Here is a 90,777-nt window from a genome sequence, read left to right on the forward strand (position 1 = left end):
ACGCAGATCCATCGTGGAGCACCCGTTTGGCAATCTCAAACAATGGCTATTTGGGAACGGGCGGTTCTTGCTACGACAACTTGAAGGGACGAAAGCTGAAATGGCCCTGGCCGTGACCGCGTACAACCTCAAGCGGGCGATCAGTGTCCTGGGAGCCAAGAAAATGATGCAACTGATGGGCTGAAGAGCCTTTTTCATCACAATCGGCATAGGGGACGGTCTTCGTAGACCGTACCCCTGCCACACCACCCGGCATGCGGGTCCGCACCGGGCGGTTCGAGAGATTGAGGTCAGGAGAGGCGTGGTAGTCCCAAGCTGTCGAACCACGCAATATCAAGCACTCGGTTCATTACCATGCGGCTGTTGCGCCACCAGCTGCGCGAGTTCCCCGCAACTCTGCGTGCGCTTTCCTCGCGTACACCCAGTGCGCGCAGCTCTCTGTAGATCGTCGTTCCACGCTTCCAGTGTTTGAGTTGGATAGCTCGCAGTCGATGTCGTATCCATTCGTCCAGCTCTCGCCAGACTCTCGGGACTTGCGACAATCCAAAGTAAGCTTTCCAACCCAGCAGGTAAGGACGCAATCCCTTCACGACTTGCTGCATGCTATGACCGCCTGAGCTTCGGGTACATTCGCGTATCCGCTGGTTGAATCGCTGCTGCGCTTTGAATGAGACGGCTCGCTTGGCTTCACCTTGGTAGGGCCAAAAGGCATACCCCAGGAACTTGCGACCAAACGCGCTCGTCACTGCACTCTTGCTCGTGTTGACGCTCAGGTGCAGCTTTTCATACAACCGCCGGATTTACGCTGCCTGACCCTTGACCACAAGAGCTTCGCGAATTCTTGCTCGCTCGCCCTGATCGGCATCGCCTTGTATCCGGTTCTTGTCCATCGGCTCGCGGCTTCGCTCCACGCTTCCTCCCCACACTCGGTCGCCCTCATGCAGTTGCGCTTCACTTCGTTCGCTGTGGTCAGCTTACGGCGGGACTTACACCCACAAGATTGCGCCCATGCTGGGCGCACAAAACAAACGCCCCGAACAAGTCGGGGCGTTTGGTCTTAGGCCTGTCAGTGTGTTTTCACACAGTCTGTTAAATGGGGCTTTTTTTCGCCAGGGGAAAATATCGAGAACGAAAATGGCTCAGTATTAAGCCTGGGGCAGTGCTCGCGCTCCTCCGTTCTTCCAGCATTGGCGTTGGTTAGACGTCCTCTCGGGAACATTCGCATTCGACATAGTGATGCGGCCAGTGAATTCCTCGCTGTCCTTGGTGACACACACTGGCATGCATTCCAGACCGCGCTTGATTCTGAACTCTTCGAAACACCAATCCACTCTGGTACGCAGCATCGACAACTCGATTGGAGCTTTAGGATGCCCCAAGCACGACCTTGTACAGAGAAGAAGCCAAGAATCCCATGTGCGCCATCCTCTTGGTCACCTAGCGCGACATCAGTCATTTTCTAATGCGTCGTCGGCAGGACGCCTGAGGACGGAGAAACGCAAAGTTCCGAAACGGTCAACTGTGGATGAACGTCCAGAGATCGGCATTCAGTTTATCGACAGCGGCTTTAAAGTCCTTGGCGACACAAAGTAGAAGTAGCCGGATTGGGAAGCAGACATTCAAAGTCTGGCCTAAGCCGACGCTACGCGGCTTCGTCGTCCGGCGTCCATGTTGATCGATACGCTAAGCCCCAGGCTTTAGAGGCGCCTAAATGTCAGCGAAACATCTTCCCTCGTTTCCGCCCCCAAATACTCCAGTCGGCAGCGTGGCGTCTCGAGCTGATGCGCAGAAGCAGGACGCGTCGTGAGGATGCACGAGCAGTTAATTCAGTCGTTGCAGTGCTAGTGAAACCGGCGGTCCGAGCGGCATAAATTTAATGAAAACTACCTAATCTGCCGCCCGAACATTCCGATGGAGTTCCTGCGATTTAGCAACATAACTCAGTTTTTTTGATCTGGCGCAAAGTATTTACCGTCCCTGGGCGTACCTTTTTTATTTCCAATAACGTTTCGTAGACACGTCGGAAATTGGCGCTCACCCTTTACGTTTGTCAGTGTGTTTTTGATAAGTTTTTGTCTTTTTCATGCTTTCAAGGGAGTCCCATGAAAACCTCATATTTCGTAGCAGCGACAATCCTCGCCGCCGGCTTGTCTGCCATCGCATCTCAGGCCAACTCGCAGACACTCGAAAAAGTTGTCGACAGTAACAAAATCACAGTGTCTTACCGCGAGGCATCGGTACCTTTCAGCTACTTGATTAGCCCCACCAAAGCCGTGGGTTTCTCAGTCGATTTAACCGATGCCATCGTTGATGATGTGCGCAGGAAGCTCAAGAAGCCGAACTTAGAAGTGGCTTACATTCCTGTGTCTTCGCAAACCCGCATTCCGTTGCTGGTCAACGGCACATACGATCTGGAGTGCGGTTCCACCACTAACAACACTGCGCGTGGCAAGGACGTGGCTTTTGCAATTAGCCATTTCTACACCGGCACGCGCCTATTGACCAAGAAGACCTCCGGCATAAAGAACTACGCCGACCTCGCAAAGAAAACTGTTGCCAGCACCGTCGGCAGCACCAACGAGAAGGTCCTCCGTCAATACAGTGCCGACAACAATCTAGACGTACAGGTCGTCTTGGGCAAAGACTATGACGACTCCTTGGCGCTGGTTGAGAATGATCGTGCCGTGGCGTTTGCCATGGACGATATCCTGCTGTTTGGTCTCATGGCGAACTCCAAAAATCCCGACTCGCTCGAAGTCGTGGGTGATGCGCTGCAAGTCGAACCCTACGGCTGCATGCTTCGCAAAGATGATCCTGAATTCAAGGAATTGGTCGATGGCACCATAACCCGTCTCATGAAGTCGGGCGAATTCGCAAGGTTATACACCAAGTGGTTTCAATCACCGATTCCTCCAAAAGGAATGAATCTGAACATGCCTATGAGCGAACAGCTCAAAGCCAATCTCGAGGCGCGCAGTGACAAACCAGCGCTGTAAAGCTTGACGAATACCTAAGCAAACGACACAGAAGTCCGACTTTACTCGGTCATTGCGAGCAGCTGCCGGTTCCGAATCGCATCAGAATCGGCTGATAGCTGTCCTTCAAGAGCTACATTCGTCGTCCTTCACAGATCGCTTAGGCCAATACGAGCATTATTTCCGCATCTTTAATCCCTTTACTGATCTGGCTCGTTGCTCGTCAAGACTGTTGTAGTAGGTATTTTACGTTGTGCTGAGGCTGTTATGACGTAGATCCGCTTGGAGATCTTTCATATCGCGAAGCGGCGCATCGAACGTCGCGGCTGTATGGCGTAGCCAATGGAGCAAGGCAGAGCGGAGTTGGTCAATCTCATCCTCACTCCAACCTTCACTTTGCATACGTTGCAAGGCGCGATCAAACACCAACTGAAGAAGTGACCATACATGTCTGTCTGATAGACCTCCGCGGCCTTTCAGTGTGCTAATCAGTGGTGTTTGTTCCTGTGGTGAGGGCAGGGGAGAGAGCATTAGAAAGTGGCGATATCTCACGAGATAGCGCTCGACGTACTCGTCTCTCACACTGATTTTGGCCGCTTTATTACCTTTCCCGATGACGTGGAACCACCAATTGCCCGTTGTATCCCTCCGCAGATCTCCCATAATTGGCCGCCAGTTATCCCGGCCGATCAGGTCAGACACACGGAGGTACATAGCAAAGAGCGTCGCCACTACAAACAGCGTGCGCTCATGGGCTGGATCATCGTCAGCCATCAGTTCCGCAGTATCAATCACGAAACTCCATTGCAACTCGGTCAAGGAGCGAGACGCCACGTCCAGCGTGTTTCGCTGCTTATAGATCGACTTCTGTTTGATGGCACGGAACGGATTTGCTTCGGTAAGACCTTCATCCATCGCGTGTTGAAAGAAGCTGCCGCAGACAGCGAAGACCTGAGCCACAGACCCTTTAACCCGGGAGCGCGGCCACAGCATGACTCTAAGTTGCCAGGGATTTACTCCAGCGCAGAGTCATCGCCAAGCTTGCGTTTAGAGCTGTCATTGGCGATGAGAATGTCGTCAGATCTTCTGCGAACAACTCAGGGCGCGCTCAATGGGTGAGCATCGAGCGGAGCAGAAACCGCTTAATGCGGTTCACTGCTCATGCCCTTGAGAGGTCGGATAGGGCAGTGAATCCTGTTAAGGCGTCGAACGACTGAGCAATGAATCAACAGAGTCCTTCAGGATTACTAGCCCCACAGAAAGTTGCTGGCTTAATTTCCAGGCGCATACCAGGGTGCAATCACATCGGTTTGTACCGTGATGGACTTGAGGTGTGAGTACTGATTAAGGGTGTCGTGGCAATGCTCGCGCCCGATGCCACTCTCCTTGACCCCGCCAAATGGTGCCCCACTGTTGAGATTGAAATAGTGGTTGATCCATACGTTACCCGCTTCCAGTGCGTCGGCAGTTTTCATCGCATTACCGAGGTTAGATGTGTAAATGCCGGAAGCCAGGCCGTACCGTACGTCGTTGGCCTGTTCAAGCATGGCGTCATAGTCGTTCCAGCGAATCACGCTGAGCACAGGTCCAAAAATTTCCTCCTGAGCAATGCGCATGTTGTTGGTGGCTTCGAATACGGTGGGCTGGATGAAATATCCGTGCTCGTGCCCCGGGATCACTGCCCGCTGGCCTCCGACCAGCAGTTTGGCTTTTTCCGCCTTACCAATTTCGATGTAGTTGAGCACGCGCTCGCCTTGCTTCTGATTAATCAAGCCACTCAAATGAGTGGCTGCGGACATTGGGTCGCCAACCTTCAGCCGGGACACTGCATTGGCCAGTTTGTCAGTGAAGTTCGCATAGATATCGTCGTGTATGAACAAGCGTGTACCGGCCAGGCAAGATTGACCATTGCAATACAGCGCTGCGAATAGAACGTTATCGACCACAGCATCAATGTCGTTGATGTCCGGGAAAACAATGTTCGGGCTTTTCCCGCCCAGCTCCAATGAAACGGGGACCAGGCGTTCTGCACCTGCACACCCGATGATTTTGCCTACCTCGGGGCTGCCGGTGAACGCCAACTTGGCAATGCCGGGATGCGCAGTCAGGGCGGACCCTACTTCGGCACCGAAACCTGTAATGACGTTAATCACGCCTGCAGGAAAAATACTGCCTGCCAGTTCCGCGAATTCCAGGGTCGACAAGGAGGCGTTCTCGTCTGCCTTGAGAACCACTGTATTGCCTGCCGCGACAGCTGGCGCCACCTTCAGCGCTACCATGATAGCGGGTACGTTCCACGGGATGATCTGTCCCACGACTCCGATGGGTTCGCGCTTGGCAACCAGGTAGCCGCTTGGTATCGGCCGACCAAAACCTTCGTGGGTCAGAATGGCCCCTGCGAAATAGCGGTACTGCGCTACTGCAATATGGTAGTCAGTGATCACTTCCCCGATACGGCGACCCACGTCGGCGGCATCAATTGCAGCCAATCGCGGAGCGGCTTTCTCCAATTCGTCTGCCAAACGGTTGAGCAAGGCCGATCGCTCTTCGAAAGTGGTCTTTTTCCATTCTTTCTGCGCACGTTGTGCCGCGCGAACGGCTAAATCCACCTCGGCTGCGGTGCAGCGGGCCACGGTTGCCAGATGTTCGCCCGTTGAAGCATTGATTGCGGGAAAGGTTTGCGAAGTACTGACAAACTGACCGTCGATGTAGGCGGGGTAGTCGTTTTTTAGTGACAAGTTCATTGTTGTTGTCCAGTGGCCACAGGGTTGGTCGAACCAAATGTTCGAGGGTTGACATCTTCGATGCCTGCGCTGACATGGCGATATCAATGAGTGGCCATAACTATCGACTGACGGTCAAAATTCCCATCGAGCATTGCTTGATACGCTGGAGCGGGGTATTCAGAAGGCTGGAAAACTGAAAGTGCATCACAGAATGCACGGGAGAATCCGTGATGAGCGTGGCTACAGTGTTTGATAATCCGATCCAGGAGCTTGAGGAGGGAGCGCGCGGGCTGATGGGCGCCGGCGATATGCCCTCACAGTCTCTGTTGTTTGCGACCACCGATCTTGGCCAGGCAAACGAACAGGTCAGCCGCATCTATACCTCCTATCGCTACGAGTCAAAGGGCCCGTGCCGACTCCCGGCGAGTATGTATAACCTCCCGGGCAAAGCGGTCGGGCTGTCGAAATTTGCCTACGGCACTGACATAACCATCGAACCAGAGCCGTTTGAGGACTTTGCACTGGTGCTGACAACCCTGAAGGGGCAGTCGATTATCAGCACCAGCTCCATGCACAGCGCTGGCGGGAGAGGGAGTACCGTGCTGGTTGCCCCAGGCGAGAGTTCCAAGTACTTCTATGACGCTGACAACATTCAGTTAGTGGCTCGAATCGAGGCCTCACGGATCGTTGAGCTTGCCGCTTCGATGTTCAACTTCAGGGCGTGGGATTTTCCGCTGATGTCGCGAGCGATCGATGATCCTCGACAACGCGCGCTATGGCACGCCTCACTCAATCAGTTGCGTCAGTTACTGGACCCTTCCGCCAGCTCGCAAGTTCGAGATCTAATGCTTCCCAGAGCTGAGGAGCTGCTGATTCTTTCACTGCTTTGTGCCCAGTCGGATCTGCAGCATTGCGATGCTGCGATCACTCCCTATGTCAGTCCAGCCTATCTCAAACGTGCTATTGCTTACATCGAAGAGCATGCCGATCAGCCATTGACGCTGCTGAATGTGACGCAGGCCGCGCATTGCGGTATTCGCTCACTGCACAGGGCATTCCATGAATGGCGCGGTATCAGCCCAATGCGTTATCTCAAAGAGGTTCGCCTGCGCAACGTGCGCCAGGCGCTGCTTAATCCGAGTGAAGGCGATAGCGTGACCGAGTTGGCTATTCGCTGGGGTTTTCTGCATTTGGGCCAGTTCTCAGTCGACTATCGTCGTGCATTCGGTGAAAAGCCCTCCGACACTTTTCGCCGCGCCCGCTGAGTAAGACGAGCTCAGGCAATCACGTCTGCGCTCCAAGGTATCGGAAGGTGCTTCGGCAAAGGCTTTGCGATAGTCCGACGAGAACCGGCCCATGTGAGTGAAACCGCAACCCATTGCTATGGTTGAAATGTTCTGTTTGATCGGACCCTCCAGCAGTGCCTGGCGCACCGCCTGAAGGCGATAGTGTTTGAGGTACTGTGTTGTCGACATACCGAAATGGCGTCGGAAGGCGTCATAGAGGGTCGAGTGTGACACTCCGGAGGCCCGTTCCATGTCGACCAATTGCACATCGTCCTTGGCATGTTCGCGAATAAACTCGCAGGCCCGACGCAAGTATTGCGGATAACGGGCTTCGCTGGGCGTAGCCAGTTCGCAAGAGTAATTACTGGGCTGACACAGTATCAGGCCCTTGATCAACGCCCGCTCAATGTCCCGCGAGACCGGGTCCTCATTGAGCAAGCGCGGACTGTGCTCCATCTCTTGTATGAGAAACCTGACCATTCGCCACCAACTTGCCGCAGCGCCTTCGTTGACCTGCATTGTCGCGTCGAAAACCAGTGGTTGCAGGACCGGGCGCATCAGTAACTCTTCAAGCACTTTATGCAAGACGTCACGACCAATCGCTACCTGCAACTTGCTGCAATTGCCGGCAATAGTCAGTTCCTGGCGCATGTTGGGCGAAATGATCACTGCGTGATTGATGTTCGACAGCGCCGTTCCTGCAGGCAAGCGCAACTCTTGCTCACCCGTCAGGGGCAAGCTGATGCTGAAGCAGTTGAGTTGCGCTTCTTCAATGCCAATTCGCACATCCGTGCCGTACTGGATTTCGCCAATCACTGTCGACATCGACCTGAGTACGGTAGCCGAGTGTCGAAACTGCAAACGTTGCGGTGAGCTGACCTGTAATTGGTGCGGACCGCATATTGTTTCCATCCAGGATTGGGCACTGCGCAAGTCGTGGTGTACGGCTCTTAATGTTTTGGCTTGCTCGGGATAATCCGGGCCACCTGCATTGTTGTGTACGGCCATCTATCACCTCTGGGGATCTGATTGAGACCTAAATTAGGCCGTCGAACCGCCAGGGACTATCCGAATTTTGCCACCACTATCAAGGTCCGGACTAAATACTCTCGCGCCAACGATTTCGGATATGGCTGGGGTCAAATCAGGATAGAGGTCGTCGTAACGAAGGTATCCAATGGAGGCAGAGCACACTATAAAAAGAGTTGATCTGATGAGTGACTATCGAACCAATGAGCAGTGGCAGGACTACGTCCGTGGCTGCATTGATTTCCGCCCGCAAGACGGGATTTATCGCGTAGCTCGTGACATGTTCACAGAGCCTCAGTTGTTCGACCTGGAGATGGAACTGATCTTCGAAAAGGCCTGGATCTACGCTTGTCATGAGAGCGAAATTCCTGCGCCAAACGACTTTCTGACCGTCAAAGTGGGTCGTCAGCCATTGATCATCACCCGCGACTCTGGCGGACAACTCAATGGGCTGATAAACGCCTGCCAGCATCGTGGAGCCACGCTGACTCGGGTGGGCAAGGGTAACCAGTCCACCTTCACCTGTCCCTTCCATGCCTGGTGCTACAAAAGTGATGGGCGACTGGTAAAAGTCAAAGCGCAGGGTGAATACCCGGAGAACTTCGACAAAGCTACCCGGGGCTTGAAGAAAGCTCGGATCGCCAGTTACAAGGGCTTTGTCTTCGTGAGCCTGGATGTGCAAGGCACCGACTCGATTGAAGACTACCTCGGCGATGCTCGAATCTTCTTCGACATGATGGTCGCTCAGTCGCCGACGGGTGAGCTTGAAATACTGCCGGGTAAATCTACCTACAGTTACGAAGGCAACTGGAAGCTTCAACATGAGAACGGTCTGGACGGTTACCACGTCAGCACTGTGCACTACAACTATGTTTCCACCGTACAGCATCGCCAACAGGTAAATGCTTCCAACGGTGCGGCATCCGCCACCTTGGATTACAGCAAGCTTGGCGCCGGTGATGCCGAGACCGACGACGGATGGTTCTCCTTCAAAAACGGCCATAGCCTGCTATTCAGTGACATGCCGAACCCTTCGGTGCGCCCCGGCTACGCGAGTGTCATGCCACGGCTTGTGGAGACCCACGGGCAGGAAAAAGCCGAGTGGATGATGCATCGTCTACGCAACCTGAACATCTACCCCAGCTTGTTCTTCATGGACCAGATCAGTTCACAACTGCGGATCGTGCGGCCAGTCGCCTGGAACAAGACCGAAATTGTCAGCCAGTGCATCGGTGTCAAAGGGGAGTCCGATGCCGATCGTGAAAACCGCATCCGCCAGTTCGAAGACTTTTTCAACGTCTCGGGCATGGGCACGCCCGACGATCTTGTGGAGTTTCGTGAAGCCCAGCGCGGGTTCCAGGCTCGATTGGAGCATTGGAATGAAATTACCCGGGGCAGTCATAAATGGGTTCAGGGCCCGACTGCCAATAGTGAAGTACTGGGTATTTCACCGGTGATGACGGGGACCGAGTTCACTCATGAAGGCTTGTACGTGAACCAGCATGGCGCTTGGCAGCGCTTGCTGCTGGATGGCCTGCAACGCAAAGATTTGAAGTTGAAGGAGCTGTGAAATGAGCCAGGCCTATCAGTATTCCGTGGAACAGTTCCTTTATCGCAAAGCCGAGTTGTGCGATCGCCAGGATTGGGACGCATACCTTGAACTGTTCGATCCCTTGAGCGAATTCCACCTGCCGCAATGGGAATCGGAACACACCTACACGACCGATCCCAAACGCAGTATGTCACTGATCTATTACGCCAATCGTGGTGGTCTTGAAGACCGTGTATTCCGACTGCGCACAGGTAAATCCGCCGCATCGACACCGATGCCACGCACCTTGCACCAAATCAACAATGTACGCATTGAGGAGCGTGATGACGGGCAGTTGGTGGTTCGGGCAGCCTGGGCCACGCTGTATACCCGGCAAGCGGTGTCGAACCAGTTTTTTGGTCACGTCACCTATCACCTCAAAGCGAACGGTGACAGCTGGACGATCACCCGCAAACACATCGTCCTGCTTAATGACACGATCGATTCGGTGCTGGACTTTTACCATCTGTAAGCTGCGGAGCTGCTGTTATGAATCATAAAATCGCCTTCAGCTTTGCCGATGGTAAAACCCTGTTCTTCGAGGCCGGTGCGAACGAGCTACTTCTCGATGCTGCGCTGCGTAATGGGGTGAACATTCCACTCGATTGCCGTGAAGGGGTGTGCGGTACTTGTCAGGGGCGTTGTGAGTCAGGTCAATACACTCTGGACTACGTTGATGAGGAAGCCTTGAGCGAACGCGACTTGGCGCAACGCAAGATTCTCGCGTGCCAGACTCGTTTGCACTCCGATGCGACTTTTGCCTTCGATTTTGACTCAAGCTTGTGCAGCGCTGTCGGGACGCAAATCGTGCAGGGCGTGGTGACCAGTGTTGAACTGGTATCGCGCAGTACTGCGATCCTGCACCTGGACGCGAGCGCGACTGCACAGCAACTGAATTTTTTGCCGGGTCAATACGCCCGTATTCAGGTGCCTGGATCGTCGCACTGGCGCTCCTATTCTTTTGCCAATCGGCCTAACTCACGCAATCACTTGCAGTTCCTGATTCGCCTGTTGCCGGACGGTGCAATGAGCAACTTTCTCCGGGAACAGTGCCAACCCGGCATGACGTTGGATTTGGAAGCTCCGTTGGGAAGCTTCTATCTACGCCAAGTAGAAAAACCCTTGGTACTCGTGGCAGGTGGCACAGGGCTTTCGGCGTTTTTGGGCATGCTCGACGAGTTGGCGGATGAAGGCGGTAGGGGCCACGCCATTCAATTATTCTACGGCCTTACTCAAGACGCCGATGTGTGTGAGTTACCGCGTCTGGACAGCTACCAGTCCCGCATTCCAGGCTTTACCTACCAAGTCATTGTTTCGCAACCATCGGAGCAGTGGAAAGGCAAGGTTGGCTACATACCCGATTACTTCTACCCTGAACAACTGGCAGGTCAAGAGTTCGATATTTATATGTGTGGGCCGCCAGCCATGGTGGAGGCTGTTAAAAACTGGATGGAAATAAAGGGTCTGGACAATTTCAATATGTACTATGAAAAATTCATTCAAAGCAACTCGCCTCACTGATACTTGATTGTAACCTTCGCAAGCAACGAGCAACCGTAAAATGTTTTAACGCCGGCACACCGGCAAGCACCGGAGTTCCACAGGGTGGAATGCCTTACCTTGACAAAAATAATTAAATGGGCTGATGAAGTGAATAATAAAATAAGCAATAGCCTTGCAGCACCTTCTGCCACCACTTGAGTTTCGGTTTGTTTTGCTATCGAGTATCCCTGCCACAGGGTTATCCGGTAGACGAGCCTTATTTAACGGAGGTCGAAGGAGATCCCATGAAAAAAATGACGATGCTGTTTTCACTGTGCTTCGCTACGAGTGCACAAGTCACCCATGCTTATGACCTGCCCTCGGTCAATCTGGGGTTGACCAGTTTTCTGGATGGCGGCCTTCCCGCCGGCCCAGGTTGGTACTTTCAAGAGTACGCCATCCATTACAATGCTCATCGATTGAAAGATAATCAAGGCACTAACTTGCCGTTGCCCAAGCGCGATGTGCAGTTCCAGGTCCTGGCGAGTCAACTGAGTTATATGTCCGATGTGCGTTGGGGTAACGCGGCGTTGGGCTGGAATATGGTATTGCCAATAGTCACGAAAATGGATGTCGATGACGGCCTGGATAATACTGCGCTTAAAGCCCAGAGCGGTATGGGTGACCTGGTTTTTGGGCCTTTCTTCCAGTTTGATCCAATCATGGGTGAGAACGGCCCTACCTTTGTTCATAGGATCGAGCTGGACGTCAATGCACCTACGGGGGAGTACGACTCGCAGCACGATATCAACCCTGGTTCTAATGCGTGGTCCTTCAATCCTTATTGGGCAGGTACCTATTTCTTCACTCCGAAGTGGACCGCGTCGACTCGCTTGTACTACCTATATAATTTTAAAAACGATGACCCTGGTTATGCTTACGGTGATGTATCGGATGTGCAGGCAGGCCAGGCAGTTCACGCTAACTTTGCTACGGAATATGCGTTAACCGACAAGTTGCGAGTGGGCATCAACGGTTATTGGTTGAATCAAATAACAGATACAAAAATAGGAGGCCATGAAGTGTCGGGGCGCCGGGAAAAAGTTTGGGCAGTCGGGCCAGGCGCTTTATATAGCTTCTCCAAAGATGACCACGTATTTGCAAATGCCTACTTTGAACAGGATGTGAGGAATCGACCAGAAGGCTCCAGATTGGTGTTTCGATACACCCATCATTTTGATTGATGCTCTCTATTGTATTCTGAAGTTGCCAATGACTGGAGATAATAATGAACGCTACTAATACTCTACAAATCAAAGCGGCAGTGGTTCGATCCAAAGGTGCACCCTTTGTAATTGAGGCTGCAACACTACGGCTTCCTGTCGGGGACGAGGTACTCGTTAAAATCGTTGCCACCGGTATGTGTCACACCGACATGATTATTCGAGACCAGTATTACCCGGTACCGCTTCCTGCCGTGTTGGGTCATGAGGGTTCCGGCATCGTCGAAGCGGTTGGACCGTTGGTTCGAGATTTACAAGTTGGCGACCATGTCGTATTGACCTATGGCAGTTGCGGCCATTGCCAGCCCTGTGCAGGGGGGCTGTCCTCGTACTGCAAGGACTTTTATAACCTCAATTTCAGCGGGGCGGATGCACAGGGTCAGTGCGCAATTGATGATCATCACGGTGAGCCACTGCATGATCACTTCTTTTCGCAATCCTCATTCGCCACCTACTCGCTGAGTCGCGAAAACAACGCAATCAAAGTCCCCAAAGAGGCGCCGCTCACATTACTGGGTCCGTTGGGTTGTGGCATTCAGACCGGCGCAGGTGCTGTGATCAACTCGCTAAAGGTTCGACCAGGCAGCAGCTTTGCGGCGTTTGGTTCCGGAGCTGTCGGGCTAAGCGCTGTACTCGCGGCCAAGGTTGCGGGCGCAACGGTGATCATTGCGGTGGACGTAGTGCCTTCGCGGTTGAAACTGGCATTGGAGTTGGGCGCTACCCATGTGGTCAACAGCAAAGATGAAGACCCGGTGGAGGCCATTCGCGGGATCACCGGAGGCGGAGTCGACTTCGCCTTGGAATCCACCGGTATTCCGGCAGTGTTACGCCAATCGGTGGATGCGCTCGGTGGGTTGGGTAGCGTGGGAGTCGTTGGGGCATCGCACCTGGGGACGCTGGCGTCATTCGATGTCAACGACCTGTTGATCAGTGGCAAGAGTATTCGCGGAATTTGTGAAGGCGACAGCGTGCCACAAAAGTTCATTCCCGATCTGGTCAATCTGTTTATGCAGGGGCGCTTTGCCTTTGACAAAATGGTGAAGTTTTACCCGTTCGAGGAAATCAATCAGGCTGCTGCTGACAGTGAGCGTGGAGATACGCTTAAGCCGATTCTGCTGATCGGTTCCTGAGCTGCCCTCGGTCATAGATATCTGCCGCTTTTGACGCGGCAGATACGATCAGAGTATTTGAGAATCGGAAAACCCAATTGAGGCGCCTATGGGGGAGGGCGTCTCGGATAATCGATGTAAAGACTATCCCATCTCCTCACATTGCCAAGCGTTTGGCACGTCTTCCAATGGCGCCGCTTCGGTGGCTATCGTCAGTCTGACGCTGCCGATAGCCACCATTACCCCACCTATTGCACGCAGCAGGCCGGCGCGAGAAACGTTGCCCAGGCCGAATCCCATCAGCTTGAGGGCGGAGTTGCGCACCAGCGAGCCTGGCAGGTTGATGTCGTTGCCGGTCAGCGAGCCGATCTGCGCGAAGCGAATCTGTGCCCCCAGAACCGGAATCGCCTTTTGTCCGTCGGGATCTCAATTCATTGGAGCTCTCCAACGTCAGCCAGCGAGTAAGCGAGGCACTGGAACTGTCCATTGGCCTGCAGAAGGAAGCGCTGCTTGACCTCGACGAACGCTTGGCAGGCTATCAACAGGCTGCTTGGCACGTTTCGGTAGTGGCGGTGTCGTTGTTCAGCCTGATGGCGTTGCTGGCGCTCTATGGCGTGCTCTAAGTACAGGTTTCGATTCGCCGCAACACTGTGAGTTTACCCACATCGCTCGCTCGATAAGCGAAGGCGATCTTTGCTCTCGTGTGAAAGTAATCGGTAAAGATGAGCTGGCGCACATCGGCCATGCCCTCAATGTTGCCCAGGATCAACTACGGGATTCGCTCCAGACTATCAGCGAGCAGATCCGCGGTGTCACTGATACGGTGGTGGTACTGGATGATCAGGCCGGCGCCTCGGTGCAAGCCGCGGACCATCAACGTCAGCAGGTGGCCCTGATTGCCGCTGCTGCACTTGAGCTCGCAAACACCGCACAAGGTGTGGCACTGACCTGTGAGACTGCGGTCAGCTTCTCCAGCGAGGCTCGCAATCTGGCAAATGAAGGCCATCAACAGAGCAGTCAGACCACCTTGGACATGCAGCAAATGACAGGCCGTTTGGATGAAGCCACTGCTGCTCTGGCCTGCCTGCGAGAGCGTACCCAGCGTATTGAAGTGATGGTGGCAGTGATTAAAGGAATCGCCGATAAGACCAATTTGCTGGCGCTAAACGCGAGCATCGAGCGTGCCCGGGAAGTCAATGGGGTGGCAGTGACGCTCAAGCAGGGGTGTGATGCACTGAAGGGAAATACAGAATGTCTCCCAGTCGATCATCAGATCGTGGCGCGGTGAGCAAGGCAAATATTTACGTGCGTTTGTACCGCTGACGTTTGCACTCGGTGAGTGCTATTCAATTTGACTGGCTTGGTTGAGAGGAAAAAGGAGCAGGTGTACCTGCTCCTTTTCCGGCGTTAAGTGTTTGCGCGAATGCAAGTGCGCAGCGCTTCAACGAGCGCTTCCAACTCATCGGCAGTGGCATCGAACGGAGGGGCAAATACCGCTTGGTCGCCCGACCAGCGCAGGTAATAGCCAGCTTCATAAAGTGCCTCGGTGATTCGATGTCCACGAATACCAGGTTGGCCAGGCAATGGAGCAAACTCGACGCTGCCTGCAAAGCCGACGTTTCGAATATCTACTACGTTTGGCTCGCCTTTGAGAGAGTGAATCAGTTCTTGGAACAGGTTCTCTTTTTCGCGCACCTTTTCCGCCATACCTTCGTTGTGGAACACATCGATGGCGGCCAGGCCTGCAGCAACAGCGACCGGATGGGCCGAGTAGGTGTAACCGTGGAATATGCTATTGGTGTACTCGGGCTGAGCCATGAAGGTCTTATAGATCTCGCTCGTCATGATCACACCGCCCAGGGGCTGCGTACCATTGGTCACGGTCTTGGCAAACGTGATCATGTCAGGAACAACATCAAAGCGCTGGGCTGCGAAATGGGTACCCATGCGCCCAAAGCCGCAGATTACCTCGTCGAAGATCAGCAGAATTCCATGCTTGGTGCAGATCTCGCGCAAACGCTTCAGGTATCCCTGCGGCGGAACAAGCACACCGGTGGAGCCAGCCATCGGTTCGACAATGACCGCAGCGATATTCGAAGCGTCATGCAGTGCAACCAAACGCTCAAGATCATCCGCAAGGTGAGCGCCCCAGGCAGGCTGACCTTGCGAAAATGCCATCTGCTCCAGGTTATGGGTATGGGGCAGATGGTCGACGCCTGGCAGGGTCAACGTAGAGAACATCTTACGGTTGCCGACCATGCCGCCTACGGAGATGCCACCAAAACCAACGCCGTGATAGCCACGTTCGCGGCCAATCATACGGGTGCGACCGGCCTCACCTTTAAGGCGGTGGTAACCCAATGCGATCTTCAGGGCTGAGTCGACCGCATCAGAGCCGCCCGTTGTGTAGAACACGTGGTTAAGGGGCTCAGGCGCCATGTCAGCGATTTTTTCGGTCAGTGCAAACGCATCTGGGTGGCTCATATAGAAGGCTGAAACGTAATCCAGCTTCGCCACCTGCTTTTGGACGGCTTCGACAATTTTCGGATGCGAGTGCCCCATTCCCGAACACCATAGCCCGGAGAAACCGTCAAAGACTTTGGCGCCTTCTCGTGTGTGCAGGTAGCTGCCTTGAGCATGGGTAATCATGCGAGGCTTCTGTTTGAAAAGCGCGTTTGGCGTGAAGCCGATGAAGTAGGAGTCGAGCTGTTTGTTGTTATCCATTTGGAAGTCCTTCTGATGTTTCAGGTACAAAGACGACCTCACGCTAAGTCAGATCAGTTAAGGGTCATAGGGCCACTTTTTCAGCGTGGCTAAGTCCACCAAACCCTTTGCCTGAGAGGATTGCGCTAGTTGGGGGGGCGAGACAGCGGACTGGCGAAGTGGTCTTAACCACTGCAAAAAAGTGGCACTACTGTCCGTGGCCTGTGGCTCTTATCGTCGTCTCCGGTGCAACGGTTTGGGGAACGGGCTTCGGCCCGCATCTGCCAAGTCGTCTGCGTGTAGTGATCTGTGCTTGGAGAACAACAATGAAAATGAAGCGCCACATCGCCGAGCGTGTGCTCGGAGTCACACTTGCCGTGCTGATAGGCTCGACATCCCTTAATGCCAACGCCGACCTGGAGCAGGTTAAGGCGCGAGGCTATATGACTGTGGCAACTGAGGACGATTACGCCCCTTACAACTTTGTTGTGGACGGGAAACCCGAGGGCTTCCATAACGAACTACTGGCCGACCTCAAGGCGTTTGGCAAGCAGAAGGGATTTGATGTACGCCAGGAAATTCTGCCTTGGACCGGGTTGCTGGCATCGGTTTCATCCGGGCAGTACGACGTAGCCTTCACGGGGGCGATCGTAACGGACGAAAGGTTGCGCGTATTCGACTTCGCACCACCATTCGCAACCGCTCAACATTTTTTCGTCAAGCTCAAGTCGAACGATGGCATCACCCAGAACATCACAAGTCTCTGCGGCAAAGCAGTAGGTGTCCAGGGTGGTAGCTCGTTCGAAGCTCGTCTGCCTGAACTGGTAAAAATGCTGAAGACCTCAGGTTGCGAGATCGGAGAGGTCATCAAGTATCAGACTTACCCAGAAGCTTATGCGGATCTCGCCAATGGCCGGGTCGAGTATGTGATCAATTCGCTGATTGCTGTGAACGACGTCATTCGGGCGCGCGACCAGGTGTTTGAGAAGGGATTTGCGGTCACAGGCGGAGGCTTCAATGCCTGGCCGGTTCCCAAGAACAACCCACAGGTATTGGCTTTCTACTCCGAGTTCATGGACTCGGTACGCAAGAGCGGTCGCCTGGCAGCGCTCCAGACCAAGTGGTTTGGTGAGGCGTTCAGCGACTTGCCCACACAACCGATCACCAGTGTTGCCCAATTCCATCAGTTGGCCGGCCTCGAGTAAGGCATGCATATGAGCTTACTTGATGTGTTAGGTCGAGGAGGTTTGGCATGAACTCCCAAGCTTGGTGGCTACTGCTGGATGGCGCTTGCACGACCTTGTGGATTTCCGCGGTGGCGATTGCACTGGGCGTGTTTTGTGGCTTGCTCATCGCGTTGGCGCGGATGGCGCGCCTGCCTGTGATTGGTCCGCTCCTGGCAGGGTATGTCAGCTTCGCCAGGGCCACGCCATTGGTGACCCTTACGCTGTTCCTGTTCCTCTCTGCGCCTACCTTCGGGATTGAGATGAACAGGTATGTAGCGGCGATTTTGGCGCTCACCTTGAACACTGCAGCGTTCAACGCGGAAATCTGGCGGTCGGCATTTCTGGGCTTTTCACGGGAGCAGCGCGAGGCAGCGCTCTCCTGTGGCATGACCCCGTGGATCATGTTCTCGAGAATTCAACTCCCTCAAGTCATGATCAGCAGCCTCCCGGGACTGGTGAACGAAATGTCGTTCCTGATCAAAGCCAGTCCTGCAATTGCCGTGATCGGAATCGTGGATTTGACTAGGGTGACCAATCGCATCACCTCGGTCACCTACGAACCTCTTCCTCCGATCCTGGCTGCAGCATTGTTGTACATGGTGATCATCGGCTGTTTGCTCAAGCTGCAATCAGTTGCTGAACGCAAAGCCAACCGCTTGGCAATGTGAGGTGCAGTCATGAGCGAATGGGAAATTCTTTGGCAATCCCGAGACATTTTCGTCAAGGGGCTGCTCAACACGGTAGCGCTGTTTGTGCTGTCTTTTCTTGGGGCGTTTGTAATCGGATGCTTGGCAAATTACTGGCTGGAGCGAGGGTGGTTTGCGCGTCTGCTGGCCAAGACCTATATGAACCTGATGCGTACGGTGCCATTTCTGGTGCTGGTGTACCTCCTCTACTACGGTTTGCCGCAATTGGGCTTGCGATTAGATGCATGGATCGCTGGGGTGGTTGGTTTGGCCGTTTACCATGGCGCGTATTTCGCTGAAATCCTGCGTGGAAGCAGGTTGACGCTGCCGCTTGGCCAGGTAGAGGCCGCACGAGCCCACGGGTTTCGTCCCTGGGGAATGTATGTGCACCTGATTTTGCCGCAGCTGCTGCTTCGTTCGAGGCCCTTAATAGGCAATCAGATGGTTTATGCGCTCAAGGACACCGCGTTTCTATCCATCATTACTGTCCAGGAACTGACAGCAGCAGCCAACACGGTGCAAGCAGGGTATTTCATCCCGACCAAGGCGTTCATCGTCACCATCGTTTTTTACATCGTACTGAGCATGCTCATGGATCTGGGCTTGAAGTGGGTAGGGAAGCGTGGGATCCAACGAGGTTTCGAACATGCATGATCAGGCAGCAGTGAGTATCAGTGGACTGTCGAAGTCCTTCGCTGGAATCGAGGTTCTCAAGAATGTGAATCTGAGTGTTCGCAAAGGTGAAGTCGTGAGTGTCCTGGGATCATCCGGCTCCGGTAAGTCGACGATGTTGCGGTGCATCAACTGGCTAGAGGTGCCCGATAGCGGGGTCATCGAAATTGGTGGGCAGCGCATCGGCGTCGACGAATCTGGCAAGCCAATGGGGATACGTGACCTCGCCGCCATTCGAGCACAGACTGCCATGGTGTTTCAGAGCTTCAACCTCTGGCCGCACCTCACAGTCATTCAGAACGTCATGGAAGCGCCTATACGGGTGAAGAAAGTGCCGCGAGCTGAAGCACTGGCACAAGCTGAGGCCTTGCTGGCCAAGGTAGGCATGGCGGATAAAGCGCAGGTTTATCCGTTTACCCTGTCGGGAGGGCAAAAGCAGCGCGTCGCGATTGCGAGAGCGTTGGCCATGAGTCCTGAGGTGATTTTGTTCGATGAGCCAACCTCCGCCCTGGATCCAGAGCGTGTCGGAGAGGTTCTCCAGGTGATGAAGAATCTGTCTTCCGAGGGTTACACCATGATGGTGGTCACGCATGAAATGGAGTTTGCTCGTGCTGTGTCCGATCAGGTGGTCTTCCTGGAAAAGGGAGAGATCATCGAGCAGGCACCACCTCAGAAGTTTTTCAGCAATCCTGAAACTGAGCGCGTCAGGAAATTCCTGGAGCTGGTAGGTTGATGTTTACCTGCTCGACGCCGCTGGTCTCATGGGCGTCGAGCAGGGTTTTATCCTTGGGCTTGACTGGCATTGCGCAAGGTTGGAGGAATAAATGACAGCATCTTTGATCGGTGAACGAATTCAGGATCTTTTGGATCGGCGTTCTGCCGTGTCGCTCCAGCAGCAGCTCTATCGCCACCTCAGAACGATGATTGAGGAGGGCACTCTGCGGCCTTCTTCGCGCCTGCCGTCGACTCGAAGCTTGGCGACCCAATTAGGGGTCTCACGGATCACCATCGTTGCGGCGTTCGACATGCTGACCGCCGATGGCTATCTCGTTGGGAGTATCGGCAGTGGCACATTCGTTGTCGAGCGGCCTCCTATTCGTTCACACATTGTTGCTGCGCGATCAGTGGCTCCAGACGCGATCTCTTTGCGCGGGCAGTTGATCCTCTCGGGCGCTGCAGGCTTGCAGGAGCGAGAGGGCGCGTTTCTGCCTGGCGTACCTGATGTCTCGGCCTTCCCTTACGCGGTATGGCAAAAGCTACAAAACCGATACCTGGGCCAGCACCTTTCCCAGTTAAGTGGATATGCGAACGGTGGCGGCTATCTGCCCTTGCGCAGAGCGTTGGCTGATTACTTGCGTGTGGCAAGGGGAGTGCGATGCAGCCCTGACCAAGTGCTGATCACCATGGGGACGCAGCAATCACTCGACCTTATCTTGCGCCTTTTGACCGATTCGAATGATCAGGTCTGCATCGAGAATCCTTCACATTGGGCAGGGGCTTTGATGTTGAAGTCCCTCGGCGTTCGATCCATCGCAGTACCTGTCGACCGGGAAGGCATTGATATGCGCGATGAACATTTCGCGATGAACCCAAAGCTTGTGTTTATCACGCCTTCGCATCAGTTTCCGCTCGGCAGCATCCTTTCTAGCAGTCGCAGGGAGCGACTGCTTCTTGAGGCCGCCCAGCGTAATTTCTGGATTGTAGAGGACGATTACGATAGTGAGTTGCGGTATGACCAGGCGCCATCGCCTTCACTTCAAGGTAAGGATAGTGCGGGACGTGTCATCTACTTGGGCACATTCAGCAAGGTGATGTACCCCGGGCTACGCATGAGCTATTTGGTCGTGCCACCCTCGTTGGTCCACTCCATGGTACGAGGCCTGCTGAGCCTTTATCGGCCTGGACACCTTCCATTGCAAGCTGCGCTCGCAGACTTCATCAACGACGGACATCTGACTCGGCATCTGGTTAACGTGCGACCGCTGTACGCGGCGCGCCAAGCAGAGCTACGCAAATGCCTGGCAGAAACCTTCGGTGAAGCCATCAGCTTGAGTAGCGGTTTCGCGGGATTGCATTTGACGTTGCGATTCCGACAGGCAGTAGACCTGGATGCGCTTCAGGCTGAAGCAGCTAAACGTGACGTACTTTTAAGGCGCTTGAGTGCATTCAATCATGCTACAGGGCCGTTTGAGGACGGGTTCGTGCTCGGATACGGCGCGCTGAATCAGGACGATATCGGCACCGCTGTGAGAGGGCTGTATCAGGCTTACCTCAGCGTTCACAAATCCCCCGGCCATTCGGGTCTCGGCTCGCGATCGATAATGTTCTGCATATCTTTTTCCATAGCAATCTGGACGATCCAGAGCAGTGGCGTCGGGCATTGACACGCCTGCTTGGGCCCATCCATTTCAGCGCGGATTTCGAATGCCGTAACCCGGAGTCTGTAGACATCGCACTCCTTTGGACTACGCCGCCCCAGGGCTTGGCCAGTTTTACAGGGTTGAAAGCAGTCCTCTCATTGGGTGCCGGAGTGAACCAGTTGGATCTCTCTTCCCTGACGTCAGGTGTTCCAGTTGCACGCCTGGTTGACCACTCCCTCACAACCACCATGGTCGAATACGCCCGTGCTGCAGTTTTCCGGTACCACCGCGCGCTGGATCAGTACGAGCGGGACAGTCGCGCTCATCGCTGGAGCTTTCAGCCACCAGTGCTAGCTGCTAACCGCACCATCGGAGTCCTGGGCCTTGGGGAGCTCGGACAGGCAGTTGCTCAAGCATTGTGTGCAGACGGATTCAACGTCCTGGGTTGGAGCCGATCTGAAAAGGCAATTCACGGTGTCGAATGCTTTAGTGGCGAAAGCGGCCTGGCTGACATGACTGCTAAGATAGACATTCTAATAAATGTGCTTCCACTAACTGAGGCTACTCGCGGAATACTCGACAGGCGATTATTCGAAAGATTTTCTCGTCCTGTTCAGTTAATCAATATTGGCCGAGGGGCTCACCTCGCTGAGCTTGATTTACTGATTGCGCTGGAAACAGGAAAAATCAGTGCCGCAACGCTGGACGTTACGGCTGTCGAACCGATGCCTGATAACAGCCCGCTGTGGGGTCACCCCGGCATTTTAATTACCCCGCACGTCGCCGGCCTTTCCTCGCCAGAAAGTGCGGCGGCACATATTGCCAAAAATATTCGACTTGCGATGATGAACGCGCCCCTGATTAATCAGATCGATTTGGTAAAAGGCTACTGATCGCTAACTTTTAGTTCGCGGCGAGGGCGAAATATATATTGCCCTCTACTTTAAGTGGATATATAGACAGACGAAAAGTGGTGCTACCGAGGCCGATCAGTCAATTATAAATTGCTGTTTTAGTTAAGATGAATTGTGAGGAAATCATGGCCCTGGTTCTTGCTAATAAGTCCCTTTTCAAAGACCGTGCACTGATAGGCGGGGAATGGGTTTCCGCTGTCAGCGGTGTGGATTACGATATTCTTAATCCCGCCACAGGGGAACGCATTGCGTCTGTTCCCGATATGGGCAAAGTTGAAGCCGAGCTGGCAATCAAGAACGCCAAGGATGCCGGAAAAGAGTGGAAAAGGAAGACTGCCAAGCAGCGAGCCAACATCATTAGGCGCTGGTATGACCTGATTGTCGAGAACAAGGAAGACCTGGCGTACCTGATTACTTTGGAGCAGGGAAAACCCTTGGCGGAGTCCCGGGCTGAAGTCGATTATGGTGCTGCCTACGTTGAATGGTTTGCAGAGGAGGCCAAGCGCATCAATGGCGATGTCATTCCTGGCCCTGCCGAAGACCGTCGCGTCGTTGTTGTGAAGCAGCCTATTGGTGTAGTCGCCGCTATCACACCCTGGAATTTCCCTGTTGCCATGATTACGCGAAAAGTGGCTCCAGCACTCGCAGCCGGCTGCACGATCGTGGTGAAGCCAGCAGAAGACACACCACTGGTTGCTCTGGCGGTGGCTGAACTCGCTCTGCAGGCCGGAATCACACCAGGTGTTTTCAACGTTATTACCGCAGCTCGTGGTCATGAAGTGGGCGAAGTGCTCACTACTCATCGAGATGTGCGCAAAGTTTCGTTCACTGGATCGACCCAAGTAGGCCGAATTTTGCTTCGGCAGTCTGCAGATACCATCAAGAAGGTATCGCTTGAGCTAGGCGGGAATGCTCCGTTCATCGTCTTCGACGATGCTGACATCGACGCAGCTGTCAGCGGGGCAATTGCTTGTAAGTTCCGCAACGGGGGCCAGGCATGCATCAGTGCCAACAGGATTTTCGTGCAGACGGGCATCTATGACACATTCGCAGAAAAACTCTGCGCTGAAGTAGAGAAACTGAAGGTCGGCTCAGGATGCACCCCGGGCGTCTTGATCGGCCCAATGATCAACGAGAAAGCCGTCGGCAAAGTCCAGGAGCACGTTTCGGATGCACGCAAGAAGGGCGCTCGTATTCTTCTTGGCGGGGAACGTCACCCACTGGGCGGCAATTTCTATGCGCCCACAGTCATTGCTGATGTCACGGCTTCCATGGTGATCAATGAAGAGGAAACCTTCGGCCCCGTCGCTCCGCTGATTCGCTTTGAAAGCGAGGCAGAAGTACTGGAGCGTGCCAACGACACAGAGTACGGGCTGGCCTCCTACTTCTTCACCCGTGATCATTCCAAGGCTTGGCGCGTTGCTGAAGCCCTGGAGACTGGGATGGTAGGCATCAACACTGGGCTGATTTCGAATGAAATGGCGCCGTTTGGAGGTATCAAGCAGTCCGGCCTTGGGCGGGAAGGCTCGTTGTACGGAATTGAGGATTATCTCGAGATCAAATACATGTGTGTCGGCGGTATTTGATCCCATGCGCCAACAGGGGAGATGTACGAGCGAAATGAGCTACCACCTCTCCTAAGGCAAAGGCTTCAGTCGGCAAGAATTTCTTGGCGTAGACATCGGGCTCGCTCATCACGCCAACATATCATTGAGCAAGCAGTTCACACTCCTTGCGAGACAGATTGAGGGAATGGTGACCTTAGAACAGGTCGAAGATATATCTACCGAGGAGGGATATTCGAGCCGAGTGCCTTGGCTGCTAATGGAATCCGGCCGGAAGGCATTTTCCAGTGATGATAAAAAAGCTTCCGGAACGCTCCGGAAGCCAGCTGTCGAATACGCAACGTGGGTGACCAAACCACTTCAACGGCGTATGCCCATCTGCAGCACGCGATTCATGTTTACGAGTTCAAACTGATAAGTTCGAAGAACGGGACGGTGGCTCTGCTCTGAGTAACAGTCTGGTCGCAAGGCCTCTCAGCCATGAGCTAGACTTTGAAACCAGCCATCAACTGCTGTTGCTGATTAGCCAGCTCGTTCAAAGATTTACTCACTCGCGCCGATTCTTCTGATTGAAGAGTCAGTTGTTCAGTGACATCACGAATGTTGGCCACGTTTCGGTTCACCTCTTCCGATACCGAGCTCTGTTCTTCCGCAGCACTTGCGATTTGCAGGTTCATATCACTGATCACTTCGACCCCTCGATTGATTTTCTGCAGCGCGAGCACAGCCTGTTTTACCTGGGCGACGCTTCCTGAGGCCTGGTTGTGGCTCGTTTGCATGGACTGAACCACATTACGAGTACCGCTCTGTAGTTGCTCGATGACACTGTGGATTTCACCGACTGAATCCTGAGTGCGTCTTGCCAAATTCCTCACTTCGTCAGCAACGACCGCAAACCCACGACCGGACTCTCCAGCCCTGGCTGCCTCAATTGCAGCATTCAATGCGAGCACGCTGGCCATCATTTGCTTTCTGTTTTCCTATTTCGACCGGATCAATATCAGCTTCGCCAAAGCCCAGATGCAACAGGAACTTGGCTTGTCCGATGCGGCATATGGTCTGGCGGCAAGCATGTTCTTCATCGGTTATGCCCTGTTCGAAGTGCCCAGCAGTCTGGGCCTCAAACGCTACGGTGCGCCAGCCTGGATCTGCCGGATCATGATTTCATGGGGATTGGCCACGGCGGCATTGGTGTTCGCCTACACCCAATACACGCTCTATTTTCTGCGCTTTTTGATCGGCGTCATGGAAGCCGGATTTGGCCCTGCCATCCTGTTCTACCTCGCATGCTGGTTCCCGAAAAAACACCTGGCGAAAATGAACGGCCTCTGGTTCCTGGCGGTACCGCTGGCGGGTGCCCTGGGCGGCCCGGCAGCCGGGATTCTGTTGGGCAAGATGAACGGTGTGCTCGGCCTTGCTGGCTGGCACTGGTTGTTCCTGATGTCTGGTTTACCGTGTGTTCTGCTGGGCGTGCTGGTGCTATGGAAACTGGACCGTGACATCGAGTCGGCCAAGTGGCTGAGTCGGAGCGAGAAAGACCTGCTGGCGGCGAACCTGGAGTATGACAAAAAGAGCCAGAAGCCAATGCTCGGTTCAATATGGCGGGTGTTGCTGACGCGGGAAGTGGCGATCATGGCGTTGATTTATTTCGTGATCAAGACCGCTTCCTACGGCATTAATTTCTGGATGCCGGACCTGATCAAGTCGTCTGGAGTGCAAAACGTATTTTGGGTCGGCATGCTGTCATCGCTGCCCTACATAGTCGCGTGCATCGGCATGATATGGCTGACCCGGCTCTCGGACCGCACCGGTGAGCGCAAGAAATACCTGGTGATGTGCCTGATGCTGGCAGCGGTGGGTTACTTGCTGGCGTGCCTGTTTGCCGATTCGTCCTGGGCGATGATGGCGGCACTTGTTCTGGCAACGGCGGGCACGTTCGTAGCCATTCCGATTTACTGGACGATTCCGCAATCAACTTTTTCGGGGCTGGCGATCGCCAGTGGTACGGCGGCCATCAACTCTATCGGCCAGCTTAGCGGCATAGTCGCGCCTGTGATGGTGGGCAAGATCAATGACATCAGCGGGACCAGCTACATGGGCATGTTGTCTATCGCACCGATGATCCTGCTCGCGTGCATCGTGGTCATGTGTTTCGTCAAGAATCCAAAATCCTGACGGGATTACCCCTCGCTTTTCGCTCCTGACAACAACAATAAGACAGGCAGACACATGACTTTTATGACCACTCGGCGGGCATCGTTGATGCTCGCGACGCTTTGCTGTGCTTCGCATTCGGCGGTTTACGCACGTTTTATCGACGATGGAAAAGGCAGCCTGGAGCTGCGTAACTTCTATTTTGATCGGGATTTTCACGGTAACTCCGCAACCCAGTCCAGACGGGACGAGTGGGCCCCGGGTTTCATGTTGAAGTTGCAGTCCGGTTTTACCCCAGGCCCCTTGGGTTTTGGTTTGGATGCCGTGGGCATGTTGGGCATCAAACTCGATTCGTCTCCAGACCGCTCTGGTACGGGGTTATTGCCCCGTGGAGCGGATAAGCGGGCGGTTGATGAGTATTCAAAGGCCGTTGCCACGTTAAAGGCCAAGCTGTCTGAAACGGAGGCGCGAGTGGGTGGTCTCAGTCCCAAGTTGCCATTGCTTGCCTCGAACAACAGCCGGCTATTTCCACAGTGGTTCAACGGCGCTCAAGTTGTGAGCAAGGATTTGGACAAGGTTACCTTCACATTCCTGGAGGTGGACTCCACCAAACTACGAGACTCTACTGATTTTGAAGACCTGACGGCGATGGCACAGCAGGGGGCGTACTCGACGTCCGTCACCAGCGATCGTCTGTATTACGCGGGGGTCGATTATCAGCCGCTGAAAAATCTGACGTTAAGCTTGCATACCAGTCAGTTGGAGGACCTGTTTCAGCGCAATTTCGCCGGATTCAAATACCGGATTGCGGCGGGCCCAGGTGAGGCATTCACCGAGTGGCGTTATTTCTCCGCCAAGGAGCAAGGTCGAGACTTGCTTGGCAAGGTCGATAACCGAACCTTGAGCACAAACTTCGGTTATTCGATCAATGTGGGGGGGACCGACACCTATCTGTTCAGTGAGCAGCAAGTCAGTACGTTCGCTTTAGAAAATGAACGCGCGTGGATGATGCGCTACGACTACGAATTTGCTGCACTTGGAGTTCCCGGGCTGACCTTCAACGTGCGGTATGTAAAGGGTGACCAGGTCGATCCTCAACACATCAGCAGCGTCAAGGGCCGTGCCCTGAATGCTGCGGGAGGCGAGGGTGAGGAGTGGGAGCGCACGACCGATATCAGTTATGTCGTCCAGTCAGGCACTTTCAAGAATGTTTCGCTGCGCTGGCGCAACGCAACGATGCGCTCGAACTTTGCTGACGCAGCGGACGAAAACCGGGTCATCGTGGGCTACACCTTCGCGTTCTAGCCACGATTCAACCGCTGTGACCGGCATACATCAAAAACTGGTGCAATGCTTGAACGGGCTCCGAGACCAAGACTTCGTCCTTCCAAATCAGGCCCAACTCCATGTCTGGAATCGCGTCGCTCAGCGGGCGGGTTTCCAGGCGACGTCCTTCCAGCGACCACGCCCGGTAGACCATGTCGGATAGCACCGTGACGCCAAAACCGTTGGCCACCAGGCCTCGCAGGGCCTCCATCGACCCGGTTCGGAACGCTATTTCAGGGGTGATCCCTGCCTGTTTCCAATAGCGAGTGGTCGAGGTTTCGCCTTCATCGACGGTCAGCATCAGGTATGGATACGCCGCCATATTCTTGAGGCTGATGGACTTGTGCGCCATCAACGGATGATCGGCGGCCAGCCACACCTGGCGTCGCGAGCGCATCAGCACGGCTTTTTCTAGCGGCAACTGGCGGTCGGCGTTGGAGCTGATGATCAGCCCCAGATCCAGGGTGCCCGCCGCTACACCCTGTTCGATGGACAACCGGTCGAGGTCGTGGAGGTCGAAGACGATGTCCGGGTAATTGCGCCGAAATCGGGCGAGCAGGGACGGCAGGTAATAGCCCAGCACCGTGTAGCAGGCGCCCACTCTCACCACCCCGGACAACGAGGTCGAGCCACCGAGTGGTTCCGTCACGGCATCGTCGACCGCGTTGAGAATCACCCGGGTACGCTCAAGAAAACGATGACCTTCGAGGGTCAGCCTGACGCCATAGGGCAGCCGCTCGAACAGGCTCCCCCCCAGGTTCGCTTCGAGCTGGCTGATGGCCGTGGTGATGGCTGACTGCGACACGTGAGTGTTTGTAGCCGCCTGGGAGAACTGGCTGGTTTCGGCCGCTGCCGCAAAGTAGCGCAGTTGCCTGAGGGTGAAGTCACGAGGATTAGGCATTTGTTTTTTTTATACCTGATGTCTTTTTTTATAAATATACGATAGCGGAGCGGCTGAATAATCTACCTCAAAGTCGATCGCTTGCACCTTCGCGACTCGAATATAAAAATAAAACCTGAGGTCCCGCCGATGAGTTCGCCCGCTGTTTCCCTCGATGACAAGTACACCAAAGAATCCGGCCAGGTGTTGATGACCGGCGTTCAGGCCCTGGTTCGCCTGCCGCTGATGCAGCGCCAGCGCGACATTGCCGCAGGCCTGAATACAGCGGGCTTTATCTCCGGCTATCGTGGTTCACCCCTGGGCACCTACGACCAGACGCTGTGGAAGGCCCGCGACCACCTCAAGCAACATCACATCACCTTCCAGCCAGGCCTGAACGAGGACCTCGCGGCGACCTCCCTGTGGGGCACCCAGCAGGTCAATATGTTCGAGGGCGCGCAGTACGACGGCGTGTTCGGCATCTGGTATGGAAAAGGCCCGGGTGTCGATCGTTGTGGTGATGTGTTGCGTCACGCCAATGCCGCCGGCACCTCCGAGTTTGGTGGGGTGCTGGCGATTGCCGGCGACGATCACGGTGCCAAGTCATCCTCGTTGCCGCATCAGACCGAGCACATCTTCAAGGCCGTGATGATGCCGGTGCTTGCACCGTCAGGGGTTCAGGAATACCTCGATTTCGGCATCCATGGTTTCGCTCTTTCGCGGTTCAGCGGTTGCTGGGTGGCCTTGAAAGCGGTGGCCGATACCGTGGAAAGCGGCGCGGTGGTGGATGTCAGCCATGATCGGGTTAAAACAGTGCTGCCGGATTTCCCGATTCCGGCTGGCGGGTTGAATATTCGCTGGCCCGACCCACCGCTGGCGCAGGAAAAGCGGCTGTTCGAGCACAAGCTTTACGCCGCCGTCGCGTATGCGCGCAAAAACGGCATCGATCGGCTGGTGATGAATTCGCCCAAAGCGAAAATCGGCATCATTACCTCTGGCAAGTCTTACCTGGACGTTTGCCAGGCGCTGAAACTGTTGGGCATCGATGAGCACCGTGCAGAGCAGCTTGGACTGCGGGTGCACAAAGTGGGCATGGTCTGGCCGCTGGACGCCGAAGGCGTGCGCCAGTTTGCCGAAGGTCTCGACGAGATCGTGGTCGTTGAGGAAAAGCGCCACCTGATCGAATATCAGCTCAAGGAAGAGTTGTACAACTGGCGTGCCGACGTGCGGCCGCGCATTGTTGGCAAGTTTGCCGACAAGGGCGAGTGGACGCTGCCCCACACCGATTGGCTGTTCCCGGCCATCGGCGAACTCACGCCGTCGATGATCGCGCGCGGGATCGCCAAGCGGATCCTCGGGCATGTCGCCAGCGGTGAACTGCAGGTGTGCCTGGCGGTACTGGAAGCCCAGGAGGCAGCACGGGCGCATTACTCGACGCTGATGGAGCGCGTGCCGCACTACTGCTCCGGCTGCCCGCACAACACCTCGACCAAAGTCCCGGAGAACAGTCGGGCCCTTGCCGGCATTGGCTGTCACTACATGGCCAAGTGGATCTATCCGCAGACCAGCACCTTCAGTCAAATGGGCGGCGAGGGCGTCGCCTGGATCGGTCAGGCGCCCTTTACCAAAACCCGGCATGTGTTCGTCAACCTGGGAGATGGCACTTACTTTCACTCAGGAATCCTGGCGATCCGCGCGGCCGTCGCGGCGAAGGCCTGCATCACCTACAAGATTCTCTACAACGACGCGGTGGCGATGACCGGAGGGCAGCCGGTGGACGGTACGCTGAGCGTGCCGCAGATTAGCCGGCAACTGGCAGCGGAGGGAGTTGGCCGGGTCGTGGTGGTCACTGACGAGCCGCACAAATATCGCCAGGTAACGGATCTGGCACCTGGCGTCCCGGTGCTGCACCGCGACCGAATGGATGAGATCCAGAAAGAGCTGCGCGAGTTCTCCGGCGTGTCGGCGATCATCTACGACCAGACCTGTGCAGCGGAAAAACGCCGTCGGCGCAAGCGTGGAAAGTTTGCCGATCCTGCGCGCCGCGTGGTGATCAACGAGGCCGTTTGCGAAGGCTGTGGCGATTGCAGCAGCCAGTCCAACTGCATGTCGGTGACCAATGTGCTGACCGAGTTCGGCAACAAGCGCCAGATCGACCAGTCGTCCTGCAACAAGGACTTCACCTGCCTGGATGGCTTCTGCCCGAGCTTCGTCACCGTTGAGGGCGGCAAACTGAAAAAGGCCGCCGCCCTCAAGGAGGGTGCCCAGGACCTTTGGCTGCTGCCGGAGCCCGAGGTGCAGTCGACGGCGCAGCCTTACGACATCCTGGTCACCGGCGTCGGTGGCACCGGGGTGGTGACCATTGGTGCGCTGTTGGGCATGGCGGCGTTTTTCGAAGGCAAGGGCGTGCTCAACCTCGACATGGCGGGCATGGCGCAAAAGGGCGGGGCGGTCTGGTCGCACATTCGCATCGCCGGTGAGCAGGCCGCGCTGGATGCGCCGCGGATCGCCGAAGGCGAGGCCAAACTGCTGCTGGGTTGCGACCTGATGGTCAGTGCCAACAGCGAAACCCTGGTCAAGCTGCGCCAGGGGGTGACCCACGCACTGGTCAACGTCGAGCAAAGCATCACCAGCGCGTTTGTCCGCACCTATGCCGGGCAGGCGGAAACCGGTGATCTGTTGCGCCATCCAGAGCCGGAGTTCTGTGCCGATCAGATGCAAGCGCAGATCGAGGACGCCGTCGGCGCCAGCCACGCCCTGTTCATCGACGCCAGTAAAATCGCCACGGCGCTGATGGGCGATTCGATCGCGACCAATATGTTCATGCTCGGTTTTGCCTGCCAGATGGGCTGGTTGCCGGTCAGCCAGCACGCGCTGCTGCAGGCGGTGGGGCTTAACGGCACGGCTGTGGCGTCGAACAAGGCCGCCTTTATGTGGGGGCGGCGCGCGGCGGTCGACCTGCCTAGGGTGAAGGACCTGATCACGCGCAAGGCATCGGAGCGCAGCAGCGGGCAGTTGTCGGAGTCACTGGCGGAGATCGTGCAACGGCGCGTCGAATTCCTCACTCAGTATCAGGATGCCCAGTATGCGCAGCGCTATCTGCAGCGCGTCGAGGCATTTAAGCAACTGGAGACGCGCCTGTTCGGCGCTGCCGGACAACTGAGCGAAATCGTTGCGCGCAACTACTTCAAGGTGATGGCGATCAAGGACGAATACGAAGTGGCCCGGCTGTACACGCGTCCCGAGTTCCTGGACAAGGTGAACGCGCAATTCGAGGGCGATTTCCGCCTGCAGTTTCACCTGGCGCCACCGCTGTTCAGTGGCGGAAAAAAATCGGGTTTTGGGTCGTGGATGCTCAAGGCGTTCAAGCTGCTGTCCAGCGTTCGGCGGATCCGCAACTCCTGGCTCGACCCCTTTGCGCGGACTCACGAGCGCAAGGTAGAGCTGGCCTGGCTGCAGGAATATGAGCAGGTGCTGGAGCTGCTGCAGTCGGGACTGTCGACGGACAGGTTCAATCTCGCCGTGGAACTGGCCCAGCTACCCGATGCGGTGCGCGGTTATGGTCCGGTCAAGGATCGCTATCTGCACAACGCCCGGCAGCGCTTGCAGCAGTTGTCGGTACGCTGGAATGCGCCCACGCACACCGACGCAAGCCAGAAGACGCCGGCACGCATCCCACTGAAGGCGCTTTGATCGCTGGCTGCGCTCAGTCCCGTTGGGGCACCTGGGCGCAGAGAAACTCGAGAAAGCTTTTGCACACGGTCGACTGATAAGGCGCAGGGCGGGTGACGATATGAAAGCGTCGTGTCGCCCAGCTGTCGGTCAGCGGCACCACGGCAAGGCGCGGACCCTCGGTGTAGCTGATCGCCTGCCGAGGAATCACCGCGATGCCCAGGTCGGCTTCGACCATGCGACACACGGCATCGAAACTCTTAACGTGCACCTCATAGCGAATGGTCTTTTTCGCGCTGCGTGCCGCTTGATCGAGCATCCGGTACAGCGGGCTGTCCTTATGCAGCGCGATGTGGCTGAACGCCAGGGTCTGGGCAAAGGTGGCGGCGGTTTGTTCCGCCAGCGGATGCCCCTGGGGCAGCACAATCACCAACTCATCCGAGTGGTAGTCATGGACCTCCAGGCCGCGCTCCACGGCTCGCGCCAGATCGGTGCCGATCGCCAGGTCGCTCTGATTGCTCAGTACCGAATCCACCGCCTCTTCACTGGTTTGCTCCTGCAGTTCGATCGCCACGTTGGGAAAGGCATCGCGGTAGGCACGCAGGTCCTGGGGCAGAAACTGAATGATGCTCGAGCGATTGGCGCCGACCCGGATATGCCCGCGTTGACCATCGGCAAACCCCGACATCTCGGCACTCATCAGCATCATTGCATCGACCACACGCCTGGCGTGCTCCAGCAGGCAAAGGCCGGCGGGAGTGGCCTCGATGCCTTTTTTGTGGCGGTAGAACAGCGGCGTGCCAAGGGCTTCCTCCAGCTCGGCAATACGCTTGCTGACCGCGGACGGCACCATGTTTTCCCGTTCCGCCGCGCGCGCAATGCTGCCCAGTTCGCTGGCGGAAATGAAGAGCTTGAGGGAGGTGGGGTCGAATCGCCAGATTGAATGCATTGAGAACCGATATTTGGTGATGGCTGTGCTGAGCAATGATCACTTTCGCTTGAAAGTGCGAGGTTTAGTATCCCTCTCGGAGAGGAGATAGAAAATGACTAAAACAAAAATCCACTTCGACGGACGCATTTTGTTCCTGGCCTGCAGCCATGAAGCCGTCGCGGCTCAGTTGCAGGGGCGGGACTTGACGTTAGCCGAGGCCCTGCCGCTGCGCGACAATATTTCCACGGACGAAATCACCCCCGTGGTGATCATGATGACCTACGACCATCGGTTGGGCGAGTTCCCCTACGTGGGCTTCAAGACCGAAAACGTGCTGCCGATCGGCAACTTTGCGGTGCAGAACGGAGGCTTCCAGGTCACGGTGGCCGGCAAGCGCTATGGCAAAGGCTCGTCGCGCGAGTCCAGCCCGCTGGCAGAAAAATCGGCCGGTATTCGCCTGATCATCGCTGAGAGTTTTGAGCGGATTTACCGTCAGAACTGCGACAACATCGGGATCTATACCTCGACGGACTTGGGCTTGATCGAGCGCATTCGCGCCGGTGAGTCGATTGATATCGAAGAGTTCCTCGTCGGTCGCGACGCCGTGACCCAGGCCGTAATCCGCGCGGGCGGCCTGCTGCCGTACAGCAAAGCCGAGCTGCCGCCGCGAGACGAAAAAGTCTTCAACCCGATCCCCACGAATCGTCCGCTGACCCTAGTGGAAAAGATCATCGAACGCCGGCGCATCGACCCCCATGGGCAGGTAGCCCGTGGCGATGGCCTGTTCATTTCCGCGGACTGGCGCTTCAGCCACGACTACTTCACCGGCATGTGCGCGCACTTCATGCACGAGGCGTTCGGTGAGCCGGTGAATTTGGTCCGCCCCAATGAAATCATCGCCTTCCAGGATCACTTGATCCTCGCCAATCAAAGCTTTCCCCATGTGCGCGACAATCTGCTGGCAGCCGTCGGCGGGCTGGCCTCGGCCCATGATCAATTTGTCCGCCGTTACCCGGTTGTCGCCCATGGTGCGCTCAAAGGCAGTAGTGGCTCTGAAGGCATCTGCCATGCGCTGATGACCGAGCAGCATGCGCTGCCGGGCCAGGTCGTGGTCGGCACCGATTCCCACTCACCGCACTCCGGCGCCCTTGGATGCCTGGCCTTTGGTGCGGGTGCGACTGACATCGCCAACAGCTGGGCCACCGGCTATATCCGTTGCCGCATGCCAGAGGTGATTCGAGTGGAACTCAGTGGTCGTTTGCTCCCGGGAGTGACCGCGAAAGACGTTGTGCTCGAGTTGCTGCGTACCGAGTACATTCGCCAGGGCAATGCCATTGGCGCTGTATTCGAATATTGCGGTGAGGCGGTCCAGGCGCTGTCAATTGATGAGCGGGCCACGCTGACCAACATGGTGGCGGAGCTCGGCGGCTTCACCGGCATTGTCCAGCCGGACCAGAAGACGGTGGATTTCATTCTTCAGCGACGGGGCGTGAAAGTCGAACTGGAAGACTGGTTATTCAGCGACGAAGGCGCCGAGTATAAGCACCAGTTTGCAATCGACTGTTCTGCGCTGCCCCCCCTGGTGGCAGCCCCTGGTGATCCTGGCAATGGTCTGCCGCTGGCAGAACTGGATGAGCACGTATCGGTAGATATTGCGTACGGCGGCTCTTGCACCGCAGGCAAGCGCGAAGACTTCGACTACTACCACGAAGTGCTCGCATGGGGCGTTGAGCACGGCCTGCAAATCGCCGCGCACACCCGCCTGTATCTGCAGTTCGGCACCTTGGCCGTACGTGACTACTGCATCGAAAAAGGCTACCTGAGCACCTTCGAGCGCATGGGGGTGGAGCTGATCATGCCGGGCTGCGGCGCCTGCGCAAACTGTGGTCCGGGATCATCGACGCGGGCGGATCAGGTCACCGTCAGCGCGATCAACCGCAATTTCCCCGGTCGCTCCGGCCCCGGCCAAGTGTGGCTGGCCAGCCCCTACACCGTGGCCGCCAGCGCGCTGCTGGGTCGCCTCGCCAGCTTTGCCGAGCTGCGCGAATTCGCCCTCCGCGAGGTGGTGTGAAATGAACCTGTCGACCTCGGATCTGTGCGACCGGCATGCCGCCATGCTTGCTAGCGGCGAGCTGCGGGTGCTGCCGGGCGACTGGACCTGGTACGGCGCCGTGCGGCGCTGCCACGGGCAACTCGTCACTCTGGCGGCCCACGGCTGCAACGGCGAGATTCGCGCGCTGTTAGCTAGTGCTGGAGAGGGGCGGGTGCTGCTGATCGACGCAGGGCTCAATCCCCTGGCGTTGCTGGGTGACAACCTGGCCGCGCTGGCCCTGCGCAATGGCTGGGCTGCGGTGGTGATCAACGGCAATCTGCGCGACTCCCAGGCGTTGGCGCAAACCGAACTGGGCATTCTTGCCACCGGTTGCTGGCCGGTGCGTTCGAACAATGAAAGCGGCGGCATCCTTGAGGAAGCGCTGAGCGTGCGAGGCGTCGCGGTGTTGCCTGGCGACTGGCTGTATGCCGACTCTGACGGGGTGCTGATCAGTCCCGTGGCGTTACCGGGCTTTGGCGAGTGTCCAAAGTCACTCGCCCGCTGAAGATTTCCTGATGCTATACCGGTAGCCCCGTGCGCCGGAATGAATGATCTCCAACAACTACAATTACGGAGAAATAACATGGCTACTGCAATTCAAGGCGCTGCGCTGAATGCGGGCGGTATTGACGAACTGCTGCTGTATCGACGCATCGCCTGGCGGATCCTGCCGCTGACCATCGTGTGTTTCCTGTTTTCCTATTTCGACCGCATCAACATCAGCTTCGCCAAAACCCAGATGCAGGCCGAACTGGGACTGTCGGACGCGGCCTATGGATTTGCCGCAAGCATCTTCTTCTTTGGCTACGTGCTATTCGAAGTGCCCAGCAGCTACGGCCTCAAGCGCTACGGTGCGCCCAGCTGGATCTGCCGGATCATGGTGTCCTGGGGCCTGGCGACCGCCGCGCTGGTGTTCGCCTACAACGAATACACCCTTTACTTCCTGCGCTTTCTGATCGGCGTTATGGAGGCGGGGTTCGGACCAGCCTTGTTGTTCTACCTGGCCTGCTGGTTCCCGAAGAAAAACCTGGCGAGCATGAATGGTATCTGGTTCCTCTCGATTCCACTGGCAGGCGTCCTCGGCGCCCCTGTGTCGGGGATGATCCTTGAATACATGAACGGCTTCCTCGGTCTCGCCGGTTGGCACTGGCTGTTTGTGTTGTCCGGGTTACCCTGCAGTGTTCTGGGCGTCATCGTACTGTTCAAGCTCGATAAGGACATTCAATCGGCGAAATGGCTGTCGCAAGACGAGAAAGACCTGCTCCAGCGCAACCTGGACAATGACAAGAAAGAGAACAAACCGATCCAGGCATCGCTGTTCCAGGTGATCTTCACCCGGCAAGTGGCAGTGCTGTCGGTGATCTATTTCATGATCAAACTCACGGGCTACGGGCTCAATTTCTGGATGCCGCACCTGATCAGCGCCTCGGGGATCAACAGCGAACTGACGGTTGGGTTCCTGACGGCGCTGCCGTACCTGGTAGCGGCGATCGGCATGATCATCGTCACCCGGCGTTCGGACGCCACGGGTGAGCGGCGCAAGTATCTGTGGTTGTGCATGATGGTCGGCGGAGTGGGTTATTTCGCCGCGTGCTACTTCAACGATCACTACATCCTGCTGACCTCATTCTTGGTCCTGGCCACTGCGGGTGTATTCATCGCCATCCCGATTTTCTGGACAATCCCGCAGCAAGCATTTACCGGTCTGGCCATCGCAGGCGGGATCGCCGCCGTGAATACCGTGGGCCAGCTCAGCGGCATGGTCGCGCCGTTGCTGGTGGGTTACATCAACGACGTCAGTGGCAATACCTACATGGGTATGTTGGCCTTGGCACCGTTCTGTATCTTGTGTGCGGGATTGATCTACTGGGGGTTGCCGGATGATCGCAAGATCGTGAAAACTCAATAAGTTTCAAGGTTTTCTGGAGGTTTGGCCCGGCAGTTTTCGCTGAGCCAAGCTTTTTGTGCTTGCTTGAAAGCTAGGCCGGGCAGCGGATTTTGCTGGCAGCGGATCGACACCGTCGTGCACTAAGGATCAGGTAGCTGACCGTGATTGGTTGCGCAAAAGTTGATGGAGGAGGGCTACCCGGTCTGGTCACCCAACCAGTTGCTTGATGCCACACGGTTGTACAGGTCGGACGACTTGATCAGGGATACCGCGATCGTACTGCTGGGCGGTGCAATCGGTCGCATCCTTGCGAAGCAAAAGCTTTGAACTGATCTTTTCTGTGCACCATCTCCTATAAGAAATTAAAACAACAAAGTAATAGTTTGCATGCGAGTCGGCATTGCCAGTGCAATGGCGCTTGCTGCGTTGTGCATGCCTGCCTAGGGATTGGAGCCGCGCGCAAGTAGTTTTATTTCCGGGTCTTCTGCACCTTTTCAGCTGCGAACCCACGGGTTCAGTAACGATAATCTTGACGCAGCTGTGAGCCTCCGAGAACCGAGGAATGGGCTCAGGGGCTGACCTTGAAGTATGCATCCGGTTTTACCCAAGGCCGGGTTGAATGTGGCCTCGATGCCGGATGGCTGACAGGCCTGACACTCGAAAGTGGCCGGGGCCGTCACGCGCAGCGGTTACGAGCAGCGCGGCAGCCCCTGAACGTCAGGGCCTGGGAAAGATTTTCTTTCGTCATCGCGCAAATTAACTCATCTGGCTCGAGCCAGTTTCAGCTACAAGAATCGGTGATACGCTTGGGGCAGGTCCCAGGCTGCCCATTGCGCTGGTACGGAGTAAACGGTAGATGACAAGCACTACCCACATGGCAATGCAAGTGCCCCGGCCGGCACTTCCGCGCTAATGGCGGTGGACGCATCATCAACATGGCCAATCGCGCCGCACAGCGTGGCTACGCGGCGCAAGCGCTGCCTTTGGCACCAGCAAGGCCGCCCTGATCAACCTCACCAAGTCCCTTGCCCGCAGTGTCGCGGGCGAGGGCATTGTCGCTGTCGCCCAGGCGTCGCTGAATGGCGCCACGCTTGACGTCAACGGCGGCAGCTACATTCGCTGAGGGCTCGACGTGGATGGAGGATCGCCACAACGTTATTTCCGCATCTTCAATCCCTTTACTGATAGGGCTCGTTCCTCGTCAAGACTGTTGTACTAGGTATTTTGCGTTGTGCTGAGACTGTTATGACGTAGATCGACTGGGAGATCGTTCATATCGCGAAGAGGCGCATCGAACGTAGCCGCTCTATGGCGTAGCCAATGGAGGGAGGCAGAGCGGAGTTGGTCAATCTCGTCTTCACTCCAACCTTCACTTTGCATACGTTGCAAGGCGCGATCAAACACCAACTGAAGAAGCCACCGTACATGTCTGTCTGATAGCCGTCCGCGGCCTTTCAGTGTGCTAATCAATGGCGTTTGTTCCTGTGGTGAGGGCAGGGGAGAGAGCTTTAACAAGTGGCGATATCTCACGAGATAGTGCTCGACGTACTCGTCTCTCACACTGATTTTAGCCGCTTTATTACCTTTCCCGATGACGTGGAACCACCAATTGCCCGTTGTATCCCTCCGCAGATCTCCCATAGTTACCGCCAGTTATCACGGCCGATAAGGTCAGAAACATGGAGGTACATAGCAAAGAGCGTCGCCACTACGAACAGCCTGCGCACATGGGCTGGATCATCGTTAGCCATCAGTTCCGTAGTATCAATTACGAAACTCCATTGCAACTCGGTCAAGGAGCGAGACGCCACGTCCAGTGTATTTCGCTGCTTATAGATCGACTTCTGCTTGATTGCACGGAACGGATTCGCGTCCTTAAGTCCTTCATCCATCACGTGTTGAAAGAAGCTGCCGCAGACAGCGAAGACTTGAGCCACAGACTCCTGGGCCATTTGGTGAGGACGCGCGGAGAGATCACGCATCGTCTCAGTCACCAGCTTGCGCTCACGTTTAGATACCGTGCTACTGAATGGCCGCCAATCACGATTCACTACGTAATCATCTGATTCAAGCTGCTTTCGGCCACCGATGCGTCTGAACCGTGATTTGATCATGGGCCCGACCAAGTTACGGGCGGGTTAAGGCAGAACTCCATGAATTGTTCCGCATCGGAGCGCCGCAGATCGAGCAGAGGTTTACGAGCGACAATCAGTATGCAATATCCGGGTCTGACAGTTATCGGATGTTGCAACGGAACTATGCAGAAAGAAGGCACTGAAATGTGCTTACTTATAACTAAACTAAATAGATGTTTAGTTGAGCTGGCTGATGTTGTCCACGTTGAACCCCTTAGGGTGTCTCTGGCGGTTGGTGGCGCATAGACTATCCTCAGGAGCACAAATCACTCGTCAGACCTGACGCTTTGATGAGTTCAAACCTAATCTAGCAGGGTGCCAAAAAATGGAGAAGCCCATTGAGGTGTGCACGTTTAAGCTCGACGTTTTATTGGTAGATAAGGAGGGGCAACGCCTACCGAATCCGATGATTACGTTCGCTGTTGACAGTGAAACGCAAGCGATAATCGGGTTTACCATTTCGACTGATAAACCCCAGAGTCCGAATAGCATTACGGAGCTTTAAAATCCCTGACGCGCTAGGTGAATCAAGGCCAAAGCACGGAGGCTCAGTATTACTCCGTAAACTGGTTTTTTGACCTGTTAACCACTGTAGTTAACAAGTCAAAATTGTAGTTAACAACGGTACCGGACCAGCATTATTCTGGCGAGCTTCCAGGGAATTTGGTGAGAAGAAAGCTCTACAGCCTTCATTCGCAGGTGGCACCGCCAAACCTGCGGGTCTGTATCAATCAGTCGCGTATGCCTTCACCACACACACCAGCGCTTACAATCTGAGTACCAACTCCACGCTGAACGCTGCAGATTTCACACAGCGACGTGCTAGTAGGCGGACGCTGTAATGTCAGTAATACCGTAAATGAACAAGCCGGTCCCCAAAAAACTCCTTAAATCAATCGAATAGGCGAATCTGCATACGGCGCGCGTTCACGTCAATCAAGGGCAGCATTGCTGATCCGTGAACGTGAAGCGACAGGCTCGATTTACGCGATTATTTTCCATTTTTACGGAGTTACTTCTGAGGACTGCAGTTAAGATGGGAAGTAATTCGTGAACTCGGAGGAAAAACGCAGTTGTCTATGAATTAGTTCCGAAAACGTCCTAAAAATCACTTCCGAGGACTTCAACCGGTCAGCTGATCGGTAAGCAAATCCGTCAGAGTACACAGCTTCGGTTTGCACCATTTCGCCAATAGCGCCGACGACAGGCAGACTCAACCTGAACGATTACGAGTTAAAATGAATGCTCCGGCTAACCGAAGTGCTTGATGGAACGGAATCATTTGTGGCAGTAACCGCACTATACGCTGGTTGAAGCCCAGCAGGTTTGACGCATATTTAAGCAAGAAGACGTCAATGCGGGCTTGATCTCCAGCACAAGTATTTTCGAGTAACCATCTGATTTTTTGCCTTTTCTCATATTTAGCTGCTTTTTCGCATATTTCGATGATCTCGACACGTATATCGAGGCTGAATCTGAAATACGTTGTTACGTGTAATGTATATTATGTTAAATAGCGTGTCTGTATATCGTGGTGCATATAGACCTTTTCAACAATCACCGACTGTCACCGTTGCGTTTTGCAGACACTTTCATCCCTAAAATCCTAGAGCCCTCTAGTTTCATGGCCTCCAGCGCTTCGGCGTTGCTCAAATAGGCCTTCAATCCTACGAAATACGGACACTTTTGCTTCTGTGCGTTATCCCTAACCCCTTGATTTCACTGGGCATCGGGATGAGACGATCGCTCGAACCGTTGCTCTTAATTCTTCCGCTATCTGGACACTTGTGACATGTTCAGCCAGGGTGACTCCAAACCTACAGACCACGAAATTCGCGGCTTCCAGCGCTTTTTGCACATAATATGGACACTTTCCGAATCGCGAGTCGAATCGCGTAATGTGGACACTTTCCGAGATTTCGAGCGTTTTCAGCATTGGCAATGCTACCTCCACCAACGCGAACTCAGCGTTGATTGATGACCTCAAGGGTAGGCTCGCCGGAGCCTGCAAGCCATCCCGGCCTGCGGAACCCTCCATTTCGACGTTGTAGGTGCACGTAGCGTTCAGACGAGCCATAGAGTTCTTTTTGCGTGGATCCGACAATAACGTGGACACTTTCCGGAGTTCTAGCTGGGCGTCCATGACGTCAGAAATACGGTTTTTCTGGCTTCGGGGCGTTTCGCACTCAATGCGGACACTTTCCGAAAGCGACTAAAAAAATAATAATGTGGACACTTTCCTTAGCTCGTCGCTTTGGAGCTTCAACTGTCAATATATAGTCAAATATTCACCCGCTGGGCGGAGGTGGAGTTTTAGCGAGGAAAAAGGCAATTTATGCTATAAATCAGTAATCGCAGAAGTTAATTCGGTCATAGCTAACTTGAAAAACAGTGATCGAAGCCACTTAATGCGTTCAGATCAATATGTCAAGTTCGGACTCGCAGTTTGCAGATGAATGGACGTGGCATGGTTGTGGTTGCGACTGGCCTAACTTGGGGATACTATCCACAGACCCCCATTAACTCGGTCAGGCGATTGAGAGCAGTCGGCATAGGAAGCTAGAACTTCCTAAAACAGCCAGATTAGGAAGTATTCAATCGCTAAATAAGGCCAACCCTTTTCGGTAAGTTAGATGACCTGCACGCCCCGGCCAATCTTTGAATCTCACGGTGACTTTGTAGATCAAGATTTCACCTTGGGCCGGCCATCGATGACTAATGTCGACCAGTATCTGATTCGCTTCGCACCGGCACTTAAGGCTATCCCGGGCTTCCTGGCGGCACGTAGCTATCTACGTTGCTATGCAGACAACGCGCTCACGTACAGCACCTATCGTGGGCACGTAGAGCGCCTGCTGCTGTGGTCATTGATTATCCGTGAGAAGCCCGTCACTGAACTGAAAAGGCTGGATGCCGAAGCCTTTCTGGAGTTTTGTAAGAACCCACCGGTCAGCTGGGTTGGCCCAGTAATCCGCAATCGTTTTCTAGCTGATTCAGATGACACTTCATGTTCGGGCTCGGATATAGTTCCTAATCCTAAATGGAGACCTTTCACACAGCGCGCGCCTAAACAAACTAGGACGTTGACGGAGGATGCTGAAGAATTTCTGGGTGCTGATTATCACTCTTCGAAAGGCAGCATGAGTAACGTATTCAAAGTTGCCAGCGGCTTCTACGAGTACTTAGTCGAAGAAGAACTCGCCAGCGCTAACCCGTTTCGTAAGGTCGCAAAGAAAGGACAGTACAATTCATCCCAACAGGAGTCCAACTCTTCACGCGCGCTAACACCCTTGCAATGGGATTACGTGATTGATACAGCAGAAGCAATGGCGGCGGCTGAGCCTGTCAAACACGAACGCACCCTGTTCATACTCCTCACGATGTTCAGCATGTATCTCCGTATATCGGACTTAGTTGGGCGTTCCAATTGGCAACCCACGATGGGCGACTTTCGCCTGGATGCCGATGGAAACTGGTGGTTCCACGTGGTGGGCAAAGGAAACAAGTCCGGCAAGATTGCAGTACGGGATGAGTACGTGGAAAAGTACTTAAAACGCTATCGCACGTTCACTGGGTTGAGCCCATTGCCGAGCTACCAAGAGAAGACTCCGCTTCTGAAAACGATGAGTGGCCGCGCAGGCCTCTCTGATCGGCAAGTGCGCGCCCTCCTCCAAGCTGTGTTCGACAACGCCCTGGTACGCATGCGCAATGAAGGGCGCGAGCCCTACGAAATGGATAGCCTGCGGGTAGCATCGTCTCATTGGCTACGCCATACCTCGGCGACGTTTGACGCGCCGTACAGAAACGCCAAGGATCTCCAGTACGACTTACGCCACTCGAACCTGGCAACGACTCAGAACACCTATTATCACTCGCATGATCAAGAGCGGGCGCTGTCCGTGAAGCGATTGGGGACGCGAGATAGAGGGTAATGTGTCGAAGGGGTACAAATGTACTCCTTCGTCTCATTCACCGTCGCTCAATGGCTGACGCTTCGAAGGCACCACGATGGCGATACCACTATCACTGTTGGCTGATCTGCAAGGCCTGGTGGGCGGGCTGATTGCGCGAACAATCGATCTATGGCCTGCTGGCTATGCCCTCAACGCACTGTCACGGAATTGTCAGAAGGTGCTAGGTGGCTGGAGCCGATCAAATACTCCGCCTGGCCGATTTCATACAAGAATGCTTTTCTCTAGCTGACCAATGAAATCCAAGACGGCTTGCGTTTCCACCCTCGTCCCCGTCATCTCGATTGGACACTTCGATCCGAGCCCCCTAACCGGCGAACACATCCATCTCTTCGCTGCAGAAAGATCACCCTCAAACAGGCATACAGCGCGCTCCAAAACTGAGAGCAACGCCACCAGGCGATCGCTTTCTACGGTATTGAACCGCCCTGCTCTCCTCCTACGAGCCATCGTTGCGGGAGACATGCCCATAGCTTTGGAAACAACCCCTCGCTGCATTTGCAAGGCGCTTGCTATCCGATCTAGGTATTCGAAAGACAGCCCCTCATACACTAGTTCATGAAGCCTAGTGCCGCGGGACGGCAACCCAAGGGCCGTCCAGATACACTGCACGCTTTGAGGCCCTGGCCGATACTCCTTGATCGATGACGGCGATCTCACCTTCTCTTACTCCTTTGCCTCTGCACCCAACAGCCGACAAACTTCTCGCCCGTTCTTGGTTAGGACGAAGCTGTGACCTCGAGCGACAAGCGCAAGCAGCCGACGGATTCGCCGGCGAGCTTGGCTACAACTGAGGATCGTAATCATGGCTGAGGTACCTCGGTGGTGAGCATCAGTGCGTAACTTCGTACACCTTACTACATACCTCAACTCGACTGTTTTCAGCCTCACCTTTCTAGGAAAGCTCGGATAGCTGCCATCGGGGTACGTGTCCTGCATCGGGCCGCGTTCCAGGGCCACCACATTAAGTCCCGCCTCAGTCAACTCTTTGGCCATGATCGCGCCAGTCCAGCCAAAACCGACGATTACGGCATCAACCTTTTTCAAAATCTTCGACATACTCAAGCCCTCTCCCCACGAATTGAAACCGCTGGGAACGGGTATTGCTCATTGCGCTCAACCCAATCCATGAAGTCAGCTCGAGCACCTGGAAAGCCAATCTGCGTCCAACCAACCATCCCTCTGTTACCACCGTGAATCGGGTCGCAGAAGAACCCTTCCCGGGTGTTTTGCACCATTAGGCTGAAGAACGCTTTGACTGGAAAATCATCCAAAGACAACGCTCCTGATTCCATTTGTTGGAGAATCCTGTCTCGGGTAGCGCTGTCTTTGGCAGAAAAAACGTCACCTTGAGTGTCTTTGCACCACGCATCCACGGCGGCGATCCCCAAACGATAAAGCTGCTGCGGCACCAGTTGTAGCTGATAGCCCATTTCCGAGGGCGCATCAGCCACGAATGGGCCTTGCATAAACCAAAGCGCGCCAGTCGCGTACGGCGTGTTCATTTGTTTATCGATAAATTCGGCTGCACCGGCCTCGAGTGCGCCGGGGCCAAGGTCATCAGCAGGAATCAGGCGCGATACGACTGCTTGAACGAAAGCCCACTCTTCCTTGGTGAAAAAGGTGGGTTGGTAATCGCCAGTTACCGGCGCAACCGCTGGTTTGGGTGACGGGCTGGTTTCAGTTGCCGCAAGCGCGGTCATACCTAGACCAGTGCTCGCTACTGTTACCACAGGGATCAACGTGAGTGTCTTGCGCAAAAAGTCTCGGCGCGGGTTCTCTTGGTCATGTTCAGGCAAGGCAAATCCTCATCGGTTTATGGGTCAGGCGGTGGATTTTTTTGTAGGAGTTGCGCCAGGGACTTACCGTCTCAGGACTCGTGGTTTTTCACTTCCCAACAAGTCACTGGGCAACACTCATCCGTTACGCGCTTGAAATCGGTAAATGTATGACAACACATTGAATGATGAAACCGGTTTCAGATCAACCCACGCAGGTTTCCTACCAGTGATCGTAAAAGCTCATGCTCAGTCTGAAACTTTAAGACTTACACCGCATGTCACGGAAAAAGCGCCTGCATCAATGAGTACAGTGTCCGCTTGATCGGGGTATCGAGATCTATCCAGGCCAATCCGAGCGCTGTCTGATGGCTTCCTAACTCAAGAGGTCTGGCAATGACATTGGGAGGCAAGGCCCGGGCGGCTTCTGCCGGAACTACTCCCATCCCCAAGCCCGCCGAAACCAGCGCCAGCATCGTCGTGTACTCGCCAAGCTCGGCAGCAATATTTAGCTGCGTATCGAATCCTGCAAGTGCTGCGAGCAGTTCGTCATGCATACCCGGCGCAAATCGTCGCGCAAGCAGGTAGCACGGAATAGAGGCCAACTGTGACGGGAGCAACACTTGTTGCTTGGCCAGCACGTGATCGCTCGGCATTGCGACTACGAATGACTCCCGCAGGATGATGCGCGTCTGGAGGTCGGGTGCGGCGATCGGCAGACGTACAAGGCCAAAGTCCAGGTGACCGTCCCGCAGAAGCCTCAGCTGTTCGAGTGAGGGCATGTCCTTCAACTCCAGCTCAATTCGGGGGAAGCGCTGGTGGAGTGTACGAATCAGCGTCGGCAGTATTCCGGGAAGCACTGACGATACAAATGCCAATCGCAGGCGCCCGACTTCTCCTCGACCTGATGCCCGCGCAATATCCAGGGCTCGGCTGGACTGATGCAAGGTGGCGCGAGCTTCCGGGAGAAAGATTCGACCGATCTCGCTCAATGCCACCGAATGCCGGTCTCGATCAAACAGCCGAGCGCCGACCTCCTCTTCCAATGCCTTGATTTGCATGCTCAGCGCAGGCTGCACGATCGACAACCGCTGCGCGGCTCGGCCGAAATGCAGCTCTTCCGCCAGTACGATAAAGGCCCGCAAAAGTTTGAGCTCCACGTTCGTAACTCCTTATCAGTATCCGTGATCACCAGATAATGAAGGACAATTGGACGCAGCGTCGATACCGCGTTGAACTGCCAGTCATACGGATTACATGGCCAGTGGTGCAACCTGTGATGATTAGTGCATTTGATAAGTTTGATCTGAATGGGCGGATAGCACTGGTCACCGGCTCGTGCAAAGGGATTGGATTGGCGCTTGCCGAAGCCTTGCTCTCTGCCGGAGCGACTGTTGTGCTGAATGGCCGACACGCCGAGTCACTGCAACGAAAATGTGAAGAGCTAAGTGAGGCCGGCCTGAGCGTCGACTACGCAGTATTCGATGTGACTGATCGCGTTGAAATCGCCAGCGCCGTTGCCGCGTTGGAAGCGCGTCTGGGCGGCATCGATATTCTGGTCAACAACGCCGGCATTCAACATCGAGCGCCGCTCGAGGACTTCGACCCAGGGCATTGGGACGCGCTCATGCGCACCAACCTGGATGGTGTGTTCAATGTCACCCAGCCTGTAGTGCGCGGAATGATTGAGCGCCGGCGCGGCAAGATCATCAACATCTGCTCTGTCCAAAGCGAGCTTGCCCGCCCCTCCATTGCGCCCTATGCCGCCACAAAAGGCGCGATCCGCATGCTCACCCGTGGCATGTGCGCTGATTGGGCGCGATACGGGATTCAGATCAATGGCCTGGCGCCAGGCTACTTCCGAACCGAACTCAATCGCGACCTGGTCAATGACGCACAGTTCTCGGACTGGCTTTGCCAGCGTACCCCAGCCGGACGCTGGGGCGAGGTGGAGGAGCTGTCTGGCGCCCTCCTCCTGCTCGCTTCTGATGCCTCTGATTTCATCAACGGCCAGGTGCTTTATGTCGACGGTGGACTGACCAGCGTCGTGTAAGCCTGTTCCTCCAATGCTCGACCTGATCAACAAAGGAAAAACAGCATGCCTCGATCTATCCCTACGCTCTGCGGTTCGATCATGGCTGAGCCCTTTTCGCTCAGCGAGAAGATACATAACGCTGCCTATGAACATCTTGGCCTGGAGTACCGCTTCGTCTGTTTCGGTGTGGAAGACCCGACGGCTGCCGTACAAGCCATTCGCACACTCGGTGTGCGGGGCATGAACGTGTCGATGCCTTACAAGACGGCGGTCATCGAGCACCTGGACATCATTGATGAAGCCGCCCAGGTGATTGGCGCGGTCAATACCATCAATAACGTCGACGGTGTTCTGACGGGCTACAACACCGACTACCTCGGCGCGCTGGCGGCGCTTGGTGAAGTAATCGATCCAGCTAATCGCCGCGTGGCCGTGATCGGCGCCGGCGGTGCGGCACGCGCAGTGGTGTACGGCTGTTTGCAGGCAGGGGCGCATGTCACGGTATTCAACCGTGGTGCTGCTCGAGGCCGAGACCTTGCCGAGTCGCTGGGCACCGAATATGGCGGTGGCATCGAAAGTTTTCTTGCCAGTGAATTCGACATCGTTATCAACGCCACCTCTGCCGGCTTTCGGCAGCCCTCCGTCAATCTTCTAGAGGGACGCCTGGCCAGTCATCTTGTGGTGATGGACGTCGCCTTCATCCCTGCGCAGACCGCATTGATACGCCAGGCACGGCAACTGGGCTGCGTCACGGTGTCCGGCACCCGGATGCTGGTGCACCAGGCTCGCAAACAGATTGAGCTCTACACCGGCCACGATGAAGCACCGTTGGAAGTCATGGAGCACGCGATGCTTCAGGAGATCGAACGCCTGCAAATCTGAACCTGAAGCTTCGCACTGACTCCCCAGAGGACAGGTCATGAAAACAACAACAATAAGCACCACACCTAGTGAAACCGAAAGCTATTCAAGTAATACCGCGAGCGCGCCCGAGACCGAAGTACAGACCCGCGATCTACGTCGCGCAGCTTGGGCGTGTTCATTGGGTAGTGCCTTGGAGTACTACGATTTCGCGCTTTACACGCTGGCGTCCGCACTGATTTTTGGCCCTCTGTTTTTTCCGGAACAGACACCTGAGATGCGTTTGATCGCCAGTTTCGGCAGCTACTTTTTAGGCTTCGCGGTACGTCCCGTGGGCGGCATTCTATTTGGGCAATTAGGTGATCGAATTGGCCGGCGATATGTACTGACCGCTACGGTTCTACTCATGGGGGTTTCGAGTGCCCTGATCGGTGCTTTGCCGACCTTCGAGACTGCGGGATACCTGGCACCCTTACTGTTGGTGGTACTACGCTTGCTGCAAGGATTGGGCGCGGGTGCCGAGCAAGCTGGCGCGGCGGTCATGATGACCGAGTACGCACCTCGCGGGCAGCGTGGGTTTTATGCTGCCCTACCATTTCTGGGTATTCAGATCGGGACATTACTCGCAGCAGTTATCTATCTGATGTTGGCCAACGATCCAGCCCACGTCACTGAGACCTGGCTCTGGCGCGTACCCTTCTTGCTCAGTGTGATCATCATCGGCGTTGGTCTTTACATGCGTCTGCGGCTCAAAGAATCACCCACATTTGAACGCATGAAGGCGAACCGCAATGAAAACGTCAGCCCTTTACGCACCGTGCTGACCACTTCACGCCGCCCCTTGTTGTTGGGTATCGGACTGCGTCTGGCGGAGAATGGCGGATCATCGATTTACCAGGCCCTTGCCGTGAGCTACATGGTAGGTGTCATCGGTCTGCAGGGCCCGATTGGTGTAATGACATTGATATGCGCAGCCACCGTTGGCGCTTGTACGGTGCCCATTGCGGGCAAACTCAGTGATCGCTTTGGTCGCGTTCGAGTCTATCGCGCCTTCGCCCTCCTTCAGCTTGTGCTCGCCTTTCCTGTCTGGTGGGTGCTCAGTCAAGGCGATGCCGTGTCCAGCATGATCGCCATTGCCCTGGCTCTGGGCATCGGAACGTGGGGCATGTTCGGTACCCAGGCTGCATTGTTGCCAGAGCTCTTCGGCGCAGGACATCGCTACATGGGGGTATCGGTTGCGCGGGAAGCGTCATCGGTGATTGCTGGTGGGATTGCGCCTATGGCCGGCGCCTTGATCATCGCCTTTGTCGTGGCGATACGTCCGGAAGATCCTCACGCCGCGGTAGGTGCCTGGCTACCCATTGCAGGTTACTTGACGCTGCTGACCCTCGCGACGTTGTACACCACGTTCAAAACTCCGGAACCTCGTGATCGCGATTTGAATGATCCGAACGATGCCCGTTGAATCTCCCACCATTCGTTATCCACCGGAGGTCTATCGATGAATGCACATCGACGACAGATCAGCACAATCACCCTACCCTCGGCTATCGGCGCCATGGAGGCCGCCGTAGCCGAAGCTGAGCGGCGTGGCCTGCGCATTAGCGTCTGCGTGGTCAATGCCATGGGTCAACAAATCCTGGCCGCACACATGGATGGGGCTACGTTGCAATGCAGTGAAATTGCACGTGGAAAGGCATTGACCGCACTCGGCTATGGGCTTTCGACCAGCGCTTGGGAGCATCGATTGGAGAACCGCTCGCATGCGGTGCGCCAAGGGTTGCCTTTACAAGCGGGGCTTGTCCTTTTCGGCGGAGGAGAGCCCTTTCTAGATGAGGAGGATATCGTGGGTGCGATCGGTGTGTCGGGTGGCTCTGAACAAGAAGATGTCATGTGTGCGTTGGCCGCGGTGGAGCGAGTCAGCCGGTTACCAGGTGGAACAGGTCACAAAACCTCGCTTTTGTGATCCATTGTTGCCGCTGACCGAAAACTGACCCAGTAGAGGCTGTTCTGCCGACTGAAAACTGCCCCAGGTGTTCAACTGCTTCTGCTCACTTTTCGAGCAGGTTAATAACGTCTTTCAGGCTGTAACCGTGATCAGCTAGCAAAGCGCGCAGCTTGGTCTAAAGTTCGATTTTTTTAAGCCCGCGTCGAATTAGAAGGCTTCAAGAGCTTAGAGGTGTCAACGAAACTAGGGACGATTCACCCCCTGCTTACACCCAGTGAGAGAAGACGCTCAATCTTAGCCGTGGCCTCGCGCATTAACTGTGTGAGTGTAGGAAGATCACGCTCATCTTTACGATACTGAGGAATAGTGGCTGAAATCGACCCTCTAATTTTGCCATCTACAAAAAATGGCACAGCCAAGCCGAATGCGCCGAGCACACGCTCGCCGTCACCTGTGGCCCAGCCTCTTTCGTGAATTACCTTTAACTCCGACCTGAGCACTTCACGAGAAGTAATGGTTGCCTCGGTAATTTTTTCAAGTTCGATAGAGTCTACTAATTTTTGGTCACAGAAAGCTAACACCGCTTTACCAGCCGCACCGGCATACAGCGGTACTTCCACGTTGACTTGAAGTTTGTACTGAATCGGTCGCCATCCTTGAATTACATCAAGGAATTCCGCTTTTTTAGTTGATTCGTCGTAGGCTAGAAATGCGATTGTCTCACCGGTCTCTTGGACTAATCCTGACAAAATCGGTCGTGTGAGATCAGCGAGATTGCGGTGATCGCGGCCAATCCTGGAGGCCCATTGATAGAGCTTCGAACCAGGAAAAAGGGTTGAGCCAGATAAATCTACGACTCCCCCTTGAACGCCAGATTGTATCAGTCGTTTAGCAGTAGCTTCATTGCATAAAAGTTGCTCAGTCAAATTCACAGAGTTTTTCAGTCCGTCCGGAAAAGCGCAGGCCAATAGCAAAAGTCTCTCGAGGCGAGTAACGGTGGACTTAGTATCCTCGATCGATAAATTGGGCGCTCGTTGAGGGCAGTTTAGAATTTTAGACTTTACTGCTGCCTCTATCTCTGCAGCGACTCGTTGCACATCTGCATCAATTTGCGAGGACTTTTTTGACCCGGTGCTAGCAACAGAATGGACTGAAATTGAGATGATTAGCCCATTCGCAAGGCTCTTTGTGGCAATCGATAAAGCGCTGGGGAATTCTGCCTCTGATAGTAGTCCAAGGGCTTCTTGAGCTCTCGAACTGCAACTTACATCACGAGGGTTACCAAGCACATTTGAATGCGAACAATCGGCCTCGATGAATGCAGAAAACTGCCGACCGATATCTCCAAATGTAAGTGGAAAGATAACACCCAATTCAGGCCTGAACGTGAGCGTGGCTTTGGCCTCACGGCAGGCAGCGACGAAATAACCATTACTGAGGGGGCAGTACACAGAGACGAGCGCAGTGCATTGTGAGGAATCAGCCAGCTCGCTCAACGATGCCCCGCTCAAGCCAAGAAGGAGACTTGCATCACTTAGCGCTTTCGTAAGAACGCTTACTCTTGGCCCTAAGCTGTATTTGCCTATTCCCACCTCAATAGCAAAACCATTTTCAACCAACGAAACCAAAATCCGATTAACGGTACTTCTGCTCTCTGAAAGCTCTGCAGCGAGCTCCCGCACTCCCCATGGTTCACTGCCCGCTCTCCTGACGAGCGCATCCACTACCTCTATCAGCCTGGTATGGCTGGATGCAGGGGTAGCGGGCGTAGAGGCGGAGATAGAGCGTTCTGAGTGAGCCATCATTAAATAAATCGAGGTTCTGGGAGCTCCATTCTGGCGTCAAAAGCATCCCGACCGCAAATCTCACCCGGCTGTTGACAACCGACTCGTGGTTCTAGAAGCTAGACAAAACAAAAGCAGGACACTGTCCCATTTTTTGAATGAGGCCGACGTCCAATTACCCGAGGTGCCCATGAACAACAATAATGTTATGGCGGAGCCCGCCGTACTCACCGTCGAAGACACGGAGCAAACCAGGAAAGCGAAGAAGGCCACGAGGGCAGCTGTGTTCGGGACGTTTGTTGAGTACTACGACTTCAGCGTCTATGGATACGTTGCCGCAACCCTGGCAATGGTTTTCTTTCCTTCCGACGATGCGACGACAGGGCTGCTGAATACATTCCTCGTCTTTGGTTCTGCATTTTTGGTTCGGCCTCTCGGGGCTATCGCTTTTGGCTGGCTCGGAGACAAGGTAGGCAGACGCTTCAGCTTGATCGCCAGCATTACCCTTATGGGGGCGGCGGCTACCCTCATTGGTCTACTGCCCGGTTACGCACAAATCGGAGTTTGGGCACCCATACTTCTGGTCGTACTGCGGATGCTCCAGGGTTTCTCCGCCGGTGGCGAAATCGGTGGCGCTGCAAGCTACATCCGCGAATGGGCTCCGCCTAAACGCCGCGCCTTGTACATCTCGTTCCTGCCCTCCATCGCTCAATTTGGTAAAGGCTTGGCGGCTGCAATCGCCGGCCTTGCTGCGGCTACCCTCACAGATCCGGAGATGCTCTCTTGGGGCTGGCGTATCCCATTCCTACTGGCCTTGCCATTAGGGATCATCGGTCTGTACATGCGACTGAGTATTGAGGACAGCCCTGAATTTGCGTCCAAAAAAGACGATGCTGAAGTCAAGAAAGGCCAACCTTTCGCTGAGTTGCTTCGCGACTATCGCAAGCCTTTGGCCAAAGTGATCATGATTGCGATGGTGCAGAACATCGGTACCTACATCGGTACTGTATTCATCGCTGCCTATTTCAGCTCAATCCTGGGGTACTCGAAGAGCCAGGCGTCGACGATCGTACTGGTCGCTGTGATCCTGGCCGCGTTTCTGATCCCTCTGGCTGGCCAGCTCGGCTCATATCGCGGCGGCAAGTCCATCCTGCGCTACTCCTACCTGGCCTATGCCGTGCTATCGATACCCTCCTTCATGCTGATGCAGCAGGGCTCGGTCAATCTAGCTATGGCTGGCCTGGCTCTCGGCATGATTCCGTATGCACTCTGCCAGGCGGGCACTTATTCGGTGATGCCCGAATTCTTCCCAATGCATATCCGCCACACCGGCGTCGCCTTCGGCCACAGCGTTGGCGCAGTAATCGGCGGAGGTTCAGGCCCATTCCTCGCTACCTGGCTGATCGGTGCAACCGGTAATCAGTCCACTCCCGCATTCATCTTGTGTGCATCAGGTCTCTTGGGACTGATCGTTATCTCGACCGTTCGTAAAAATGCGCCGGTGGCTGGCGATGATGCCAACACCCACCAATTCTCCTAAGGTAATGATCATGCCTTTGATTTATGTAACAAGTCCGATCCATCCCGATGTATTGCAAGCCCTTTCTTCGGTAGGCCAGGTTCGACTCGGCTATGGCCCAGATGCGGTGTCTTATGCAGACATCCAACAACATGTAGATGCCGTATTTTTGCGCGGCGGCCACATCTCTGCAGCGATGATCGCCGCTTCCCCGAAACTGCGGATCGTAGCCCGGCACGGCGCGGGCTACGACAACGTCGACTACAAAGCCGCAGCCGAGCTGGGTGTCTGGGTAACCAATACGCCAGGCGCGAACAGAAGAAGTGTTGTGGAGCATGTGTTCGCTCTGCTGCTTGGAATCAGCCGCAAGATTCAACTGACTACGGATCAAACCCGCAGCAGTATTTGGGCAGCCGATCGACTGTCCCTTACGGGTATCGAACTCGAGGGTCGAACCCTTGGCTTGATCGGCTTCGGCGACATTGGTCAGCACGTTGCGCCAGTTGCTGAAGCTTTCGGCATGAAGGTTCTGGCGACTGACCCTGCTTATGATTTGAGCTTCGATAAACGCTTGGTAGATCTCGATACCTTGTTGGCCCAAGCAGATGTGCTGAGCCTCCACGTGCCTCTGCAGGCGGGAACTGAAAACCTCATTGGCAGGGCTGAAATCGAGAAGATGAAAACAGGCGCCATCCTGATCAACACCAGCCGTGGTGGCGTGATCGATGAAGAGGCGGTTGCAGAAGCGCTTCGCAGCGGCAAGCTGGGTGGTGCAGGTGTCGACGTGCTGGCTGCGGAAAACACCGACATGATCTCTCCTTTCAGCTGCAATACGTTCCCCGTTCCAGATCTGCCCAACCTGCTCGTCACGCCTCACGTTGCAGGACAAACCAATGAATCATTGCTGCGTGTTGGCATGAGCGCTGTAGAGGCGATATCCGCAGTCTTGCGCGGCGAAGCACCGCTGCACCCAGTCAACAACCCTATATCCAAGACGTTCAACTAATAGCGCTCTAAACAGTTTCAAGCCGAGGTCACCATGTTTATCAACGTATCTGATGAAAGCATCACCGTGAGCGAAGATTGGGAACGCGCGTCCCTAGAACAAATTAGAGAGATATCGCATTACCCGGTCGCGCTTATTGGCGATGTTTTGCGGCGCTTGGGAATGATGGCTTCCGCTATCCATCATGTTGCAGGCAAAGCTTCGTTCTCCGGAACGGTACTGCCTATCCTCACTTGGGAAGGTGACAACCTGGCTATCCACAGGGCATTGGACGATGCCAAGCCAGGTGACGTTCTCGTGATCAATGGCAACGGTGAAACGAACCGTGCTGTTTTTGGTGATCTGCTGGGGGAAGTCTGTCTCGCTCGAAAAGTTGCAGCTGTGGTCATCGACGGCGCGGTTAGAGATGTGGAGGAGTTGAGCGCCATGGGGCTGCCGACCTATGCGCGTGCAGTGAATCCAGCTGGCCCATCCAAATACGGCCCGGGACAGGTCGGTGCGCCTGTCGCGTGCGGCAATGTTGTTTGTAACCCTGGCGACGCTATTTTGGGGGACAAAGACGGAGTCATCGTCATCAGCCGTCATTTGGTTCCATCGCTCGCGGACAAGCTCAAGATTCAAGATGGAATCGAGAACAATTTCAGAGAGAAAGTCCGCGCCAGTATTCGCTGAAGCTATACGGCATTGATGCCTGATCGCCTAAACATGCTCGAAATTATTGCAGGCTTCCCCACTGCCGGCACGTTAGCTACGTCAAGTAAAGCCTCGCGCCGGTTGGAGTTTTATAATGATCGCACGGTTGCTCCCGTCCAAAAATCTAAGCGTGAACTACGACGAGTTTCTAAAGCAGCTCGCTAAAGCGGGCTTCCAAGGAGAAGTCGCTTGCAGCTATGGCCAGCGGACGGTGCTTGCAACTGACAACTCGATTTATCAGCGTCTACCTCAAGCAGCCGTATTCCCCGTAGATGCTCAGGACGTAGAGACTCTCGCGAAACTGGCAGCGGAGCCTCAGCACAGATCCGTCGTGCTCACACCACGAGGTGGCGGCACCGGCACCAATGGCCAGTCGTTGACCGATGGTATCGTCGTCGACCTGTCACGTCACATGAACACCATTCTTGAAATCAATGCTGAAGAGCGTTGGGTGCGCGTCCAAAGTGGCGTGGTGAAAGACCAGTTAAATGCCGCGCTTAAGCCCCATGGACTTTTCTTCGCGCCGGAATTGTCCACCTCCAACCGGGCAACGATTGGCGGCATGATCAACACCGATGCCAGTGGCCAGGGAAGTTGTACCTATGGCAAAACCCGCGACCACGTTCTAGAGCTTTCGACGATTTTACTTGGGGGTGAGCTACTCCACAGCGCGGCAGTGGAAAACGGCTTTCTGAAGCAAGAAACTGCGCGTCGAGATCGGATCGGTGAGGTTTACCGATGCGCGATCGACATCGCGGAAAACCAGGCGGATCTGATTGAGCGAACCTTTCCTAAACTAAACCGCTGCCTCACCGGCTATGACCTGGCTCACCTTCGTGAGCAGGGTGATCGCTTCAACCTCAACAGTGTATTGTGCGGCTCCGAAGGCTCCCTAGGTTTCATTGTTGAAGCCAAACTTAATGTCTTGCCGATCCCGAAGTACTCGATCCTGGTCAACGTACGTTATGCCGGCTTCATGGATGCTTTGCGCGACGCGAAGGCGTTGATGCTGCTTAAGCCGTTATCGATTGAGACCGTTGATTCCAAAGTTTTGATGCTGGCGATGAAGGACATTGTCTGGCACGGCGTCGCTGAATACTTCCCCGAAGATCCAGACACACCCACCTTGGGAATAAACCTCATTGAGTTCAGCGGTGACGATGAAGTCACTGTCCATCAGAGCGTTCATGACTTTGTCTTGCATCTGCAGCGAGACAACTCCGTTCTGCGCCTGGGCCATACGCTTGCCATAGGCGCCGATGCACTAAAGCGCGTCTATGCGATGCGTAAACGGGCGGTTGGATTGCTGGGCAACGTTGAGGGTGAAGCCAGGCCGCAGCCATTCGTAGAGGACACTGCCGTACCCCCTGAAAATCTTGCTGATTTCATACAGGAATTCCGTGCTCTATTGGACAGCTATGAATTGCAGTACGGAATGTTCGGCCATGTCGACGCAGGTGTACTACATGTGCGACCGATTCTTGACATGAAAGACCCGGCCCAGGCTGCCCTAATCCGCCCTATTTCCGACGCCGTCGCTTCTTTGACTCAAAAGCATGGTGGCTTGTTGTGGGGTGAGCACGGTAAGGGTTTGAGATCCCAATATGTGCCCGACTACTTCGGCGACCTTTACCCGGCACTGCAGGAGTTGAAAGCAGCTTTCGATCCGCACAATCAACTCAACCCAGGGAAAATCGCAACCCCCAAGACGGTGCTGGCAGCTCGGCTAACCCGGGTAGATGGCGTTCAGTTACGCGGCGACTTAGACCGGACAATTGATGAGAGGGTTTGGCGAAGCTACGACACCGCACTTCACTGCAACGGGAACGGTGCGTGCTACAACTTTGATCCAGACGACGCGATGTGTCCGTCCTGGAAAGGCACCCGCAATCGTGTGCACTCACCTAAAGGACGTGCCTCGCTGATTCGCGAGTGGCTAAGACTGCAGGGCCAGCAAGACGTTGATGTAGTCGTGGCTAGTGATCACATACGATCAAGCAGTAATGTCACCAGCATCGCAAAACGAGCCGTCAACACGGTCGCACAGAAAATGGGGCAACAAGATTTTTCCCATGAAGTTTATGAGGCAATGGCTGGCTGCCTTGCTTGTAAATCCTGCGCGGGGCAATGCCCGGTGAAGGTCAACGTACCGGAGTTTCGTTCGCGGTTCCTGGAGCTGTACCACAGCCGCTATCTGCGTCCGCTAAAGGACTATCTGATAGGCTCGCTCGAATACACGATTCCCTTCATCGCTCGTGCCCCTCGCCTGTACAACTTTGTCATGAGCGCTCGCCCCGTGCGTTTCATCCTCGAGCATGTGGCCGGAATGGTCGATAGCCCTTTGCTAAGCATGACGGACTTCGACGCTATATGCCGCCGTTGGGGCGTTCAGATTGCTACACCTGAGCGCTTGTCGGCACTGGGAGAACACCAGCGTAGCCGCAGCGTAATCCTCGTTCAGGATGCTTTTACCCGCTACTTCGAAACACCGGTGCTATCAGATTGGATCGAACTGATCTCAAGGCTCGGCTACCAGGTTTACATCGCCCCTTTTGCGCCAAACGGAAAACCGCTTCAGGTGCAAGGGTTCATCGGCGAGTTTGTGAAAGCCGCAAATTTCAACACTGATGCTCTACGTCAGATTGAAGGCTACAAAATACCACTGGTGGGGCTCGATCCGGCGATGACGTTGGTGTACCGGCAGGAATATGCAAAGACGCTGGGCAGCGATAAAACTCTCACCGTTTTACTGCCTCAGGAGTGGCTAGCAGATGCACTACCGCAGTTGTACGAGGAGAAAGGTGCGGAAACTTATTACTTCCTGCCCCACTGTACGGAAAAAACAAATGAGCCTGGAAGCATTGGCCTCTGGCAGCAAATCTATACGCGCATGGGACTAAAGCTGCAGGTTCAGGCGAGCGGGTGCTGCGGAATGTCCGGAACCTATGGTCACGAGTCGAAAAACGCGAAGACTTCAGGCCTTATCTACGATCAGTCTTGGAGGCCGCTGGTGGAAAAATTCAACCGATCAGGGCGCCTTTTGGCGGATGGGTATTCTTGCCGTAGCCAAGTTAAACGTAAGGAAGGTGTGACGATTCTGCATCCGCTACAGGCTCTCCTTGCTGTCGTGCGGGAAGCGACTTTCTAAGTTAACTCTATCTCTTGTCACTCCTATGAGGCAGTTCAACCGCATCTCTTCTGTACGAAATTGCAAAAGGCCCTCTCGGGCCCTTTGTACTCAAACCAAACTCACTTGGTCAGCCAAGACTCGACGGTCGCCGAGCCGTGCTCAGCCTGCCATTCCTTCAGAGTCTTGTGATTGCCCCCTCTGGTTTCGACGACTTCGCCGGTGTGCGGGTTTTTATAGACCTTAAACATGCGTGGCTTTCGGGTGCCGACACTTTAGGGTTAGAGCCGAGTAAAACGCTCCATCTTTACCAGCGAACACTGAGCATTCAAGTTCGCTGGTGAAACACCCTGTTGAACGTAACTATATTTCCCTCCTCGACTAACTCGCTCGGGCAAGGTTACTACCTGCGAACAGATCCTGACTCAAACCACCGTGACAGCCGCATTCAACATCAACACCACAATCAAACCGACCACGGCTACGATGGATTGAACCACCGAAATGGTCTTGGTGGCTTCGCCCATAGTCATGCCGAAGGATTCCTTCACCATCCAGAAGCCCGCATGGTTCGCATAGTTAAAGAACAGCGAGCCGCAGCCTATGGACAAGGCAAGCAGAGGCAGGTTGAGGCTGGGATCAGCACCTGCAAGCGGCGCCAGCAAGCCAGCAGCACCAACGATGCCTACAGTGGCAGAACCGGTGGATACCGAAAGCAACATCGCGATCAACCAACCCAGGATCAGCGGAGGGAAAGCAGACTGCTGAGTCAGGTGCACAATGGCATCGCCCACCTTGGCGCTGGTCAGCAGCTCCTGAAAGGCACCACCGCCGGCGATGATCATAATGATTGAGGCGATTGGCTTGAGGCTCTTGCCCAGGGATTCGCGCAATTGCCCCGCATCGCCGCCCCGCGCGAGTACCAGACTTGCCCCTGCGAACAGCACGCCCAGGAGCATGGCTATCAGGGGGTTGCCCAAGAAACTGGCCATATTCAGGATCGCATTGCCCTTGGGTAATACCATCTCAGCGACGGCATGAATCAGCATCAGGATCGCCGGTAGCAAGGCTGCCAGCACGCCAAGGCATACGCTGGGGCGTGGTTGATCGTCGGCTTTTTCAGCTAGTGTGAACTGATCTAGCAAAACCTGATCGGGCCGAGTGCTCATGCGCGGCGAAATGAATGCGCCATAAAGCGGGCCGCCTAAAATCATTGCAGGAATAGCCGCAAGGAAGCCATAGAGCATTGTGGGCCCAACCGAGGTTTTGAGCGCGGCGATGGCCGTCAAGGGGCCAGGGTGCGGCGGTACCATCCCGTGCATGGCTGCAAGTGCCGCAATTACCGGAACCCCCACATACACATACGCTGAACCTTTGAAGCGGGCCTGGCTTTCCAGCTTTCGCGCCACGCTGAATATAAGCGGCAGCATGATCACCAAGCCCACCTCGAAAAACATGGGAATGCCAATGACAAAGGCAACCATCATCATGGCCCAAGGTATCATCCGATCCGATGTTCGCTTGAGGATGACCTCGGCGATCTGCTCTGTGACCCCTGCGTCAGCAAGAATTTTGCCTAGCATCGCTCCAAGCGCGATTACGATCCCTACTGCCCCCAGTGTCTTTCCGGCGCCGGTGATCAAGTGGGAGAGGATGTTTTCTGGCTCCATACTGGTTGCAAAGCCAACGCCAACGCAAACGACCAGCAAGGCCAGGAGCGGGTGCATTTTGAGACGCGACACGATGAGCGCCACCAGCACCAGGACGCTCACCAATGCGGTCAGTAAGAGGTTTATATCCAAGGGAGTCATGAAAGGATCTCGGTTGGGCTGGCGCTCAAGCTGCACTCAGATTTGAAAGAGAAGCTTGAAACCGTAACGCCTGTCGGCGCACGCGATAAACCAAACATCGTTTGGGTGCTTTCAACTTCGGCATTGGATGACCTGTTCATGAAATCAACTCTCTTGTCATTGGAATATGCTGCTATTACGCAGAACTCCTCGATGAGGCGCGATAGGTTTTATCTGCTACGTCGCACATCGAACGTTCTGTATGTGTTCGTTTAAATGGTGAGATGAATGGCCATCTGCCAATGCAGGCGTAAATTTCAGCTCTCGCCTTTTGCAAAACCGAATAACCTTCGAGGGACTTGCACCAGCAACGAATGGCTAACCTGCGTCGAACACTCCAAGGCTTGCAGCTGATCGACTACGGTGCTGAAACCGATGCTTTTCTCATGCTGCGTATGCGGCCAGTCGCTGCCCCACACCAACCGGCGAAGGCCGAAACTTTGTTCCAGCAGCGGTAATGCCATTCGAGCGAAATTGATGTTCTGTTGTGGCGTACCTCCCAAACGATAGATTCCCGATACCTTCATCCAGATCGAACCTTTCGATCCCAACTCCAATAACTCGTAAAACCCGGGCTGATCGACGCCCGAATTGGCATCCGGCCGACCAAAGTGATCAATCACCAACTTCAAACCGAACGGCGTCAATTGATGGATCAGCCCCGGCAGATCCTTTACCTCCCGATGCAACTCGACATGCCAGTCAAGATCAGCGATGTGGCTGAAAAACTCTGTCCAGGCACTGTTACGAAAATCAGGTAACGCCTTACCCATCAGGTTCAAGCGAACGCCGACTACGCCCAGGTGATCCATGTCATTCAACATGGCGCGACTGACACCTTGTTCCAGCACAACAACGCCTCGCAACTGATCCGGCGCTTGCCTCAACGCCGCCAGCAAGTAGCTATTGTCGGTGCCGAGAAAGCTCGGTTGCACCAATACGCCATGACTCAGACCATGAGCGTGCAAGTGCGTCAGATACTGCTCAAGCGTGGCGTCGTAATCAGGGGTATAGCGCCGTGCACCGACCAGATTCAGATCACGGCTAAACACATGAGCATGGGAGTCGATGCCGGTGATCGGCGTAGAACAGGTGTCAGTCATAGCGTTCATCTATAGAAGGTAAAGGGCATCAGGCCCGCGCACTCTCGTTGCCGTTGACCGTTGCTGGCACCGATGCACTCGAAGCTTCGAGGCTGCGTCCACGGGTTTCCGGCAGACAAAGTGCCGCGATCACCGCCACGCCATAGGCAATCCCTGCGTCGATGCCTATCGCCGAACCCAAGGACATGGAGTCGCTCATGTGACCGACCAGGAACGGGAATACGGCAGAGAGCACCCGGCCAAAGTTGTAGCAGAAGCCGACACCGGCACCGCGTACATCCGCTGGGTACAGCTCGTTGAACAGTGCGCCCAGGCTCGCGGGAATACCGGCCGCGAAAAAGCCGAGCGGGAACCCCAGGAACAGCATTTGGGTATTGGTCAGCGGCAGGAACACATAACTCTGCACAGTGACGACACAGCAAAGCGCGAACAGCACGATGTTTTTGCGTCGGCCAATACGGTCGATCAAAAAACCGCTGACCACACAGCCACACCAGAACGCGAAGATGATCACCGCCAGGTAGCCGCCAGAGTTCAGTACGGACAGATTGCGCTCAGTCTTGAGGAACGTTGGCAGCCAAGTCATCACTGCGTGGTAACCACCGTGCGCACCCAGGCCCAACAGACCACCGAACAGCGTTACGCGGATCAACTCGGGGCGGAAGATGCCTGCCAAGGATTTGAAGAAACTTTGCGGGATGGCGTTTTCTTTTTGCAGACGTTGGAAGCTGTCGGGCTCCTCGACATTACGACGCACCCAGATAATCAGGAACGACGGTAGCAGTCCGACCAGGAACATCACGCGCCACGCCATGTCCTGCGGCACGAAGGAATAAATCAGTGTGAACACTCCGACGGCCAGCCCCCAACCCACGGCCCAGGCACTTTGTACGGTGCCCATCACTTTGCCGCGATACTGCGGATTGATGGTTTCGGCCATCAATACTGCACCTGCTGCCCACTCGCCGCCGATGCCGAAACCCTGGAGCGCCTTGACGATCAAGAGTTGGTTGAAGCCGCTCACAAACGCGGAGAGAAAGGTAAAAAAGGAAAACCATAAAATCATCCACTGCAGCGTACGCACCCGGCCGTAGCGGTCGGACAACGTCCCCCCTACCCAGCCTCCGATGGCTGAAGTGACCAGAGTCACTGCGCTGATCAGCCCCGCGTCGCCCTTGGTCAGGGCAAAGGCGGCGATCAAAGCCGGAATTGCCAGGCCAAACATTTGTACTTCCAGTGCGTCGAGCGACCATCCGCCGAAGCAGGCCCAAAACGTTTTGCGCTCCCGAGGAGTGACTTGGCGATACCAGCTGAACATGATTCTTATCCTTATAAGTGGAACGGGAAGCAACCGAGAACAAACCGCGCCGCTACGGGCCAGTCATGGCAATCAAAACAATGAAATCAGCAACGACCGAGTCGTCGCTGAGTGATCCGCTACCCAGGCACAGGGTTAGCGAATATCCACGCTGTAGCGGAAGTGCTCGGCATGCCCACGTGAGCGACGCCACTCCAGCGGTGTACCGGCGTAATCGCGCGCCAGACGCTCGATGACCACCACCGGACTGTTGATCGGGACTTGCAACAATCGCGCATGCACGTCATTCACAGATTCAGCGGTCAGTGTTTCTTCGGCATAGGCGACGACCTGCCCGCAGACTTCTTCGTAGATCGGATAAAGCAGTGGCCCCTTGCGGCTCAGGTCGATCTCCAGCAGTGCCTCAAAGCGGTTACGCGGCAGCCAGATTTCTTCGGCGAGCACCGGCTGAACATCAAGTAGACGAACCCGGACTATGCGAATGACCGGCGACTCGACAGGCAGGCCCAACGCCTGGGCCACCGCCGAGGGCGCGGCTACCGGCTCGATGGATAGGATGCGACTCTCCGGCACCTGGCGTTCGCCGGAAGCGGTTTGAAAACGGAAGAAACGAAACAGTGACGATTGAAACTGCGGCCGGCGAATGAAAGTGCCTCGACCTTGCTGTCGCTCCAGGATGCCCTCACTGACCAGCGCGTCGACCGCTTTGCGCACGGTGCCAGTGGAAAGCTGGTATTCCGCTGAAAGTGCGGCTTCGGTGGGAATGGCCTCTCCCGGACGCCAGCGATTGTTGGCGATTTGCTCTGCCAAGTGGTCACGCAGGCGTTGGTAAAGCGGCAGGCGAACATCACTGGATAGAGCATTCATCGACTTTATTCACCTTGTTGTCTAGTCATCTATATGAATCTTGTTGCAAGTATTTCCCCAGACGACTTGGCTGTCAAGGAGAGGCACGGCCCCTTGCTGACGAATGGTGAACCATCGCCCAGGCAAGCCTACGTCAAGCCAGCTCTTTGATTCGCAATGTCGACTTTCCCAATCCCTTCAAAATCCAAAGCAGATTTTCCTGCAGTGAAATGCCATTAACCATCGACAATAAAAAGGGCCCTTTTGTACTCAAACCAAACTCACTTGGTCAGCCAGGACTCAACGGTCGCGAAGCCGTGCGCTGCTTTCCACTCTTTCAGAGTTGTGTGGTTGCCTCCTTTGGTTTCGACCATTTCGCCACTGTGAGGATTTTTGCAGACCTTGACCTGGCGGGGCTTACGGGTGCCGGCTTTGGTGTTGTAGTGGACGATTTCATAATCGCCCTCAAATAGAGAGTAATCCGAAGGTTCGAAAATACAGCCTTTGCAGAGGCCGGAGTCTTCCGTATGAGGGGGCGAAGCAGGATCACGGCTGCCAACTGCGATTGTGAAAACACTGGACGCTTTTTTCATGAACGAGTTCTGGTGAACTTAAAGTGTGAATCGCCCCGAATTCACCGCAAGGCACTACAAGATCGTGTGCCCAATCATTGAGGCCATGATGCATTGGAGCTGGTCGATCCAATGCAAACCGCTGTCGTAATGGCAAGAGACGGACGCTAGGGAATTCATGCGCTTCGTTATGCACCCACCCATGTCCTGGATCTCGCAGACTCAACGTCGAGCTCCGTGCTCGGAACCGGGTAGTTGACTTGGCCGTCAGGCGCTCTGATGCTCTAACTTCAAAGCCCTCTTCCAACTATCCAGTGCAGTAAGGCGCTGCAGATAAGCAGCCAGATGAGGGTATTGCGCCCCTGCCCCGAGCTGCTCGACGACGGTGATGGCAACGAAAGCCAGCATGAAGTCGGCTCCAGATAATTTGCCACCGACGATAAAGTCCTTATCCGCGAGCATGCTGTCGAGAAAGCCCAACACTTTGTCGAATTCGGTCCGTGTGTAGCCTTCGAGAAAATTCAGCTGGGTGCCAGCGTCGACCTCGAACTGTGTGAATACCTTGAGCAGCACCGGTACCATCGCAGAGCTTTCAGCAAAGTGAATCCATTGCAGATACTCAATGTATTCAGGGGAGCTGAACGCTGGCTCCAGATCAGAAGCGAACCGACGGATCAGGTACTCGACGATAGCGCCAGACTCGACCATCACTTGGCCTTCAAACTCGATCACCGGCGATTTACCCAGCGGGTGTATGTTCTTCAGGGCCTCTGGCGCGAGGTGTGTGACGGGATCACGTTGATATCGGACCAGCTCGTAACGCGCCCCTATTTCCTCCAAGAGCCAAAGAATACGTAGAGAACGTGAAGCGTTGAGATGATGAAGTGTGATCATGGCCTGCCTCCAAAAATGAGAAATTTTCCAGTCCCACCTGAGCCCCAAAGGGGCCCAGGAGTGCTCAACGATCACTTCAGTTGGGCAACCAGCGCCTTGGCCACGCCTTCAGAACTCGCCGGGTTCTGACCGGTGATCAGCTTGCCATCTTCAATGACGAACGGAGCCCAGTCGGGGCCTTTCTCATATCGCCCACCCAGACTCTGGAACTCATCCTCAATCAGAAACGGCACGACATCGGTCAATTCAACGGCAGCTTCCTCGCCGTTGGTAAAACCAGTCACTCTACGACCTTTGATAAGGGGAGCGCCGTCAGCGGCTTTCACATGACGCAAGGCACCAGGCGCGTGACAGACAAAGCCGATGGGTTTACCCGCACGTTCAAAGGACTCGATCAGGCTAATCGAGGTTTTTGACTCGGCAAGATCCCACAGAGGGCCATGCCCACCTGGGTAAAATACCGTGTCAAAGTCAGACTCGCGGACCGAATCGAGCTTGACGGTATTCGCCAATGCCGCCTGCGCAGCCGCGTCAGCATTGAATCGGTGAGTCATTTCGGTCTGGAAATCGGGGATTTCGCTTTTCGGATCAAGCGGTGGTTGACCGCCCGCAGGCGAGGCCAATACAACCTCGGCACCGGCGTCTTTAAAGACGTAGTAGGGAGCGGCGAACTCTTCAAGCCAAAACCCTGTTTTCAAGCCAGTGTCACCCAGCTGATCGTGAGACGTCAGTACCATTAAAACTTTCATTTCATACCCTCATTGATGCGGTTTGGCCTTCGGCAACAGGATTTGCCTTGGGCATTTTGCGAGTGTTGACAAGTGCTGCCGATCAGCCCGGCTCAGCTGTTGAAAAATGCTTCCAGTGCTCGCGCCTTGTCTGCATACGGCGCCCGCAAACGAAGGTTTGATGCGCCGTCCTGACTCTGCACGACGACAGGTTTTGCATGGGTAAAACGACGGAAACCGTGAACCCCATGGTAGGCGCCAATACCTGAAGCACCGACGCCACCAAATGGCAAACTGTCGATTGAAGCGTGTGTCATGACATCGTTGATCACTAGACCGCCAGACGTCGTTTCGCGCATGAATTGATCTTGAAGTTGCGCGTTATCACCGAAGTAATAAGCGGCCAGAGGGCGCGGGTTGGCGTTGATGTAAGCAATCACTTCATCGGCACTGCGGTAGGTTTTAACGGGAAGCAGTGGGCCAAATATTTCTTCTTGCATGATGGCCATATCGTCGGTCACATCGAGCACAAGGTGCGGGGCGATCTTGCGAGCAGTTTCATCGAAAGCTGGCTCACTGCCCGGCGCCAGGTTGATTAGCGTTGCGCCCTTCTGCTCCGCATCGGTCAGCAGGCCGACCAGTCGCGTGAAATGACGTTCACTGATGATCGAGGTGTATTCCGGGTTGGTGATGAGGGTAGCGAAGCTTTCGGTGATGAACTCTTTGCTGAACATCACCAACTGCTCCCGCTGATCTTCAGTCACCATCATGTAGTCAGGAGACAGGCAAATCTGTCCGGCATTGAAGGTTTTTATGGTGAGTGTCCGCTCGACCGCAGTGCGCATATCAAAGTCTTCAGCAACCACAACAGGAGACTTGCCACCCAACTCAAGAGTTACTGGAACCAGATTGTCCGCTGCTGCGCGCATGACATGGCGGCCTACGCTGGTGCTGCCGGTAAACACCAGGTGATCGAATGGCAGCCCGCTGAACGCGGCTCCGACGCTTGCATCACCCAATATCACAGTGAGTTCGACAGGATCGAAATAGCCGGCAATGAGCTCGGCCAACAACTCGGATATTTTTGGCGTCAGTTCCGAGGGTTTGAGCATCGCAGTGTTACCGGCTGCGAAAACACCCGCCAAAGGGCCGAATGCCAAATTGATTGGGAAATTCCAGGGACTGATGATTCCGACGACGCCCAGGGGCTGTTGCTCAATCCAGGCCTGCATGCCTGGGCCTGGGCTTTCAACCATTTCCGGCTTCATCCATTGCTCGACATGCGCGGCAGAATCTTCAAGCATTTTTACCGTGGTGGCCATGTCGGCAATCATCGACTGATAAACACTACGGTTACCAAAATCGGCACTGATGGCAGCGCTAATAGCAGCGTGATTTTCGCGAATCAACCTGGTGGCGCGGCGTAATCTATCTTTTCGCAAGGCTGCATCAGCAGGGCCAGCAGCCAGGTGTGCACGTTTCATGGTACGCAGAATCACTTGCAAATCATCAGCAGTGGGCTGGTAACTCATCTGTCTCTCCTTAGCTATTGCATGGATGAATGAGTGCAGCGACTGCGTCCGACCTGTGGGCCACTGACGGCTGCGTTCAAAATGTGCGGCCATCGTAATGGGCTAGCCCGAAGGGGAATAGACAGAGTATTTTGGGGCTGGCATAAATAATTTTATGGGAACGACATGTCACTTATACGACTGCGGACATTTGTAGAGGTGTATCGCCAACGCTCGATCAGTGGCGCTGCTCGGACCCTGAACCTCACGCAACCTGCTGTTTCCCAGCATATTTCCGGACTCGAAGCGGCCATTGGCAGAAGCCTGTTCGACAGACAGGCTCGTGGCGTGGAGCCCACCGCGGCGGCGAGAGAGCTGGCAGCGGATATAGGCGACAAGTTAGACGACGCGGAAAGCGCACTAGCCTCTGCAAGGGCTCGCTCAATGGAGTTGGCTGGCGCACTCCAGATCATAGGTCATGCTGATTTTCTAGCCGAAGTCGTTTCGAGGCAGCTCAAACCTCTGTTGGAGGACGGCATTCGCATCCGAATGCAAAGCGGTAATCACGAGTCGATCTGCCGTTTGCTCATAGAAGGAGAATGCGACCTGGGGGTATCAGCTACAGCTCCTGATAACCCTCGGCTTCGCAGTGAACTCATGTTCACGGATGACGTCATTGCAGTTGCTGCACCGGCGGTTGTGAAGCGACTCGTTGCAGCGGAAGACTTCGTCGGCGCACTGGAAGCCGAACCGATACTGGCTTACAGCCTCGCTTTGCCGCTCATTGATGCCTGGTTAACGTTTAATCGAATTGAAATAACTACCTCCATGCCCGCAATGGTCGGCCAGGATTTAAGGACACTGCGTACACTTCTGATCGATGGGTTTGGTTGGAGCACCCTCCCCGCGTACCTGTGCAGGCCACATATTGAAAGCGGCGAGCTTGAAGAAATCCCTGCGCCTGTAGGCCACTCAAGTCGTGACTATCATTTGATATGGACGCCAAGTGCGTTGCGCCAACCTCGCGTTGCTCATGCCCGACAGGCGTTGCTTTGGAGATTGAGAGATAGACGCAGGGTGAATGAAATCGGTTAGCGGCAATGGCTAAACACTATTAACGCCTCAAGCCAAACTTTTCACTGCCTGGAGCGTCTTCTCTTAACGGTGCGACTTGGTATAGCAATTCAAGACCACTGAGCTCAACTAAGGAGTGGTGATGACCTTTTATATTTTCCTCCTGGCCTGCGGTGCTGCGGCAAGCACAGGCTTCTTTTTCAAACCGGGACAGTGGTACGAATCTCTTACTAAACCCAGCTTCACACCACCCGTTTGGGCGTTTCCGGTCGCTTGGTCAATTATCTATTTGTTACTCGCCTGGGCTGGGTACCGGTTGAGCTTGATGCCGGGAAGCCAAGTGGTAATGGCCTTATGGGCGGCGCAGATTGCGCTTAATACGCTTTGGACACCGGTGTTCTTTGGTGCGCACCGCATTTTCGCCAGTATGGTGATCCTCATCCTGCTCTGGCTTGTCGTCGCGGCAATGGTGGTGATGGCTGTGCGGCTTGACGTCATCACGGGCTTGATCCTGTTTCCCTACCTTGCCTGGCTTTGCGTAGCCGGCGCTCTGAATATTTCCATCCTGCGCAATAACCGTTGATGCAGGAAAACACTGGCCAGCCACAGGCTGCAGAACAATCCATGACGAAGGGGTTGCCAGGCCGAAACTGTCATCATCTGTTCGCTCTTGATCGTATTGAAGCTCCATCAAAGCTCACGCAAAAGCGGCCAGCGGCGTGACGAGTTCCATCCCAGTGCCAGCCGCCCGGAGCCTGCGATGAAAATCGTCGAGAAAATGATCAACAGCAGCCAGGCGAACTGCCCTTCGGCCAAGCTCCATTGCGGATGAACCAGCATCACCGATACCGCCAGCAGAAACAGAATCGGCAGGGTCGAAAGGCGCGTCAGAACACCCAATATGATCAAGACCGGGCACAGCACCTCCGCGAAAATTGCCAATGACAACGTCAACGTACTTCCCATGCCGAAAGGATCTTCGATCAATCCCAACTCGTGCTGAAAATTGAGAAGCTTGGGGAGTCCATGCGCCAACATCAGCATCAGGCAACCGCTGATTCGCAGCCAACACAGTGCGAGATCGCTTGCAGCCATTCTCTTTTCAACATCACGCATGGACATGCTCCCTTGCTTACATTTCATGCTGGACGGCCGGCTGCGAAAAACATCCAAACCCAAATTTCGCCTCATCCCTAAGGGGATGAGGCGAAATCAGGATCAGTGCCCTTCCGATGCGCCAAACATCGACTTGGCGTAAATCAGACCGAGGCCGTAAGCGCCGCCATGAGCGATGGAGGTTTTCACCGTCTCGTTATAGGTATCGCTACGAGCCCAGTCGCGCTGCAGTTCCAGCAGGTATTGAAGCGAGGTCATGGGGCGCGCACCGGCCTGAACCATGCGGGTGATCGCACGCTCATGAGCCTCATCCGAAACGTCGCCGCAGGCATCGCAAATGACGTAAACCTCGAACCCTTGTTCAAGCGCAGAGAGTGCTGGTCCGACGATGCAAACCGATGTCCAGAGACCGGCAAGAACAACTCTGTTGCGACCGATTCTGTTCACTTCAACGGCGATGCGTTCATCCTCCCAGGTGTTCATGCTGGTTCGATCGATGAGCGCCTGCCCTGCAAATGTCGAAGTAATTTCCTCAAACATGGGGCCGGAAAAACTTTTTTCGGCGACCGTGGTAAGAATCGCCGGAACGTTGAATTCCTTCGCTGCTTTGGAGATCAGAGCAGCGTTATTTCGAAGGGTGACTGCGTCTATGGATTTGGTTGCAAAGGACATCTGTGACTGGAAGTCGATCAGGATCAGAGCGTGATTGGCAGGATCCAACAAGCCTTTACCAGGTGCTGCTTTTGCAGTGGCCATAATACTTCTCCAGATACGTAGGGGAGCGCGTATTCTCTGGCTCATTGGGGTAGCGCGATTGTACAAATGTGCGTTTTTTTTAAATTTTGTGCTTGTCGATGTACCGGGTTCTACAAAATTTCCAGATACGCACATTCGTACAATCGCACTGCTCCAAAAGCCCATGAGAATGCCCATTCCCAAATGGAACGACTCGCTCATGCAGCTCGCACCGATAGTCTTCATTACCGCTAAACGGCAAAAAAGAGTGGCTCAACTTCGCGTCACTCACTGGCTGTTGCTCATCGCCGCCGCCAGCGGGACAGCCTTGGCCGACGAACCTCAAGCGCAAGGCTTTGTGGATGGTTCGACACTCAATGTACTGAACCGAAATTTTTTCCTGCAAAGTGACTACCGATCCCCTTCTGCGGCGAACCAAAACTACAAACAGGAATGGGCTCAGGGGTTTATCGCTTCGTTTGCCTCAGGTTTTACCCCCGGCACCGTCGGGTTCGGCGTCGATGCCCACGGATTTCTCGGTGTGAAACTCGATGGCGGCAAGGGCCATGCCGGTACAGGCTTGCTACCGCTGGATTCGGATGGCCGCAGTGAGAGTGACTACTCCAGCGCCGGTGGCGCGTTAAAACTGCGCACTTCAAGAACTACCCTCGCCTACGGCGAGATGACCGTGGAAACCCCGGTGTTCGACACCAGCGACAAACGTCTGCAACCGGAATACGCCACGGGTTTTCTGCTCGACAGCCGCGAATATGCTGACGTGCATGTCCAGGCTGGGCACTTCACTGCGTTCAAGAATCAGGATGCCACCACCAGCAAAGGTGACTTCACTGGCTACGGTGTGAGCACCGATACCGGTGGTATCAGCTTCCTCGGCGCCCAACTGTTCGAAGACCGGCCATTGGGCGGTGCACTGTACGCTTCCGAACTGACCGAGACCTGGCGTCAGTACTACGCCAACCTGCATCTGAAGCAATCCGGGTTCTTTCTCGACGGCAATGTTTATCACACGCAGGATTACGGCAATGCTGTCGCCGGAGCGATCGATAACACAGCCTATAGCTTGTCCGGAAAATATACCCTCGGTGCCCAGGGCTTCACCGTGGCTTATCAGAAAATCCAGGGTGACACGCCGTTCGACTTTGTTGGTGGCGACTCGATCTACCTCGCCAACTCAATCAAATACGCTGACTTCAACGGCCCCGGCGAAAGCTCGTGGCAGGCCCGCTATGACCTCGACCTGGCCACCTTCGGTATCCCCGGTTTGACCTTCATGACCCGCTATGTTGCCGGTCGCGACATCGACGGCACAAATGCGCCCAAGGGCGGCGCGTATAACCCATTTGACCCGGACACTGGCCAGTTCGTCCCGCAACAAGGGGACGGCGGGCGACATTGGGAGCGGGACATCGATCTGCACTACATCGTGCAATCAGGGCCGGCCAAGGACTTGTCCATGAAATTGTCCCATGTGACCCATCGGGCCAACGCCGCCCAGGCCGGGGACGACATCGACCGGATTTACATCGTCATCGAGTACCCGCTCTCTTTTGGGCATCTTTAAACCATCCGCGATTTTGGCGTCGACTGATTTGTGAACAGACGACATCACCCCTCGTGTGATGTGCGGCTACATATGCGCCAGGATCAGGTCAAAAGTTGCTCACTTATTGCCATTTGATTTCGCCCTCGAGCCACCAGCCATCGATGGAAGTCACGACAGTGAGCTTTATCGAAAGCATCTTTGGCACCCACCAAAAAATACGACGAAGGCATTTGCAGCCCCTGCGCAAACGGCATGATCAAACGACCATCCGTCACCGCATCAGCAATCATTGAGTATTGCGCCAATACAACGCCTTGCCCAAGGATCGAGGCCTGGATTGCCATTGACGATAATGAATAGACACGATAACCGTCACAAATTTGCGAACAGTCGACTTGTTGCGTGCTGAACCAATCGCGCCAAGAAGGTGGTGAAGCAAATTTAGGTAACCAATCTATGGACAATAGTGGATAAGCCAACAGATCCGCCGGCGTTCGTAGAGGCAAATCGGCACGCAGCAGGTGTGGGCTACAGACTGGAACGACACAGTCGCGGAACAGCTCAACGGCGTGCTCGGTTGAACCATAATCGCCATACGTCACCCGAAAATCGATTTCATAGCCATCGGGTGCGGGTTCAGCATGGCTGCCATCAAGAAACAGATTGAGTCCTGGGTGCTCGCTCTGCCATGTGTAAATAAGCGGAGCCAACCAATCTGAAAGCAGCGATGGCAAGGCACTGATTCGCAGGTTGGTAGCGCTCTTCGCTCGCTCGACTTCTACCTGTGCAATGCGCAATGTTTCAAACGCTGCCACGCAGCTATCGTGATAACGCTGCCCCGCAGCAGTCAGGCGGATACGCTTGCCTACCCTGAAGGTCAAACTCATCCCCAGGCTGTCCTCCAGCAATCTCATTTGCTGGCTGACAGCACCCGCCGAGATGCCCAGACGCCTCGCCGCTTCGACAATTCCGCCAAAGCGCCCTACCGCTTCAAACACCTGGATGGCTCGCAGAGAAGGCAAGTTGTTCATCAGAGACTCCAGAATAGCGAGCGCCGATTAATACTTTAGCTCAGCTATACAAAGCAACAGTTTTTGACATCTTTTCGAATATTCAGACTCTCGTATTCTGGTCCTGCCAACGCTGCCTCTTGCAGGCAGTCAAGGCCACCTGAATTAGCCCTGCACCAAGACCTTGCATTAGCCATGCGCAAACTCCAATGACTGAAAAAGGCAAAGAAAAATGAAAAAAATCATTCTCGCCACGGTATTTGCTCTCGCGTCGACCGGCGCGCTCGCTAACGATTTGAGTACGATCCGCTTCGGTGTAGATCCAACGTTCGCACCCTTTGAATCAAAGGAGCCCAGCGGAAAACTAGTCGGTTTCGACATTGATCTGGGCAATGCCATTTGCGCTCAGCTGAAGGTCAAGTGCGTATGGGTGGAAGTCGCTTTCGACAGCATCATCCCGGCACTAAAGGCGAAGAAATTCGATGGCATTCTTTCGGCGATGACAGTCAACGAAAAACGTAAAGAAAATATCGCGTTCTCCGACCGCCTCTACAACTCCCCCAGTCGTCTGATCGCCAAGGCTGATAGCGGTTTGCTTCCCACTGTGGAGTCGCTCAAGGGCAAGCGTGTCGGCATCGCTCAAGGCAGTACCCAGGAGGCTTACGTCAAGGAAATTTGGGCACCGCACGGGGTTACCATGGTGTCCTACACCAATCAGGACCTGCTCTACCCGGACCTGATCAGTGGCCGTATCGATGCCACCCTGACTGACGCGGTCGTTGCAGACATCGGCTTCTTGCAGACGCCGCAAAATAACGGTTTCGCCTTTGCTGGCGACGCTGTCCAGAATGAAAAGCTACTGGGCCAGGGGATAGCGATTGGCCTGCGCAAGGATGACCAGGCGCTGATCAAAGCCATCAACGGCGCACTGGCCGAAATGCACGAAAATGGAACCTACGAAGCACTCCAAAAGAAGTACTTCAGCTTCGATATCTATAACTGATTCCTTTTGCTGGCTGGCTCTGATCGTTCTTGCGTGGCGATCAAGAGCCCAGGCCATGCGCTCCCTCACAGTTTCCCACTGACTTGCGAGCCTCTGAATAGACGGCCTGTGGACCGCTATTGCCGAAGGAGAGACAGAACATGTTTTTACAGGGTTATGGTGCGCTGATTCTCGAAGGCACCTTCACAACCATCAAGCTGGCGTTACTCTCGCTGTTGCTATCGGTGTCATTGGGTTTGCTGGGGGCGTCGGCAAAGCTTTCCCGCCAGCGGCCCCTGCAAGTGTTGGCAACAGGTTACACAACGTTGATCCGTAGTGTTCCAGACCTGGTAATCATGTTGCTGTTGTTCTACAGCCTGCAAATTCTGTTGAACGTCTTTACCGAATCGATGCACTTCGAACAAGTTGATCTCAATCCATTTGTTGCCGGGGTTTTTACCCTTGGCTTTATCTACGGTGCTTATTTCACCGAGACGTTTCGCGGAGCCTTTCAGTCAGTACCTGCCGGCCAGCTTGAGGCTGCCATCGCCTATGGAATGAATCGTCGACAAATTTTTGTGCGAGTTCTGTTCCCACAAATGATGCGCTTCGCACTTCCAGGTATAGGCAACAACTGGCAAGTGCTGATCAAGGCAACCGCACTGGTCTCGATTATCGGCCTTATCGATATCGTCAAGGTGACGCAGGATGCCGGCAAACACTCAATGCAATTGTTCTACTTCAGTCTGATTGGCGCTCTGATTTATCTAGCGATCACCACCCTGTCCAACGGCATCCTGATGTGGCTGGAGCGCCGCTACTCTGCCGGTGTCAGAGGGGCACAGCTATGATCGAAATCATTCAGGAATATTGGCAATCCTACCTCTGGTTCGATGGCTATCAACTTTCCGGCGTTGCCATGACGTTGTGGCTGCTGGTGGTATCCATCGCCATCGGCGGTGCCCTCTCTGTACCACTGGCTGTTGCACGTGTTTCACGAAATCCATTCATTCGCGGGCCAGTCTGGTTCTATACCTATGTGTTTCGAGGTACGCCGCTGTATATCCAGTTACTGCTTCTTTATACCGGTGTGTACAGCCTGGAAATGATCCGATCCCAACCGGAACTGAATGCCTTCTTCCGCGAAGGAATCAATTGCACGTTATTGGCTTTTGCCCTCAACACCTGCGCCTACACCACGGAGGTTTTCGCCGGAGCGATCCGTGCGGCACCTTACGGTGAAATTGAAGCTGGTCGCGCTTATGGCATGTCCAGCTTTACCTTGTACCGACGAATCATTTTGCCGTCGTCGTTACGCCGTGCGCTGCCGTACTACAGCAATGAAGTGATCCTCATGCTGCACTCCACCACCCTCGCCTTCACCGCCACCGTTCCTGATTTGCTAAAAGTCGCCCGTGATGTGAACTCGGCCACTTACGCCTCGTTCGAGGCATTCGGTATAGCGGCGGTGCTCTATGCCTCGATGGTGTTTACCCTGGTCTGGCTTTTTCGTCGCTGCGAAATTCGCTGGCTGGCCTTCTTGAAACCTCAAGCGCATTGACCTGCCGTCACTTGGAGAGCATCGATTATGTACAAACTAAGTGTTGATGACCTGTACAAGAAGTACGGGCCCCACGAAGTCCTCAAAGGTGTGTCACTCAAAGCCAAGGCCGGTGATGTCATCAGCATCATCGGCTCCAGCGGATCGGGCAAGAGCACCTTCCTGCGCTGCATCAACTTCCTCGAACAGCCCTGTGCCGGACGAATTACCGTGAACAACGAGGAGATACGTACTAAACACGATATCAACGGCGCCATGAGTGTGGCCGACCCGCGTCAGCTACAACAAATACGCACCAAACTGTCCATGGTCTTCCAGCACTTCAACCTGTGGCAGCACATGACCGTGCTGGAAAACATCATCGAAGCGCCCATTCATGTCCTTGGCATTAAGCGCAAGGAAGCTGTGCAACGCGCCCACGAGTACCTGCGCAAGGTTGGCCTGGACTCAAGCGTGGAAAGTAAATATCCCTCGCATCTCTCCGGCGGTCAGCAACAGCGCGTGGCGATTGCTCGTGCGCTGGCGATGGAGCCGGAAGTGATGCTGTTCGATGAGCCGACATCAGCGCTCGACCCGGAGCTGGTCGGCGAAGTGTTGAAAGTGATGCAAGCGCTGGCAGAAGAAGGCCGAACCATGGTCGTGGTCACCCACGAGATGGGCTTTGCCCGCAACATTTCCAACCACGTCATGTTCTTGCATCAAGGTCGCGTGGAAGAAGAAGGACATCCCGGTGAAGTATTGGTCAACCCGAAAAGTGAACGATTGACCCAGTTTCTTTCCGGGCGATTGAAATAACGCTTCGTACTTCAAAACCCTGGCACTGGACACTCCACGAGCGTCCGGTACGAGCGATCGACAAGAGACGAATATGAGCACAGGTTTTCCCACGCACCCGAGTTACATCAACCAGCGGGAGCAATTTCTGGCTGCCGCTAAAGCGGCAGATGCCCGCCTGACAACCTACCTCCACCCATTGAACGGGCCCTTTGGCGAGCCACTGAGCACCGATGTCGCCTGGCTTGGCGATCCACACGCCAGGAAAGTGCTGGTCGCCCTCAGCGGCACCCATGGTGTCGAAGGTTTCTATGGCTCGAACTGTCAGATCAGATGGTTACAGGAGTTCAACGAAAGGACCTTGCCTACCGATGTCGCGGTGCTGATGATCCACCTCATCAACCCCTGGGGTACGGCCTGGATACGACGCGTCAATGAAGACAACATCGACCTCAACCGCAACTATCTGGACTTCACTCAAAGCCTGCCCGATAACCGCCAGTACGAGGCATTACACGCCATCTATTCCTGCGAACAGCTGTCGGGGCCATCCCGCGAACAGACCGACGCCCTACTCAACGATCGTGTTCGCACAGAGGGCTGGACAGCGGTGATGTCGATCGTCGAGGCCGGCCAGTACAACCACCCAGACGGTCTTTACTACGGCGGACAGGCTCCGAGTTGGACGAACAGAACCCTGCGCAGGATTTTACAAGAGCACTTGAGCCACACCCAGGCCGTCATGTGTTTTGACCTTCACACCGGCGCTGGGGACTATGGCCACCCAATGCTGATGACCATTGCCCAATCAACCTATCCAGCGCTTCGTGATGCTCAAGCGATCTATGGGCCGTGGCTGTACACCCTGATCACAGGCCCCGGCAGCCAGAGTGATACGGGCGTAGCCGCAACCGCGACGGGCTACACATCACAAGCCATCATTGACGCGCTACCGCACATACACTTGATGCCATTCGTCATTGAATGCGGTACTTACCCGGGAGAACAGATCCACACTGTTTTACGTAACGACCATTGGTTGCACCTGCATGGGGATTTCGCAGATCCAGTTGCCGGGCAAATCAAATTGGAGCTAATCGAACAGTTCTACCCAGCCGATCCTGATTGGCAAGCCGTGGTCTGGCAGCGCACTCGGCAAATTTGGGAGCGTGCCTTGGCGGCACTGCCACTCATTCAACCGCCAGCCAATCAGTAAATCCCTGGCCCACCACATCGGCTGAAATCTTCGATATACCACCCCACATTCAAGACTGCATTGCGCGGTCTTGAGTGCGTTGCCAGAGACGGTCTCAAGTACGGATTCCTCGCACTCATTCAACCAATGATCTGTTAGTAAATCTAAATAAACGAACAGATTTAAACATCTATTCTCACTCAATCAGATCCTCGTAACCTGTCCTCCTTGTTAGCCATCGTTCGCCAGCACAGGGCGAACAACACAATAATAAGGAGAACCCCCATGTTTCTTCGAAACGCATGGTACGTAGCCGCCAGTGAAGCCGAACTGGGTGAGGACCTGCACCCCGTCATGCTTCTCAGTGAGTCTGTGGTGCTTTACCGAAAGAGTGACGGCACGCCGGTAGCCCTTGAAGATGCCTGCCCTCACCGTAAGCTGCCACTGTCAATGGGCCGTCGCAAAGGTGATGACATTGAGTGCGGTTACCACGGATTGACCTTCGACTGCTCGGGCAGCTGCGTCCGAGCGCCCGGTAGTCAACGCATTCCCCAAGGCGCCAGGGTTCGTAGCTACCCCCTCGCCGTGCGCTACGGTTTGATCTGGATCTGGATGGGTGATCCACAGTTGGCAGACGAAGCAAAAATTTGTCACGTGCCTGAATGGGGTGACCCCGCATGGGGCCTCAATCGTGGCGACAGCATGGTGATCCCGTGCAACTACCTGTACATGACCGACAACCTGCTGGACCCCGCACATGTCGCGTGGGTGCATCAATCTTCGTTTGGTAACGCGGCCTGCGCCGAAGAGCCTTTACAAACCACGGTAACCGAGGTGGGTGTGATCGTTTCTCGGTGGATGCGCGATGTCGAAGTGGCGCCGTTCTATGCCAAGTTCGTCAAGTTCAGCGGTCATTGTGATCGTAAGCAGCACTACGAGGTGCATTACCCGTCCCAGGCCATTATCAAAGCCCTGTTTACACCCGCTGGTACGGGTAGTGATGAAGGAGAACTGCACGAACAGGTGTTCCTGATGAACTCCTACAACTTCATGACCCCCATCGACGAATCGAACACCCGTTATTACTGGTTCCAGGTCCGCAATTTCGATACCGAAAATGAAGAGGTGTCTCGCCAGTTCGATGAGGACGTGCAGCACGCCTTTGCTGAAGATCGGGTCGTGCTGAGTGCCGTGCATAAGGGAATGGCGAACAAACGCACGCCCAACATCGACCTGGCATCCGACTCTGGACCGCTACGATTTCGCCGTAATCTCGATAAATTGATTGCCCAGGAACAAGCTGGCAACTTGATTCCGCTGACCCAACAACACACTGCGCAACCAAAGACGGAGGCGTGAGATGGGTACTCAATTGCAAACGCAGTCCTCCTCTGCAGGCTTCAAAACCTACCGGGTGATTGAGAAAAAACAAGAGAGCACAGTCATCACATCCTTCGTCCTGACAGCGAGCGACGGCGTTTCCGATCTGCGCTTTCGCCCGGGACAGTTCCTCATCGTTCGCCTGTCCCTGGGCAGCGGTGTAACGGCGTTGCGCAACTACAGTCTCTCCGGAGACGCCAATGACCCTTCACGCGTACGCATTTCAGTCAAACGCGAGCCTGCACCGTTCGATCAGCCAGAGCTGCCGCCGGGTCAAGGGTCCAACCACCTGCACGACCATGTGCAAGTGGGCGACGCGCTCGAGATCGCTGGCCCCACAGGCACCTTCGTGCTGGACGAAGAGAGCCCACGGCCCGTGGTGTTGTTCAGTGGTGGCGTGGGACTCACGCCGATGCTGAGCATGCTCCATCAACTGAGCACACATTCGTCGCGTGCGGTGTATTTCATCCATGCCTGCGAAAGTGGAACGGTACATGCTTTTCGCGACGAGGTTTTGGCACTGGCCAACCGTCGTCCAGGGATCAGCGTGCACTTCTGCTACCGCAACCCGGATGCCGACGATCATGCCAACAAGGCCTTTCACAGCCAGGGCCTGGTCAGCCGGAAGACTTTGCAAGGGTTACTTCCGCTGGACGACTACGACGTCTACCTGTGCGGCCCCCGGTTGTTCATGCAGGCAAATTGGCGACTCTTGCGCGACCTCGGGATCGACAGCAAGCGCATTCACTATGAGTTCTTCGGCCCGGCCACCATCCTCGAGGAGGATGAAGTCGTACCCGTGGCTCCCCTCCCCCTTATGTCGCCTGCCCCCAAAGCGCCGAGCGCGTCGATAGAGGGCGCGCTGACCGTGGAGTTTCTGCCATCCGGTACACGCGTGGCCTGGGATCAGAATTGCCAATCACTGCTTGAACTTGCCGAACAGTCCGGCCTGACTCCGTCATTCAATTGCCGGGCGGGTCTGTGCAACACCTGTCAAGTCACCCTTCGTGAAGGTTCTGTCGAGTATTTCGAAGAACCACTCGATACCCCTGAAAGCGGCAGCATCCTGCTCTGTTGTACCCGCCCGACCACCGCGGTGACGGTGGACTTGCGGCAGTGACCTTCCAATCACACCCCATTAATGTCTGGCGCTTTCGTTGCACTGAGGAATCAAGAACATGATCAAATCGCGAGCCGCCGTAGCCTTCGCGGCCAACCAGCCCCTGCAAATCGTCGAAGTCGACGTGGCGCCACCCCAGGCGGGTGAAGTACTGGTGCGTATCATCGCCACCGGGGTCTGCCATACCGATGCCTTCACCCTTTCCGGTGCTGACCCGGAAGGCCTTTTTCCAACCATTCTCGGTCACGAAGGCGGCGGTATTGTCGAGGCGATTGGCGAGGGTGTTACATCAGTGGCGGTTGGCGACCACGTGATCCCCCTTTACACCCCAGAGTGCGGCGAGTGCAAATTCTGCCTGTCCGGCAAAACCAACCTTTGTCAGAAAATCCGCGCCACTCAGGGCAAGGGCATGATGCCTGATGGCACCAGCCGCTTCTCCTACCAGGGCGAACCGATCCATCACTACATGGGCTGTTCGACGTTTTCTGAATACACCGTATTACCGGCAATCTCGTTGGCGAAAATCCCCAGGGAAGCGCCGCTAGAGAAGGTGTGTTTGCTCGGTTGCGGTGTCACCACCGGCATCGGTGCAGTGCTCAATACCGCCAAGGTCGAGGCCGGCGCCACGGTAGCGATCTTCGGTTTGGGCGGCATCGGTCTGGCCGCCATCATCGGCGCCACCATGGCCAAGGCGGGTCGGATCATCGCTGTCGATATCAATCCGGCCAAGTTCGAGATAGCCAGACAACTGGGAGCTACCGACTTCGTCAATCCGAAGGATTACGACAAGCCAGTTCAGGAGGTCATCGTCGAGTTGACTGAAGGCGGCGTCGATTACTCCTTCGAGTGTGTCGGCAACGTTCAGTTGATGCGCGCCGCGCTGGAAAGCTGCCACAAGGGTTGGGGCGAGTCGGTGATCATCGGCGTCGCCGGTGCTGGACAGGAAATCAGCACGCGGCCCTTTCAACTGGTGACCGGCCGCGTCTGGCGTGGTTCGGCCTTCGGCGGTGTTAAGGGACGCAGCGAACTACCCAGCTATGTCGAGAAAGCGCAAAAGGGCGAAATCCCGCTGGACACTTTCATCACCCACACCATGGGCCTGGATGACATCAACGAAGCCTTTGACTTGATGCACGAAGGCAAAAGCATTCGCACCGTTATCCACTTTGATCGCTGAGCCTGGGCGCAGCGACGCTCGTCAGGCTTGCCCTGGTATAACTGCATCACCACACACTGTGTTTACACTCGGAGAAGTCAATAGATGAGCATCTTTACCCACGTTACCGTCGGCACCAACGATCTGAACAAGGCCCGTGCTTTTTACGACAGCGCATTGGGTCAGCTAGGCCACAAGCGCATCGCCGATCTGGCCGATAACGGCTCGATATGGGGTGTTGACGCCCCTTCCTTCTTCGTCCTGAAGCCAGCCAATGGTGCCCCTGCCAGCGTAGGCAACGGCGTTACCGTCAGCTTCGAAGCGCCGAATCGCGCCTCGATTGATGCCTTCCACGCAGCAGCATTGGCGGCCGGTGGTACCGATGAAGGGGCGCCAGGAACTCGCGATTGGGCGCCGAATGCCTATGCTGCCTATGCTCGAGACTTGGATGGTAACAAGCTGGCCGTATACTGCTTCAAACCCGTCTAACTATTGATCTTGTGTGAAGAGAGGTTTGCTGACTGGTTTGCAGAGCCATCTGAGTGACTTCTCTTCACATGCCGCCACTCACTTTTGGACTGCCCGATGGTGCTCAGTCCATCGAGTCCAAGCCGCTCAAACAACACTGACGGTGTCGTCCGGGGCAAAATAGACCTTGTCACGGCCACTCTTTTTGGCCACATACAGCGCCTTGTCGGCTTCGTTGATCCAGACTGTTGGGTCCGCCATTTCACTGCGGTACGACGCGAGGCCGATACTCAGGCTGACACGCAACTCGGGCAACTGCTCATTGCGGTAGCTACCCATTACCTTTCGTAGATGCTCCATCTTTTCGCCGGCTTGGCTCAGTGAGCAATCGCGCAGGATCACGCAGAACTCATCGCCGCCATAGCGACCGGCCAAGTCGCCTTGTCGCAGGTTTTTTTTCAGTTCAGTGCTCAGTTTGAGGAGCACGCAATCGCCAACGACATGGCCGTAAGTGTCGTTGATCTGCTTGAAGTGATCGACATCGATGATCGCGATGGCCGCTTCACTGCGCTCCTGTCGGCAGGTATGAAACCGCAGGTGAAGCAAGTCCTTCAACGACCCATGATTGAGCAAACCGGTAAGGCTGTCGGTACGACTCAGGGTGCCGAGGTGACGTTTGTGCTCGGCAAGTTTGATGGCCAGGCGATAACAGACCCAACCCAAGGCCAAGGGGTAGAGCGTGAGCATCGGTAGGCAGGCGTAGATCTGCAGGGGGGTTACAGTGAGTTGCAATCCCGGGCCGAACAACGCAATCGACACCAGCATGCCAGTACCTTGGGCCAGTACACCATACCCAAACAGGCGTTGACCGCCGGCGGCGACGTTGTTCATCGTCATCATCGAAAGGATGGTGACGGTGGGCAGAGGATTGAACTGCATGGTCGCTGCCCAGAATCCACCCAAAAGTGAATCGTAGAGCAGGTTGCGTCGCTCTGCCTGATACGGTTCGCGTGTACGAGTGGACAGTTGATAGGCCAGGTGCGGCCAAACCAGGCCATTGAAAAACAGCAGTATCCATACCCATCCCGGTAAGCCCAACGGCGCGATCGCGGCCAGCACGCTGAGCATGCCGATCGACAGGCCGATGATGCGTGGCAGGTAAATTCGATTGGCAAACGAAAGTCCTTTTCCAGTTTTATTTTTCGTCATCCCTGGTTCCAATCATGTTCGGTCCCCCGACCGTTATTGGTCACTATGGGGGTCGTCGCAGCGTGTGTATTGTTCAGCATTAACTCATGGATGAAGAGTGGCGTTGCAAGCCAATTCAAGGATTGTATGGCCCAGTCATGATCATTCACGTCGCGTTTCGTCCCGCGAACTTGGCCACCGAACGAAACAGCCGACTTGAATCAAACCAGCAAATCCACAGTCTGCAACATCCGCCGATACGGCGAATGCGCCTGCCCCATCTCATGTTGAATGGTTTCAATCAAACATTCCAGAAACCGCTCGGCTGCCGGTCTCAGTGGCTGTCCGCTACGACTGATGGCGCCCACCGAAGCGCTGCCCACCAAGTCTCGCAATGGCAAGGCGCACAAACCTTCGCGTTGAGCGCAAATCTCTACCAGCGGCCAGGGAAAGATGCTCAACATGTCTGTTTCGCGCAGCAAACTCATGATGATCGAGATCGAATGGGCGAAATGCACATGGCCCTGAGTCGAAATCGCGCCGTCTTGTTGTGAGGCCAGTATCCAGTCGGCGGATTTCAGTTCCTCCATGCTGTGGCAGTCGGACAACGGGTGTTGCTGGCGAGCCACCACGGCACAGTCGGCCGTGAACAAAGGCTGATAAGTCAGATCGGTGCTGGAAAAACGCGTATCGAGACGCCCGATAAACAGGTCGACTCTCGCCTCGCGCAGCATTGGGCACGCCACGGATGAAAGCCCTTCGTACAATTCGAGTTGCACCTGCGGGAACAGTTGGCGAAAACGCACAACCGCCTTGGGCATGAGCGTCATCGCCAACCAGGGCGTGACGGCAACCGACAAACTTCCTGTCAGCTCCCCATTTTCATCAGCCAATACCTGTTGCGCATTGCTCATTTGCGCCACTACCAGGCGTGCCTGAAGCAACAGCTTCTTGCCAAGTTCAGTAAACACAATCCCCGAGGTATTACGGATCAGCAGTTGCGTCGCGCTGTCCTGCTCCAGCTTCTGAATGGCCTTGGTGACCGCGGCCGGCGATGTGTCGAGGCTTTTGGCAGCACCTCGGATGCTGCCCGCGTCGGCCACTGCCACCAGTGCATTGAGTTGATAGAACTTCATGGTATCCGCCACTGTTAACCGTAGGTTGTCGCGTTCACTTTCGATTGCCTGTCAGCAGTTGCCCTGGCCTTCTACTCTCGGTTCCACACCGCCCGGGCTTCGATCCTCAGCAAAGGACCGTACCAGAGGTGCCTCCAACGGGTCACCAAGGAAAACGCTGCCAATGACAGACTCCATCGCACTGTTGAAAGAAATTGAGCAGGAAATGCGTGAACTGCGCCACCAGATCCATGCCAATCCTGAACTCGGTTACCAGGAGGTAGAGACCAGCGAACTGGTCGCCCAGCGGTTGCTTGAATGGGGTTATGAGGTCAACCGTGGGATCGCTGAAACCGGAATTATTGCCACGCTGAAAAAGGGCACGAGCACCCGTGTGATCGGAATACGGGCTGATATGGACGCTTTGCCGATCCTCGAAAAAACCGGCCTGCCCTATGCCAGTCGCGTACCCGGCAAGATGCACGCCTGCGGCCATGACGGGCATACGGTGATGCTCCTCGCGGCTGCTTACGCCCTCGCCCATGGCCACCCGTTCGACGGCACCGTGCGCCTGATTTTCCAACCCGCCGAAGAAGGCCTGGCCGGCGCTCGACGCATGATCCAGGAAGGCGTGCTGCAACAGTTCCCGTGCGATGCGGTGTTCGCGGCACACAACATGCCCGGCTACCCTGTCGGCAAACTCGGCTTTCGGGCCGGCCCCTTCATGGCATCCGCCGACCAGGTCAACGTAACGATTCACGGTAAAGGTGGTCACGGCGCCATGCCGCACTTGAGCGTCGACCCGGTGGTGGTCTGCGCCAGTATCATCATGGCCTTGCAGACCATTGTCTCGCGCACCGTTTCGCCTCAGGAAATGAGCGTGATCACCGTTGGATCAATCAACGCAGGCAAGGCTTCCAACGTGATCCCGGACAGCGCACACATGCTGATCTCCGTACGCTCGCTAAACAATGCGGTCAGGGACCAGCTCGAGCAGCAGATTTGTAAGCTCATTCATGCCCAGGCCGACGCGTTCGGCGCGACTGCCGAAATCCAATACAGTGCCGACTACCCCTTGCTGGTCAATGATCATGAAATGACCCGGTTCGCCAGCCAGGTGGCCACCGACTGGCTGGGTGAAGACGCAGTCCTGAACGATATCGTGCCCTTCAATGGCAGCGAAGACTTTGCCTATTTCCTGCAAAAGTGCCCTGGTTGCTACCTGATCATCGGCAATGGCGACGGCGAGAAGAGCTGCATGGCTCACGACCCGCGCTACGACTTCAACGATGACATCCTGATCCGGGGGGCGGGCTTCTGGGTCAAGTTGACCGAAGCATTCCTGCCGCTGAACGCTTGAGATACGACCTGTCAAACCGCTAAAACCAATAAAAATGAGGTCATCATGCAGCTACTTAACCGTCACTACGCCGCCCTGCTGTTCGGATTGATCATCGCCCCGCTGTCCCACGCGCAGCCAGTGATCAAGTTCGGGGTGGACCCCAGCTACCCACCCTTCGAGACAAAACAGCCAGATGGCTCATTGAGCGGTTTCGATATCGACCTGGGTAACGCCCTGTGTGCCGAGTTGCAAGTCAAGTGCATTTGGGTCGAGCAGAGTTTCGACGGCATGATCCCGGCGCTGAAGGCCAGGAAATTCGACGCCATCCTTTCCGCCTTCAGCGCCACCGAAGTGCGTCGCCAGCAGGTCGATTTCAGCGACAAAATCTACACTGCCCCCTCTTCACTGGTCGCGAGAAAGAACACTGGACTACTGCCGACGTCGCAGTCATTGCAAGGCAAATCGGTCGGGGTCGTTCAAGGCTCGCTGCATGAAAGTTACGCCAAAGCGCAATGGGGTCGTCAGGGCGTCAATATCCTTTCCTACCAGACCCAGGACCAGGTGTTTTCTGACCTCATCAATGGTCGCCTGGATGCTGCGTTTCAGGCGTCGGTACAAGCCGACACCGGTTTACTACAAAAGCCTCAAGGCCAGGACTTTGCCTTTGCAGGCGACCCCATCACCGACAAAAGCATCATTGGCGATGGCGTCGCTATCGGCGTGCGAAAAAACCAGCCAGAACTCAGGGAGCAACTCAATACAGCCATTGCCGGTATTCGCCAGTCAGGCCAGTACGACCAGATCGCGAAGCAGTATTTCAACTTCGATATTTACGGCGAATGAGGCAGCACCATGAATGATATGACCCAACACATTGAGTCTCTCGCCTTGCCCGTCAGCGACGAAACGGTGCGCGCTTTCCAGCGCGATGGCGCGGTGTGTATCCGCAACGCGTTTACGCCTCAGCTCATCAGCGAACTGACCCAAGGTATCGAACGCAATCTGGCCCAACCCAGCCCCCGTGCCAAAGTGGCGAGCAGCCCTGACGATCCGGGCTGGTTTTTCGAAGACTTCTGTAACTGGCAAACCAATGCACACTATCGCAACTTCATCTTCAATTCGGCCCTCGCGCCCATCGCGGCCGCCTTGCTGGGCAGCCAGCAGGTACGCCTGCATCACGACCATTTACTGGTCAAGGAGCCCAATACACGTCAGCGAACCCCTTGGCACCAGGATCAGCCTTACTACAACATCAGCGGCGCAGATACCGTCAGCTTCTGGATTCCCGTCGATCCCGTGCCACGCGAATCGACCCTCGAATTCATCGCCGAATCACACAAGGGACCCTGGCTGATGCCTCGATCCTTCATGGACAGCCAAGCCAAATGGTTTGCCGAAGGCACACTCGACGAACTGCCGGACATTGAAAATCATCGCGAGGATTTCCCCATTCTGGGCTGGGCGTTGTCCCCAGGGGACATGGTGTGTTTCAACATGCTGACCTTGCATGCTTCGTCCGGGGTGGCGGGGAAAAACCGTCGCCGCGCGTTTTCAGTGAGAGTCACCGGCGATGACGTTCGGCATGCGCCAAGGCCCTGGGCCACCTCCCCTCACTTCCCCGGGCTTGAGGAAACGCTGGCAGCCGATGCCCCCTTGGAACACGAGTTGTTTCCAACCCTCTGGCCTCGCTAACCGATAAGCCTGAGCAAAAGGACTTGCTCGCGCGCACCTTAATCTCAGTTGCGTTGCCCAATCCGTCGCAGTGGCAGGTTGGCTGACCATATACACTTGCTTTGGCGTGAAGTTGGACACTTTCGGCACTTGCGGGCATCCACCGTAAGCTGTGACGATAGCCACCTTTTTCTCCAAGACTTGGCAAGCGTTCTTGCCGTACCGGAAATACGGACCGACTGATGATTAAAAATGCACCGCAAGCGCTCTATCGGCGTGCGAAGGATTTCGTGCAAGGCCAGCTTCGCGCGGGCGTTTGGAAAGCCGGTGACATGATTCCTTCAGAACACCGGTTGGTCGAGGAATTGGGCATGTCGCGCATGACGATCAATCGTGCCTTGCGCGAGCTGACCGAAGAAGGTCATTTGGTACGAATTTCCGGCGTGGGCACCTTCGTGGCCGAAAGCAAGCCGCAATCGAACCTGCTGCGGATCACCAATATTGGCGACGAAATCATCGCCCGCGGCCACAGCTACACGTGCAAGGTCTTGCACCTGGGCCGCGAAGTGGCCTCGATGCCGGTGGCGGCTGCGTTATCACTGCCGACCGGGGCTTCGGTTTTCCATGTGATCTGTGTGCACAGCGAAGAAGGCATTCCGGTGCAGCTGGAGGATCGCTACGTCAATCCCGAGATGATTCCGGAATTTCTGCAGCAGGAATTTGGCGCAAACCTGCAACCTGCCATGTATCTGTTGCAAGTGCTCCGGCCCGATGAAATGGAGCACATTGTCGAGGCCAGCCACCCCAGCAGCGATGAAAGCAAATACCTGCAAATCGATATCAACGAACCCTGTCTGGTGCTGATGCGCCGGACGTGGAATCAGAGCAAGATCGTAACTTATGTCCGCTTGATCCATCCATCTTCGCGCTATCGCCTGGGCAGTCGCCTACCGGTCAACGGTGGGCACAGGGACAGCTGACAGGGTATTGCAGTCACTCACGCATGCAGGTGTTGAGCCGGTCCTATACTGGTTGAGCCACCCTGCCCCAGACACTTTTGTCTGACCCTGAAAAGGAGATGCCGACGTGAGTACCGTGAAACTTCACCCTGTGCTGGATGCTGTGCTGGATAAGGGTTTTGAACCTGCCGCTGCGAATTTCACGGGCGGCACCGTGCAATGTCTGTGTGCGAACGACAAGGTCGAGGTCAAAATCGACGCACAAACCCTGCATAACCACGCGTGCGGTTGCAGCAAATGCTGGAAACCTCAAGGCGCGATTTTCTCCGTGGTTGCCGTGGTGCCCCGGGATAAGGTCAGCGTCACCGCCCATGGCGAAAAACTGGGTATCGACGACGAAAGCGCCACGATCCAGCGCCATGCCTGCAAGCAATGCCACGCCCATCTATTCGGGCGCATCGAGAACAAGGACCACGCGTTCTATGGCCTGGACTTCGTTCACACCGAGCTGTCTCCCCAGCGTGGATGGTGCGCGCCGGGTTTTGCGGCCTTCGTGTCCTCAGTTATCGAAACCGGTACACCGCCCGCGCAGATGAAAGGCATCCGTGAGCGCCTGCGTTCCATTGGCCTGGAAACCTATGATTGTCTGTCGCCGGATTTGATGGATGCACTGGCCACGCATGTCGCCAAGCAGAGAGGCGTCCTGCCAGCTAACTGAACAGCGACGCCCTTCCCCTGCCCTTGCCAGGCACTCATGGTGCGAGCCTCGCACCATGAGCCCAGCCAGTTAACGAGTAGAAGCAGCCGCCTCACTCATCACCAGCGCTGCCTGTCCCGCCGCCGGTTTGACCCACAACAGGTAAGCCGCCACCAGCAAGGCAATCCACACCACACCGACGGTCAATGCCGCCTGGGTATCCGGGAAGTAACCCAGCACGCCGAAGATGAAGGCCATGAAGGCAATCGCAGCCATCGGCGCATACGGCCAGAACGGCACCGGGAACTTCAGCTGTGCCACTTGCTCGGCGCTCATGGAGCGACGCATGGCCACCTGGGTCAGCAGAATCATCAGCCAGACCCAGACGGTGGCGAAGGTCGCGATTGAAGCGATCAATACAAACACGTTCTCCGGGATCAGGTAGTTCAACAGCACGCCACCGAGCAAGGCCACGCTCATGACCACCACGGTCATCCATGGCACGCCATGGCGCGACAGCTGACCAAAGGACTTCGGCGCCTGACCTTGCTGGGACAGACCGAACAGCATGCGCCCGGCACCAAAGATGTCACTGTTGATCGCCGAGATGGCCGCGGAAATCACCACGATATTGAGGATGGTAGCCGCCGAGCCGATGCCCAGATTGTTGAAAATCTGTACGAACGGGCTGCCGCTACTGCCGATCTGCTGCCACGGGAAGATCGCCATCAACACGAACAGCGTCAGCACGTAGAACAGCAGAATTCGCAGGGGAACGGCGTTGATCGCCTTGGGCAGAACGTGCTGCGGGTCCTTCGCTTCACCGGCGGTCACGCCGATGATTTCGATGCCACCGAAGGCAAACATCACCACCGCGAACGAAGCGATCAGGCCGCCGACGCCGTTGGGCATGAAGCCGCCCTGGCTCCATAGATTGCTGATACCCGTCACGTGCTCGGTTGTCGAGCTACCGACACCGAACGCCATGATGCCGAAGCCGCCAAGGATCATCGCGATGATCGCGCCGACCTTGAGCAGCGACATCCAGAACTCCATTTCACCGAAGACTTTCACGGTGCACAGGTTCAGGCCGCCAATGACGAAGACGATGCCGAGCACCCAGATCCAGCGCGCGACTTCCGGGAACCAGAAGCCCATATAGATGCCGAACGCCGTCACATCGGCCATGCCGACGATGACCATCTCGAACGCATAGGTCCAACCGAGAATGAAGCCGGCCATCGGCCCCAGGTAGGTGCTGGCGTACTGACCGAAGGAACCGGCGACCGGGTTGTGCACGGCCATCTCACCGAGGGCGCGCATGACCATGTAGACCGCCGCGCCACCGATCAGATAGGCCAGCAGCACAGCCGGACCCGCCATCTGGATGGCCGAGGCCGAACCGTAGAACAGCCCGGTGCCGATCGCCGAGCCCAATGCCATGAAGCGGATATGTCGGGCCGATAGCCCGCGTTTCAAACCTGTCATTTCGCTTTCCTGATTATTTTTGTCGGGCGAAAAGCCGTACACGGCCCGATAGACAGGCCGTGCACGGAAATTGGGAGAGGTCGGGAATTGAACTTCCCGACCGGGCGCCTGCTTAGAGGCTTGGCAGCAACTGAGCCGGTACCAGCTCGTTCAGGCAGCGGGATGCCAGCAGTTCGCTTGCGGCGTTGATGTCTGGCGCGAAGAAGCGGTCTTTCTCGTAGTAAGCCACTTTGTTGCGCAGGGTATTGCGTGCCAGTTCCAACTTCACCGAAGTCTTCAGACCATCACGCAGGTCCAGGCCCTGGCAGGCAGCCAGCCACTCCACGGCGAGGATGCCACGGGTGTTTTCGGCCATTTCCCACAGGCGCTTGCCCGCAGCCGGAGCCATGGACACGTGGTCTTCCTGGTTGGCGGAAGTCGGTAGGCTGTCCACCGAATGCGGATGGGCCAGTGCCTTGTTCTCGCTGGCCAGAGCAGCAGCCGTCACCTGGGCGATCATGAAACCGGAGTTCACGCCACCGTTGGCCACCAGGAACGGCGGCAGTTGCGACATGTGCTTGTCCATCATCAGCGAGACGCGGCGCTCGCTCAGCGAACCGATTTCAGCGATGGCCAACGCCATGTTGTCAGCGGCCATGGCCACAGGCTCAGCGTGGAAGTTACCACCGGAGATCACATCACCTTCAGCAGCGAACACCAGCGGGTTGTCCGATACGGCGTTGGCTTCGATCACCAGCACGTCGGCAGCCTGGCGGAACTGGGTCAGGCAGGCGCCCATGACTTGCGGCTGGCAGCGCAGGGAGTACGGGTCCTGGACCTTCTCGCAGTTCTGATGCGAGTCGGACACTTCACTGCGCTCACCCAGCAGATGGCGGTACGCGGCTGCGGTGTCGATCTGGCCTTTCTGGCCACGGGCGGCGTGGATGCGTGCATCGAACGGCGAACGCGATCCCAGTACCGCTTCAACGGTCAGGCCGCCTACTGCCAGGGCGCCGGCAAACAGATCTTCACCTTCGAACAGGCCACGCAGGGCATAAGCAGTGGACACCTGAGTACCGTTGAGCAGCGCCAGACCTTCCTTGGCGGCCAGGGTCAGAGGTTCCAGCCCGGCCACAGCCAAGGCTTCGGTGGCTGGCAGCCATTGGCCTTTGTAACGTGCCTTGCCTTCGCCCAACAGCACCAGCGACATGTGCGCCAGTGGCGCCAGGTCACCGGAAGCACCGACCGAGCCTTTCAACGGAATGTGCGGATAGACTTCGGCGTTGATCAGCGAGATCAGCGCATCGATCACTTTGCGGCGAATGCCCGAGAAACCACGGCTCAGGCTGTTGACCATGAGCACCATGATCAGGCGGCACAGTTCATCACTGATTGGCTCGCCAACGCCCGCGGCGTGGGACAACACCAGCGAACGCTGGAGGTTTTCCAGGTCGGCGCTGGCAATGCGGGTCGAAGCCAGCAGGCCGAAACCGGTGTTGATGCCATAGGCGGTGCGGTTTTCGGCGAGGATCTGTTCCACGCAGGCGACGCTGGCTTCGATTTGAGCCGAGGCGCTGTCGTCGAGGCTGATGGTTACCGGCTGCTGGTAGATAGCGCGCAGTTGGGCAAGGCTCAGTTGGCCTGGGATGAGGTTCAAAGTAGTCATGTTCAAGCTCCTGGATATTCGTTTAACCCCTGTAGGAGCGAGCGATGCGGCGATCCGACTTGCCCGCGAAGGCGTCATATATGACACACCGCGGTTCGCGGGCAAGCCTCGCTCCTACAAGGTGGGTTGTTGTTCTTATTGGCCGGTGATCATCGGCAGGTTCAGCCCTTGTTCCTTGGCGCAGTCGATGGCGATCTGGTAACCGGCATCGGCGTGACGCATAACGCCGGTCGCCGGGTCGTTGTGCAGCACGCGAGCGATACGCTCGGCCGCTTCATCGGTACCGTCGCAGACAATCACCATGCCCG

Annotated in this window: 75 protein-coding genes and 11 pseudogenes; 51 read left to right on the forward strand and 35 right to left on the reverse strand. The window is 55.5% G+C overall.

Annotated elements, in window-relative coordinates:
- On the forward strand, positions 1-184 hold a 184-nt coding region (locus ACRESJ_RS01905; protein ID WP_431756378.1), incomplete at its 5' end, for a transposase.
- Positions 185-290: 106 nt separating this feature from the next.
- Here the strand turns inward: ACRESJ_RS01905 and ACRESJ_RS01910 are convergent.
- Positions 291-800: pseudogene (locus ACRESJ_RS01910) on the reverse strand (group II intron maturase-specific domain-containing protein); the annotation flags it as partial.
- Positions 801-2,102: 1,302 nt separating this feature from the next.
- Between ACRESJ_RS01910 and ACRESJ_RS01915 the strand changes: the two are divergent.
- On the forward strand, positions 2,103-2,996 hold the full coding sequence (locus ACRESJ_RS01915; protein WP_431756379.1) for a transporter substrate-binding domain-containing protein: 894 nt from the start codon (positions 2,103-2,105) through the stop codon (positions 2,994-2,996).
- A gap of 156 nt (positions 2,997-3,152) precedes the next feature.
- On the opposite strand, the pseudogene ACRESJ_RS01920 reads toward ACRESJ_RS01915, so the two are convergent.
- Both ACRESJ_RS01920 and ACRESJ_RS01925 read right to left on the reverse strand, forming a co-directional pair.
- Positions 3,153-3,944 (reverse strand): annotated as a pseudogene (locus tag ACRESJ_RS01920) (tyrosine-type recombinase/integrase); the annotation flags it as partial.
- A gap of 302 nt (positions 3,945-4,246) precedes the next feature.
- Complete coding sequence (locus tag ACRESJ_RS01925) at positions 4,247-5,719, reverse strand: aldehyde dehydrogenase family protein (RefSeq protein ID WP_431756380.1); 1,473 nt, start codon at positions 5,717-5,719, stop codon at positions 4,247-4,249.
- 212 nt (positions 5,720-5,931) lie between these two features.
- On the opposite strand from ACRESJ_RS01925, the gene ACRESJ_RS01930 reads away from it, so the two are divergent.
- The gene (locus ACRESJ_RS01930) at positions 5,932-6,966 is read left to right on the forward strand and encodes a helix-turn-helix domain-containing protein (RefSeq protein WP_431756381.1); all 1,035 of its coding nucleotides are present in this window, start codon (positions 5,932-5,934) and stop codon (positions 6,964-6,966) included.
- Here ACRESJ_RS01930 and ACRESJ_RS01935 read toward each other — a convergent pair.
- Entirely contained in the window at positions 6,904-7,995 is a 1,092-nt protein-coding gene (locus tag ACRESJ_RS01935) for an AraC family transcriptional regulator (protein WP_431756382.1), read from the reverse strand. The genes ACRESJ_RS01930 and ACRESJ_RS01935 overlap by 63 nt on opposite strands.
- 205 nt (positions 7,996-8,200) lie before the next feature.
- Here ACRESJ_RS01935 and antA point away from each other — a divergent pair, with 205 nt between their 5' ends.
- From antA to ACRESJ_RS01960, 5 genes are all read left to right on the forward strand, one after another.
- On the forward strand, positions 8,201-9,586 hold the full coding sequence (gene antA / locus ACRESJ_RS01940; RefSeq protein ID WP_431756383.1) for an anthranilate 1,2-dioxygenase large subunit: 1,386 nt from the start codon (positions 8,201-8,203) through the stop codon (positions 9,584-9,586).
- 1 nt (position 9,587) lies between these two features.
- Positions 9,588-10,079 (forward strand): anthranilate 1,2-dioxygenase small subunit, encoded by a 492-nt coding sequence (gene antB / locus ACRESJ_RS01945; RefSeq protein WP_431756384.1) that lies wholly within the window; start codon positions 9,588-9,590, stop codon positions 10,077-10,079.
- A gap of 17 nt (positions 10,080-10,096) precedes the next feature.
- Entirely contained in the window at positions 10,097-11,128 is a 1,032-nt protein-coding gene (antC, locus tag ACRESJ_RS01950) for an anthranilate 1,2-dioxygenase electron transfer component AntC (RefSeq protein ID WP_431756385.1), read from the forward strand.
- Between the two features lie 266 nt (positions 11,129-11,394).
- On the forward strand, positions 11,395-12,333 hold the full coding sequence (locus ACRESJ_RS01955) for a SphA family protein (RefSeq protein ID WP_431756386.1): 939 nt from the start codon (positions 11,395-11,397) through the stop codon (positions 12,331-12,333).
- Between the two features lie 44 nt (positions 12,334-12,377).
- On the forward strand, positions 12,378-13,502 hold the full coding sequence (locus ACRESJ_RS01960; protein ID WP_431756387.1) for an NAD(P)-dependent alcohol dehydrogenase: 1,125 nt from the start codon (positions 12,378-12,380) through the stop codon (positions 13,500-13,502).
- Between the two features lie 123 nt (positions 13,503-13,625).
- Here ACRESJ_RS01960 and ACRESJ_RS01965 read toward each other — a convergent pair whose 3' ends face one another.
- Positions 13,626-13,805: a hypothetical protein gene (locus tag ACRESJ_RS01965; RefSeq protein WP_431756388.1), complete on the reverse strand. Its 180-nt coding sequence runs from the start codon at positions 13,803-13,805 to the stop codon at positions 13,626-13,628.
- Between the two features lie 110 nt (positions 13,806-13,915).
- On the opposite strand from ACRESJ_RS01965, the gene ACRESJ_RS01970 reads away from it, so the two are divergent.
- The 3 genes and pseudogenes from ACRESJ_RS01970 to ACRESJ_RS01980 all read left to right on the forward strand — a co-directional run.
- Complete coding sequence (locus tag ACRESJ_RS01970; RefSeq protein WP_431756389.1) at positions 13,916-14,104, forward strand: hypothetical protein; 189 nt, start codon at positions 13,916-13,918, stop codon at positions 14,102-14,104.
- A pseudogene (locus tag ACRESJ_RS01975) lies at positions 14,032-14,247 on the forward strand (hypothetical protein); the annotation flags it as partial. The gene ACRESJ_RS01970 and the pseudogene ACRESJ_RS01975, both read left to right, overlap by 73 nt.
- 60 nt (positions 14,248-14,307) lie before the next feature.
- Positions 14,308-14,670: pseudogene (locus tag ACRESJ_RS01980) on the forward strand (methyl-accepting chemotaxis protein); the annotation flags it as partial.
- A gap of 218 nt (positions 14,671-14,888) precedes the next feature.
- Here ACRESJ_RS01980 and ACRESJ_RS01985 read toward each other — a convergent pair.
- The gene (locus ACRESJ_RS01985; protein WP_431756390.1) at positions 14,889-16,205 is read right to left on the reverse strand and encodes an aspartate aminotransferase family protein; all 1,317 of its coding nucleotides are present in this window, start codon (positions 16,203-16,205) and stop codon (positions 14,889-14,891) included.
- A gap of 305 nt (positions 16,206-16,510) precedes the next feature.
- On the opposite strand from ACRESJ_RS01985, the gene ACRESJ_RS01990 reads away from it, so the two are divergent.
- The 7 genes from ACRESJ_RS01990 (at position 16,511) to ACRESJ_RS02020 (ending at position 23,628) form a co-directional block, all read left to right on the forward strand.
- On the forward strand, positions 16,511-17,389 hold the full coding sequence (locus ACRESJ_RS01990; protein ID WP_431756391.1) for a transporter substrate-binding domain-containing protein: 879 nt from the start codon (positions 16,511-16,513) through the stop codon (positions 17,387-17,389).
- A gap of 47 nt (positions 17,390-17,436) precedes the next feature.
- On the forward strand, positions 17,437-18,078 hold the full coding sequence (locus ACRESJ_RS01995) for an amino acid ABC transporter permease (protein ID WP_431756392.1): 642 nt from the start codon (positions 17,437-17,439) through the stop codon (positions 18,076-18,078).
- Between the two features lie 9 nt (positions 18,079-18,087).
- Entirely contained in the window at positions 18,088-18,750 is a 663-nt protein-coding gene (locus ACRESJ_RS02000) for an amino acid ABC transporter permease (protein WP_431756393.1), read from the forward strand.
- Positions 18,743-19,501 carry an amino acid ABC transporter ATP-binding protein gene (locus ACRESJ_RS02005; RefSeq protein ID WP_431756394.1) on the forward strand — a complete coding sequence of 253 codons (759 nt, stop codon included), beginning with the start codon at positions 18,743-18,745 and terminating at the stop codon, positions 19,499-19,501. Before ACRESJ_RS02000 ends, ACRESJ_RS02005 begins: the two co-directional genes overlap by 8 nt.
- A gap of 91 nt (positions 19,502-19,592) precedes the next feature.
- Positions 19,593-21,152, forward strand: a complete 1,560-nt coding sequence (locus ACRESJ_RS02010; protein WP_431756395.1) for a PLP-dependent aminotransferase family protein — start codon at positions 19,593-19,595, stop codon at positions 21,150-21,152.
- Positions 21,153-21,298: 146 nt separating this feature from the next.
- Positions 21,299-22,021 (forward strand): 2-hydroxyacid dehydrogenase, encoded by a 723-nt coding sequence (locus ACRESJ_RS02015; protein WP_431756396.1) that lies wholly within the window; start codon positions 21,299-21,301, stop codon positions 22,019-22,021.
- 152 nt (positions 22,022-22,173) lie between these two features.
- Positions 22,174-23,628, forward strand: coding sequence for an NAD-dependent succinate-semialdehyde dehydrogenase (locus ACRESJ_RS02020; RefSeq protein WP_431756450.1), 1,455 nt, complete (start codon positions 22,174-22,176; stop codon positions 23,626-23,628).
- 464 nt (positions 23,629-24,092) lie between these two features.
- Here the strand turns inward: ACRESJ_RS02020 and ACRESJ_RS02025 are convergent.
- Positions 24,093-24,563: pseudogene (locus ACRESJ_RS02025) on the reverse strand (methyl-accepting chemotaxis protein); the annotation flags it as partial.
- Between ACRESJ_RS02025 and ACRESJ_RS02030 the strand changes: the two are divergent.
- Both ACRESJ_RS02030 and ACRESJ_RS02035 read left to right on the forward strand, forming a co-directional pair.
- On the forward strand, positions 24,460-25,782 hold the full coding sequence (locus ACRESJ_RS02030; RefSeq protein ID WP_431756397.1) for an MFS transporter: 1,323 nt from the start codon (positions 24,460-24,462) through the stop codon (positions 25,780-25,782). The pseudogene ACRESJ_RS02025 and the gene ACRESJ_RS02030 overlap by 104 nt on opposite strands.
- A 54-nt stretch (positions 25,783-25,836) precedes the next feature.
- The gene (locus ACRESJ_RS02035; protein ID WP_431756398.1) at positions 25,837-27,066 is read left to right on the forward strand and encodes an OprD family porin; all 1,230 of its coding nucleotides are present in this window, start codon (positions 25,837-25,839) and stop codon (positions 27,064-27,066) included.
- Between the two features lie 7 nt (positions 27,067-27,073).
- Here ACRESJ_RS02035 and ACRESJ_RS02040 read toward each other — a convergent pair whose 3' ends face one another.
- Entirely contained in the window at positions 27,074-27,988 is a 915-nt protein-coding gene (locus ACRESJ_RS02040) for a LysR family transcriptional regulator (RefSeq protein WP_431756399.1), read from the reverse strand.
- Between the two features lie 129 nt (positions 27,989-28,117).
- On the opposite strand from ACRESJ_RS02040, the gene ACRESJ_RS02045 reads away from it, so the two are divergent.
- Positions 28,118-31,660 (forward strand): indolepyruvate ferredoxin oxidoreductase family protein, encoded by a 3,543-nt coding sequence (locus tag ACRESJ_RS02045; protein ID WP_431756400.1) that lies wholly within the window; start codon positions 28,118-28,120, stop codon positions 31,658-31,660.
- Positions 31,661-31,673: 13 nt separating this feature from the next.
- On the opposite strand, the gene ACRESJ_RS02050 is transcribed toward ACRESJ_RS02045, so the two are convergent.
- Positions 31,674-32,588: a LysR substrate-binding domain-containing protein gene (locus tag ACRESJ_RS02050; RefSeq protein WP_431756401.1), complete on the reverse strand. Its 915-nt coding sequence runs from the start codon at positions 32,586-32,588 to the stop codon at positions 31,674-31,676.
- Positions 32,589-32,682: 94 nt separating this feature from the next.
- Between ACRESJ_RS02050 and ACRESJ_RS02055 the strand changes: the two genes are divergently transcribed.
- From ACRESJ_RS02055 to ACRESJ_RS02070, 4 genes and pseudogenes are all read left to right on the forward strand, one after another.
- Complete coding sequence (locus ACRESJ_RS02055; protein ID WP_431756402.1) at positions 32,683-34,641, forward strand: aconitase family protein; 1,959 nt, start codon at positions 32,683-32,685, stop codon at positions 34,639-34,641.
- A 1-nt stretch (position 34,642) separates the two neighbouring features.
- Entirely contained in the window at positions 34,643-35,167 is a 525-nt protein-coding gene (locus ACRESJ_RS02060) for a hypothetical protein (protein ID WP_431756403.1), read from the forward strand.
- A 78-nt stretch (positions 35,168-35,245) separates the two neighbouring features.
- Positions 35,246-36,571 carry an MFS transporter gene (locus ACRESJ_RS02065; RefSeq protein ID WP_431756404.1) on the forward strand — a complete coding sequence of 442 codons (1,326 nt, stop codon included), beginning with the start codon at positions 35,246-35,248 and terminating at the stop codon, positions 36,569-36,571.
- 542 nt (positions 36,572-37,113) lie between these two features.
- Positions 37,114-37,410: pseudogene (locus ACRESJ_RS02070) on the forward strand (OprD family outer membrane porin); the annotation flags it as partial.
- A gap of 101 nt (positions 37,411-37,511) precedes the next feature.
- Here ACRESJ_RS02070 and ACRESJ_RS02075 read toward each other — a convergent pair.
- The gene (locus ACRESJ_RS02075) at positions 37,512-37,703 is read right to left on the reverse strand and encodes a hypothetical protein (protein WP_431756405.1); all 192 of its coding nucleotides are present in this window, start codon (positions 37,701-37,703) and stop codon (positions 37,512-37,514) included.
- A gap of 62 nt (positions 37,704-37,765) precedes the next feature.
- A pseudogene (locus tag ACRESJ_RS02080) lies at positions 37,766-38,762 on the reverse strand (site-specific integrase); the annotation flags it as partial.
- 2,556 nt (positions 38,763-41,318) lie between these two features.
- Here ACRESJ_RS02080 and ACRESJ_RS02085 point away from each other — a divergent pair.
- The gene (locus ACRESJ_RS02085; RefSeq protein WP_431756406.1) at positions 41,319-42,617 is read left to right on the forward strand and encodes a tyrosine-type recombinase/integrase; all 1,299 of its coding nucleotides are present in this window, start codon (positions 41,319-41,321) and stop codon (positions 42,615-42,617) included.
- Positions 42,618-42,860: 243 nt separating this feature from the next.
- Here the strand turns inward: ACRESJ_RS02085 and ACRESJ_RS02090 are convergent, their stop codons facing one another.
- The 5 genes and pseudogenes from ACRESJ_RS02090 to ACRESJ_RS02110 all read right to left on the reverse strand — a co-directional run bounded on the left by ACRESJ_RS02090 (position 42,861) and on the right by ACRESJ_RS02110 (position 45,594).
- Positions 42,861-43,316, reverse strand: a complete 456-nt coding sequence (locus ACRESJ_RS02090) for an antitoxin Xre-like helix-turn-helix domain-containing protein (RefSeq protein ID WP_431756407.1) — start codon at positions 43,314-43,316, stop codon at positions 42,861-42,863.
- Between the two features lie 6 nt (positions 43,317-43,322).
- Positions 43,323-43,463: a type II toxin-antitoxin system prevent-host-death family antitoxin gene (locus ACRESJ_RS02095; RefSeq protein ID WP_431756451.1), complete on the reverse strand. Its 141-nt coding sequence runs from the start codon at positions 43,461-43,463 to the stop codon at positions 43,323-43,325.
- Between the two features lie 96 nt (positions 43,464-43,559).
- Positions 43,560-43,715, reverse strand: a pseudogene (locus ACRESJ_RS02100) (hypothetical protein); the annotation flags it as partial.
- A gap of 2 nt (positions 43,716-43,717) precedes the next feature.
- Entirely contained in the window at positions 43,718-44,455 is a 738-nt protein-coding gene (locus ACRESJ_RS02105; protein ID WP_431756408.1) for a gluconate 2-dehydrogenase subunit 3 family protein, read from the reverse strand.
- Between the two features lie 260 nt (positions 44,456-44,715).
- Positions 44,716-45,594 (reverse strand): LysR family transcriptional regulator, encoded by an 879-nt coding sequence (locus ACRESJ_RS02110; RefSeq protein ID WP_431756409.1) that lies wholly within the window; start codon positions 45,592-45,594, stop codon positions 44,716-44,718.
- Between the two features lie 119 nt (positions 45,595-45,713).
- Here ACRESJ_RS02110 and ACRESJ_RS02115 point away from each other — a divergent pair, with 119 nt between their 5' ends.
- Genes ACRESJ_RS02115 through ACRESJ_RS02130 form a run of 4 tightly spaced genes read left to right on the forward strand, consistent with a single transcriptional unit; the run spans position 45,714 to position 49,296 of the window.
- The gene (locus tag ACRESJ_RS02115; protein WP_431756452.1) at positions 45,714-46,487 is read left to right on the forward strand and encodes an SDR family NAD(P)-dependent oxidoreductase; all 774 of its coding nucleotides are present in this window, start codon (positions 45,714-45,716) and stop codon (positions 46,485-46,487) included.
- A gap of 45 nt (positions 46,488-46,532) precedes the next feature.
- Positions 46,533-47,351, forward strand: coding sequence for a shikimate dehydrogenase (gene aroE / locus ACRESJ_RS02120; protein ID WP_431756410.1), 819 nt, complete (start codon positions 46,533-46,535; stop codon positions 47,349-47,351).
- Between the two features lie 37 nt (positions 47,352-47,388).
- Complete coding sequence (locus tag ACRESJ_RS02125) at positions 47,389-48,795, forward strand: MFS transporter (RefSeq protein WP_431756411.1); 1,407 nt, start codon at positions 47,389-47,391, stop codon at positions 48,793-48,795.
- Between the two features lie 36 nt (positions 48,796-48,831).
- A complete protein-coding gene (locus ACRESJ_RS02130; protein WP_431756412.1) occupies positions 48,832-49,296 on the forward strand; it encodes a GlcG/HbpS family heme-binding protein in 465 nt (154 codons plus the stop codon).
- Positions 49,297-49,387: 91 nt separating this feature from the next.
- Here ACRESJ_RS02130 and ACRESJ_RS02135 read toward each other — a convergent pair.
- Together ACRESJ_RS02135 and ACRESJ_RS02140 are read right to left on the reverse strand one after the other, a co-directional pair.
- A pseudogene (locus tag ACRESJ_RS02135) lies at positions 49,388-49,482 on the reverse strand (transcriptional regulator); the annotation flags it as partial.
- Between the two features lie 50 nt (positions 49,483-49,532).
- Positions 49,533-51,002 (reverse strand): IclR family transcriptional regulator domain-containing protein, encoded by a 1,470-nt coding sequence (locus tag ACRESJ_RS02140; RefSeq protein ID WP_431756413.1) that lies wholly within the window; start codon positions 51,000-51,002, stop codon positions 49,533-49,535.
- Positions 51,003-51,252: 250 nt separating this feature from the next.
- Between ACRESJ_RS02140 and ACRESJ_RS02145 the strand changes: the two genes are divergently transcribed.
- The 4 genes from ACRESJ_RS02145 (at position 51,253) to ydiJ (ending at position 57,428) form a co-directional block, all read left to right on the forward strand.
- Positions 51,253-52,602: an MFS transporter gene (locus ACRESJ_RS02145; RefSeq protein WP_431756414.1), complete on the forward strand. Its 1,350-nt coding sequence runs from the start codon at positions 51,253-51,255 to the stop codon at positions 52,600-52,602.
- Positions 52,603-52,612: 10 nt separating this feature from the next.
- The gene (locus ACRESJ_RS02150) at positions 52,613-53,587 is read left to right on the forward strand and encodes a hydroxyacid dehydrogenase (protein WP_431756415.1); all 975 of its coding nucleotides are present in this window, start codon (positions 52,613-52,615) and stop codon (positions 53,585-53,587) included.
- 33 nt (positions 53,588-53,620) lie between these two features.
- The gene (locus ACRESJ_RS02155; RefSeq protein WP_431756416.1) at positions 53,621-54,259 is read left to right on the forward strand and encodes an RraA family protein; all 639 of its coding nucleotides are present in this window, start codon (positions 53,621-53,623) and stop codon (positions 54,257-54,259) included.
- 115 nt (positions 54,260-54,374) lie between these two features.
- Positions 54,375-57,428 (forward strand): D-2-hydroxyglutarate dehydrogenase YdiJ, encoded by a 3,054-nt coding sequence (gene ydiJ, locus ACRESJ_RS02160; protein ID WP_431756417.1) that lies wholly within the window; start codon positions 54,375-54,377, stop codon positions 57,426-57,428.
- A 101-nt stretch (positions 57,429-57,529) separates the two neighbouring features.
- On the opposite strand, the pseudogene ACRESJ_RS02165 reads toward ydiJ, so the two are convergent.
- From ACRESJ_RS02165 to ACRESJ_RS02205, 9 genes and pseudogenes are all read right to left on the reverse strand, one after another.
- Positions 57,530-57,676: pseudogene (locus ACRESJ_RS02165) on the reverse strand (histone-like nucleoid-structuring protein, MvaT/MvaU family); the annotation flags it as partial.
- 156 nt (positions 57,677-57,832) lie between these two features.
- Positions 57,833-59,218 carry a GntP family permease gene (locus ACRESJ_RS02170; protein WP_431756418.1) on the reverse strand — a complete coding sequence of 462 codons (1,386 nt, stop codon included), beginning with the start codon at positions 59,216-59,218 and terminating at the stop codon, positions 57,833-57,835.
- 296 nt (positions 59,219-59,514) lie between these two features.
- On the reverse strand, positions 59,515-60,360 hold the full coding sequence (locus tag ACRESJ_RS02175; protein ID WP_431756419.1) for an amidohydrolase family protein: 846 nt from the start codon (positions 60,358-60,360) through the stop codon (positions 59,515-59,517).
- A 28-nt stretch (positions 60,361-60,388) separates the two neighbouring features.
- Positions 60,389-61,678, reverse strand: a complete 1,290-nt coding sequence (locus ACRESJ_RS02180; RefSeq protein WP_431756420.1) for an MFS transporter — start codon at positions 61,676-61,678, stop codon at positions 60,389-60,391.
- A gap of 135 nt (positions 61,679-61,813) precedes the next feature.
- On the reverse strand, positions 61,814-62,545 hold the full coding sequence (locus tag ACRESJ_RS02185; protein ID WP_431756421.1) for a GntR family transcriptional regulator: 732 nt from the start codon (positions 62,543-62,545) through the stop codon (positions 61,814-61,816).
- Positions 62,546-62,805: 260 nt separating this feature from the next.
- Positions 62,806-63,117: a DNA binding protein gene (locus ACRESJ_RS02190; protein WP_431756422.1), complete on the reverse strand. Its 312-nt coding sequence runs from the start codon at positions 63,115-63,117 to the stop codon at positions 62,806-62,808.
- 246 nt (positions 63,118-63,363) lie between these two features.
- The gene (locus ACRESJ_RS02195) at positions 63,364-63,990 is read right to left on the reverse strand and encodes a glutathione S-transferase family protein (protein WP_431756423.1); all 627 of its coding nucleotides are present in this window, start codon (positions 63,988-63,990) and stop codon (positions 63,364-63,366) included.
- 71 nt (positions 63,991-64,061) lie between these two features.
- Entirely contained in the window at positions 64,062-64,739 is a 678-nt protein-coding gene (locus ACRESJ_RS02200; protein ID WP_431756424.1) for a type 1 glutamine amidotransferase domain-containing protein, read from the reverse strand.
- A gap of 92 nt (positions 64,740-64,831) precedes the next feature.
- Positions 64,832-66,250: a coniferyl aldehyde dehydrogenase gene (locus ACRESJ_RS02205; RefSeq protein WP_431756425.1), complete on the reverse strand. Its 1,419-nt coding sequence runs from the start codon at positions 66,248-66,250 to the stop codon at positions 64,832-64,834.
- A gap of 165 nt (positions 66,251-66,415) precedes the next feature.
- Here ACRESJ_RS02205 and ACRESJ_RS02210 point away from each other — a divergent pair, with 165 nt between their 5' ends.
- Together ACRESJ_RS02210 and tspO are read left to right on the forward strand one after the other, a co-directional pair.
- Positions 66,416-67,324: a LysR family transcriptional regulator gene (locus ACRESJ_RS02210; protein ID WP_431756426.1), complete on the forward strand. Its 909-nt coding sequence runs from the start codon at positions 66,416-66,418 to the stop codon at positions 67,322-67,324.
- A gap of 121 nt (positions 67,325-67,445) precedes the next feature.
- Positions 67,446-67,886: a tryptophan-rich sensory protein TspO gene (gene tspO, locus ACRESJ_RS02215; protein ID WP_431756427.1), complete on the forward strand. Its 441-nt coding sequence runs from the start codon at positions 67,446-67,448 to the stop codon at positions 67,884-67,886.
- A 107-nt stretch (positions 67,887-67,993) separates the two neighbouring features.
- Here the strand turns inward: tspO and ACRESJ_RS02220 are convergent, their stop codons facing one another.
- Both ACRESJ_RS02220 and ACRESJ_RS02225 read right to left on the reverse strand, forming a co-directional pair.
- Positions 67,994-68,419, reverse strand: coding sequence for a DoxX family protein (locus ACRESJ_RS02220; protein WP_431756428.1), 426 nt, complete (start codon positions 68,417-68,419; stop codon positions 67,994-67,996).
- Positions 68,420-68,521: 102 nt separating this feature from the next.
- The gene (locus ACRESJ_RS02225) at positions 68,522-69,175 is read right to left on the reverse strand and encodes a hydrolase (protein ID WP_431756429.1); all 654 of its coding nucleotides are present in this window, start codon (positions 69,173-69,175) and stop codon (positions 68,522-68,524) included.
- A gap of 247 nt (positions 69,176-69,422) precedes the next feature.
- Here ACRESJ_RS02225 and ACRESJ_RS02230 point away from each other — a divergent pair, with 247 nt between their 5' ends.
- Complete coding sequence (locus ACRESJ_RS02230; RefSeq protein ID WP_431756430.1) at positions 69,423-70,736, forward strand: OprD family porin; 1,314 nt, start codon at positions 69,423-69,425, stop codon at positions 70,734-70,736.
- 83 nt (positions 70,737-70,819) lie between these two features.
- Here ACRESJ_RS02230 and ACRESJ_RS02235 read toward each other — a convergent pair whose 3' ends face one another.
- Positions 70,820-71,749 (reverse strand): LysR substrate-binding domain-containing protein, encoded by a 930-nt coding sequence (locus ACRESJ_RS02235; protein ID WP_431756431.1) that lies wholly within the window; start codon positions 71,747-71,749, stop codon positions 70,820-70,822.
- A 211-nt stretch (positions 71,750-71,960) separates the two neighbouring features.
- Between ACRESJ_RS02235 and ACRESJ_RS02240 the strand changes: the two genes are divergently transcribed.
- From ACRESJ_RS02240 to ACRESJ_RS02280, 9 genes are all read left to right on the forward strand, one after another.
- Entirely contained in the window at positions 71,961-72,731 is a 771-nt protein-coding gene (locus ACRESJ_RS02240; protein ID WP_431756432.1) for an ABC transporter substrate-binding protein, read from the forward strand.
- 140 nt (positions 72,732-72,871) lie between these two features.
- The gene (locus ACRESJ_RS02245) at positions 72,872-73,561 is read left to right on the forward strand and encodes an ABC transporter permease (RefSeq protein ID WP_431756433.1); all 690 of its coding nucleotides are present in this window, start codon (positions 72,872-72,874) and stop codon (positions 73,559-73,561) included.
- Positions 73,558-74,271, forward strand: coding sequence for an ABC transporter permease (locus ACRESJ_RS02250; RefSeq protein WP_431756434.1), 714 nt, complete (start codon positions 73,558-73,560; stop codon positions 74,269-74,271). Before ACRESJ_RS02245 ends, ACRESJ_RS02250 begins: the two co-directional genes overlap by 4 nt.
- A gap of 27 nt (positions 74,272-74,298) precedes the next feature.
- The gene (locus ACRESJ_RS02255; protein WP_431756435.1) at positions 74,299-75,066 is read left to right on the forward strand and encodes an ABC transporter ATP-binding protein; all 768 of its coding nucleotides are present in this window, start codon (positions 74,299-74,301) and stop codon (positions 75,064-75,066) included.
- 73 nt (positions 75,067-75,139) lie between these two features.
- A complete protein-coding gene (locus ACRESJ_RS02260) occupies positions 75,140-76,261 on the forward strand; it encodes a DUF2817 domain-containing protein (protein WP_431756436.1) in 1,122 nt (373 codons plus the stop codon).
- Between the two features lie 264 nt (positions 76,262-76,525).
- Positions 76,526-77,599, forward strand: coding sequence for a Rieske 2Fe-2S domain-containing protein (locus tag ACRESJ_RS02265; protein WP_431756437.1), 1,074 nt, complete (start codon positions 76,526-76,528; stop codon positions 77,597-77,599).
- A 1-nt stretch (position 77,600) separates the two neighbouring features.
- Positions 77,601-78,740 carry an FAD-binding oxidoreductase gene (locus tag ACRESJ_RS02270; protein WP_431756438.1) on the forward strand — a complete coding sequence of 380 codons (1,140 nt, stop codon included), beginning with the start codon at positions 77,601-77,603 and terminating at the stop codon, positions 78,738-78,740.
- Between the two features lie 58 nt (positions 78,741-78,798).
- Positions 78,799-79,917, forward strand: a complete 1,119-nt coding sequence (locus ACRESJ_RS02275) for an S-(hydroxymethyl)glutathione dehydrogenase/class III alcohol dehydrogenase (RefSeq protein WP_431756439.1) — start codon at positions 78,799-78,801, stop codon at positions 79,915-79,917.
- Positions 79,918-80,001: 84 nt separating this feature from the next.
- Positions 80,002-80,385 (forward strand): VOC family protein, encoded by a 384-nt coding sequence (locus ACRESJ_RS02280; RefSeq protein ID WP_431756440.1) that lies wholly within the window; start codon positions 80,002-80,004, stop codon positions 80,383-80,385.
- Positions 80,386-80,511: 126 nt separating this feature from the next.
- Here the strand turns inward: ACRESJ_RS02280 and ACRESJ_RS02285 are convergent, their stop codons facing one another.
- On the reverse strand, positions 80,512-81,573 hold the full coding sequence (locus tag ACRESJ_RS02285; RefSeq protein WP_431756441.1) for a diguanylate cyclase: 1,062 nt from the start codon (positions 81,571-81,573) through the stop codon (positions 80,512-80,514).
- A 200-nt stretch (positions 81,574-81,773) separates the two neighbouring features.
- On the reverse strand, positions 81,774-82,688 hold the full coding sequence (locus tag ACRESJ_RS02290) for a LysR family transcriptional regulator (RefSeq protein WP_431756442.1): 915 nt from the start codon (positions 82,686-82,688) through the stop codon (positions 81,774-81,776).
- A 163-nt stretch (positions 82,689-82,851) separates the two neighbouring features.
- Here ACRESJ_RS02290 and ACRESJ_RS02295 point away from each other — a divergent pair, with 163 nt between their 5' ends.
- The 5 genes from ACRESJ_RS02295 (at position 82,852) to gfa (ending at position 87,357) form a co-directional block, all read left to right on the forward strand.
- The gene (locus ACRESJ_RS02295; protein WP_431756443.1) at positions 82,852-84,027 is read left to right on the forward strand and encodes a M20 aminoacylase family protein; all 1,176 of its coding nucleotides are present in this window, start codon (positions 82,852-82,854) and stop codon (positions 84,025-84,027) included.
- Between the two features lie 45 nt (positions 84,028-84,072).
- The gene (locus ACRESJ_RS02300; protein WP_431756444.1) at positions 84,073-84,852 is read left to right on the forward strand and encodes an ABC transporter substrate-binding protein; all 780 of its coding nucleotides are present in this window, start codon (positions 84,073-84,075) and stop codon (positions 84,850-84,852) included.
- A 9-nt stretch (positions 84,853-84,861) separates the two neighbouring features.
- Entirely contained in the window at positions 84,862-85,701 is an 840-nt protein-coding gene (locus ACRESJ_RS02305; RefSeq protein ID WP_431756445.1) for a phytanoyl-CoA dioxygenase family protein, read from the forward strand.
- A gap of 221 nt (positions 85,702-85,922) precedes the next feature.
- A complete protein-coding gene (hutC, locus tag ACRESJ_RS02310; protein ID WP_431756446.1) occupies positions 85,923-86,660 on the forward strand; it encodes a histidine utilization repressor in 738 nt (245 codons plus the stop codon).
- A gap of 106 nt (positions 86,661-86,766) precedes the next feature.
- Entirely contained in the window at positions 86,767-87,357 is a 591-nt protein-coding gene (gene gfa / locus ACRESJ_RS02315; protein WP_431756447.1) for an S-(hydroxymethyl)glutathione synthase, read from the forward strand.
- 69 nt (positions 87,358-87,426) lie between these two features.
- Here the strand turns inward: gfa and ACRESJ_RS02320 are convergent, their stop codons facing one another.
- From ACRESJ_RS02320 to ACRESJ_RS02330, 3 genes and pseudogenes are all read right to left on the reverse strand, one after another.
- On the reverse strand, positions 87,427-88,824 hold the full coding sequence (locus ACRESJ_RS02320) for an amino acid permease (protein ID WP_431756448.1): 1,398 nt from the start codon (positions 88,822-88,824) through the stop codon (positions 87,427-87,429).
- A gap of 112 nt (positions 88,825-88,936) precedes the next feature.
- Positions 88,937-90,469 carry a histidine ammonia-lyase gene (hutH, locus tag ACRESJ_RS02325; protein WP_431756449.1) on the reverse strand — a complete coding sequence of 511 codons (1,533 nt, stop codon included), beginning with the start codon at positions 90,467-90,469 and terminating at the stop codon, positions 88,937-88,939.
- A 135-nt stretch (positions 90,470-90,604) separates the two neighbouring features.
- Positions 90,605-90,777, reverse strand: a pseudogene (locus tag ACRESJ_RS02330) (urocanate hydratase); the annotation flags it as partial.

It is taken from the genome of Pseudomonas sp., assembly GCF_050739655.1.
Classification (GTDB): Bacteria; Pseudomonadota; Gammaproteobacteria; order Pseudomonadales; family Pseudomonadaceae; genus Aquipseudomonas.

What these genes read in the sequence shown, in the direction of transcription:
- ACRESJ_RS02225 (WP_431756429.1), bottom strand. Translation starts at nt 69,175, where the DNA reads ATGGCCACTGCAAAAGCAGCACCTGGTAAAGGCTTGTTGGATCCTGCC.
- ACRESJ_RS02185 (WP_431756421.1), bottom strand. Translation starts at nt 62,545, where the DNA reads ATGAATGCTCTATCCAGTGATGTTCGCCTGCCGCTTTACCAACGCCTG.
- ACRESJ_RS02115 (WP_431756452.1), top strand. Translation starts at nt 45,714, where the DNA reads ATGATTAGTGCATTTGATAAGTTTGATCTGAATGGGCGGATAGCACTG.
- ACRESJ_RS02085 (WP_431756406.1), top strand. Translation starts at nt 41,319, where the DNA reads ATGACCTGCACGCCCCGGCCAATCTTTGAATCTCACGGTGACTTTGTA.
- ACRESJ_RS02260 (WP_431756436.1), top strand. Translation starts at nt 75,140, where the DNA reads ATGAGCACAGGTTTTCCCACGCACCCGAGTTACATCAACCAGCGGGAG.
- ACRESJ_RS02255 (WP_431756435.1), top strand. Translation starts at nt 74,299, where the DNA reads ATGTACAAACTAAGTGTTGATGACCTGTACAAGAAGTACGGGCCCCAC.
- ACRESJ_RS02245 (WP_431756433.1), top strand. Translation starts at nt 72,872, where the DNA reads ATGTTTTTACAGGGTTATGGTGCGCTGATTCTCGAAGGCACCTTCACA.
- ACRESJ_RS02280 (WP_431756440.1), top strand. Translation starts at nt 80,002, where the DNA reads ATGAGCATCTTTACCCACGTTACCGTCGGCACCAACGATCTGAACAAG.
- ACRESJ_RS02250 (WP_431756434.1), top strand. Translation starts at nt 73,558, where the DNA reads ATGATCGAAATCATTCAGGAATATTGGCAATCCTACCTCTGGTTCGAT.
- hutH (WP_431756449.1), bottom strand. Translation starts at nt 90,469, where the DNA reads ATGACTACTTTGAACCTCATCCCAGGCCAACTGAGCCTTGCCCAACTG.
- ACRESJ_RS01960 (WP_431756387.1), top strand. Translation starts at nt 12,378, where the DNA reads ATGAACGCTACTAATACTCTACAAATCAAAGCGGCAGTGGTTCGATCC.
- hutC (WP_431756446.1), top strand. Translation starts at nt 85,923, where the DNA reads ATGATTAAAAATGCACCGCAAGCGCTCTATCGGCGTGCGAAGGATTTC.
- ACRESJ_RS02300 (WP_431756444.1), top strand. Translation starts at nt 84,073, where the DNA reads ATGCAGCTACTTAACCGTCACTACGCCGCCCTGCTGTTCGGATTGATC.
- ACRESJ_RS01915 (WP_431756379.1), top strand. Translation starts at nt 2,103, where the DNA reads ATGAAAACCTCATATTTCGTAGCAGCGACAATCCTCGCCGCCGGCTTG.
- ACRESJ_RS02220 (WP_431756428.1), bottom strand. Translation starts at nt 68,419, where the DNA reads ATGCGTGATGTTGAAAAGAGAATGGCTGCAAGCGATCTCGCACTGTGT.
- ACRESJ_RS02010 (WP_431756395.1), top strand. Translation starts at nt 19,593, where the DNA reads ATGACAGCATCTTTGATCGGTGAACGAATTCAGGATCTTTTGGATCGG.
- ACRESJ_RS02005 (WP_431756394.1), top strand. Translation starts at nt 18,743, where the DNA reads ATGCATGATCAGGCAGCAGTGAGTATCAGTGGACTGTCGAAGTCCTTC.
- ACRESJ_RS02205 (WP_431756425.1), bottom strand. Translation starts at nt 66,250, where the DNA reads ATGAGTTACCAGCCCACTGCTGATGATTTGCAAGTGATTCTGCGTACC.
- ACRESJ_RS02305 (WP_431756445.1), top strand. Translation starts at nt 84,862, where the DNA reads ATGAATGATATGACCCAACACATTGAGTCTCTCGCCTTGCCCGTCAGC.
- ACRESJ_RS02180 (WP_431756420.1), bottom strand. Translation starts at nt 61,678, where the DNA reads ATGTTCAGCTGGTATCGCCAAGTCACTCCTCGGGAGCGCAAAACGTTT.
- ACRESJ_RS01985 (WP_431756390.1), bottom strand. Translation starts at nt 16,205, where the DNA reads ATGGATAACAACAAACAGCTCGACTCCTACTTCATCGGCTTCACGCCA.
- ACRESJ_RS02195 (WP_431756423.1), bottom strand. Translation starts at nt 63,990, where the DNA reads ATGATCACACTTCATCATCTCAACGCTTCACGTTCTCTACGTATTCTT.
- ACRESJ_RS02275 (WP_431756439.1), top strand. Translation starts at nt 78,799, where the DNA reads ATGATCAAATCGCGAGCCGCCGTAGCCTTCGCGGCCAACCAGCCCCTG.
- ACRESJ_RS02040 (WP_431756399.1), bottom strand. Translation starts at nt 27,988, where the DNA reads ATGCCTAATCCTCGTGACTTCACCCTCAGGCAACTGCGCTACTTTGCG.
- ACRESJ_RS02055 (WP_431756402.1), top strand. Translation starts at nt 32,683, where the DNA reads ATGACTAAAACAAAAATCCACTTCGACGGACGCATTTTGTTCCTGGCC.
- ACRESJ_RS02200 (WP_431756424.1), bottom strand. Translation starts at nt 64,739, where the DNA reads ATGAAAGTTTTAATGGTACTGACGTCTCACGATCAGCTGGGTGACACT.
- ACRESJ_RS02060 (WP_431756403.1), top strand. Translation starts at nt 34,643, where the DNA reads ATGAACCTGTCGACCTCGGATCTGTGCGACCGGCATGCCGCCATGCTT.
- ACRESJ_RS02035 (WP_431756398.1), top strand. Translation starts at nt 25,837, where the DNA reads ATGACTTTTATGACCACTCGGCGGGCATCGTTGATGCTCGCGACGCTT.
- antA (WP_431756383.1), top strand. Translation starts at nt 8,201, where the DNA reads ATGAGTGACTATCGAACCAATGAGCAGTGGCAGGACTACGTCCGTGGC.
- ACRESJ_RS01995 (WP_431756392.1), top strand. Translation starts at nt 17,437, where the DNA reads ATGAACTCCCAAGCTTGGTGGCTACTGCTGGATGGCGCTTGCACGACC.
- ACRESJ_RS02285 (WP_431756441.1), bottom strand. Translation starts at nt 81,573, where the DNA reads ATGACGAAAAATAAAACTGGAAAAGGACTTTCGTTTGCCAATCGAATT.
- ACRESJ_RS02265 (WP_431756437.1), top strand. Translation starts at nt 76,526, where the DNA reads ATGTTTCTTCGAAACGCATGGTACGTAGCCGCCAGTGAAGCCGAACTG.
- ACRESJ_RS02065 (WP_431756404.1), top strand. Translation starts at nt 35,246, where the DNA reads ATGGCTACTGCAATTCAAGGCGCTGCGCTGAATGCGGGCGGTATTGAC.
- ACRESJ_RS02155 (WP_431756416.1), top strand. Translation starts at nt 53,621, where the DNA reads ATGTTTATCAACGTATCTGATGAAAGCATCACCGTGAGCGAAGATTGG.
- ACRESJ_RS01955 (WP_431756386.1), top strand. Translation starts at nt 11,395, where the DNA reads ATGAAAAAAATGACGATGCTGTTTTCACTGTGCTTCGCTACGAGTGCA.
- aroE (WP_431756410.1), top strand. Translation starts at nt 46,533, where the DNA reads ATGCCTCGATCTATCCCTACGCTCTGCGGTTCGATCATGGCTGAGCCC.
- ACRESJ_RS02295 (WP_431756443.1), top strand. Translation starts at nt 82,852, where the DNA reads ATGACAGACTCCATCGCACTGTTGAAAGAAATTGAGCAGGAAATGCGT.
- ACRESJ_RS02145 (WP_431756414.1), top strand. Translation starts at nt 51,253, where the DNA reads ATGAACAACAATAATGTTATGGCGGAGCCCGCCGTACTCACCGTCGAA.
- tspO (WP_431756427.1), top strand. Translation starts at nt 67,446, where the DNA reads ATGACCTTTTATATTTTCCTCCTGGCCTGCGGTGCTGCGGCAAGCACA.
- ACRESJ_RS02235 (WP_431756431.1), bottom strand. Translation starts at nt 71,749, where the DNA reads ATGAACAACTTGCCTTCTCTGCGAGCCATCCAGGTGTTTGAAGCGGTA.
- ACRESJ_RS01990 (WP_431756391.1), top strand. Translation starts at nt 16,511, where the DNA reads ATGAAAATGAAGCGCCACATCGCCGAGCGTGTGCTCGGAGTCACACTT.
- antC (WP_431756385.1), top strand. Translation starts at nt 10,097, where the DNA reads ATGAATCATAAAATCGCCTTCAGCTTTGCCGATGGTAAAACCCTGTTC.
- ACRESJ_RS01935 (WP_431756382.1), bottom strand. Translation starts at nt 7,995, where the DNA reads ATGGCCGTACACAACAATGCAGGTGGCCCGGATTATCCCGAGCAAGCC.
- ACRESJ_RS02000 (WP_431756393.1), top strand. Translation starts at nt 18,088, where the DNA reads ATGAGCGAATGGGAAATTCTTTGGCAATCCCGAGACATTTTCGTCAAG.
- ACRESJ_RS02210 (WP_431756426.1), top strand. Translation starts at nt 66,416, where the DNA reads ATGTCACTTATACGACTGCGGACATTTGTAGAGGTGTATCGCCAACGC.
- ACRESJ_RS02320 (WP_431756448.1), bottom strand. Translation starts at nt 88,824, where the DNA reads ATGACAGGTTTGAAACGCGGGCTATCGGCCCGACATATCCGCTTCATG.
- ACRESJ_RS02125 (WP_431756411.1), top strand. Translation starts at nt 47,389, where the DNA reads ATGAAAACAACAACAATAAGCACCACACCTAGTGAAACCGAAAGCTAT.
- ydiJ (WP_431756417.1), top strand. Translation starts at nt 54,375, where the DNA reads ATGATCGCACGGTTGCTCCCGTCCAAAAATCTAAGCGTGAACTACGAC.
- ACRESJ_RS01930 (WP_431756381.1), top strand. Translation starts at nt 5,932, where the DNA reads ATGAGCGTGGCTACAGTGTTTGATAATCCGATCCAGGAGCTTGAGGAG.
- ACRESJ_RS02175 (WP_431756419.1), bottom strand. Translation starts at nt 60,360, where the DNA reads ATGACTGACACCTGTTCTACGCCGATCACCGGCATCGACTCCCATGCT.
- ACRESJ_RS02240 (WP_431756432.1), top strand. Translation starts at nt 71,961, where the DNA reads ATGAAAAAAATCATTCTCGCCACGGTATTTGCTCTCGCGTCGACCGGC.
- ACRESJ_RS02095 (WP_431756451.1), bottom strand. Translation starts at nt 43,463, where the DNA reads ATGATTACGATCCTCAGTTGTAGCCAAGCTCGCCGGCGAATCCGTCGG.
- ACRESJ_RS02270 (WP_431756438.1), top strand. Translation starts at nt 77,601, where the DNA reads ATGGGTACTCAATTGCAAACGCAGTCCTCCTCTGCAGGCTTCAAAACC.
- ACRESJ_RS02050 (WP_431756401.1), bottom strand. Translation starts at nt 32,588, where the DNA reads ATGCATTCAATCTGGCGATTCGACCCCACCTCCCTCAAGCTCTTCATT.
- ACRESJ_RS02045 (WP_431756400.1), top strand. Translation starts at nt 28,118, where the DNA reads ATGAGTTCGCCCGCTGTTTCCCTCGATGACAAGTACACCAAAGAATCC.
- ACRESJ_RS02170 (WP_431756418.1), bottom strand. Translation starts at nt 59,218, where the DNA reads ATGACTCCCTTGGATATAAACCTCTTACTGACCGCATTGGTGAGCGTC.
- ACRESJ_RS02290 (WP_431756442.1), bottom strand. Translation starts at nt 82,688, where the DNA reads ATGAAGTTCTATCAACTCAATGCACTGGTGGCAGTGGCCGACGCGGGC.
- ACRESJ_RS02150 (WP_431756415.1), top strand. Translation starts at nt 52,613, where the DNA reads ATGCCTTTGATTTATGTAACAAGTCCGATCCATCCCGATGTATTGCAA.
- antB (WP_431756384.1), top strand. Translation starts at nt 9,588, where the DNA reads ATGAGCCAGGCCTATCAGTATTCCGTGGAACAGTTCCTTTATCGCAAA.
- ACRESJ_RS01925 (WP_431756380.1), bottom strand. Translation starts at nt 5,719, where the DNA reads ATGAACTTGTCACTAAAAAACGACTACCCCGCCTACATCGACGGTCAG.
- ACRESJ_RS02190 (WP_431756422.1), bottom strand. Translation starts at nt 63,117, where the DNA reads ATGAAAAAAGCGTCCAGTGTTTTCACAATCGCAGTTGGCAGCCGTGAT.
- ACRESJ_RS02130 (WP_431756412.1), top strand. Translation starts at nt 48,832, where the DNA reads ATGAATGCACATCGACGACAGATCAGCACAATCACCCTACCCTCGGCT.